Origin of the sequence: Massilia sp. GCM10023247 (assembly GCF_042653325.1) — a bacterium.
In the GTDB taxonomy this organism is placed as follows: Bacteria; Pseudomonadota; Gammaproteobacteria; order Burkholderiales; family Burkholderiaceae_D; genus Telluria.
The window spans coordinates 1-113,380 of record NZ_JBHSIB010000002.1 but is presented as its reverse complement, the minus strand read 5'-3'; the positions used below and the strand labels follow the sequence as shown (position 1 = coordinate 113,380).

Here is a 113,380-nt window from a genome sequence, read left to right as displayed (position 1 = left end):
GGCGTCGGGCGGCGGCGCGGGCGCGCCCGGCGGGCGCAGCGGCGCGTCGCTGGGCGGCAGCTGCAGCTCGTTCATCAGGACCCGGACATAGATCACCATGGCGCCGCGGTTGCGCATTTCCTGCGCCAGCAGCACGCCATTGCCCACCACCTTCTGCGCCGAATGGGGCGCCAGCGCGCGCCCCACGTTACCGTTTTGCAGGTCGACCAGCACCAGCGCGGTGCTGGCCAGGTCGATCGAAAAATCGCTCATTGCATCCTCCTCGAGTAGCCCCGAGTATCGCGGAAAGGACTTGCTGCCGGCGCCCGCTTACCGCTTGTCGGGGACGATGCGCAGGATGCGCGAGTTCGACTCGTCGGTCAGCACATACAGGTAGCCGTCCGGGCCCTGGCGCACGTCGCGCACGCGCTTGCCGATCGCCAGCCTGTCCTGCTTGACCACCTTGCCGGCCGCATCGAGTTCGACGCGGCGCACGTCCATCCCGGCCAGGCTGCCGCTGAACAGGCTGCCGCGCCATTGCGGGAAGTCCTTGCCGGAATAGATCGCCAGGCCCGAGGGCGCCGGCGACGGCGACCAGACCACCAGCGGATCGACCATTCCCGGCACGCTCGGCTTTCCGACCGGTTCCCGGGTGCTGTAGTCGAGGCCGAACGTCTGGATCGGCCAGCCGTAGTTCTTGCCGCCCTCGATGCGGTTGATCTCGTCGCCGCCGCGCGGTCCGTGCTCGCTCGCGTAGACCCGCTTGCCGGCCGCATCGACCACCAGGCCCTGGACGTTGCGGTGGCCGTAGGACCAGATTTCCGGCAGCGCGCCCGGCTTGTTCGCCAGCGGATTGCCCGGCGCCGGCTTGCCCTCGCCCGTCAGGCGCAGGATCGACCCATTGTCGCTGCCGAGGTTCTGGGCCTGGTCGCGCGCCAGCATGTTGCCGACCTTCTGGGGCGGGTTGCCGCCGTCGCCGATGCTCATCAACAGGGTGCCGTCGGGCATGAAGGCGATGCGCGAACCGAAGTGCTGGCCGCCCGACTTCGAGGGAGAAGCACGGAACAGCGGCTTGATGCCGTGCACCTTCTTGCCGTCGAAGACACCCTGCACCAGCATCGTGCGGTTTTCCTCGCTGGTGCCGTTGGCCATCGTCATGTAGACCCGGACGTTCGGGCCCTGGTCGGCCGGATGCACGGCGATGTCGAGCAGGCCGCCCTGGCCGCCCGTCATCAGGGCCGGCAGCCCTTCCATCGGCAGCGCCTGCACTTTGCCATCGGCGACCAGGTGCAGGGTGCCCTCCTTGCCGGTGACGAGCATGCGGCCGTCCGGCAGCCAGGCCATGCCCCAGGCCTGCGGCAGGGCGCTGGCGACGGTCTCGGCACGCCAGCCGCCGGCCTCCGGGGGCGCGCCGCCCGCCGCCACCTGGGCAACAGCGGGCGCCAGCGCGCACGAGATAGCGAAAGCGGCGCCAACACGGCCGCGAAGTTGTTTGAATCGCATGCAAATCCCCTTAAAAGTTATCAACTTTACGTCATCGTGTCGCATTTATCCCGCATTCACTGCAAAGTTAGCGAAATCGGGTTATCATCGCTTGCTCTCGACCTTGCCTAAGGATGCTGACCGATGAATCAACGACGCTCTTTCCTCAAAAGCTCTGTTGCACTGGCTTCCGTCATCGGCGTGCCGGGCCTCGCCAAGGCCGCCCAGGCCGCCCCAGGCGAACGTGTCCTGCGCCTGTACAACACCCATACGGGCGAAAGCCTCAAAAGCGTCTTTTGGGCCGAGGGCCAGTTCATTCCGGACGCACTGCAAGACATCAACAAATTGATGCGCGACCACCGCAACAACAAGATCGCGCCGATCGATCCGCAACTGCTGCTGCTCGTCAACGAAGTCAACAGCAAGTTCGGCGGCGCCCAGCAGCTGCACATCATTTCGGGCTACCGCTCGCCCGAATCGAACGCCAAGCTGCATGCCAACAGCAGCGGCGTGGCCAAGCGCAGCATGCACATGGACGGCAAGGCCATCGACATCCGCCTGCCGGGCAAGGACCTGGCCCAGCTGCGCAAGGCCGCAATGTCCCTGCGCGGCGGCGGCGTCGGCTACTACCCGGACTCGCAATTCGTCCACATGGACACCGGCCGGGTCCGCTACTGGTAAGCAGCATGCGGCCGCTCGCGCGCTGCCTCATCCTCGGGCTCGCCTTCTCCGCCGTCGCGGCGGGGAGCATGGCGCAGCCCGCTCCCGCCGCCACCGTGAACGTGCACAGCACGCGCGATCCGGTCGACAAATCCTACCGCAAGATGATCAAGGGCATGGAACGCTTCGAGCGCGAACACGCCCTGGCCCCGCAGGCCAGCCTGCGTTTCCGGCTGCTGCCGCGCACGCCGGACGTCAACATGAAGGGGATCACCCTGCGCATCGCCGGCGATACGGTCTCGGTGCCGGTGCCGGTCGCGCCCGACAACAGTTTTGTGCTGCCGCGTAACGAGCAAGCCCTGCGCGAAGACGCCGCCGTGCTCGCCAACCGGAAAACCACCAGCATGACCTGGCGCGCGATGATCGCGTCTCCCGGCCTGCCGCCCGGCACGCGCCGCCTGGGCGACCTGCGCCTCGAGTGCCGGGTCGGCGTCGAAGCCGGGCTGGTATCGAACAGCTCTCCCCTGTTCGGCTGGATCTCGGACGCCCTCACCGGCCCCGACCAGGTCTGCAACAGCCCGGTCGGCAACTACCTGTTCTTTGCCGAGCGCCCGATTTTTTCGGTACGCCTGCGCGCGGGTGACCGGGCCCTGGAACTGCCTTTCAAGATGCTCTGGCACGGTGGCGAAAAGACGCGCGAAGAGCTGCCTTTCTGCGATTGCCAGGTGCTGCTCGACCGCACGTATTTTGCGCCGATCTGGGACAAGAGCTGGCCCGACGATACGATCGTCGAGTTCGAGTACATGACCGACGCCGTCCCGCCCCTGCCCGCGCCGGAGGCCAGGCCATGAAGCTGCCCGCCTTTACCCTGGCCGCGGCCCTGCTGGCCGGTTGCGCCACCGGATCGGCCCCGCCGCCAGGCGCCCAGGTCGCCGCCGAACGCCTGGCCACGGCCGTCGTCCCTGGCCGCACCGCCAAGGCCGATCTGCTGGCCGCCTTCGGGCCGACCAAGTCGGTCGTCTTCGACAGCGGTTATGAGGTCTGGGTCTACCAGTCCCCGGCGGGTGGCGGCCGTTTCGCCGAATTCGTGATCCTGATCGACCCGCAGGGCGTGGTCGCCAAGACCCGCCAGCGCCCGCCCGCGCTCCCCTGATCCCCTTTTATGGCAGCGCTGTTGCCGCCCTTGCGCCCCAAGCGTGCGCGGCGAGTACAACATCGCTGGCAGTATGATCCGACGGAGCCGTGACTCCGCCGGGAGCCTGTCATGCTGGTCGATCGCGCGCGCAGCTTGCTGCTGTCATTCTTGTCCCTGCTGTTCCTGCTGGCCAGCTGCAGCGGTGGAGGCGGCGATCCCGGCACGCCTGCGGCACCGCCGGCCCCGCCGGCCGCAAGCACCGGCTCGCTGCAGGTCGTGATCACCGCGCTTCCGGCAGGCACGAACGGGGCCGTCCGCGTCACCGGCCCGAACAATTTTGCCCAAGACCTGACCGCCACCCAAACCCTGAACGGCCTGGCGCCCGGCTCCTATAACGTCGCCGCCTCCAGCGTCAGTGTCGGCAGCGCCACCTATACGCCCTCGCCCGCCACGCAAAGCGTGCTCGTCAGTGCCGGCGCGAGCGCCAGCGCCAGCGTCGCCTACGCCTCCCAGGCATTCACGCTCGCCCTGCGCGATATCGGCCCGGCCTTCACCAGCCCCGTCTTCCTCACCGCCCCGCCGGGCGACGAGCGCCTGTTCGTGGTCGAGCGGCGCGGCGTGGTCCGGATCGTGCGCAACGGCGTCACGCTGACCCAGCCCTGGCTCGACATCAGCGCGCAAGTCTTCACCGGCGGCGAAGGCGGCCTGCTGTCGATGGCCTTCGATCCGGATTTCGCCAGCAACGGCTATTTCTATGTCTACTACAGCGACCTGAACCAGAACATCGTGGTCGAACGCTACACCACCTCGCCAGTGCCCGACATCGCCAACCCGACCTCGGCGCTCACCATCCTGCGCATCCCTCACCCGCAGTTCCAGAACCATTTCGGCGGCCTGGTCGCCTTCGGACCGGATGGCTTCCTGTACGCCGGCACGGGCGACGGCGGCGGCGCCGGCGCCCCCTTCGGCAATGCCCAGAACCTCGGTTCGCTGCTGGGCAAGATGCTGCGGGTCGACGTGCGCGGCGCCACCACGGCCCAGCCGTACACGGTTCCCGCCAGCAATCCCTACCTCAACCAGCCCGGCCGGCGTCCCGAGATCTGGGCCTCCGGCCTGCGCAATCCGTGGCGCTTCGCCTTCGACGGCGAGCAGTTGTACACGGCCGACGTCGGCCAGGACGCGCGCGAGGAAGTCAACATCGCCGCCGCGGCCCAGGGCGGCCTGAACTACGGCTGGGACATCATGGAAGGCACGGCCTGCTTCGGCGCGGCAAGCTGCGACCGTACCGGCCTGACGCTGCCCGCGTTCGAGTACGAGCACGGCGCGAACGACGTCAACGGTTGCTCGATCACCGGCGGCTACGTGTACCGGGGCGCGGCGCTGCCGGAACTGGCGGGGCGTTATTTCTATTCCGACTTCTGCCGGGGTTTCGTGAAAAGCTTTTTTGCCACCGGGGCCGGCATCGTCGAGCAGCGCGACTGGAACCTGGGCGGGGCCGGCCAGGTCGTCTCCTTCGGGCGCGACGGCGCCGGCGAACTGTATGTGATCAGCGCCGGCGGGCGGATTTTCCGCATCGTTCGCGGCAGCGCGGGCCAGTGAGTTAGAATTAACGCATGGCCCGATTACACCTCGACTTCCCTGAAGACCAGTATTACTACTCCACGCCGCTGACGGTGCGCGTGACCGACATCAATGCCGCGAACCACCTCGGCAACGACTCGATGATCTCCATGATCTCGGAGGCGCGCGCCCTGTTCCTGTTCGAGTTCGGCGTCGCCGAAACCGAGCGCGACGGCACCGGCATCATCGTCACCGACCTCGCCACCACCTACCGTGCCGAAGCGCACGCGCGCGACGAACTGCTGTTCGAAGTCGGCGTCATGGATTTTAATAAGTACGGCGGCGACATCACCTTCCGCATCACCCGCCCGCGCGACAAGGCCCTGGTCGCCATGGCCAAGTCCGGGTTCGTGTTCTACAACTACAAGACCAGCCAGGTGGTCGCCATGCCGGAAGAGTTCCGCAACAAGTTCGACCGGGTCAATTGGATCGACTAGGTTGGATCGACTGAGCTGGATCGACTGAGCGCGGCCGTTCAAAAATAGTTGGAACTTTATTGTCGTCTCGCCGGAATATGGGTGAGATGACAAACATGACCATCACGCCCACCACTACCGACGACGAGCTGCTGCGCGGCATGCGCGCCGGCGACGCGCAGGCCTTTGCCGCGCTCTACCGCCGCCACCAGGGCCCGCTCTACCGTTTCGCCCTGCTGCGCTGCGGCTCCGCCGACACGGCCGCCGATACGGTGCAGGAAGCGTTCATGGGGCTGCTGAGCGGCCGCCTCGCCTTCGACCCGCTGCGCGGCTCGCTGCCGAACTTCCTGTTCGGCGTGGCGCGCAACCTGATCCTCAAGCATGAAGCGCCGCGCCTGCGCGAAGCGGCCCCGCTTGATCCCGACGAGGAAGGGGAGCAGGACGAAGCCTGCCTCGACGCCTGCCCGCTGGCGCGGGTACTGGCCGACGAGACGGCCGAAGCGGTGCGGCGCGCGCTGGCGCGCCTGGCCCCGCATTACCGCGACGCCGTCATCCTCTACGAACTGCACGGCCTGTCCTACCTCGAGATCGCGACGATCTGCGCGGTCGACATCGGCACCGTGCGCTCGCGCCTGGCGCGCGGCCGCGCGGCCCTCGCCAGGATCCTGCACGCCCACGCCCTGGTCACCGGTTGAGGCTGCCCACATGGAAACGATCATGGATACCCACGACTACCCCGAGCCCGACCTGGCTGCCCGCCTGGCCGTCCTGCGCACCGGCATCGCCCAGCTCGACACGCCACGCTGCGTCGAAAAGGAACTGATGCAGGCCTTCGGCGCCGCTTTTGCGCCGCGCAAACCCTGGTACCGGCGCCTGAGCCTGCCGGAATGGAGCGCTGCCGGCGCCGGCGTCCTGCTGAGCGCCGCCGTGCTGGTGCTGCTGCTGGTACCGCCGCGCCTGGCGGGCGACCTGCACGCCACCCCGCCGCTGCTGCGTTTCGACGACGGCGCCGCCTTCATCGCGCTCGATTCCTTCGAACGCATCGACCAGGAAAGCGCGCCGCGCCTGGTAGAGGCCGAGGTACCGCGCACCATGCTGGCTGCGCTCGGCTTGCCGGTCACCCCGGAAAACGCCGGCGAACCTGTGTATGCGGAAATGCTGGTCGGGGCAAGCGGGGAACCGCTGGCCCTGCGCCTGAGTTCCATTAACTAAGAGCGCCTAACAAAATCTTCAGGGCAAGGCGCGGCGTCGAAGACAGTACGCCTGTACGGCGAGACGCTGCAACGCAGCCATGGAGGTTATGTTAGGCGCTCTAATTCACAAAGAGCGTTTGATAACTACGACGGAGATACCATGAAAACAAACCCATTGCTGCTGGCCGCCCTGCTCGCCTGTTTCCTGTCGCCGGCGCTGGCCGAGGAAGCGCCGGCCGCGCCGAGCCTGGCGGTCGATGCGCCGCATCCGGGGGAAACGGTGCGCATCCTGCAGCGCCGCCACGCCCAGCCGGTCAAGAATGCGCCCTACAGCGCCCAGGCGGTTTCCGAGCGCCTGCAACAACTGCCCGACGGTAACCAGATCGAGCGCCGCACGAGCACCGCCAGCTACCGCGACAGCCAGGGGCGCACCCGCCAGGAAGTACGCGACGCCAAGGGCGAACTGCGCATCGTGACGATCAACGATCCGGTCGGGGGCGCGACCTGGATCCTGACGCCGGCAACGCGCACCGCGCAAAAACTGCCGCCGCGTGCAGACATAGCCCGTCAGGCCGGCGCCGCCGCGCGTGCGCGCATCGAGCAGCTGCGCAAGGAAGGCCGTATCCCGCGGATCGAGCGTGAAACCGCTTCCGCAGGCGATGCCGGGGAACCGGCCACGATTCATGTCGAGCGCGACAGCGATGGCAGCCGCGAAGCGGTGCGCGTGATTCGCGTCCAGCGCGCCGGCCCCGGTGCGCCCGGCCCCGGACCGCAGCCGGGCCCGATGTTCGGCCCGCAGCTCGGCAACATCATTGCGAATGCGGCAGGCGACGCGAAATGGGCGACGAAGGCAACCAGCCGCGACCTGGGCACGCGCGAGTTCGACGGGGTGCGCGCCGAAGGCAAGCTGCGCAGCTATGAGATTCCTGCCGGGGAAGTCGGCAACCGCAATCCGATCGTGGTCGCCGACGAGACCTGGCATTCGCCGGAACTGCAGGTAACGGTCTACTCGAAGCACAGCGATCCGCGCAGCGGCGACTACGTGTACCGCCTCGAAGGCCTGAAACGCGGCGAACCCGACGCCGCGCTGTTCACGGTGCCGTCGGACTACAAGGTGGTCGAGCATCCCGTGCTGCGTACGCGCGAATTGCGTGCGCCGGGCAAGAAGGAAGAGTAAGGAAGGGCGTGCCGGCAAGCGCCGGCACGCATGCGGACCGCGAGCAGCCTAGCGCCGCGCGGCGCGGCGCGGTCGCGCGGCAGGATGGCCGAATAGAACCAGTCGTCGATCATGCGCTTCTCGTAGCTCAGCGACTCGGTGTCCGTATAGCGGCCGATGCGGTCCATGAAGTTCATGTCGCGCAACTCGGCTTCGCCACTGCGCAGCACCTGGCCGTTCTGCTCGATGGCGAAACGCAGGTCGATGCGCGGCCAGTCGATTTGCTTGACGATGCGCAGGTCACGCGGCCCGCGACCGGGATACTCGCGGCCCGCCAGGTCGACGTCCAGCACGTCTATGCGCAAGTTCTGCCCGGGTGGCAACTGCGCACCCAGCTTGGCGAAATGCTCGGTCAAGTCCTTCAACACCGCCTCGCGCTCCCAGCTTGCGAAGGGCAGGTCCGAGAAACGCTCGGGCTGGATGTAGTTGACGGTCACGTCGGCCGACGCGGCACCCGCCGCCAGCGCCAGCAGGCCGCTCACGGCCACTTGTCGAATCACGTTCTTCATGGCGATTCCTTTCCTTCGCTAACTTTATCTGCGTTCAATATACAAGCCAATATACGCGCGTTTACCGCCCGCCGCTGTCTCCGCCAAGTAAATGCTGTATCGGTTTGTTAGTCCTCGCACAGCCGGGTTCTGGCGGACCGGACAGAATCGCTGCAAGGAGGTGTCTCGTGCCAGAAGGTCCATCGCTTTTTATCCTCAAGGAAGAAACGGCCCGCTACGTGGGCCAGGAAATTGTCGAGGCCGGCGGCAACACGACCGCGATCGACACCGGGCGCCTGGTCGGGCAGACCATCCTGTCGCTGCGCACCTGGGGCAAGCATTTCCTCATCGAACTACCCGACATGGCGCTGCGCATCCATTTCCTGCTGTTCGGCACCTACCGGGTCAACGAACGGCGCGACAAGCCGCCCCGCCTGTTCCTGCGTCTGGCCGACGGCGGCGAAATCAATTTTTATGCGTGCTCGGTGCGCGAGATCGGGCGCGATCTCGACGCCCAGTACGACTGGAGCGCGGACGTCATGAGCGAGGCCTGGAACCCGGCGCGCGCGCGCAAGAAACTGCGCGCCCAGCCGGACATGCTGGCCTGCGACGCCCTGCTCGACCAGGAGATCTTCTCAGGTGTTGGCAACATCATCAAGAACGAAGTGTTGTTCCGCATCCGCGTGCACCCGTCCTCGACGGTCGGGGCACTCCCGGCACGCAAGCTGTGCGCCCTCGTCGCCGAAGCCCGTCAATACAGCTTCGATTTCCTCGAATGGAAAAAACAGTATGTATTGAAGCAGCACTGGCTCGCCCACGCCAAGACCACCTGCCCGCGCTGCAACATCCCCTTCAAGAAAGCCCATCTCGGCCGCTCCAACCGGCGCAGCTTCTTTTGCGAACGCTGTCAAAAACGTTACGAGTGACTCATTCATCCAACACTTGGCCAGTAGTTGCAAAAGTTACGCATCTATTGCCCTTTGTTAATTTCTAAAAGCCGTACTACAATGAATTTCCTACAGGAATCGTAGGAAAATTCTTATTCCATTGTTTCGCTCGTATCGACTCTAACGGTAAACGGAAACGCCATGTCCTTCCTGTCCCCAGCCGCGCCCAAGCTCGCCCCCTGGAAAGTCCTCCTTGTCGACGACGAGCCCGACATCCACAACATCACGAAGCTGACGCTGAACCGCTTCCGCCTCGACGGCCGCGCGCTGTCCTTCGTCCACGCCTACAGCGGCGCCGAAGCCAAGGAAGTGCTGGCGCGCGAGAGCGATATCGCGCTGGTCTTCCTCGACGTGGTGATGGAACGCGAAGACAGCGGGCTGGAAGTGGCGCGCTGGATGCGCCAGGAACTGGGCAACGCCCTGACCCGCATCGTGCTGCGCACCGGCCAGCCGGGCCAGGCGCCGGAAGAGCGTGTGATCGTCGACTACGACATCAACGATTACAAGGAAAAGACCGAACTGGACCGCACCAAGCTGTTCACCACGACCTTTGCCGCGCTGCGCGCCTACCGCGACATCATGAAGGTCGAGGAAGCGCGCCGGGTGCAGCAGAACTACCGGGAAGGACTCGAGCGCGTGCTGGCGGCGTCTTCGCACCTGTTCAAGCAGCGCAACCTGAAGGATTTCGCCAGCGGCCTGCTGCAACAGGTGGTCGCCCTGCTGCGCCTCGAAGAAAGCATGCTGCTGCGCCTGAAGGGCGCGAGCCTGATCACCGGCGAGAGCCAGTACGAGGTGCTGGCCAAGGTCGGCGATTTCGGCAGCCAGGGCATCGATGCGGACCTGGTCGCCCAACTGGACGAGGCGCGCCACAACCGGATCTCGAAGCTGTACGGCGATACCTATGTCGGCTATTTCCCCAACAGCAGCGGCAAGGCGTCGCTGCTGGTGCTGCAAGGTGTCGAGGAAATCTCCGACGTCGACGCCCAGTTGCTGGAAGTATTCTGCTCGGGCGTGGCGATCGCCTTCGACAACATCCTGCTGAACCAGGAAATCACCGACACCCAGGCCGAACTGATCTTCCGCCTCGGCGACGTGGTCGAATCGCGCTCGAACGAAGCGGGCAACCACGTGCGCCGCATGGCGCAAGTCTGCCATTTGCTGGCCGAGGCCTCGGGCATGCCGGAAGACGAAACGGCGACCCTGGTGCACGCCGCGCCGATGCACGACATCGGCAAGATCGCCACTCCCGACGCCGTCCTGCTCAAACCTGGCCGCCTGACGCCCGAGGAATGGGAAGTCATGAAGCAGCACCCGACGGTAGGCCTGCAAATCCTGGAAGGCTCGAACCGGCCGATCCTGAAGGCGGCCGCCGTCATCGCCCACCAGCACCACGAAAAGTACGACGGCAGCGGCTACCCGCAGGGCCTGAAGGGAGAAGCGATCCACCCCTACGCGCGCATCGTCGCGGTGGCCGACGTGTTCGACGCCCTGAGCCACGAGCGCGTCTACAAGAAGGCCTGGCCGGTCGACCAGGTCACGGACTACCTGCGCGAGATCGCCGGCCACCACCTCGACCCGCATTACGTCAACCTGCTGATCCAGCACATGGACAAGGCGCTCGAGATCAACCGGCAGTGGCCGGATTGAGTATCGCCTGCGAACAGAGCGCGGCCCGGCCGCGCTGCATTCCTCTGGGACGTAGGGTGGGCGGCTCCACCCGGTCGTGCGCCTCGACGCGGCTTTGACGCCGCCCACGCGTTCAACCAGACTGAGAAACCTCGCGTCTTTGCTGGCGGAGTTTGAACGCGTGGGCGGCGGTTAGGCCGCAGACAGATCCCCAGCCCGGGTGTAGCCGCCCACCCTACGCCGCCAGCTTTTCTGCCCGGCAGCTGCGCGGGAAGGTCAGGTCATAGCGCAAGCCCTCGCCTGGCGCACTGCTCACCCTCACCGTGCCGCCCAGCGCACCCGTCACCAGGTTGTACAGGATGTGCGCACCCAGCCCGCTGCCGCCATTGCCGCGCTTGGTCGTGAAGAAGGGATCGAACAGCTTATCCAGGGTGTCCTGGTCCATGCCGGCGCCGTCGTCCGCGTAGGTCAGCGATACCGTCTCGTCGGCCACCTGGGCGCGGATCGTGATGTTTCCCGCCTGCTCGTGCTCGAAACCGTGCACCAGCGAATTCATGACCATGTTGGTGACGATCTGCGACAGCGCGCCCGGATAGCTCTCCATCTGCACGTCGACGGCGCAATCGACCTCGACCTTCACGGGGCGGCCCTTGAGTTTCGGCTGCAGCGAGAGCAGCACCTCGTTCAGGTAACTGCACAGGTTGAAGCGGCGGATGTCGCCCGAGGACTGGTCGACTGCCACCTGCTTGAAGCTGCGTACCAGGGCGGCGGCGCGCTGGGTGTTGGTGGTCATGATGCGCAGCGACTGGTCGACGACGTCGAGGAAGGTATCGAGGCTGTCCTGGGTCATCTCTCCGGCGGCCAGCTCGGCGCGGGTCAGGCGCAATTCTTCGACCAGGTGGCTGGTGGCGGTGACGCAAATGCCGAGCGGCGTATTGATCTCGTGCGCGACGCCGGCCACCAGGCGGCCGAGCGAGGCCAGCTTTTCCTGGCGCACCAGTTCGCCCTGGGCCTGCTGCAGCTGGGTCAGCGCGCTGTTCAGGGCCGTGTTCTGCTCTTCCAGGAGCAAGGTGCGCTCGTGCACGGCGCGCTCGAGGCGGTCCATGCTCTGCAGGCTTTGCAGCGCCACCGAGACGTGGTTCGCGATCACCGCGAACAGGGCCTGGTCCTCGTCGCTGTAGGTATGTTCCGGGGTATAGCTCTGGATCACGATCACGCCCAGCGGCAGGTGCTGCTGGTCGAGCAGCGGGCAGCCCATCCAGTGCTCGGCCGCGCTGCCGGCGCCGAAGTTCGAGCCTTGCGCCTCGCGCGCCTTGAAGTCGTCGGCGGTGACGATCAGCGACTGGCCGTTGAGGATGACCCAGGCCGTCGGCGACTCGTCCGGAGACGCGAGCCGCACCGGCTGGTTCAGGGTCGGCCCTTCATCGGACTCGTCGACAAAATACACGAAGCGCACCGTGCCTTCGTCGCGGTCCGACAGCGCCACGTAGAAATTGGCCGCATACATGATGCTGCCGAGCGCGCCGTGCACGGCGCGGATGAATTCGGTGATGTCGCTGCAGCTGGTCGACGTCCGCCCGATTTCGAGCAGCATCGACTGGACCGCTTCCAGCCGGTCGAGACGTTCCATGGCTTCCCCTCATATAAAGGCTGATTTAATGCCGAAGGGAAATATTAACAGGCAGCATGCCAGAAGGCACGCGCCATGCACGGAATGTGGCGCCCGTGCCGCGCCGCGACGTAATGAAACGTGATGCAGCGGCTCAGCGCGGAGCGCGGAAGCCGTTCTCGATCCAGGCGTAGGCCGAGGCCGGGGTCAACTTGAAGGTCGGCGCCACGCGCACCTGGGCCACCTGCTCGCCCATCTGGTCGATCGCGGTCAGGAGCGCGTAAGGGTCGTCGTCGTCCGGGACGATGTCGAGCGTCACCTTCAGCTCGCCTTCTTCGGTCGAGACCACGGTGCTCTTGTGCAGCATTGCGTGCAGGTGCTGCTCATGGCGGCGGATGACTTCCGAGGCCGTCTTGATCAGCGTATTGAACGCGTTGACGTCGAGCGGCTTCGGGTTCTTCTTGTCGCGGCCCATGGTCCACGGGCCGACCAGCGCCGGTTCCGGCTGGCCATCCTTGTACATGGCGACGGCCCAGCCTTCGTCGTCTTCGTTCTTGATCACGCGTGCGGTCCAGCCGTTGCCTTGCCACAGGCGCGCTTCCTGAACCGGGGTGTCCTCGGTGTCTTCAGTGTCCTTACCCGCGTCCAGGTCCCCTGTTTCTTCGTTCATCGCTCACTTCTTTATCTGCCGGGCATGGCGCCCAAAGACGAGATGATAGTAGAGATGGCGCATGCGGCGCGATAGCAGACGAATAACAAAACGCAATTCGCCCGGGGTCACATGCGCATGGCGGGCGCGCCCGGCGGACGCACCGGCGGCGGCAAGGGCGTGCGCCGCGGGTCGATGTTCGGTTGCCGCGGCGCTTCGCGATTGAACGGGTTGATGATAATCGGCGGAATGGTCGGCGGTGCCGATGGCGGACCCTTGGGGCCGCCGCCGGCCCGCTGCATTTTCATCGTTGAGCTGACGACATGCATGGATACCCTCCTATAACAGAGCAGGCTGTCAGTATAGGCGGCGACCTGCACATTACAAGGTCGAAAACACAGCCGCATTCGTCGGCCCCGGCTGCGCTCCGGCCCGCCGAAAACGCCACCTGTCGCATGCGGCTGGCGGCGCTACCGCGCCCCGGTCTACAGTCTGGCCATCAACCCGACCTTCAAGGACCTGCCATGAAAAAGATCGCGCCCTACCTCATCCTGATCCTCTGCGCCCTGCTGCTGTGGGACCTGCTGTTCACCTTCGGCGACTTCAGCTTCCACATCGACGGCGAAGAGTTCGACGGCCCGTTCGGCGCCATGCTGGGCATCCTGCTGGGCAGCGGCGGCATGCTGATCGGCCTCCTGGTGACGATCGTGGTGGGCGCCGTGCTGGCGGTGGTGTTTGCCGGCGTCGGCATCGTCGTGATCGGCGCGCTGGCCTGCGCCTCGATTGCCGTGGCGGCCGCCATCGTGCCCTTCCTGCTGCCGCTGCTGCTGCCGCTGGCGCTGGTCTGGTACCTGGTCAGCCGCGCGCGCCGCAACCGCGTGGTGCACGGCCAGGCGGTATAACAGGGCCCGCCCTACGGGGCGGCTTTTTGTTCCACGTATTGCATATAACCGCGCGCCCGCAGCGCGCAGGCCGGGCAGGTGCCGCAGCCATAGCCCCAGTCGTGGCGCGCGCCGCGCTCGCCCAGGTAGCAGGTGTGGGTCTCGAAACGCACGAGGTCGACCAGCGCCTGGCCGCCGGCCTGCTCGGCCAGCTCCCAGGTCTGCTTCTTGTCGATCCACATCAGCGGCGTCTCGACCTTCAGGCGCGTTGCCATCCCCAGGTTAAGCGCCACCTGCAGCGCCTTCATCGTGTCGTCGCGGCAGTCGGGATAGCCCGAGAAATCGGTCTCGCACATCCCGCCCACCAGCACCGTCAGGCCGCGCCGGTAGGCGACGGTGGCGGCCACCGTCATGAACAATAAATTGCGTCCCGGCACGAAGGTGTTCGGCAAGCCGTTGGCCTGCATTTCGATGGCGACGTCGCTCGTCATGGCCGTGTCCGAAATCCGCGAGATCAGCGACAGGTCGACCATGTGGTCTTCGCCCAGGCGCGCGTCCCAGGTGGGCGACAGCGCGCGCAGGCTGGCGAGCACGGTCGGCCGCACGTCGAGCTCGATCGCGTGGCGCTGGCCATAGTCGAAACCGATCGTTTCGACACGCTCGTAGCGCTCCAGGGCCCAGGCCAGGCAGGTGGTCGAATCTTGTCCGCCACTGAAGAGGACGAGGGCGGTATCGGGAGCGTGCATGTGTTGTTTTTTCAAAGTTAATCGTTCGCCATCCCTTTTGCAATTCCGTTAAGATGCGCTCAGCATTGACACTGAGACGGAGAGACATGGTTCTCGCAACATCCCACCAGACCGCGGGGGCGGCAAGGCAATCACGGATTTTGGCACAAATCATGCTGTCCGTGTATGCGGTACTGGGCGCGCCGACGGCGATGGCGCAGTCGGCCGGCGAGCCTGCGCCAGGCGCGCAGCCGCCGAGTGGGCAAGTGCCGGGCAAGCTGCCGCCGAGCGGGCAAACCGTTAACTACAACGTGCGCATCGACGCGCCCGGACGCCTCGACGACCTCCTCGAGGAGAACCTCGAACTGCTGCGCTGGCGCGGCAATCCGCGGGTCGACATCAACCAGTTGCAGCGTCTCATCAAGCAAACGCCGGAAGAAGCGAAAACCCTGGTCGCCACCGAAGGCTATTATTCGCCGAAAATCAGCGCCGGCCTGGACACGAGCGGCGCCACGCCGGTGGCCCGCGTCACCGTCGATCCGGGCCAGCCGACCCTGGTGAGCGACCTCGACCTGGTGCTGCAAGGCTTCGTGGTCTTCGAAGGCGGCGGCGCGCCCTACGATCCGAACGCGCTGCGCAACCGCTGGTCGTTGCCGGTGGGCGCACGCTTTCGCATGGCCGACTGGGAAGCGGCCAAGCGCGACCTGCTGCGCGAAGTGACGCGTTCGCGCTTTCCGCGCGCGCAACTGGTCGAAACCAGCGCCACCGTCGACCCCGACGCCCACACGGCCTCGCTGCGCGTGGTCATCGACAGCGGCCCGGAAATGCGCTTCGGCGAGCTGCGCATCCGCGGCTTGAAGCGCTATCCGGAAAGCATCATCACCAACCTGAACAAAATCAAGCCGGGCGACATGTACAGCGAGGTGGCCCTGCAGGCCCTGCAGTCGCGGCTGCAGGAAACCGGATACTTTTCCACCGTCGAGGTCAGCGCCGACATGCGCGCCGTGCTCAACGCCGAGATCAAGGATCTGAAAGAGGACGGCGAGCTCGACGGCGCCTCGCCCGACACTGCGCAGGCCGCCCCTGGCGCGCCCGCGGTGCCCGGCCAGGCCACGACCGGCGTCAAGCCCCCGGCCGCGACCGGCCCGACCGTGCTGCCGGTGCTGGTGCGCGTCACCGAAAACAAGCAGAAGAACGTCGAAATCGGCCTCGGTATCTCGAGCAATACCGGCGCCCGCGCCCAGATCGGCTACGACGACCTGAACGTGTTCGGCAAGCGCATGAAGAGCGACCTGATCTACGAACAGAAGCGCCAGGTGGCGCGTGTCGACTTTTATTGGCCGACCACGCCCGACGGCTACAACGACAGCGTCGGCGGCGGCATCGAGCGCACCGACGTGCAGGGCGAACTGCTGACCGTGGCGACGGTCGCCGGACGCCGCGCCTGGGGCACGCCGGAGCTCGAACGCAGTCTCACCGTCGAGGCGCTGCTCGAACAGCGCGAAGTCGAGGGACTCCCAACGACGCGCAGCAAGAGCCTTCCGCTGACCTATAACGTCACCCGCCGCAAGCTCGACAACCTGATCCTGCCCACCCGCGGCTACGCCCTCAACTGGCAGGTCAGCGTGGCGCCGCTGCCGATCTTCACCGACGAGAAATTCGTGCGCGGCTACACCCGCGGCGTGTATTACCGTCCGGTGGGCACGAGCGGCACCGTGGTGCTGCGCGGCGAAGCCGGCGCCGTCGTCTCGAAAGAAAAACTCGGCGTGCCGAGCACCCTGCTGTTCCGCGCCGGCGGCGACCAGTCGGTGCGCGGCTACGGCTACCAGGAACTCGGCGTGCGCGAAGGCGAGGCCATCGTCGGCGGCCGCTACCTGCTCACCGCCGGCGCCGAATACCAGTACTGGTTCCGTCCGCCATGGGGCGTGGCCTTCTTCGTCGACGCCGGCAACGCCGCCGACAAGTTCAAGGACCTCAAGCCCGAAGTCGGGGTCGGCATCGGCGCGCGCTGGCGCAGTCCGGTCGGCCCGATCAACGTCGATGTCGCCTATGGCGAGGCCGTGAAAAAGGCGCGCCTGCACTTCTCACTTGGATTCACGTTCTGATGGACGACCACAACCCAACCCCACCAGCCGAGGAGCCGAAGGCGGCGCCGAAACAGCGGCGCTGGCCGCGCCGCGTCGCCATCGGCCTGGTCGCAACCGGCGTCGTCGTCGGCGGCGCCATCTGGTACCTCGGGCGCGAAACGACGCTGCAGATGATCGCCGAGCGGGTCGCCCGCTCCACCGGTGGCAAGCTGACCATGAGCGGCGTGCGCGGTTCGCTCTACGGCACGATGCACATCGACCGCATCGTCTGGCGCACCGACGAGCAGCTGGCGATCGCCACCAACATCGACCTGACCTGGTCGCCGCGCCAGCTGCTCTCGAAAGGCATCGAAATCAACAAGCTGCATGCGGCCGACCTGCGCATGGAGACCCTGAAGCAGACCGACGAGCCCGCGAAGATGCCCACGTCGCTCGCCGCGCCCTTCAAGATCACGCTCGACGACGCCAGGCTGGCGAAAGCCACCTTCGTCAACAAGGGCGCCAGCACCGAGATCACGAATATCCGCGCGCGCCTGTACGGCGACAAGGTGCAGTGGCAGCTGCGCGACGCCGCCGCCAGCACGCCCTGGGGCCAGGTGGCGGCCAACGGCAGCATCGGCGCCTCCCGCCCGTTCAAGCTCGACGCCAACGCCAGCCTGTCGCAGGCCGAGGTCGGGCCGGGCGCGACGCCTGCACAATTGAAAGTGCACGCCGGCGGCGACCTGAACCTCACCACGCTCGACGTCACCGGCCAGGCCGGCCGCGCGGCCGGCGAGGCGAAGATGGGGATTGCGCCGTTTGCCGAGATCCCGCTGCGCACCATGACCCTGAACGCGCGCAACATCGACCCGGGCTTCTTCAACCCGGCGCTGCCGACCGCCGACCTGACGCTCTCGATCGCAGCAAAACTCGACGACAAGCGCGCCATCTCCGGCAGCGTCAACCTGGTCAACGACGGCCCGGCCGGCAGCATCGACCAGCAACGCCTGCCGCTGCGCGCCTTCCGCGGCCGGCTCGGCGGCGACCTGGCAACCATGCGCATCGAAGACGTGCTGCTCGACTTCGGCACGGCCGGGCGTTTTACCGGCAGCGGCAGCGTCCAGCGCGGCGAGGACGAAGAGGGCCTGGGCACCGCGAAGTTCGCGCTGCACACCGACCGCTTCGACCTGCGCGGCATCCACGGCAGCATGAAGCCGACAAAAATCGCGGGCGACATCGCGGTGGCCAACGTGGACGACGTCCAGACGCTCGACATCAACCTGTCCGAACGCGGCCTGCGCCTGGCCGCGCGCGCCAAACTCCAGAACAACGTCGTCGACGTGCCGGAAGCGCGCCTCTCCGCCGGCAAGGGCAGCATCGCCCTCACCGGCCGCGCCAATTTGCTCGACGACAAAGCCTTTAAGGTCACGGCCAACGCCAGCGGCTTCAACCCGGCCGACCTGGGCGACTACCCGCAAGCGAACATCAACGCCGTGGTGAACGCCGCCGGCGTGCTGGCCCCGGCCTGGAAAGTGACGACCGATTTCGCGCTGCGCCCGAGCCGCCTGTTCGACCAGCCCCTGTCCGGCAAGGGCAAGCTGAACGCCGACGCCAAGCACGTGACGGGCGTCGATGCGAGCGTCGCGCTGGGCCAGAATACGGTCAGCCTGAACGGCAGCTTCGGCGCGCCCGGCGAACGCCTGAACTGGCGTGTCGACGGCCGCCAGCTGGCCACCCTGCGCAGCGACCTGTACGGCGCGGTGCTGGCAAGCGGCGTCGTCAGCGGCAGCATGGCCAACCCGCGCACGACCTTCGTTGCCGACGCCAACGGCCTGGGCTGGGTCGCGGCCCAGCGCAAGGCCAACAACAGCAACCTGCACGTGGCCGGCGAAGCCTGGCTGGCCGGCAAGGAGGGCGCGCGCTTCGTCGAGGCCAAGGCAAGCGGCAACATGGCGCGCTTCAACCCGGCCGCCTTCGGCAGCCCGCTCCCGGGCAGCATCAACGGCGTGTTTGATGCCAGCGGCCGCTCGGGCGAGAACTGGCGCGGCGCCCTGAACCTGAAGCTCGAGGAGTCGACCCTGTCGAAGTCGCCCTTGTGGGGCCATGCACGCCTGGCGGCGGACGCGCGCCACGTGTCGGGCGCCGACGTCGACCTGCACATCGGCGCCAACGTGGTGGCGGCCAAGGGCAGCTTCGGCGCGCCAGGAGACCGCCTCGACTGGCGCATCGACGCGCCCCAGCTGGCCGCCCTCGGCCCCGACTTCGGCGGCGCCCTGCGCGGCGCCGGCAGCGTCAGCGGCACCATGGACACGCCTTCGCTGGCCGCCAACCTGGAGGGGCAAAACCTGCGCCTGCTCGGCACCCATAACATCCGCTCGCTGCGCGCCAGCGCGAATCTCGGCTCGGGACGCGGCGGCGCCGACCCCTTGGTCAGCGACATCCAGGTGCTCGAGTACAGCAGCGGCGAAACCCGCATCGCCGCCGCCAGCCTGCAGACCAACGGCACCCGAGCCGCGCACACGCTGCGCGCCAGCGCCCGCGGCGACGACTTCGACGCCCTGGCCGAAGTGCGCGGCGGCTGGAGCGGCAACGCCTGGGCCGGCACGCTGGCCACGTTGCAGAACAAGGGCCGCTTCGCGATGACGCTGGCGCAGCCGGTCCCGCTGCGCATCGGCGTGGCGCCCGGCGCCGGCGTCGCCGGCCTGGCAAAACCGCAATCGATCGCCTTCAATGGCGCCGTGATCCGGCTGCCGGCCGGCACCGTGCGGATCGACACGCTCACGAAAAACGGCCCGCGCTGGAACAGCAGCGGCGCGGCCGCCGGCGTGCCGCTGAATTACCTGGCGCAGTTCTCGCCGGCGCTGCGCGAAAACATCACCGGCAACCTGACCCTGGGCGCCGACTGGGCGCTCGACCTGCGCACCGCGGCCGGCACGGGCGGCGCGCCTGCGCTGGCGGGCAACGTGCGCCTGTTCCGCGAAGGCGGCGACGCCATCATCGACGGCGCCGTGCCGGTGGCGCTCGGCCTGCGCAGCTTCGAAGCGCGCGCCGACGTGCAAGGCAGCGCGCTGCGCACGCAACTGACGATCGACGGCCAGCGCACCGGCAACGTGCGCGTCGACGGCACCGTGCAGATGATCGGCGGACGCGTCGAAAACGACAGCCCGCTGCGCATGACGGCCAACGCCGACATGCCCTCGATCGCCTGGATCGCGCCCTTCGCCGGCCAGCGCGACCTGGAGCTCGACGGCGCCGTCAAGCTGGCGCTCTCCGCCGGCGGCACCATCGGCACCCCCTCGCTCAACGGCAGCATCAATGGCGACGCCATGGCCGTGCGCTGGCCCGAGCAGGGCGTGAACCTGCGTAACGGCCAGTTGCGCGCGCAACTGGCGGGCGACCGCCTGCTGCTGCAACGCCTCTACCTGGAAGGCATCACCGGCAACGCCGTCGTCGACGGTTCCGTGCGCTTCGGCGGCAGCATTCCGGAGATGCAGCTGAACCTGGTGGCGAACAAGCTCGAAGCGCTGTCGCGCCCCGACCGCACCGTGGTCGTCTCCGGCACCGCCGCCGTGGTGCGCGACGCCACCCGCTTCACCGTCGACGGCCGCTTCAAGGCCGACCGCGCGCTGATCGAGTTCGCGCCCGCCGGGCGGCCCACGATCTCGGACGACGTCATCGTGCTGGGACGGGGCAAGCCGGCGCCGCCGCCCAAGAAGGAAGCCGAAGTGCCGCTGGTGGTGAACCTGGTTGCCGACCTGGGCGACAACTTCCACCTGCGCGGCCTGGGCCTGGACGCCATGCTCGAAGGCAGCGCCCGGGTGCGGATGGTCGGCAACAACCCGCCGCGCGTGAACGGCACCATCCGCGTCGCCAGCGGCCGCTATGCGGCCTACGGCCAGAAGCTGACCATCGAGCGCGGCGTGATCACCTTCAGCGGCCCGTACGACAATCCTGCGCTCGACGTCCTGGCAGTGCGCAAGCAGCCCGAAGGCCAGCAGCTCAGCGAAACCAACGTCGAAGCCGGCGTGCAGGTGCGCGGCACGGCGCGCGCGCCGCAGGCGCGGCTGGTCTCGACGCCGAACGTGCCGGACAGCGAAAAATTGTCGTGGCTGGTGCTCGGCCACGGCATGGAAGGCACGAGCGGCAACGAGAAAGACGTGCTGAGCGCCGCGGCCGGCGCCCTGCTGGGCGGCGCAGGCGGCACCGGCGGCATCCAGAGCAAGGTGGCGAATGCGCTCAACGTCGACGAATTCGGCATCGCCCAGGGCCGCAACGGCGAGGCCGAGGGCCTGGCCAATACGGTCGTCACGATCGGCAAGCGCATTTCCTCGCGTGCCTACATCAGCTTCGAGCAAGGCGCGACGACGGCTTCGAGCCTGGTGCGCCTGCGCTACAAGCTGACCCCGCGCATCACCCTGCAGTTCCAGACCGGCACGAATACGGCGCTCGACGTGCTGTATGCGTGGGCCTTCGACTAAGGGGGACGCTCCGATTCAGGAGTATATTTACTCCCGAATCGGACCCTTCAATGCAGGCTCGGATTCGGATCCGGCACCGGATCCTCGTTTTGCGGAGTGTGCACCGGCGTGTGGTGCGGGTGCGGAGCATCGAACGGCTCGGGCAGGGGTTCCTCGATCGGGACGGGGTCCGGCGCCCGGTGGAAACGCACCGGCACGGGAATGGCTGGGATCATGGTCTGGCTCTCCTGAATCAAGTGAGTTAACACCTTAGCATGCCTGTTCCGGGGCCGACGCCCGCATGCCGCGGTCGATTACAATGCCCGCTTCGGCTCAACTACGCACCAGAACCGCCCATGAACATCACCACCCTCGCCCTGCTCGCCCTGACACCGATCCTCGTCTGGCGCATCTATTCGCGCCTGAAGACGCAGATGGCGCGCCAGCGCTCGATCCTGTCGCGCCACTACACGGGCGTGCTGGTGTTCGCCGCGATGATCCTGGTCTCGCTGTCGGAAGTCCTGGCGCGTCCCTACGAACTGGGGGCGCTGGCGGCGGGCACCGCGCTCGGCGTGTTCTGGGGCGTCTTCGCCCTGCGCCGCACGGTCTACGAGGATACCGAGGCCGGCTATTTCTTCACCCCGCCGATGCGGCTCGGCATCCTGGTGGCGATGATCCTCATCGCCCGCATCCTCTACATCGGCATCGAGATCTACGCCAACCAGGGCAGCGGCCTGCCCACCCCGCGCTTCACCGACAGCCCGCTGACCATGCTGTGCGTCGGGCTGACCGGCGCCTACTTCCTGGCCTATTCGGCCGGCCTGCTGCTGTGGCGGCGCCGGCTGCGCATGGCGATCGAGAAGGCGTAAGCTTCGTAGGGTGGACGGCTTTGCCGTCCACGCGTCCAACCGGCGCAAACTCAACCGCGCGGGTATGTCACACGTGGTTTGAACGCGTGGACGGGTAACCCGTCCACCCTACGGCTTTGCGTTACGAGGAAAATAAAAAAGGGGCCCATCGGGCCCCTTCTGTTCTTACGCGGCTTTCGCCTCTTCCTTCCGCCGTTGCAGCACGAAGATCGGCTGCGCCCACTGCGTGTCCTTCTTCTTCTTGCTCGTGATGAGCGTCAGTTCGGAAGGATCGTAGACGTCGGTGTTGTGCGTCAGCGGGGTCGTCATCAGGTACTGGGCGTCGGTGTTCTTCAGGAATTCGCCGACCAGCTGGATGTTGCGGATGTCGAGGTGGGCGAACGGTTCGTCGATGAAGACGAAGCCGCCCGAGCCTTCTTCCGACTTGAGCAGGCCGATCAGCAGGACCAGCGACTTCATCACCTGCTGGCCGCCCGAGGCTTCGCCGTCGTTCATCCCGATCTGGTCCTTGCCGTCGAACTTGAAACGCACGTGCAGGCCGGCTTGCGCCAGTTGCACGTCGTCGTTCTCGAGGCGCACCGGGTCGGCCTGGACGTCGATGCCGGCCAGCTCGCCGAGTTCCTTGATGTTCTTCGAATAGGTCTTGATCGTGTAGCGCAGGCGCTCGATGTAGGCGCCGCGGGCGTTGCCCGTCGCTTCGATCGCGCGGTTGTTCTGGTAGCGGCGTTCCTCGGTCTCGACCTGGCGGCCGGCAAGCTGGTCGTTCAGGCGCGCGTACTGGTCGATCACGGTGGCGTCGAGCTCCCAGTCGTCGCGCGCCAGCGCGTGTTCGAGCGAGGACAGGCGCAGGTTCACCTGGTGCGCGTTCTGGTGCTGGGCGACCAGCGCGGCGCGCCGCGCCGGGGCGCGCCAGCCCTGCGGGATATTGCGCCAGCCGCGCCGCAGTTCGAGCAGCGCCTTGGCATGTTCGCTGCGCTGTTCGATCTGGCGGCGGTGGTTCAGGCGCAGGCCCGCTTCCGCTTCCGACAGCGCCATGCGCGCGTTCTGCCAGACGGTGTCGGCGCGGGTGCGCGCCACCGTCGCGTTCTTCGTCAGGGTCTGCAGTTCGCCCAGGCGCGCGCCGACCTCCAGGCGTTCCGCACGCAGTGGCGCCATGTTGCGCGCCGCTTCCTCGAACTCGGCCTGGCGCGCGGCCAGTTCCTTGGCCGCGTCGACGCCGGCGATGCGCGCCTTCAGGCCGCCGACTTCGGCGGCCAGTTTGCTGATCGTGAGCGTGAGCGCGTCCTCTTTCGCCTCGAGTGCCGGCAGCGACTTCTGGATCGCCTCCAGGCGCTGGGTCTTGCCGGCGGCGCCGAAGCGGTAGCGCGACGGCTCGACGTACAGCGAGCGCCCGCCGCGGCGTTCGCGGTGGTAGGCATCCGGCGTGATCCACTCCTCGACGCCCGATTTGAAGCCGGCGTCGACCGAGTCGACGCGGTCGATGCGCGCCAGCTGGTCGATCAGCCAGCCCGGCGCCGGGGCCGAGAAATTCACCACCGACAGCAGGCTGTCGTCCTTCATTTTCGGCGCTTCGATGCAGTCCGGGACGATGAAGTGGCGGTAACGCTCCTTCTCGGCCAGGCGATACGCCGCCGGCGCATCTTTCGCGCGCTCGAGCAGCACGACCGAAGCGTAACCGCCCAGCACGCCCTCCACTGCCCCCTGCCATTTCGGGTCCGTCACTTCGACGATATCCGACAGCATCGCGTGCGCAATGCCCTCGTCGCGCAGCGCGCGGCGCATCTGGCGCTGGGCTTCCGGCTCCGGCATCGCGCTCTTGCCCTGCAGCGCCGAGATGGTCGCCATCTCGCCGGCGATTTTCGCGGCGATGGCTTCGCGCGCGGCGCGCTGGCGCGCCAGCTCGGCTTCCTTTTCCTCGAGCTGGCTGGCCACTTCGGCCATGTCGGCGCCGGCCTCCGCGGCCAGCTTGTGCAGGCGTTCCTTCTGCTCGAGCAGGTTCTCGATCGGCTTGATGCGGCTGTTAATCGACGTCAGGCGGCTCGCCAGCGCCGTGCCCTCCTGCTCCAGCAGGGTTTCCTGCTGCTGGGCTTCGGTCAGCGCGCGCTGCTGGGCCGCGAGCGCCTGGCGTTTCTCGGTGAGGATGCTGTCGACCTGCGCCATCGGCTTGCGCTGTTCGTGCAGGTTGCGGCTGATGGCCGCGGCCTTTTCGCGCGCCTCGTGGTACTCCAGGCTGGGCAGCACTTCTTCCTTCAGGTCGCGCCGCTCCTTGTGCAGGTCTTCCCACTGGTGGAAGTTGGCCACGCGCAGGCGCAGGCCCTCGAGGTTGATGCGCGAGCTCTCCAGCTCCGCCTCGAAGCGTTTCAGCTCGGTCTCGGTGTCGCGCTGGTGGCGCTTGGCTTCGTCGTAGGCGTCCAGCACTTCCTTGTCGCCGAAGACCTGGAACACCAGGTCCAGCAGCTGGCGCGGCGCGTATTCGCACAGTTTATCGGTCTCGCCCTGCTCCAGGGCGAGCACCTTCGACATTGCCGGCGACAGGCCGGCAGAGGCCAGCCGCTTGCGGTAGTTTTCGACGCCGAGCCAGTCGGTCGCTTCGGTGACTTCCTCGATGTCGACGTTCCCCGGGCGCATCAGGTACTGGCGCTTCCAGTCGCCGCCGTTCTTCTGCACCTGGCAAAACAGCGTGACTTCGTCGTCGCTGAAGAAGCCCGAGTGGCGGAACGGCCGGTTCGAGAGCTGGCGCCCGACCGGCTTGTTGTCGACCACGGCGCGGATCCAGGCGCTTTGCTGGCCCGAGTGGCGCGCATAGTGTTTATAGGTGCGGCCCATCGAGCAATCGAGGCCGAACAGCGTGCGCATCGCGTCGAGCAGGGTCGTCTTGCCGGAGCCGTTCTGGCCGGCGATCGTGATGATCTTGGCGTCGAGCGGGATGTTCTTGATCCGCTGCCAATAATCCCAGTGGACCAGTTCGAGTGATTTAATGTGGAACATGGTGTCTCAGTTCGTGGCTCAGGTGGGAGAGTCGGTGGTCTCGACGGCGTCGGCGTCGTTGGCGGCGTCGCCATTGGGCGAACTGCGGCGCGGCACCGCGGCCAGCGGCGCGCGCTTGAACACGTCGGACAGGGCGCCATTGATGATGCGTTCCTTGAGCACGTCGGTGTCCATCATCAGGTCGAGCAGCGGCCCTTCCAGGATCACGTCGCCGCGCCGCTCGATGAAGCCGAGTTTGGAGAGCACGCCGAGGTTCATGTCCATGCGCGTCTTCTTGCCCAGCTTGTCGCCGAAGTCCGACAGCAGCGCCGTGTACGAAATGCCGATCGAGGTGTCTTCGGCGCGCGGGATCGGATTGTCCTTGTCGAACAGGTCGTTCTGGTCGTCCGCCACCGTGACGTGGGTTTCCTGGCGCTCGCGCTTGGGCAGGATGATCTGCGCCCACAGCACCACCAGCAGCGCCACGCCGTCGCGCGTGAGGCCGAAATTATTGTTCTGCCAGATGTCCTTCGCGCCGAAGATCTTCGGCTCGACATTGCGGTGCAGGGCGATCGTCACGTGGTCGGCATACACGTTGTCGAGCAATTTGAGGCCGGCGTCGAGCAGGCGCTTGTCGACTTCGATGCGGAACTGCTCGTCCGACAGCGCGCGCTTGACCATCTTGTCGTCGCGGCGCAGCGTCTGGTGGGTGAGCAGGCGCGCGATCAGGATTTGTGCATCGTCATTCATTGGGCGTGCCGTTTTCGAGATCTAGAGAGAGGGTTGCAAAAGACATGGCGGCCACTTCCGGATCGTCGAGCTGGACCATGTCGTCGGTCGGCTCGAACTTGATCGGCAGCCGCGCCAGTTCGGCGGTCGCGCCCTGCAGGCTCGCCTCCGAGGCGTCGCCCAGCAGCGGCAGCAGCGAGGCGCGGTAGGAAGCCAGCGCAAAGCCGGCCGGCAGCAGCGACTCGTGCAGCTGCACCTTGCGCGGCCCGGTTTCCGAAAATTCGGGGAAGTTGCCGAGGTTGGCGAAGTCGGCCAGCTTGTTGATCCAGTCGTTCAGTTCCGCCTGCATCGCCGGGTTGTCGTTGAGGGTGAGCGGCGCGTCTTCACCGGACGGCAGCCCCTTGGGGCCGGCCACGATGGCGCGCTCGGCGAGCAGTTCGGTTTCGGCGACGTCGATCATCTCGGCCGGCGTGCCGAACAGCGGCACCACCGGGCGGTCGATCGCGTTCTCGGCCAGGCTGGCGAGGTCGTCGTGGGCCAGCAGCCAGCGCTTGACGTCGGTCGTCGACAGGCCCGACTGGCCCAGGTGCACGCGCTGGCGCTCGATTTGATTCAAGGCGCGCGAGAACATGCCCTGCATATTCAGCAAGGCGCTTTGCGCGCGGCCGATCGCCTGCGCCGCCTTGTGGGTGGCCGAGTCCGCCCGTTCGTCGGAGGTGATCGCGCGCAGGATGACGGAGCCCTTCTCGACCCAGTCGCAGGCCATGTGCCACTTCGCCTGCGAATTGCGCAGCTTGAATTCGGAACCGGAGGCGATCGCGTCGCGGAATTCCTCGGTCAGCTCGACCAGGCGCCCCAGCAGGTGCTTCAGTTGCTCGACCGTGACGCCGCCGACCGCCTGGGCGCCGGCCACCTGCGACAGCAGGTAGCCCATCTCGGCATCGTCGTCCTCGGGCTTGCCGAGCACCAGCAGGGCCTCGAGCGCGGAGAGCACGTTGCGCGCCAGCGGCGTGATGCGATACACGGCGCCCGGCCCGTCCCAGGCCAGCAGGCCGTGGGTACGCAGGCGGTTGAGTACCGTTTCCAGGCTCTCGGGCAACAGGTAGGCCAGCTTGGTGTTGATGTCGGCGCGCGAGAAGGCCGGGCTGGAAGTGTCGGCCGCCAGCTCGCGCAGCACCAGCAGGCGCACCAGGACACCGTCCTGGGTGCCGTGGAACAGCGCCGTGAACGCGGACAGCATCGGCTGCGCGCGCTTGAGGTGGAAGACCTGCTCGATTTCGTCCGGTGCGACGCCTTGCTGGAAATGCGCGGCGAGCGGATCGTCTTCGAGCGCCGTGCCATGGGGTTCCGCGGCGAGGGCCGCGCCTGCCTGTATGTCGATCATGTGGGATACCAGTTTGCGAGCGCGGAATGTGAGAGCTTGTTGCAAGCCTGCTTTTCCGCGGGGGCGCCAGTATAACAGTTAAGATCGAGCAACTAGGAGTCGAAAGCGGCCCAGCCGGTGTTGCTTGGCGTGAATGACACATTCGACGTTTATCGAATGCAAACGGATGGCGGCGCTATTTCCATGAGGCAAACGACGCGTATCGACGCGTGGACTCGGGAGTCCGCCCTAGGACCGCGACGTTTGCAATCCGAAATTTACTTGCGCGTAATCTTCGTCACCGTCTGCTCGATCGTCTCGCGCTCGTCGTCGCGGAACCGCAGCTTGACCGGATACCATTCCTGGCCCGGCGCCAGCCAGACGTCGACGCCTTCGCTCTTGCCGCCGGCGCGCGGCTCGCGCGTCACCAGCAAGGTGTCGAGTTCGCCCATGGCGGTGCGGATCGTTTCGCGCTTGACCACGCGGAAGGTCCAGGGTTCGACGTCGCGCCGGCCGGCGACGACGAAGGTCCACTCGCTGCCCGGCTTGAAACGGGCCTCGCCGGCCGCGCGCGCGACCGAGGCCAGCTGCCAGGTCACCGAAGCACGGTCCTGCTCGCCGCCCTTGAGGGGCACCGGCGCCGCCCCTTCCGGCAGGGTGATCGTTTTCGCCTTGCGGTCGAAAGTGGTCGTGGTGGCGTCCTTGCGGTAGCGCTTTTCATGGTACTCGGCTGGGGCCAGGCCGTAGCTGTCGACCGTGCCCTGGCTGCGGTATTCGGTGAGCTTGCCGATCAGCGGCACGCGCGCCTCGACGTTGACGTCGTATTTGCCGTCGCCGGCACGCCAGGCGATGGTCGCCTCGCCCTTCAGGCCGAAGCCGCGCTGCTGGGCGGCCAGCTCGTAGACCAGGTCGGCCGAGGGCGGCATCTCGACCGCGCGCCTGGGCGCGGCGGCGGCGGGTGCGGCGGCCTGCGCGGCCACGCCCAGCGCCACCAGGGCGGCCAGGGCGCCGGTCCTCAAAAGTTGGGTTCGCATTATCATTTTCCTGTATCGGTAAGGGCTATATTATTCACCGTTTGCGTGGTTACTGCACCGCTGGCCTCCGTACTGCGAATCTGCACCGGATACCAGCCGCGCGCCGGTGCCAGCCAGATGTCCAGGCGGGTGCGGTAGGAGCCCTCTTTCGGGGGGCGCGACAGGTGCACGGTCTGCAGCCTGCCCAGTTTGGTGTCGATCTCTTCCTGCCCGACCACGACGAAGCGGTACACGGTGGCATCGCGCTCTTCCCCGACCTGGATGTCGATGTCGCCGGTGAGCTGGGCCGGATCGCCGCGCGCAATGGCCGTCAACTGCAGGGGCACGCTGGCCTTGTCCTGGGCGCCGGCCACCAGCTCGGCCGTCTTTTGCGAGGCCGAGAACGTGATTTTCTTGTTTTCCCAATCAAAATGGGTCGCGGTCAAGGCCCGGCCGCGGCGCTTCTCCGTCATCTTCACGGGGACGTAACCGCTGGCGGCCAGCCGTCCCTCGCTGGTCAGCACGAGCAGGTTAACGCGGGTAAACACGATGCGGATGCCGGCCTCGAACGACATCCGGTAGCTGTCGCCGCCCTGCTGCCAGGACAATTGCGCCTCGCCGCTCCATTGGGTGCCGTCGGCGTCGGTGCGGGCAAGGTCCATCGTTATCGCGCTCGGCGGCGGCAGGCTGGCCTTGAAGCTGCGCCCGGGCACCGGCGGCGGCGCTTCCGGTGCCGGCGGCTCGGCCGGGGCCGGGCCGGCCGCAACTGCGGGGGAAGCTGCGGCAGGCGCCGCGGCAGCGGCCGCCGCGGCTTCGCCGACGCCGCCGCTACCGGATGCGGCCGCCGGGCCGACGGCGTCTTGCGCCAGCACCGGCGCCGGCAGCTCGGGCAGTTCGGCCTTCACGTCCGGCAGCGGCGGAGGCGGCAAGGGAATGGGCGGCGGCACCGGCTCGGGCGGCGCCAGCTCGCGCGCGGGCTCGGGCAGCAGCTCGGTCTGCACGAAACTGGCGGCATGCAGCCCGCCAGGCAGGCGCGGCAGGCCGACATTGCTTCCGACCAGGAAGAACAGTGCGGCGTGCAGGAGGACGATCAGTGCGCCCAGCACCACGGCCCGGCGCTGTCGGCGGAAGACAGAAACAATACCCATGGCCCTAGTGTACCCGCCCACGAGAGCGCTTGCTGCCCGGCAGGCCTGCGTTGGGCTTTTGTACGCATGTTATTTATCTGATACGCTGGATACCCACCTGGAACGCCAACTTACGGAGACCAACATGCTCAAACCTCCCTCGCAGAATGTACCCGGCATGACGGATACGCTCGAGTTCGTGAAGAAACTGTGGGGCGGCATGGGCGTGCCCGGCGCCGGCATGCCCGGCATCGGCGCACCCCAGACCTCCCTCGAGGATCTCGACAAGCGCATCACCGACCTGAAAACCGTCGAAAGCTGGCTCAACCTGAACCTGTCGATGCTGCGCAGCTCGATCCAGGCGCTCGAAGTGCAGCGCGGTACCATCGCCGCCTTGAAAACGATGACCGACAGCATGACCCAGGCGATGGGCAAGGTCGGCGACCAAACCGCTTCGCTGCCGCCGTTCGCGGCCTTCTTCGCGCCCGGCGGGATGCCGCAGCCGGGTACCGGGGCCGCCGCCTCCGGTGCCGCTGCGGGCGCGCCCGCGGAGGGGCCTGCCGCTGCGCCCGGCGGCGACGGCGCGGCCCCGGAGGCGGCGATGGCCCCTGCCCTTGCCTGGTGGAACCTGTTACAGGATCAGTTTCGCCAGGCGGTAGCGAGCGCCGTGCCGGCCGACGGCGCGGGCGCCGGGTCGGCACCGTCCGCCAGCGCCGCGCCCGCTCCAGCCGACGACGGCGCCGGCAAGGCGGCGCGCGCCGCTGCGCCGGTGGCCGGCGGCGCCGCCGGCGGCACGCCAGGCACCAGTTCGCCGAAACCGCCACGCTCGAAATCCGACAAAGCCTGATCTTTTGACAGGATTTTCGTCCTGTCCTGCCCGTCATTTGATTTGACGGGCATCACATCCGTCCTGGTCGTGCTGAACTCTGTGCTGAGCTTGATAGCACGGCCCGGGCATCCCGGCTGCCGCGTTCCTGTTGGAGGCCGGCATGTCCACCATCGATTGTTCCACCATCAATTTTGCGGCCCTGAGCGCCGAGCAGGTCGCCGACGTGCGGCGCAAGCTCGAGAGCGCGGGCTGCCCGGTGCCGCCGCAGGCGCACCGGCTCGAGGAACTGGCCGGCGCCATTGCCGCCTTTCGCAAGGCGCAAGGGCTGGCCGCGACCGGTCCCCTGGACAGCACCACCTGGCACCGCCTGAACGCGACCAGCGGCACGGTGTTCGGCGAAGTGTTCCAGAACGAACTCGACCTGCTGCGCCCTGCCGCGGGCGGCGCCGGCTCCCCGGACGACGTGCGGCCGGCGGCCACCTGCGCCCTGCTGGGGCGCGCCCATGAAGCCGGGCTGGCCGGACTGGCCCTGTCCGGCGGCGGCGTGCGCAGCGCCACCTTCAACCTCGGCGCCCTGCAGGCGCTGGCCGAAGCGCGCCTGCTGCGCGATATCGACTACCTGTCGACCGTCTCCGGCGGCGGCTTCATCGGCGGCTGGCTGTCGAAATGCATCCGCGAGCGGCGCGGCGACGTGCGCGCGGTCGAGGCCCTGCTGACGCCCGGGGTGGCCGGCCAGGCTGTCGCCGCCGAGCCCGTCGAGATCCAGTTCCTGCGCCAGTACAGCAATTATCTGTCGCCAAAAAGCGGCACCTTCAGCGCCGACACCTGGACCCTGATCGGCACCTATGTGCGCAACACCTGCCTGAACCTGGCGATGCTCGTCGCCTGGCTGTGCGCCCTGCTGATCCTGCCGCGCTTCGCGGTCTGGGCCGTCAATCGGGTGATTGGACCGGGCGGCGCCTGGGCGCGCTGGTCGGACGCCATCTGGCTGCTGGGGACCGGCCTGTTCCTGGTCGCCGTGTTCTGCATCGCGCTGAGCATTTCCAGCAAACCGGAACATTCGCGCGGCGTGCGCCGCTTCCCGCTGCAACAGGGCGCGGTGAACCTCTGCATCAACCTGCCGCTGCTGCTGGCGGGATTCTTGGTCAGCATCGGCCTGTGGCGCCACGGCGGCGCGGTGCCGCCCATCTGGGAAGTCGGGCTGCCGGCCCGTTTCGACGGCTGGGGCGCGGCCTGGCTGCTGGTGCCGGGCATGGTGTATTTCATCGTCTGGGCCAGCGGCTGGTACCTGGCGCACGACCGCATCAGTCCCTACCGCGCCGCCGGCTACGTCATCTGCTGCGCCGGCTGGGCCGCGGTCGCCGGCATGTCGCTGGCGGCGGCGCTCGAATTCGCGCCCGGCGCGCTGGCCCACTTCATGGCGGTCGGCATCGCCCAACTGCTGGCCTGGTGGATCTGCCCGACGGCGGTCGCGGTGCTGCTCGCCTGGGCCCTGATCCTGGCGCTTGAGCAGCGCCTGCGCCGCCACCGCCCGAATCCCGACATTTCGCGCGCCGAACTGCTCGAAGGCGCCGGCCACTTCCTGTGCGCGATCGGCGCGCTGGCCGCCGGCACCCTGCTGCTGCTGGCGGGCCTGGCGCTGCTGCCCAATCCCCAGGCACACCCGATCCTGAACAATGCCATTGCGCTGGGCACCTTCGGCATGCCGCTGATGATGACCCTGTTTTCGGTGACGATGACGCTGATGATCGGCCTGATCGGCTCGCTGTACAGCGACGCCAGCCGCGAATGGTGGAGCCGCCAGGGCGCCTGGTCCTCGATCTTTTCGCTGGTCTGGCTGATCATGTTCGGGGTCGCCTTCTTTTGCGCGCCGCTCTTGCACTGGGCCTGGCTGACCTATGATCCGATCGCCAACGCCGGCACCGCGCTCGGCTGGCTGGTGATGACCTGGATCGGCTTGAAAGCCGGCAGCGGCAGCGCCACCGGCTCGCGCGACAAGAACTGCGCCAAGCGCGAGATCGCGGCCCGCCTCGCCCCCTACTTCTTTACGATCGGCATCTTCGCGATGCTGTCGAGCCTGGTGCAGGCGGTCGTCGCCGCCCCCAGCATCCACTGCCCTTCGCCGGTGTCGCTGCCCTGCGTCTATGCGGCGCACGCCAACGCCACCCTGGCCACCGACGGCCACACGCTGGTCGTGGCCTTCGGCTGCTTCCTGGGCGCGGCGCTGCTGCTCGGCTGGCGCGTCGACATCAACAAGTTTTCGCTCTACATGCTGTACCGCAACCGCCTGGTACGCGCCTATTTCGGCGCCAGCAGCGCCCGGCGCCAGCCGCATCCGTTTACCGGTTTCGATCCGGCCGACGATCCGCAACTGGCCGACTTCGCCAACCAGCGCCCCTACCACATCGTCAACACGGCGCTGAACCTGGTCAGCGGCGAGGAGCTGGCCTGGCAGACGAGAAAGGCGGCCTCGTTCGCCTTTACGCCGCGCTTTTGCGGCTTCGAGATGCCGGTGATGCCGGCGCAAGGCGCGGGCGGCGGCCTGCGCGACGCCCAGCGCGGCATCTACCGCCCGACCCGCGACTACGCGTCGCGCTCGGGCACCGGCGACGACGACACCAAGGTCGGCCTCGGGATGGCGGTGGCGCTGTCGGGCGCGGCGGCCAGCCCGAACATGGGCACCCACTCCTCGCCGCCGCTGAACTTCCTGATGACGATGTTTAACGTGCGCCTCGGGCGCTGGTGCCCGAACCCGAGAAAGAGCGCCTGGACCCACTCCTCGCCCGGCATCGGCCTGTTCAGCCTGATCGCCGAATTGTTCGGCATGACCAATGCCGATGCCAATTACGTCTACCTGTCCGACGGCGGCCATTTCGAAAACCTCGGCATCTATGAACTGGTGCGCCGGCGCTGCCGCCTGATCGTCGCGGTCGATGTCGCCAGCGACAAGGCGATGGCCTTCGAAGACCTCGGCAACGCGATCCGCAAGTGCGCGACCGACCTCCACGTGAGCATCGAGATCGATGTGTCGAAAATGGACCTCGTGCCGGGCACCAGCCTGTGCGGCGCCAGCTGCGCGGTGGGCACCATCCGCTACAGCCACGTCGACGCCGCGGGGCAGGACGGCACGCTGCTCTACATCAAGCCGGCCATCATCGGCTCGGAAAACGCGGACGTGCTCAACTACCGCAAGGCCAATCCCGCCTACCCGCACCAGAGCACGGCCGACCAGTGGTTCGACGAGGCGCAATTCGAGAGCTACCGCGCGCTCGGCTACCACATCGTCAAGGCGGCGCTGGGCGCGGCGGCGGCGGCCTCGGCCCGGCCCGGCGGCGGGCACGACATCGGCAAGCTGTGCGAGCAGTTGCGGCGCCAGCACGGGCTGGCGCCGGCGCCGCGGCCGGCGTGCGAGCCGGATGTGCGCGGGCGGTACCGGTAACGCGTCGGTCACGCGGTCGTATCGACCTCGGGCTCCTCGGGCTTGGGCGTCAGCGCCGTCAATTGCTCCATCAACTGCGCAAAGCGCTGCTGGCCCGGCTGCAGGCGGTCGACGTGGGCCAGCACGGCGTGGGCCTCGGCGGCCAGCGTTTCGTCGTAGCCCTGCTCGCGCATGGCCGATACCAGCACTTGGGCCGCGTTGAACAGGATGCGCTGGTTGTTCGGCAGCTTTGCGCGGGCGCCGCGCATCCAGGCCACGGCTTGCGCCAGCTTGCCGGTCTTCCAGAGCAGGACGCCCTGGTTCATCAGGTCCGCGGCTTCCTTCCTCGACGCCCGGATCAGGTCGGCGCCCTCTTCCATCATGCGCGCCTTTTCGAAGATCGCCTGCACCTCGTCGAGCAGCACCGGGTTGTCGTGGTTGTTGCGGGCCACGTAGCACAGCAGCTCCACGGGCGCGTCCTTGACGCCGACCGCGAACAGCAGCGTGGCCATCTCGAGGCAGGTGGGCACGTCGGGCCGCTCCTCCTGCGCGGCCAGCAGGGCTTCCAGTTCGTCGCCCGCCTTGCGCGCGCGCCGGTAGTCGCCGCTCTCGTGGTAGACCAGACCTTCGGTAATCTTCGCGCGCAGTGTGATGTTTTGATGCGTGTTTTGATGCGTGTTCTGATGCGTGCCGGGGTGCTGGTCGGGAGCCACTTCACCAAACTCGCGCTGCGCCGCCGCCAGCAGCGCCAGCGCTTCCTTCGGCTCGTTCTTCAGGCCGCAGACGCGCGCCAGGCCAAAATGGGCGTCGGGCGTGCGCCGCACCGAGTATTCGCCGATCGCGATGCACTTGCGAAAAGCCTTCTCGGCCATGCCGACATTGCCCAGTTTTAAACAGATCTGCCCCAGGCTGTTCTGGCGCGGCACCGAGTTGGGCGACAGTCTGGCGGCGCGCTCGAGCACCGAGCAGGCTTCGTCGAGCTTGCCCATGCCCTGCCAGGCCAGCGCCAGGCCGTCGTAGGCCTCGATGTAGTAACGGTTCTCGGCGATCACGCCCTGGAACATCTGGCGCGCCTGCTCGAATTCGCCATTGGCCAGGCGGATCCTGGCCAGCCCGGCGCGCGCCCACTGGTACTCGCGCTGGGCCAGCACGCGCTCGTAGGCTTCGCGCGCCCGCTCCGGCTCGCCGCTCTTTTCCATCAGGCGCGCCTTCATGCGCAGCAGTTCGACTTCGTGCAGGGCGCTGGCCGCGATCTGCTCGTCGCACAGGCGCGCCGCGCGCAAATAATCCTTTTCGGCATAGGCCTGGTCGATCGGGCGAAACACCTGCTTGCGGTGCCAGGCGCGGTTCAGGCGCGTGAGCAGCACGCCTTCGGTGATCGGTTTCACCAGGTAGGCGTCGGGCTGGTGCTCGGCCGCGCCCATCACCGATTCGACGCTTTTTTCGGCCGAGACCATCATCCAGACGCTCGAGGGCAGCAGCAGGTTGCGCACGCGCGCCTCTTCCAGCACCTGCTGGCCGTTCTTGCCTTCTCCCAGGTTGAAGTCGCACAGCACCACGTCGTAGCGGGTGCGCGCCAGCAAGGCGGCCGCTTCTCCGCCGCTGGCGGCCTGGTCGATGTTGCGCGCGCCCAGGCTGCGCAGGCTTTCCTTGAGCAGCTGGCGCACGCCGACGAAGTCGTCCACCACCAGGTAGTGCATGCCGGCCCAGTCGACCGGCTCGGCCGTGACGGCCGGCAGTCCGGGAGCGTTCATGGCAGGCCCAGGATGAAGCAGCCGCCGCCCAGCGCGCCGCCGTTTTCCAGGCGCACGCTGCCCTCGGCGCCGCGGTGGCGGTGCATGCGCGCGACTTCGCGCGAGAAGTACAGGCCGAGGCCGGCGCTGTTGGTCACGAAATTGACGCCGCCGGCGCCGGCATCGATCTCCATGTTCAGCAAGGACGGCGGATAGCCCATGCCATTGTCCTCGACGCGGATTTCGAGCAGCTCGCCCTGGCGCCGCAGCGACAGGCGGATGCGGTCGCGCGTGTAGTGGACGGCGTTGTTGATGGCGTGCGAGACCACGCCGACGACGAGGTCTTCGTCCAGGTGCCAGACCAGGTCCGGCTCGACGTCGAGCTCGAGCGCAATGCCGCGCGCCTCCAGCAGCACCCGGCCCAGGGCCACGATGTGCGCCGCCAGCTCGCCGCTGTCGACCGGCTGCACGTCGAACGGATAAGCGGGCGTGCCGACCTGCTTGTACAGGGCCAGCAGCTGCATCAGGCTGTCGTTCAGGCGGCGCGTCTGGTACAGCATCTGCGCCATCTGGTCGAAATGCGGCGGCGGCTCCGGCCGGGCCTGGGCCGCAGCGTCTCCCAGCATCCGCTCCAGGGTGCCGGAGAGGACGCTGATCGAGTTTTTCATGTCGTGGGCGGTCGAGGCCAGGAACATCAGCAGTTCGGGCGCGTGCCGGGTGTCGTCCATGCGACGGCGCCCTCCATTGGCGCAAAAAGTTGCCGTGTGTTAATTATACGCAGATCGCGGCGGATACACGCCCTGCGCCCGCACAGGCGCCGTTATTCATGCGCTACGGGTCCGGGAGCGCGGCTGGTGCGGCGTGCACGCAACACAAAGCGGGCCGGATCGAGCGCGTCGGCCAGGTTGACTTCCAGCGGCAGCGGTTCGTTTTCCAGGCGCGCGGCGAGCAGTTCGGCGCACAGCGGCGCCCAGATCAGCCCGCGCGACGCGTAACCGAGCAGGCCGTATAGCCCCGGATGGCGCGGGACCTCGCGCAGGCGCTCGGTGCCGCCGGCGGCGTCGACATCGGGTAGTGCGCCGACCAGCGGCAGCCGGTCCGGCGCCACGCTGCGAAAACCGACGCGTCCCGCCAGCGGCGCGCCCGCCGCTGCCGCCGGATCCGACACCAGGGCGCGCAGCCGCTCGATGTTTTCCTGCTGGCTGGCCGGGCGTAACGCGGGATCGGCGTCGAGGTCGTAGGTGGCGCCGGCGCAGGCGAGGCCGCCGGCCGCCGGGGTCAGGTAGGCCTCGCGGCACAGCACGAAGGGCAGATCCGGCAGCGTGGCCGCCTCGAGGTGGGTGACCTGCCCGCGCAGGGCCGCCAGCGGCAGCTGCGCGGCCTGGGCCAGCCGGGTCGATCCGGCGCCGCCGGCCAGCACCACGGTCGCGGCGCGGGCCAGCACGCTGCCGTCCTCGGTTCGGACTTCCCACTCGCCGCCCTGGCGCGCCAGGCTGACGCTGCCCACGCCAAACCGGGTCGCCAGGCGCGTGCCGCAGGCGGCGAGCATCGCTGCGCAGACGCTGGCGGGACGCGCCCAGCCGCCCTGGCGGAACAGCCAGGCGCCATCCGGCGCCGGCAGGCCGAGCAGTTGCGCGGCCTGCGGCGACTCGAGCCACTCGGCGAACGCCGGCGGGTACTGCCCGCCCGCCGCGATCGCGCGCGAAGCTTGGGCGTGGCCGGCGTCGCGCGCCAGCTGCATCACGCCGCAGGCCGCGCCTTCGATCGCCCCGCCGATACCGCCCAGGGTTTCCCAGTAGCGCAGCGCATACAGGTAAGCGGCGCGCGTGAGCCGGGTCGGGATGTTGTCGTCTTTCGACAGCAGCGGCATGAAGATGCCGGCCAGGTTGCCCGAAGCCTCGCGCGCGGGGCCGGCATGGCGTTCGACCAGGGTCACCCGCCAGCCGCGCGCGCACAGGCGCTCGGCCGCGGCGCAGCCGGCCAGCCCGGCGCCGATCACGACGGCGTGGCGCGGCGGCACCGGTGCCAGCGGCAGGCGCGGCTTGCGGCTGGCGAAGCGTGCGCTGCCCTCGCCAGACTCGAACACGAAACCCTGGGCCGCCAGGGCGGCAAGCTGGTCGGCGTCGAGCGCGTCGTACGCGAGGCGCGCGTCGCCGGCCGCCAGGCGCGCCAGGCCCCGGGCAAAGCCCGTGCCCTGCCCTTGCAGGGCGCGCAGGCAGGCGAAATCGATGCGGCCCGCGAGCTGGGCCAGGGCGGGCTCGAGCGGCGCGGCCAGCAGGTCGAGCGTGATGCCCGGGTCGTCTTGCGGAATGCGGTGAAAGCCGGGCAGCAGGCCGCCGGCGAGCGCCACGATGTGCAGGCGCGCCGGCCGCAGCGGATCGCGCCGCCAGGCGTCGATCAGCGCAGCAATGTGAGTGCCGCTGCCGTAGTGCGTGTCGAACACCGTGTAGCGTTCGCGGCCCTGCCAGAAACGTGCCGAATTCACGCCGCGCCCGGGTGCCGGAAACAGCGCGGATCGTGGTCGTTGACCATGCCGATGCCTTGCATGTAGGCGTAGACGATGGTCGAGCCGACGAATTTGAAACCGCGCCGGCCCAGGTCCTTCGAGATGCGGTCCGATAGCGCGGTCTTCGTCGGGCGCGCGCCGTCCGGCCAGTCCATGACGATCGGGCTGCCGCCGACATAGGCCCACAGCCAGGCGTCCAGCGTCAGTCCTTCGGCGCGCAGCGCCAGGTAGGCGCGCGCGTTGCTGATGGCCGCCGCCACTTTCAGGCGGTTGCGCACGATGCCGGGGTTGGCCAGCAGCTCGGCGACCTTCGCATCGTCGTAGCGGGCGATGCGCTCGGCGTCCCAGCCGTCGAAGGCGGCGCGGTAGCTGTCGCGCTTGTTGAGGATGGTTTCCCAGGACAGGCCGGCCTGCGCGCCCTCGAGGTTGAGCATTTCGAACAGGCGAGTCTCGTCATGGCAGGGCACGCCCCACTCGTGGTCATGGTAGTCGAGGTAGCGGGGATTGGCCGGATTGGCCCAGCTGCAGCGTGGGGTCGTCATGGGCGCAAAGTATAAGCCACTGTGCGCCATGCGGTAGCGGCGCCGGTCTGCAACATGACGGTTTCCACAACGGAATTTGTGCCGTACGATAGCGCATCGTGAACAGGAGGCGGCATGGCGCAGGCAGGGCAAGGCATGGGCTGGGAAGCAGATGGAAGCAAGGGCATGGCCGCCGGGGGAGCGCGCTGATGTATATCCCGGCATCGACCCGCGAAACGCGGCCCGCCATGCTGCACGCGCTGATGGCGGCGCATCCGCTGGGCACGCTCGTCTCGCACGCTGCGCACGGCCTGGACGCCGACCACATCCCCTTCGAGATTGCGCCGGGCGAGGGCCCGCTGGGCGTGCTGCGGGCCCACGTCGCGCGCGCCAATCCGCTCTGGCGCAACGATGGCGGCGCCGTGATGGTGGTCTTTCGCAGCGCGGACGCCTATGTGCCGCCCTCGGCCAGCATGCGCCACCCCGGCGACACCCGCGTGGTGCCGACCTGGAACTACAGCGTGGTGCATGCCCACGGGCGGCTGCGCACGGTGGACGACCCCGACTGGATCATGGCCCTGCTGCGGCGCCAGAGCGCCCTGCACGAAGCGGCCGAGCCGCATCCCTGGTCGCCGGACGACGCGCCGCCGGACTACATCGACCGCTTGCGCAAGGCGATCGTCGGCATCGAGATCGTCATCGAGCGGCTCGACGGGAAGAACAAGCAGGGTTGAGCGTAGGGTGGAGCGGGCGGCGGACCGCTCCTGACTCCACGCGGAACGATGCGTCAACGCGGCGCATGCTTCACGCGTGGAGTCGGGGCAACGCGGCGCACGCTTCACGCGTGGAGTCGGGGACTCCACCCTACGTAAACGGGTAAAGCGCGCGGGACGGTTTCCCATCCCGCGCGCCCGTCTGGCCTTGCGGCTTATTTACCCGAGGTCGTGCCCGACTTGGCCGTCGCCATCTGCTGGGCCGATTTCAGGTGCTGCTCGACGACCGGCATCATCTTCGTTGCCAGCGCTTTCACGTCGGAGTCCTTGGCAGCCTTTTCGTCCTTCTTCAACATGGCGTGTGCTTCCTTGTGCGAAGCAACGCCGCCCACCTTCATGTATTCGCGGTCGAACTTCTCGCCGCTCAGCTTGGACAGCCGGGTCGACATCGCCTTGTGCTTGCTGTCGAGTTCGGTTGGCAGGGTGACACCCTTGGCCTGGGCCACGGTCTGCACTTCGGTCAGGCCCTTGGTGTGGTCGTCGATCATCTGCTGGGCATAGGTCTTGACTTCCGGATTCTGGCTCTTGCTCTGTGCCAGCTTGCCCATTTCGATCTCGGCCATGTTCACCATCGCCATGTCCATGATGCGCTTGCTGTCGGCCTTGCTCATGGCCGAGCTGCCGGCGGCGGTCGCGCCGGCAGTGCCGGACTGGCCCGAGGTCTGGCTCGACATGCCGGTGGCGCCCGTGCCAGTGCTGCCGCTCATGCCGGCGCTGCCGGCGGTGCTGCCGCTGTGGCCGGCCATGCCGCTATGGCCTGCCGTGCCGCTGTGGCCCGCCGTGCCGCTGTGGCCGGCGCTGCCGGAGGTGGTGCTCTGCCCGGCGGTGCTGGAGCCGACCTGGCCGCTGCGGTCTTCCATGCCCTGGCTGCTGGTGTTGTTGACGGTGCCGTCGCGGGCGGTCTTGCCGGTCATGTTGGCCGTGCCCTGGTCGGTCTGCTTTTGCAGGTCGGCCGCGCTTTGGGTGGAGCTGGTGGTTTGTGCCTGGACGCCAAAGGCGCTGAACATGGCGGCTGCTGCCGATACGGCGAGCAGTCCTTTCAAAGCTTTGTTTTTTTGCATGATGCTCTCCTGGGGTTGGGGAAGGAGCCGGCACCACGTCTCCGATGCGCCGCTCCTGTTCACATTGACATCGGCAATCTCTGCGCGCCGCCGCCTGCTTGCAGCGAGGCCGGCGCCGCGCAATCTCGAGCCAAGCCGGAGTCTATCGCCGCGTTCAGGAACCTAGCGCGCGGTAGCCTTTTGGCAATATCGATGAGGGAACGGGCACGCCGGCGAGGGCTGTACCGCTGCGCTGGCGTGCGCCCGGGAGCGGGGAATCGGCGTAGCTTGGGCGATGCGGGTGAACACCCGCTTCGGCAGGAGAGCCATCATGATCGAACCGCAACCGGGCACCGCGTTCCGTGGCCTGCCCTTGAGCATTCAACAGGAACGCGAAATCACCCATTTCATCGAGGCCCGCCGGCGCGCCGGCCTGGCTTGGGATACCCCCGAGCTGGATGCCCTGATCCACGACATGCTCGACCCGCCTGAACGGGACGACGAATCGCGCTTCGAACTCGACGACAGCACCACGGCCGAGCGCTTCACCGCCGTCCACGAGGAACCGGTCGACGACGGGCACGAACGCGACCTCGGCGGCGCGCCCTGAGAGCAGGCCGGCCGCGCCCAGGTTCAGCAGGCTTGGTGCGCCTAACAAAACCTGCAGGGCAAGGGATGCGGCCACCCGACGCGGCGTCGAAGACAGTACGCGTGTACGGCGAGACGCCGCAACGCAGCCATGGAGGTTTTGTTAGGCGCTCTTTAGGGAGCGACGCAGGCCAGCCCGCCGGCGCCGTTGGCCAGCAGCGCGCGCAGCTCGTCCAGCGGCATCGGCCGCGCAAAATAATAGCCTTGCGCCTCGTCGCAGGCGGCCGAGCGCAGGAACTCGACCACCTCGAGCGTCTCCACGCCTTCCGCCACCACCGACATCTTCAACGCATGGGCCATGTCGACGAAGGCCTTGACGAAATCGAAGGCGCTGATGCGCTCGTCGTGCTGCAGCACGAACGAGCGGTCGAGCTTGAGCACGTCGATCGGGAAGCTGCGCAGGTAGGCCAGGCCGGAATAACCGGTACCGAAATCGTCGACCGCCAGCTTCACCCCGAGCGCATGCAGTTCGCGCAGCATGCCGGCGGTGCGCCCGATGTCGTCGATCAGCGCGCTTTCCGTCAATTCGAGTTCGAGGCAGGCCGGCGGGATGCCAGTCTCCGCCAACACTTGTCTGACCTCGCCAACAAATGTTTGATGCGCCAGCTGGCGCGCCGAGACGTTGACCGAGACGCAGATCGTCCGTCCCAGCTCGTCCATCAGGCGACGCGTCTGCAGGCAGGCTTCGCGCAGCACCCAGCGCCCGATCTGGACGATCAGGCCGGTTTCCTCGGCAATCGGGATGAACTGCTGCGGCGACACGCGGCCGCGCTCCGGATGGTTCCAGCGGATCAGCGCCTCCATGCCCAGCACCGACATGTCGCCCAGGGCGATGCGCGGCTGGTAGTGCAGTTCGAATTCGCCGCGCGCCAGGGCCGGGCGCAGCGAGGTTTCCAGCGCCATCCGTTCGCGCGTGGCGACCGCCATTTCCGGTTCAAAAAAGCGGTAGCGGTTGCGTCCCGCCGCCTTGGCCCGGTACATGGCGGTATCTGCCGCCTGGAACAATTGTTCCTTGTTGGGTGCGTCCGAGGGGAACAGGCTGATGCCGATCGAGGCGCCGATGATCACGTCCTGGCCGGCGATGCTGATCGGCGCGGTGAGCACTTCGAGCAGCTTTTCGCTGATGCGCGCGGCTGCGGCGCGGCCGCTCGCGCAATGGGCGGCGATCACGAATTCGTCGCCGCCCAGGCGGGCGATGACGTCGCTCGGCCGGATCACCCGGCGCAGGCGCGCCGCGACCTCGCACAGGAGGACGTCGCCGAATTCGTGGCCGAACGAATCGTTGACTTCCTTGAAGCGGTCGAGATCGAGGAAGAGCATGGCCACCGTCGCGCCGCGCGGGCAGGCATCGACCATGTGCTGCACCCGCTCGCCCAGCAGCGCCCGGTTCGGCAGGCCGGTGAGCGTATCGTGGGTGGCCAGCGCGCGCAGCCGCTCGTGGACTTCCTCGCGCTCGGTCACGTCGCGGATGATGGCCTGGAAGAACTCCCTGCCGCCATCCTCGAAGCACGAGATGTGGACGTCGGCCGGGAAGGTGCTGCCGTCCTTCCTCCGTTTTTCGACCCGCAGCAGCCGGGTCTGGCCCTCGCCCAGTTCCTGCGCGACCTCGGCGTCGCCCGCAGGGTCGCAGCTGATGTCGGACACGCCCAGGCCGCGGAACTCTTCTTCCGTATAGCCGAAGCTGCTGCAGGCGCGGCCGTTGGCGGCGACGATGCGCAGTTCGCGGTCGGCGATGACGATGCTGTCGGCGGCGTGCTGGAACAGGTTGCGGAAGCGCTGCTCGCTCTTGCGCAGCGCCTGCTCGGCCTCGTATTTGAAAGTGATGTCGTGGAAATACACCGAGAGCCCGTCCGCGCTCGGGTAGGCGCGCGCCTCGACCCACACGCCGGACGGTTCCCAGAACGTCTCGAACGAGCAGGCGACGCCGCTTGCCATGGCCTCGACATAAAAACCGAGCGAGTCGGAATGGCGCAGGTCGGGCGCCACCTCGAGCAGGGGTTTGCCGATGCTGGCGGCCAGGTCGACGTTGACGAACGCGGCTGCCTTGCGGTTGGCATAAGTGACCCGCCACTCGCGGTCGACCGCGAAAAAGGCGTCGCCGATGCTCTCCAACATGACCTGCAATTGCTGCTGCGAGCGGCGCAACTCCTCGCGCGCCAGGTGCTGCGCGGTCACGTCGCGCGCCGTCGCATAGGTCACCTGGTTGAGGGCGCACCAGCGCATCGATGCCGACATCACGACCCGGCTGCCGTCCTTGCGTATCCAGCGATGTTCGAGGCCGCTACGGGTCGCTACCCCGCCGCGCAGCTCGTCCCGCAGGACGCGAAATTTTTCGCGCTCGCCCTCGGCCAGCAGCTCGCTGTATTTGCGTCCGACCAATTCCTCGGGCAGGTAGCCGAGGATCGCGGTCACCGCGTTGTTTACGCGCAGGAAACGGCCTTCGGCATCGACCAGGGCAATCAGGTCGAGCGAATTTTCGATCAAAGCAGTATTTTCTTCGGCCAGCCTTGCCAGGCGTGCCGCATCGGTGATGTCGTTCAATGGGGTGCTCGTTTCTGCGTCGCCGGCGGATGGGAATCTCCATCAGGATGAATGCGGCAGGCGCAGCAAGCAGGATGGCAAAGCAATAACGCGGCGAAAGATAATTTTCCGAAAGGAAATTCTAGTTCGAATTATCGGCTGAAGACTACTTTTAACGCGACGTTTCGACAGAATTCGGTGCCAAGTGTGTTGGCAACGATACAGGCGACGACGTAGACTCCGCATTCAGACAGCATTACCGAGAGAGACAGCACGTGCAAACCGAGAGGCGAAGCGTTGAGCGACCAAAGGTCGTTCTTCCCGTCATTACGCGGGAAAGCGTACGCGAACTGGTCGAAAAGGAAGCCGCCCACTTGCGCGGCGCCGTGGCGGCCGGGCGCAACCATTACCAGGTGCGGCTCGACCAGCACGACCAGATCGTGGCCTTCATGGCCACCCTCAACCCGGTCGACCTCGAACGTTTTTCGAGCTTGTACGAAACCGAAGCGGCCGCCGCCCGGGCCGCCGACGCCCAGCGCGACGGTGGCCGCCCGGTATCCGGGCCGCTGGCGATACCGGCCTGGCAGGTGGGCGAACTGCGCATCGCGCCCTGGGCGTTTGCTGCGGCAGGCGTGGTCGCGGCCATGGCGGCCGTCATCCTCAAGCGCTGAGCACGGACTGCGCAACGGTGTTGTAGCGGCGCGCCATTCGGAAATTGCGCCACGGAAATTCCCTGTGAATACGGCGGCGCCCGTGTAGACTGAGCTTTTCGCTCTTCTCTTTCGTTGGCCGGTGCTGCCGGCGATGCTCAATCTGCCATGTCACTTGGACATTACGAACCAACGCTTGTCGTGGTGTCGATCCTGGTCGCGATTTACGCTTCCTATACTGCGCTGAGCCTGGCCGAACGCGTGCGCCATTCGCACGGGCAGGCCACCTACTGGTGGATGGGCTGCGGCGCCTTCGCCATGGGCACCGGCATCTGGGCCATGCATTTCATCGGCATGCAGGCTTTCCGCCTGCCCTTTCCGGTCGGCTACGACGCCGCGATCACCTTCGTCTCCTGGGTGTTACCGGTGCTGGCCTCGCTGCTTGCGATGTCGATGATCAGCCGCCCGACGCCCACTGCCAGCCATTTCGCGATCAGCGCCGTCCTGATGGGTCTGGGCATCAACGCCATGCATTACACCGGCATGGCGGCGATGCGCATGCGTCCCGGCATCGAATACGATCCGCTGCTGTTCGCCGCTTCGGTCGCGATCGCCATCGGCGCCTCGGCCGGCGCGCTGTGGATCGCGTTTTACCTGCGCGACCGGCATGGGCGCGGCAGGCGCACCCAATTGGCTGCGGCCGTCGTGATGGGCTTTGCCATCGTCGGCATGCATTACACCGGCATGGAGGCGGCGCATTTCCAGCCGGGCGCTATCTGTCTCGTCGCCGACGCCGGCATCAGCCAGGACTTGCTCGCTGCGATGGTGACGGTGACCGCCCTGCTGCTGCTGACGATCGCCACCCTGATCGCAGTCTACGATTCGCGCCTGGAAGACCGCTCGCGCATCCTGGCCGCCTCGCTGGCCACCTCGGCCGAGCGCGAAGCCCTCTACCGGCACGAGCAAAAGGCGCGCGTCGAAGCCGAGCGCCTGTCCGACATGAAGGACGAATTCCTCTCCACCCTGTCGCACGAGCTGCGCACGCCGCTCAACGCCATGCTGGGCTGGGCGCAGCTGCTGATGGAGGGCGGCAAGGACGAAAAGATGCTGCGGCGCGGCCTGCAGACGATCGAACGCAATGCGCGCGCACAGGCCCAGCTGATCGAGGACATGCTCGACATGAGCCGCCTGCTCGCCGGCAAGATCCGCATCCAGGTCGACCGCACCTGGCCCTCGGATTTCATCTCCGCCGCCGTGGAAACGGTGCGCCCGAGTGCGATCGCCAAGGGCGTGCGCCTGGAGACGCAAATCGAAAGCCATGCGGGCCCGCTCGCGGCCGACGCCGGCCGCCTGCAGCAGGTGATGACGAATCTGCTGTCGAACGCCATCAAGTTCACGCCGGGCGGCGGCAGTGTACGGATCAGCTCGAAACGCCAGGGCAATGCCATCGTCATCGAAGTGGCCGATACCGGCATCGGCATCAAGCCCGATTTCCTCCCCTTCGTGTTCGATCGCTTCCGCCAGGCCGACGCCTCGTCGACGCGGCAACACGGCGGCCTCGGGCTCGGCCTGTCGATCGCGCAGCAACTGGTCGAACTCCAGGGCGGCCAGCTGGCGGCGGCCAGCGCCGGCGAAAACAAGGGCGCCACCTTTACCATCACCATGCCGCTGCTCGGCGCGACGACTGACGAGGCGCCGGGGCCGGACTGCCTGGTCAAGGCGCACGACCTCGACGCGGTGCGCGCCAGCAGCGGCGCGCTGGCCGGGCTGACGATCCTGGTGGTCGACGACGAGCGCGATTCGCTCGACATCGTCCATTACGTGCTGGCCGACATGGGCGCCACCATCGTCACCGCCGCGACCGCCTATGAGGCCTTGCAAACCATGGACCAGCTCCAGCCGGACCTGATGATCAGCGACATCGGCATGCCGAAGATGGATGGCCTGGAACTGATGCGCCGCGTGCGCGCCTCGGGCAACCCGAAGCTGGCCGGCGTGCGCGCCCTGGCCCTGACCGCGTTCTCGCGCCGCGAAGACCGCCTGCGCTCGCTGGAGGCCGGTTTCGACGAGTACCTGTCCAAGCCGGTGGCGCCAGCCGAACTGGTGCGCGCAGTGCTGACCCTGTGCGACAGCATGCCCGGCAAAACCGCGCCGCAACCCAAGCGCGTCTGAATCGTCAAAAAATTGTCACACTGCAGTCAAACGCACGTCACATTCAGCAGCGAAGATAGCCCTGTTCGCAAGAACACGGCAGCGGCGCTGCCCTACCGGCGCCGGCGGTCGGGAAACATACCGGCACCAATTTCGCATCGATGACAGCCGCCCCTGTCAGGGTCACACCAGCCCGAACAGGTAATAGGCGGCGATGACAAGCAGCACGGCCGAGGTGGCAATCAGCACCGAGACGACGAAGATATCGCGATAGGATTGCTTGTGTGACAGCCCGGTGACGGCAAGCAGCGTGATCACCGCGCCGTTGTGCGGCAGGGTGTCCATGCCGCCGCTGGCCATCGACGCCACCCGGTGCAGCACTTCCATCGGAATGCCGGCGCCATTGGCGGCAGTGATGAAGGTATCGGCCATCGCGGCCAGGGCAATACTCATCCCGCCGGACGCCGAACCGGTGATGCCCGCCAACACGCTGACGCTGACCGCTTCGTTCACCAGCGGATTCGGGATGCGTTCCAGCAGGCCGGTGACGGCCGTGAATCCCGGCAGCGCGGCGATGACGCCCCCGAACCCGTATTCGGATGCGGTGTTGAGCGAGGCGAGCAGCGCGCCGCCCACGGCGCTGGTGGACCCTTCGGCGAAGCGTGCGGACACCGGTTTGAACGCGAACAGCAGGACCCAGAGTATGCCCGCGAGCAACGCCCCTTCGACCGCCCAGATCGCCACCATGGGGGTGACCTGCACCGTCAGCGGCTTGCCGGACACGCTGATCGTGACGGCATTGCCGAAGTACTCGGGAATGAGCCGCGTGAACAGCCAGTTCAGCCCACCGACGACGAACAAGGGAGACACCGCCAGCAAGGGATGGGGCAGGCCGGCGCTGTCGAGTGCTTCCGGCTCGTTGCGGTGACCGCTCCCGTAGCCCTCCCCGGCCTTCGCGGCCTGGCGCCGCCGCGCTTCCAGGTAAGTGATGCCGACAACTACAATGAACGCCGAGCCCAGCAATCCCAGGACGGGGGCGGCCCAGGTCGTGGTGCCGAAGAAGGTGGTCGGGATGATGTTCTGGATCTGCGGCGAGCCCGGCATGGCCGCCATGGTGAAGGTGAAGGCGCCCAGCGCGATCGTTGCCGGGATCAGCCGTTTCGGAATATCGCCCTGCCTGAACATCTCGGCCGCGAACGGATACACGGCGAACACGACGACGAACAAGGACACCCCGCCATAGGTCAGCAACGCACACACGAGGACGATCGACAGGATCGCACGCTGCTTGCCGACCAGGCCGATCACGGCGCCGACGATGGCCTTGGAAAAGCCGGACAGCTCGATGACCTTGCCGAAGATGGCGCCCAGCACGAAGACCGGGAAATACAGCTTGACGAAGGCGACCAGCTTTTCCATGAACACGCCGCTGAACATCGGCAAGACGGCAGAGGGATCGGTCAGCAATACCCCGAGCAGCGCGCACAGCGGGGCAAACAGGATCACGCTGTAGCCGCGATAGGCTGCGAACATGAGTAGCAACAGTGCAGAGAGCACGATCAGGACATCCAACACAAGCTCCTTCAGACGGAAATGCGCAAGGGCAACCTGGACAGTATAGCCGAGGCCGCATTATTGCCTAAAATGTATCGTTCTTGAGCAATTTCGCCGTTGGACAACGGCGCCGCACTAGCAGCGGGGGCAAGGGCGGCGGCGAGCGCCGAGGGCAGTGTCGTGATCGGGGAAGGAAAACTCGGGACCCGCACTCACCAGGTCCGCAGGCAGAGGCGGCGCTGCCCGGTCTCCGGAGCGCCTCCTTCTTGTTGTGCTTAATCGAACTTCGAAAAGTCCGGCTTCCTCTTCTGGAAGAAGGCCGTGAACGCTTCCTTCGCCTCGGCACCGGTCAGCATGGCGCTGAACTGCTTATTCTCGACGGTGATCGTCTCGGCGACGATGGCGGCGCGCGGGCGGCGCATCAGGGCCTTGGTGGCGCGGATCGAGGCGGCCGGCAGGGCGACCAGCTTGGCGGCCTGCGCTTGTGCGAAGGGCAGCAGTTCGGCGGCCGGCAGCACGCGGGCGACGATGCCCATCTGGAGCGCTTCCTGGGCCAGGAAGGCTTCGCCCAGCATCAGCTTCTCGGCGGCGCGGGTGTAGCCGGCCGTTTGCGCCACCAGCAGCGAGGAGGCGAATTCCGGGCACAGGCCGAGCTGGGTGAAGGGCATCGAGAATTTGGCATTGTCGGCGGCATACACGAGGTCGCAGTGCATCAGCATGGTGGTGCCGATGCCGACCGCGGCGCCGGCCACGGCGGCGACCACCGGCTTGGTGCAGCCCTCGAGGGCGCGCATGAACTGGAAGACCGGGCGGTCTTCGGTCATGGCGCCTTCGCCGACGTTGTTCAGGAAGTCGTCAAGGTCGTTGCCCGCCGTGTAAATCTCGGGTTTGCCGGTGAACAGGACGGCGCGCACTTGCGGGTCCTGCTCGGCGTCGAGCAGGGCTTCGGTCATGCTGGTGTACATGGCGCCGGTGATGGCGTTCTTGCGCTCGACGCGGTCGAATTCGATGGTGAGGATGCCGTTGGATTTGTTGACGAGGATGCTCATTCGGTTCTGTCTCCAGGGTGTTTTGGACGCACGAAAGACCGCGTGGGCACAAGTGCCCACCCTACCTAGGGTCGGCATTCATGCCCACGCGGCGATACGTGCAGGCCGCATCAACGCACAGGTCGACACGGCCACGATCGACAATTAAACGCGCTCGATGATACCAGCCGCGCCCATGCCGGCGCCGACGCACATCGTCACCATGCCGTACTTCAGGTTGTTGCGGCGCAGTGCGTGCACCACGGTCGCGGCGCGGATCGCGCCGGTGGCGCCCAGCGGGTGGCCCAGCGCAATCGCGCCGCCCATCGGGTTGACCTTCGAGGTGTCGAGGTCGAGGTCGCGGATCACGGCCAGCGCCTGGGCGGCGAAGGCTTCGTTCAGCTCGATCCAGTCCAGCTGGTCCTGGGTGATGCCGGCGGCGGCCAGCGCCACGGGAATCGCTGCCTTCGGTCCGATGCCCATGATTTCCGGCGGCACGCCGCGCACCGCGAACGAGGAGAATTTCGCCAGCGGGGTCAGGTTGTGCTCGCGCAGGATCTTTTCGCTGACAACGATCAGGGCGCCGGCGCCGTCCGACATCTGCGACGAGGTCGCGGCGGTGACGCTGCCCTTGGCGGCGAACACCGGTTTCAGCTTGGCCATCGATTCGAGCGAGGCGTCGGCGCGCGGGCCTTCGTCCATGTCGACCGTGCGGCGCTTGACCGAAATCTCGCCGGTCGCCAGGTTCGGCGTGCGGGTGATGATTTCGACCGGGGTGATCTCGTCCTTGAAGTAGCCTGCCTGCTGGGCGGCGATGGCGCGGCGGTGCGATTCCAGGCCGAAGGCGTCCTGGTCTTCACGCGACACCTTCCACTGGGCCGCGACCTTCTCGGCGGTCAGGCCCATGCCGTAGGCCAGGCCCACGTTCTCGTCCTTGAAGGTCTCCATGTTGATCGACGGGTGGTGGCCCATCATCGGCACCATCGACATCGATTCGACGCCGCCGGCGATCATGACGTCGGCTTCGCCGACGCGGATGCGGTCCGCGGCCATGGCCAGCGCCGTGATGCCCGAGGCGCAGTAGCGGTTGACGGTCACGCCGCCGACCGTGTTCGGCAGGCCGGCCAGCACCACCGAGTTACGGGCAATATTAAAACCCTGCTCGGCTTCCGGGAACGAGCAGCCGACGATGGCGTCGACGATCAGGGCCGGGTCCAGGTTCGGCACGGCGGCCATGGCGCCGCGGATCGCGTGCACCAGCAGGTCGTCCGGGCGGGTCGTTTTGAACATGCCGCGCGGCGCCTTACCGATAGGGGTGCGGGTCGCTGCGACGATGTATGCGTCTTGAAGTTGTTTGCTCATGTCAGTCGTCCTGTAATTAATTCCGCACTGGCTTGCCGGTCTGCATCATGCCCATGATCCGCTCTTGCGTCTTCGGGTTGTTCAGCAGTTCGATGAAGGCTTTACGTTCCATGTCGAGCAGCCACTGCTCGGACACGACGCTGCCCTGGTCGATGTCGCCGCCGGTCACGATCTCGGCGATCATGTCGCCCAGCTTGTAGTCGTGGGCCGAGATGAAGCCGCCGTCGCGCATGTTGACCAGCTGGCCGCGGATCGTCGCCCAGCCGTAGCGGCCGGTGACGGTCACCGGGCGCTGCAGCGGCGCGCGGTAGCCGGCGTCGAACATCGCGCGCGCAGTGACCTTCGCCACGTGCAGCAGCTCATACGCGTTGAAGACGATGATGTCGTCCTCCTTCAGGTAGCCCATCGCCTTCGCTTCCAGCGCCGACTTCGACACTTGCGCGGTGGCGGCATTCGTGAAACCGGTCTTCAGGAATTGCAGGATGTCGTTGCCCTTGGCTTCCGTGAAGGCGCGCACTGCCGCTTCCTTCAGGCCGCCGCCGGCCGGCACCAGGCCGACGCCCACTTCGACCAGGCCGATATACGACTCGATCGCAGCGACGCGCTTCGAGGAGTGCAGCGCCAGTTCGCAGCCGCCGCCCAGCGCCAGGCCGGCAACGGCAGCGACCACAGGCACGTTCGAATACTTCATCTGCATGAAGGTATCCTGCAGTTCCTTGACGATCGGCTCCATCGCTTTCGCGCCGCCGGCCATGAAGGCCGGCAGGGCCGACTGCAGGTCGGCGCCGGCCGAGAAGGCGCCGCCTTCGGTGGCGTCGCTATGCCAGATCACCAGGCCCTTGTAGCCCTTTTCGGCTTCCGCCAGGCCGCGCTTCAGGCCCTGGATGACGCCGTCGCCGATCACGTGCATCTTGGTCTTGAACGAGATGATCAACACCTCGTCGCCGGTGTGCCAGAGGCGCACCGAATCATCCTCGAACACGGTGGTGCCGGCGGTCTTGGCGTCGGTGACGCCGGCGCCGAGCACCGGTGCGCGGAAGGCCTGGCGCTCATACACAGCCAGGTTCGAACGCGGCACGTAGCTGTTCGAGGCGGCCGAGTAGGAACCCTCGGGGGTGTGCACGCCCTTCTCCGCCACTTGTCCTTCGAACACCCAGCTTGGCAGCGGCGCATCGGTCAGCGCCTTGCCGGCCTCGATGTCTTCCTTCACCCACTGTGCGATCTGGGTCCAGCCCGCGGTCTGCCAGGTCTCGAACGGGCCGACGCTCCAGCCGAAGCCCCAGCGCATGGCGAAGTCGATGTCGCGCGCGTTGTCGGCGATGGTGTCCAGGTGAATCGCGATGTAGTGGAAGGCGTCGCGGAAGATCGCCCACAGGAACTGCGCCTGCGGGTTGGTCGACTCGCGCATGGCCTTGAACTTCTTGACCGGGTCTTTCTCTTTGAGGATGCGCGCGACGATGTCGGCTGCCTTGGCGCCGCCGGCGACGTATTCGCCGGTGGCAAAATCCAGGCGCTGGATCTCCTTGCCGACCTTTTTATAGAAGCCGGCGCCGGTCTTCTGGCCCAGCGCGCCCTTCTCGATCAGTTTCGACAGGACTTCAGGCGTCTTGTACACGCTGAAGAACGGGTCGTCGGCCAGGTTGTCCTGCATCGTCTTGATGACGTGGCCCATGGTGTCCAGGCCGACGACGTCCGCGGTGCGGAAGGTGCCCGACTTGGCGCGGCCCAGTTTTGCGCCGGTCAGGTCGTCGACCACGTCCACCGACAGGCCGAATTTTTCGGCCTCAACGATGGTGGCCAGCATGCCGAAGATGCCGACACGGTTGGCGATGAAGTTCGGCGTGTCTTTCGCGCGCACCACGCCTTTACCGAGCACCGAGGTCAGGAAGGTCTCGAGCTGGTCGAGGATTTCCGGATTGGTCGAGGTGGTCGGGATCAGCTCGACCAGGTGCATGTAGCGCGGCGGGTTGAAGAAGTGCACGCCGCAGAAGCGCGCCTTCAGCTCGTCGCCGAAACCTTCGGCCAGCTTGTTGATCGACAGGCCCGAGGTGTTCGAGGCGAAGATGGCGTTTGCGCCGATGTGCGGGGCGACCTTCTTGTACAGGTCGTGCTTCCAGTCCATGCGCTCGGCGATCGCTTCGATGATCAGGTCGCAACCAGCGAGCACGTCGAGGTTGTCCTCGTAGTTGGCCACTTCGATCAGGCTTGCATCGTCCTTGTTGCCCAGCGGAGCCGGCGACAATTTTTTCAGGTTTTCGATGGCGCGCAGGACGATGCCGTTCTTTGGTCCTTCCTTCGCCGGCAGGTCGAACAGGACGACAGGCACCTTGGCGTTGACGCAGTGGGCCGCGATCTGCGCGCCCATCACGCCCGCGCCCAGGACGGCGACTTTCTTGACGGTGAAATTGGTCATGGTTGATTTCCTCTCGTTCTTAGAACAGGTCGGCGTCGAGCGCCAGCAGGTTGTTCGCGCCCGAACGTGCCTGGCGGATCAGCATCGCGGTTTCCGGGTACAGGCGGGCAAAGTAGAAGCGCGCGGTGGCCAGCTTGGCTTCGTAGAAGCGGTCGCCCGAATCTTTCTTGGCCAATGCGATCTTCGCCATCTGCGCGAAGAAGTAGGAGAACACCATGTGGCCGACGACGCGCAGGTAAGGCACGGCAGCGGCGCCCACTTCGTCCTGGTTGGTAAAGGCCTTCATGCCGATTTCCATGGTCAGCTTGCCGACCTTGTCGCCCAGCTCGCCCAACGGGGTCACGAATTCGGACATCGATTCATCCAGGCCGTTCTCTTCGACGAAGGCTTTGATCTTCTCGCCAAAGGCGCGCAGCTTGGCGCCGTTGTCCATCAGGATCTTGCGGCCCAGCAGGTCGAGCGACTGGATGGTGTTGGTGCCTTCGTAGATCATGTTGATGCGCGCGTCACGGACGTACTGCTCCATGCCCCACTCGCTGATGTAGCCATGGCCGCCGTAGACCTGCATCGCTTCCGAGGTCGCGATCCAGCCGTTGTCGGTAATGAAGGCTTTCACGATTGGCGTGAGCAGCGCGACTTCGCCGGCGGCTTCCTTGCGCACTTCTTCGTCCGGGTGGTTCAGTTCGCGGTCGATCTGCAGCGCGACATACGAGCACACGGCGCGCGCGCCTTCGGCGTAAGCCTTGGCCGTCAACAGCATGCGCCGCACGTCCGGATGCACGATGATCGGGTCGGCTGGTTTCTCAGGCGCCTTCGGGCCCGACAGCGAACGCATCTGGATGCGGTCTTTCGCGTAGACCAGCGCGTTCTGGTAAGCCACTTCGGTCAGGCCGAGCGACTGCATGCCGACGCCCAGGCGGGCGGCGTTCATGAACACGAACATCGCGTTCAGGCCTTTATGGGGCTGGCCGATCAGGGTACCGACCGCGCCGTCCAGGTTCATCTGGCAGGTGGCGTTGCCGTGGATGCCCATCTTTTCTTCGATGGCGCCGCAGAAGATCGGGTTGCGTTCGCCCAGCGAGCCGTCCGCGTTCGGCAGGAACTTCGGCACCAGGAACAGCGAGATGCCCTTCGAGCCTTCCGGTGCGTCCGGCAGGCGCGCCAGCACCAGGTGAATGATGTTTTCGGCGACATCGTGCTCGCCGGCCGAGATGAAGATCTTCGAGCCGGTGATTTTATAGGTGCCGTCCGCCTGCGGCTCGGCCTTCGAGCGCAAGAGGCCGAGGTCGGTGCCGCAATGCGCTTCGGTCAGGCACATGGTGCCGGTCCACTCGCCCGAGACCAGCTTCGGCAGGTAGAACTTCTTCTGCTCGTCGGTGCCGTGTTCCTTCAGGCACTCGTAGGCGCCGTGCGACAGGCCCGGGTACATGGTCCAGGCCTGGTTGGCCGAGTTCAGCATTTCGTAGAAAGAGTTATTCAAGGAAACCGGCAGGCCCTGGCCGCCGTATTCCGGATCGCAAGCCAGTGCCGCCCAGCCGCCTTCGACGTACTGTTGATAGGCTTCCTTGAAACCCTTCGGGGTCGTCACGGTCTTGGTGGCGGCATCGTAATGGCAGCCTTCGCGGTCGCCGGAGTGGTTCAGCGGGAACAGCACTTCCTGCGTGAATTTCGCGCCCTCTTCCAGCACCTGGTTGATGATGTCGGCGTCGATTTCCTGGTATGCAGGCAGATTCTTGAACTCTTCGGTGACGTTGAGGAATTCGTGCAGTACAAACTGCATATCCCGAATTGGCGCGACGTACTGACCCATGGTTTTCTCCTGACGAAGGTAAGGTATGTTGAAACTGGTTGAAACGATCTGAGACTGCGCGAGCGGGCGCTTAGCCTGCCTGACTGCCTTGTTGGGGATTACGGTAATTCTCGATCAGCCGCGCGAAGCCGCGGTTGGCGCGGTCGACGGCGCCGGGAGTCCGCAGGAAACGTGCGTCGTGGTGCAGGGCCAGGATCAGCCCGTAGCATTCGTACACCAGTTGCTGGGGGTCGGTATCACCCTGCAGGTGGCCGCAGTCGATGGTCTGCTGCACGCAACGCAGCAAGGCCTCGCGCCAGGCGCGCACCATGGCCACCAGCGCTTCGCGGATCGGCCCCGGCCGGTCATCGTACTCCACGGCGCCGCTAATATAAATACAACCGGACGCGATTTCGACCGATACCCGCTTGACCCAGCGCCCAAACATCGATTCCAGGCGCGGCAAGCCGCGTGGCTCCTTGACGCTGGGATAAAACACTTCCTGCTCGAAACGGTGGTGGTAGAGCTTCAGCACTTCCATCTGCAAGTCTTCGCGCGAGCCGAAGTGCGCGAACACGCCAGATTTGCTCATGCTCATGCGATCGGCCAGCAAGCCGATGGTCAGGCCTTCGAGGCCGTTACGGCTGGCCAGCTCGAGCGCGACATCGAGAATCGCGGCCCGCGTCTGCTCGCCCTTGCGCATGAATTTGGCTGAAGTATTGATGACTGTCCCCCGCGTGAATCGAAAAATCCGAACGCTCGTACTATTATCCATCGGCCGTGGAATGTCAAACGGGAACTTAGAGGTGGGGTTCTACTGGCGCGCTGGGAAGGCTACGCGGATGTGCGTGAGCTGGTTGAACGCGTGGGCGGGAGACCCGCCCACCCTACGGCCTCCGATAAACGCTAACGCGTCGTAGGGTGTGCGGCTATACCCGACGGCCTGCATTCACGCGGCCTCAACGCCGCGCACGCGTTCAACCAGCGCAAGCGCAGCCGCGATGCATCAAGGCCGCCCTACTCTCCACCCGCCCGCGATATCGCCCGCCGATCCCGCTTGGTCGGCCGCCCTTTGATGCTGCTGCCCGGCTCCGGAAACAGCCGCCTCGCCTCCGAATCGTTCTCGCGCCGCTGGATGCTCTCGTCGGTCTCCCGGTACAGCGCGCGCGCAATCGGCGCCGCGCCGCGCTTGTCGGAAATGCCGAGCACGACGACCTCCCAGCGGTCGGAACCGTTATCGATGAAAATCTTGTCGTTGAGCTTCACGACGCGCGCCGGCTTGACCGGCTCGCCCGCGATGCGCACCCGCCCGCGGTCGACCGCGTCGGCCGCCATCGAACGGGTTTTAAAGAAGCGCGCGGCCCATAGCCACTTGTCGATGCGTACGTTGTTGTCTTCCATGCTTGTCTTTCTGTTCAATGGGTTCGAGAAACCGTAGCGAGCGGAAGAAATTTTGGTCGAGAAGCGCAGCTGTACTTAAGTACAGCGAGCATCGCAGACCAAAAGTTCGACGCGCAGTAGGTTTATCGAACCCATTATGCGTAGCCAATTGCAAATATACGCATCGTCAATTTGTAGAGAAGGTAAGCCACTTCATACGAAGCGCGGCGTATCCATCCCATGCCCTCGAAGTCCTCCGGACGCACGACGACGCCGTCGGCGATGCCTCGCATGATATGGGTACGAACTTCGCGTGCAAAAGCGGCATTTCTGACGACAATATTGGCTTCCTGGTTCAGGAACAGCGACAGCCCGTCGCAATTGCTCGATCCGACCGTGGCCCAGTCGTTGTCGACCACGGCGACTTTCGCGTGCAACTGGGTCTTGCGGTATTCGACGACGTGGATGCCGGCTGCCAGCAGTTTCGGATAAAACGAGCGCGCCACGGCGTCCTGCATGCGGAATTCGCCGACACCGATCAGGAGCGTCACCTCGACACCGCGTTGGGCAGCTTGTGCCAGGGCATCGCGGAACTTGCGGCCAGGCGCGAAATAGGGATTAGCCAGCAGCACGCTTTTCCTGGCCTGGCCGATGGCTTGCAGGTAGGCACGCTGGATGGTTCTCCGGTTGCGCAGGTTGTCGCGCACGACAAAGGCGGCGCGCATCGGCCGCGCGCCCTCGCCCGGCGCCTGGCGCAGCGTTTCGCGCCGCAGTTCGCGGCGGGTCTCGCGGAACAATTCCATCCGGTGCCTCAGCTTGAGGTGCCCGGCGCGCATCCATTGGGCCTGGGCCTCGAAATGGATCTGCGCCACCAGCGGCCCCTGCACGCGCACCGCGAAGTCCCAGCGCGGTGCCGGCAGGGAACGCTCGGGGTCGTAGTCGCAGAGCATGTCGTCATTCGTATTGATGCCGCCGACAAAGGCGGTTTCGCCGTCGACGACGGTGATCTTGCGATGGGTGCGCGCGATGCCGCGCCGGAACCAGGGATTGAACACCCGGTACTGCACGCCGGCCTCGGCAAACGCGTCGGCGCGGCGGCAACAAACCCGGTGCCCGGTGCCGAACCAGTCGACCAGCACCCGCACCTTGACGCCACGGCGAGCGGCACGGATCAGCGCCGCCTCGATCCCTTGCGCGACCGTGTCCTCGGCAAAGATATAGGTTTCGAACAGGATGTCGTGCTGCGCGGCGTCGATCGCCTCGAGCATCGCCGGGAACAATTCCTGCCCGGTTTCAAGCAGGATGACATCGTTGTTCGCCACATAGGTCACGCTGCGCATGCTGATGCCAACTACGAGGCCAGCTGCAGTTCGGCGACGATCGGCGCGTGGTCGGACAGTTTGGCCCACATGGCGCCGGCCATCACCTGTGCATTGTCGATCTTGAATCCGCGCACATAGATGCGGTCGAGCCGGAACCAGGGCAAGGCGGCCGGGAAGGTGCGCGCCGGTGCCAGCCGCGGCGTCCGTCCCGCCCAGCTGCGCACCATGTCGCCCAGCGGCGATTTCGGCCCCAGCTCGTCGAACACCTCGGTCACCCCCAGCGCCTGGCGCAAGCGGTCGCTCAGGGTATTGCGCCAGTCGTTGAAGTCGCCGGCAATGATCACCGGCTCGTTGTTCGGGGCCGAATGCTGCACGGCCTCGATCAACTGCAGCGTCTGGCGCCCGCGTCCGCCTTCGAACAGGCCGAGGTGGACCACATAACAGTGGACCTTGCCCGCCGGCGTTTCGAGCACGCAGTGCAGGATGCCGCGCTGTTCATAGGCGTGGTCGGAAACGTCGTGGTTATGGCTGTTTTCGATTGGAAAACTGCTGAGCAGGGCGTTGCCGTGATGGCCGTGGTCATAGACCGCATTCATGCCATAGGCAGAATGGTGCGAGTCGCCGGCGAAGTAATCGTATTGTGCGGTTTCGGGCCAGACCCGTTGTTCCCGCTTGTGGTTGCCGTAGCGTGCCTGGTGGCGATCGTGCCGCCCCTGCACTTCCTGCAGGAACACGATATCGGCGTTGAATTCGGAAATCGCCTTTTTCAGTGCCAGCACCCGTGGGGTACTACGCAACGACGAGACGCCCTTGTGAATATTGTAGGTTGCGACACGAATCTTCATGGGAACATTCTAACCCCATCAGTCCGTGTTCTTTTTCATAACTTCCAATCGTGCGAACACGGGGCGCAGTCTCTGGGTACCGCTACCCCGTGTGCAGATCATTCAAACGCAGGCGCTGCTTCCCAATGCTGGCGGAGCGCTGCGTTGCGGGGCGCTGCCAGCTGCTCCGCTTCGGATAACGGCACGGCGATCAAGCGCGGGCCGCTCAGGCGTAACCCGCACTGCAGGTCGATGTAAAAACACTCATCGTCCACGCTGACTGCTTTGACCTTCTCGTGCTTCGTTTCGAATTGTTCCATGTGCGTTCTCCCAGAATCCGTTTGGTTGGACTTTTCTGTTGCAGTTCAAAAACTCGCTCAAGCGAGATACCGACGATATTCGACCCGTTTCCAATTGTCAAACGCCGATTCTATTGTGCTCTAACTAACATAGCGAATTTCCTATCGGTATTTTTCCTACAGGAACATGTTTCAAGATGTAAGAAAGAAAGTTTCCTTACATAATTTGTTTAAGCAAGGGGCGTAATTGTATCAATTTGTATGCATGTTAGTCGGGTTTTCCCGACTGTCTGACGATCTTTCACTAGGTAAAGCACCACTTTCAGTTTCGAATGTGCACCTTTTGGTTTTCTTTATAGATACTTTTTGTACGATTTGAAGCTGAGGGCTTGTAGGACTATTTGAAGTCGGGTGTTGTATTTACACCTACAAGCAAATAAATCTTGACTTTTATAAGCGCGACCGCTTGTCATTGAATCAAGGGAATTAAGCGGGTCGATAGCGGGACAATCGTCGCTTTGCGCGTGCAGCGGCGCAGCACGCAGAGCAGCGCGCTGTCAGAAAAGCATCGTGCTGCCAGCCCGGGCAGGACTCCCGGGCTCAGGCGTTACGCATTTGCGCTTGCGTGACGTTGCTGCCCGGCGCGACGCTCTGCGTCAGCCAGACGTTGCCGCCGATGGTCGAGCCGGCACCGACCGTGATGCGCCCGAGGACGGTCGCGCCGGCATAAATCACGACATCGTCCTCGACGATCGGGTGGCGCGGCGCGCCTTTCACGAGTGCCCCGCTGGCGTCGGTCGGGAAGCGGCGGGCCCCGAGCGTCACTGCCTGGTACAGGCGCACGCGTTGGCCGATGATCGCGGTTTCGCCGATCACGACGCCGGTACCGTGGTCGATGAAGAAGCTGGCCCCGATCTGCGCGCCCGGGTGGATGTCGATCCCGGTCAGGGTATGGGCGATGTCGGCCGCGAGACGGGCCAGGAAAGGCGTGCCGAGCCGGTGCAGGCAGTGCGCCAGCCGGTGATACAGCACGGCAATGGTGCCCGGGTAGCACAGCATGATTTCGGCTACCGAGCTGGCCGCCGGATCGCCCGCCAGCGCAGCATGCACGTCGGACACCAGCAGGGCGCGGATCGCGGGCAGCTGGCCGGCGAACGAACGGGTGATGCCGCGCGCCTGTTCGGCCAATTCGGCGTCGGCCGCGTCTTCCAGGCCGGGATTGAAGCGCAGCGCGCGCTTGACCTGCCCGCACAGGAGGTCCAGCGCGACGTTGAGCGTGTCGCCGACGAAATAATCGATGCTTTCGTCGTTCAGGTCCGGGCGTCCATAGTGCGTCGGAAACAGCGCTGCCGAGACGCCTTCGATCACCTGTTGGAGCACGGCGCGCGAGGGCAGCTCGCGCACGCGCCCCTGGTGGCGGATGTTGTGGGTCGATTCGCGCGAGGTGCGCAGCGCGTCGATGATGGGGCCGAGGTCCCAGTGGCGGGAGACGGCCGGGTCCGTGTGATGATTGTCCATTTGACCAGACTACTCCAGGGGCAGGATCAGACGAACGATTTTAATCACACTTCCAGCGCTGCGCAGGGACCGCTTACAGCAGTGCGATGCCGAAGCGTTTTACGACCAGTGCAAACAGGCCGAAACACACCACCGTCAGCACGGTGCAGGCGCCCAGCGTCCACCAGAACCCGAACCGCTGCAGCAGCCAGGGAAAGGCCAGGAACATCGGCAGGGTCGGCACGACATACCAGAAGGTGTACCAGGCGTGGTTGGCCAGCTTCGTTTCCGGCTGGTTTTCCAGGTGCAGCCAGACCAGGGTCAGCAAGGTCACCATCGGCAGCGCCGCGACGAAGCCGCCGAAGCGGTCGCTGCGCTTGGCGACCTCGGACACGAGCACCACGACCGCTGCCGTGACCAGGTATTTAGTGATGAGCCACTTCATGGTTTCGGGACCGGGGAGTTGCCGGCCGCGCCCTGCCCCGCATGCCGCGGCAACTGCAGGACCGCCTCGGCGTTCGAGGACGAGAAGCAGCGGTCGGCCGCCTCCAGCAGCGGCAGCCAGGCGTAGCGCAGGTGCTCGCGCGGGCTGAGCACGATGGGAATATCGCGCGGCACGCAGACCGAGAACACGTGTTCGGTGTTGTGGGTCACGCCGGGCGCGTAGCGGTGGCGCCAGGTGGGGTAGATCTCGTAGATGTTCGAGAGCTGCCAGTCGATCAGGCGGATGCGCTCGCCGTCGGCCACGATCCCGGTCTCCTCGAACAGTTCGCGCGCCGCCGTTTCCAGCAGGGGCTCATCCGGCGCGTCGAGCGAGCCGGTGACGGACTGCCAGAAGCCGGGCCGGTCGGCGCGCTCGATCAGCAGCACGTCCAGCTCCACCGTGTGGATGACGACGAGGACCGATTCAGGAATCTTGTACACGCTGGGCTTCTCCAGGGAACCGCAAATAAAAAGGGCTGGAGCTCGCTTGGCGCGCTCCAACCCCTATTTTAACCAGCCGTAGAGCAACGGGACCTCGAGAAACCGTAGCGAGCGGAAGGAGTGTTGGCCGAGAAGCGCAGCTGTACGTGGGTACAGCGAGCATCGCAGGCCGACAATCCGACGCGCAGTAGGTTTATCGAGGTTCCCTCGGTTAACCGACCTTCGGCTCGTTGCGCAGGCGGATGTGCAGCTCTTTCAACTGCTTCTCGTCGACTTCCGACGGGGCGTTGGTCAAGAGGTCTTGCGCGCGCTGGGTCTTCGGGAAGGCGATCACGTCGCGGATCGATTCCGAGCCGGTCATCAGGGTGACCAGGCGGTCCAGGCCGAAGGCCAGGCCACCGTGCGGCGGCGCGCCGTACTGCAGGGCGTCGAGCAGGAAGCCGAACTTCAGCTGCGCTTCTTCGGCGTCGATCTTCAGGGCGCGGAACACCTTGCTCTGGACTTCTTCGCGGTGGATACGGATCGAGCCGCCGCCCATTTCCCAGCCGTTCAGGACCATGTCGTAGGCCTTGGCGATGCAGGCACCCGGATTGGTTTCCAGCATGTCTTCGTGGCCGTCCTTCGGCGCGGTGAACGGGTGGTGGGTCGCGGTCCAGCGGTTCGATTCTTCGTCGTGCTCGAACATCGGGAAGTCGATCACCCACAGCGGCGCCCAGGTGTCCTCGAACAGGCCGGCCTTCTTGGCGAAGTCCGAGTGGCCGATCTTCACGCGCAGCGCGCCCATGGCGTCGTTGACGACTTTCGCCTTGTCGGCGCCGAAGAAGATCAGGTCGCCGTCTTCGGCCTTGGTGAGTTCCAGGATCTGTGCCAGCACCTCGTCGGAGATGTTCTTGACGATCGGCGACTGCAGGCCCTCACGGCCCTTCGCCTTTTCGTTGACCTTGATGTAGGCCAGGCCCTTGGCGCCGTAGATGGCAACGAACTGGGTGTACGCGTCGATTTCCGAACGCGGCATCGAACCGCCTTGCGGCACGCGCAGGCCGACCACGCGGCCGCCGGTCATGTTGGCGGCGCTGTTGAAGACCTTGAACTCGACCGACTTCATCAGCTCGGTCATTTCGGTGAACTCGAGCTTGACGCGCATGTCCGGCTTGTCGGAGCCGTACTTGCCCATGGCGGTCGCGAAATCCATGACCGGGAACGGGTTCGGCAGGTCGATGCCGGCGGCGTTTTTAAAGACGACGCGCATCATGTCCTCGAACAGGTCGCGGATTTCCTGTTCGGTCAGGAACGAGGTTTCGCAGTCGATCTGCGTGAATTCCGGCTGGCGGTCGGCGCGCAGGTCTTCGTCGCGGAAGCACTTGGTGATCTGGTAGTAACGGTCGAAGTTGGCGACCATCAAGAGCTGCTTGAACAGCTGCGGCGATTGCGGCAGCGCGAAGAAGGTACCAGGGTTGACGCGCGACGGCACCAGGTAGTCGCGTGCTCCTTCCGGGGTCGACTTGGTCAGCATCGGGGTCTCGATGTCGATGAAGCCCAGGTTGTCGAGGTACTTGCGCACTTCCATCGACACTTTATAGCGCAGGCGCAGGTTGTGCTGCATCTGCTGGCGGCGCAGGTCGAGCACGCGGTGCGTCAGGCGGGTCGTTTCCGACAGGTTGTCGTCGTCCAGCTGGAACGGCACCGGCACCGAGGCGTTCAGCACTTCGAGCTGCGTCGTGTTGATCTCGATCTTGCCCGACTTCAGGTTGGCGTTGGCCGTGCCTTCCAGGCGGTTGACGACGGTGCCGGTGACGCGCAGGCAGTACTCGTTGCGCACGTGTTCGGCGGCCTTGAAGACGTCGGCGTTGTCCGGATGGCAGACCACCTGCACCAGGCCTTCACGGTCGCGCAGGTCGATGAAGATGACGCCACCGTGGTCGCGGCGGCGATGTACCCAGCCGCACAGGCTGACGGTTTGGCCCAGCAGTTCTTCGGTGACGAGGCCGCAGTAGTTGGTACGCATGGAGGACATATTTTTCTCTATTCCAGGTTGGTGTATCGGTTGCACCGCCAGCGGCGGCCCAGATGCTTGCTATTTTTTAGTTGTAGGGTGGAGTCCCGACTCCACGCATAGCCGGCCTTAATGCGTAACGGCGTCGCGCTTCACGGAGGCATTCTCAGGGACGGCCGGAACGGTGGCGTCGTTTGGCGCCACCACGCCCATCGAGACGATGTATTTCAGCGCCGCGTCGACCGTCATGTCCAGCTCGACGACCTTGCTGCGTTCCATCATCAGGAAAAAGCCGGAGGTCGGGTTCGGAGTCGTCGGCACGTAGACGCTGACGTATTCTCCGACCAGGTGGTTCTTCACGTCGCCGCCGGGCACACCGGTCAGGAAGGCGATCGTATACGACTCGGCGTGCGGATAAGGAATCAGCACGGCCTGGCGGAAGGCGTTGCCGGACGACGAAAACAGGGTGTCGGAGACCTGCTTGACGCTGCCGTAGAGCGAGCTGACCACCGGGATGCGCTTGAGCAGGCGTTCGCCCAGGCGCACGACATAGTTGCCGACCAGGTTGTTCGTCAGCAGGCCCGTCAGGAAGACGATGGCGATCGTCAGGATCGCGCCGATGCCGGGCACGTCCATGCCGATCACGTTACGCGGCTGCCAGCGCTCGGGCACGAACAGCAGCGACTGGTCGAGCGTACCGATGACCAGGTTCAGGACCCAGGCCGTGATTGCCAGCGGGACCAGGATCAGGAGGCCGGTGAGGAAATATTTGCGCATCGAATTCTCGTTATTCTTATTGCTGCGGCTAGGTGCCCGCAGGGCGTGCTCCCATCAGGAGGCGCTCTTGTCGGCCGCAGGCGCGGCGGCCGCTGCGGTACTGGTACCGGCGTCCGACGCGGCGGCAGCGGGTGCGCCGGACGTGGCGGCCGGCGCCGTGCCCGTCGCCGGCGCTTTGCCGCCGCGGAAATCGGTGACATACCAGCCGCTACCCTTGAGCTGGAAGCCGGCGGCAGTCACCTGTTTCTTGAAGGCGCTCTTGCCACAGCTCGGGCAGTCGGTCAGGACCGGGTCGGAAATTTTTTGCAGTACATCTTTGGAAAATCCGCATTCTTCGCAGCGGTAGGCGTAAATCGGCATTTGATACTCCGCAAAAATCTTCAAAACCCTGAATTATAAAGCTTTTAGGGAGGGCGTTGCCGATTCCGGGGAAAGGCCGGCGAGCGCATGCATGGCGGGCAGCCGTCCCGTGGCACGCGGGGCAAGACAGGGGCCGGGGCGGACACGCTGAGTGTTGTTTTTCGTCAGCATCCTGCAAGGTTCAGTTTGCCGTTAGTCAACTATATGCTTAAATAGCAGCCCTGAACAGACGCTTCCGACGGGCTTGGCCCTGCCGGGCGGACGATCAAGAAACAGAAGTTGGCGCGATCTTCGCATCGCCGCATGGCCGTACAAGAACGCTGTATTTACATAGCCCGCGCATGCGGGCATTTTTTTTGCCCAACCGCGGCGTGCCGGCCGCTAGCGGCGGCGCCAGACCATCCAGCGCTCCCTGCCCTCGAACACCGGCAGCGAATCGGTAACGGACGCCTCTTCCACCAGTGCGAAATGGGGCGCGAGCAACTCCTGCAGCCTTGCCCTGGCGATACCGAAGGGCGGACCTTTCGGCGACTCCCCAAAATAAAAGAAGCCTGCGAGCAAGCCGCCCGGCGGCAGCAAGGCGGCCCAGCGCGCCGCCACTTGCGGCCCCATGCTGGGCGGCATCGCGCAGAGAAAAGCGCGCTCGTAGATCAGGTCGAGCGGGCGCTGCGGCTCCCACGCAAAAAAGTCGGCCTCGACCACGTGCGCGGCCCAGCGGCCGACCACCTGGCGTGCACGGCTGACAGCGCTCGGGGAGAAATCGATGGCGGTCGCGTCCCAGCCGGCTTCCAGCAAGTGCGCCAGTTCATACGCATTGCCGCAGCCGGGAATCAGGGCCGTGCGCGCCGGCGCGCGCGCCACGAAGTCGCGCAGGGCCGCGGGCACGCCGCCGCGGTCCCAGGGCGTGAAGCCGGCGTCGAAGCGTTCGTCCCAGAAGCCGGGCGCAAGCGGGTCGCGGCTGCTGAACTCGGGCATGGCTAGAAGGGAGCGCCGTAGCGTGTCAGCAAGGCGGCGACAATGATGCCCGAGGCGACGCCACCGGCCAGCCAGGCCACGAAACCGATCAGCCGGTTGGTGCGGCGCTGCTCGACCACCAGCATGCTGAGCAGCTCATGGGTGGCCAGGTGCGGGTGCGCTTGCTGTTCGAGGGCGCGGTGCACCAGGCGCGGCAGTTGCGGGAAGATATGGGCGTAGCGCGGCGCCTCGTCCTTGAGTTTCTCGACCAGGCCGCGCCAGCCGACCTGCTCGCCCATCCAGCGCTCCAGGTAGGGTTTCGCCGTCTTCCACAGGTCGAGGTCGGGGTCGAGCTGGCGCCCCAGGCCTTCGATGTTCAATAAGGTCTTTTGCAGCAGCACGAGTTGCGGCTGGACCTCGACATTGAAGCGGCGCGAGGTCTGGAACAGGCGCAATAAAATCTGGCCGAAGGAGATGTCCTTCAACGGACGGTCGAAGATCGGTTCGCAGCAGGCGCGCACGGCCGACTCCAGCTCGTCGACGCGGGTATTGCGCGGCGCCCAGCCCGACTCGATATGGGCCTCGGCCACGCGCTTGTAGTCGCGCCGGAAGAAGGCGAGGAAATTCTGCGACAGGTAATCCTTGTCGAAGTCGTTCAGGGTGCCGACGATGCCGAAGTCGAGCGCGATGTAGCGCCCGAAGGTCTCGGGTTCGACCGACACCAGGATGTTACCGGGGTGCATGTCCGCGTGGAAGAAGCCGTCGCGGAAGACCTGGGTGAAAAAGATCTCGACGCCGTCGCTGGAGAGCTTTTTCAGGTCGACGCCTTCGGCCGCCAGGCGGTCGAGCTGGGACACCGGGATGCCGTTCATGCGTTCCATGACGATCACACTGCTGGAGCAATAGTCCCAGTACATTTCGGGCACCAGCAGCAAGTCCGAATCGGCGAAATTGCGGCGCAGCTGGGCGGCGTTGGCCGCCTCGCGCATCAGGTCGAGCTCGTCGTGCAGGTATTTGTCGAACTCGGCGACGACTTCGCGCGGCTTCAGGCGCCGGCTCTCGGCCCACAGCCGTTCGATCAGGCCGGTCGCCATGAACATCAGTGCGATGTCTTCGTCGATGGTTTTCTTCATGCCCGGACGCAGCACCTTGACCGCCACCTGCTTGCCGTTCTTCAGCGTGGCGAAGTGGACCTGGGCGATCGAGGCCGAGGCCACCGGCACCGGATCGAAGCTGGCAAACAGCTGGTCCGGGTGGGCGCCGAGCGATGCGGTAATCTGGGCAATCGCCAGCGCCGAATCGAAAGGCGGCACCCGGTCTTGCAACAGCGACAGTTCATCGGCGATATCTTGCGGCATCAGGTCGCGCCGGGTCGACAGCACCTGGCCGAACTTGATGAAGATCGGGCCCAGCTCTTCCAGGGCGAGGCGCAGGCGGATCGCGCGCGGGGTGGTGATGCGCCGACGCCAGAAAAACATGCCGCTGACCAGGCGCGCCGTGCGCGGCGCATCGAAGCCGGACATGGCGATTTCATCGAGGCCGTACTTGGTTGCGACCGTGAAGATTTTAAGCAGGCGCAGGAATTTCAATATCATCAGCTGTCCAGGGTGGAGTCCCCGCTCGGGCGGGTTGTCGGAATGAGGGCGACCGGCTCGGGCGGCGCGGGAAGTTGCGGCGGCAGCTTGCTCGCTGCCTGTTGGGCCAGCAGGCTTTCCAGGCGCGCGACCCGCTTGGTGGCGCGCTCGACGTCGTCGCGCAGGCGCACCACATCGGCGCCGAACTCCTCGACCTGGCTCGGGCGCGCCAGCACCGGGCGCTCCTCGACCAGGAATTCGGCCAGGTTCTCGGCCAGGCGGCGGCCGCTGCTGCGCAGGTTGGACACCGCACTGCGGGCGCCGCCGGCAATGCGATTGGCCGCGATGCTGCCGAACAGGCGCTCGAGGTCGTGCTCGGGCTCCCAGCGCAGGCCGCGGCTGAGGCTGGAGATCGTGTTCGCGAACTCGGCATCGCCTTCGATGCGCACATAGGAAAACGCGCGGTCGCGGTTCTGCGCGATCAGCGGCAGGTCGGCCAGCTTGACGTGGATGGTGACGTTCGGCACTTGCGCGGCCTCCCCTGCTTCGAGCAAGCCGTCGGCTGCCACGCGCAGGCGCAATTGGAGGTGCCCGGTGTCGATGCAGGCGAGTTTGCCGGCATGGCGGCGCAGCGACGCGCGCGCCCAGTCCTCCCCGGCCAGCAGGTGGTTGATCGTGGCGACGGCGGAGGCCGTCAGGGCAGCTTGCGGTGCGAGCAGTGAGACGTTGGGGAGCATGGCAGTGGTTCGCTAAAAAACAAAACCGCCCGTTGTGACGCGGGCGGCCTTGATCTTACCAGTTTGCCCGGCACAAACCCGGGCGCACAGGAAACTTTGCAAAAAATTATTGCACCAGCGTATTACAAACCTTATTGGGTGAGCTGCTGGATACCGGCCAGCACCCAGCCGGTATTGCCCGCCATTGGCTTTTCCATGTTCCACACTTCGGCGAACGGCTCGGCCGGTGCATTCGGTGCGGTACGGATCATGCCGTTGAACTGGACGCTGGCCAGGTAGTCGCTGGCGGTCGTTTCGATCCCCAGCAGCTGGGCGTCGATCGACACGACGTCGGTGAAGTCGGCATTCGCGCCGCGCTCGGCGATCTGCATTTTCAGCTCGGCAAACACCTCGGGCGTCGTGAACTCGCGCAGGTCGGCGACGTCGCCCTTGTCCCAGGCCGCCTGCATCCGGATGAAGGAAGACTTGGCATGGCGCAGGAAGGCGTCGGTATCGAAGTCGCCCGGCACGCCCCATGGCGTGTGCTGGGCAGCGGCTGCGTCGGCACCCGGCTTGTTCAGCGACACGCCGGAAACGTTGCCCTGGAAAGCGCTCGGCTGGTGGCCCAGGCCGGAACCGATGGCAGGGGTGCCGCCGCCGGCGCCGGCCGCAGCGGGCTGGCCGAAGCCGCCCTTGAACTGGGCATTGGCCGGCGTGTCCTTGCGGCGGAACATGCGCACGATGAACATCACGGCCAGCGCCAGCAGCGCGATCATCAAGACGGCCGAGAGGAAGGACGCCATGGCGCCGCCGATGCCGAGGTGCGAGAACAGCGCGCCCAGGCCGAGGCCGAGCAGCGCGCCGCCGAGCAGGCCTTTCCACATGCTCGGACGCTGGGTGGCAGCGGCGCGCGCACCGGCAGCGCCGGCGGCGGCACCGGCGACCGGAGCGGCTGGCGCCGGGGCGGCCTGCTGGCGATTCATGGGCGCGGCCGGGGCTGGTGCCGGCATCTGGCGGACCGCCTGCGACTGGCGGCCGAACGAACGCTTGCCGCCCATCGGGCGCGCAACGGCTTCGGCCACCATCGCGGTGGTGGTGAGCGCCAGCATGGCAATGACCAGGAATTTTTTCATTGGTGTCCCCTTAAAGTTTGATACCAGTATGCAAAGCTGCTACGCCTGCCGTCAGGTTGAAGTACTGCACGCGCTCCAGGCCCGCCTCCTGCATCATGCCCTTGAGCGTTTCCTGGTCCGGATGCATGCGGATCGACTCGGCCAGGTAACGGTAACTCTCGGCATCGTTGGCGATGCGCTGGCCCAGCCATGGCAGCACCGAGAACGAGTACACGTCGTAGGGCTTCTGCAACGGCGCCGCCACTTTCGAGAATTCCAGCACCAGCAGCTTGCCGCCGGGTTTCAGTACGCGGCGCATTTCCGCCAGCGCCTGGTCCTTGTGCGTCATGTTGCGCAAGCCAAAAGCCACGCTGACCCGGTCGAAATAATTGTCCGGGAACGGCAGTTTTTCGGCGTCACACAGCAAGGTTGGGGTCACTAGTCCTTTATTCAATAGACGGTCGCGCCCCACGCGCAGCATCGATTCGTTAATGTCGGTCAGCCACACCTCCCCGCTCGGCCCCGCCTGCTTCGCGAAAGCCTTCGACAAATCGCCGGTACCGCCGGCGATGTCGAGTACCTTGAAGCCCGGACGCACGCCCGCCTGGGCGATGGTGAAGGTCTTCCAGATGCGGTGCAGGCCGCCGGACATCAGGTCGTTCATGACATCGTATTTCGCCGCCACGGAATGGAAAACCTTGGCGACTTCGTGGACCTTCTCGTCCTCGGAAACGGTCTTGTAGCCGAAATGGGTGGTATTGGTCATAAATAGGGGCCTGTTTGATCTTGTCGCATTATACAAGCGGCAGCGGGCGACCACCGTAGTCCGGGGACGGCAAGCCCATGCGTGCGGCAATTCCCTGTTGACTCTTGTATAATTCTTTTCTCTCCTGAATTTCCTACTGGCAATCTCCATTCCGATGCGAACCAGGACCCGTTTCCTCCTGCTTGTCCTGTCCGTACTGATTCCCTCGTTTATCGCGTCGGCGCTGGCCGTGGCCTACGTTTACCGCGACGCCCAACGGGCGCAGGACCGCAGCATGGCGGAAACCGCGCGTGCCATGGCGCTGCTGGTCGATAACGAGCTCGAGAAAAGGGAAGAAGTGCTGCGCGCCCTGGCGGTCTCGCCGGCACTGGCCGAAGGCCGCCTGCAAGACTTTTACGCCCACGCCAGGAATGTCGTGCCACCGCCGGGCTCGGCCGTTATCCTGTTCGACCTGGAGTCGCGCCAGCTGCTCAATACGCGCCGCCCTTTCGGCAGCGAGCTGCCGACCAGGAATGCCTCGAACATCGCCGCCTTGCAGGCGCGCTATGGCGCGGATCGCGCGCTGTGTCGGACTTGTTTACCGGGCAGGTCGCCAAGCGGAAGGATTTCGCGATCCAGGTACCCGTCATCGTCAACAATTCCTTGCGTTATCACCTGTCGATGGCGCTCAGCGTCAGCTCCCTGCAAAGCCTGTTATTGCGCCAACACCTGCCCCCGACCTGGCTCGCGAGCGTCGTCGACCGCAACGGCATCATCGTGGCGCGGACGCGCGCGCCCGAACGCTACGTCGGCAAGCCGATGCGCGCTTCGTCGTTCGCCAAGGTCGCGCATGTCAAGGAAACGATGTACCAGGCCCCGACCATCGACGGCATCAATTCGCGCGTGTTCGCCAGCACCGTGCCGGGCGTCGACTGGAAAGTGTTGCTGAGTACGCCGACGAGCGAGCTGCGCCAGGGGCCGTTGCGCGCGGCTGCCCTCCTCGGCGGCTTGATGGCCTTGCTGCTCCTGGTCGGACTGGTGGCCGCGCGCCGTTTCGCCAACCGCGCGATCGCTTCGATCGAGACGCTCGGCGACAGCGCGCGTGCACTTGGCGAAGGCGTGGACGTGCCTTACCGGCCGCTTGGATGGGCCGAACTCGACAAGGTGGCACAGGGCCTGGCCGAGGCCAGCACCCGCATCCGCCATGCGCAGAGCGACATGGAGGCGCGCGTTGCCACCGCGATCGCCGCCACCGAACGGGCGCAGACGGCCCTGCTGAAAAACCAGAAGCTCGAAGCGCTCGGGCGCCTGACCGGCGGCATTGCCCACGAATACAACAACCTGCTGCAAACCCTGACCACGGCGCTGCAGCTGGCCGCCTTCAGCACGCGCGAGGAAAAGGTCAAGAGCCTGATCCAGACCTGCCAGCGCACGGTGACGCGGGCCACGGCGCTGACCGGCCAGCTCGGTTCCTTCGGCCGCCAGCAGGAAGCCCGCGTGACGACGGTCGACATCTGCGAACAGATCCACAGCGCGGTCCAGCTCATGAAAGGGTCGCTGCGCAACGATGTCGTGGTCGAGGTGCATTGCGAGAAAGACGTGTGGCCTGTCGCGCTCGAGCCGCTGCAATTCGACGTGGCCCTGCTCAACCTGGCCCTGAACGGGCGCGACGCCATGGCCGCCGGCGGCACGCTGCGCCTGCAGGCCCGCAACGTCGAGCACGACGGCCTCGACGGCACCCTGGCGCGCGGCGACTATGTCCTGGTGAGCATGACCGACACCGGCAGCGGCATGACGCCCGAGGTCATGGCGCGCGCGCTCGACCCCTTCTACACGACCAAGCCGCCCGGCCAGGGAACCGGCCTCGGCCTGCCGCAAGCCTATGCGTTCGCGGCCCAGGCCGGTGGCACCCTGGTGCTCGACAGCATTCCCGGCATCGGCACCCGGGTCGACCTCTACCTGGCACGCGCCTGCGACCAGGCCGCACCGGGCGCGCCGGCCACGATCGAGCCGGCGCAGCCCATCAGGGCGAGCGGCACCGTGCTGTTCGTGGAGGACGACGCGCTGGTGCGCGAAGCGGTGGTCCGGGCGCTCGGCGACAGCGGCTTCGAGGTCCTGGTGGCCGAGAACGGCGAAGCCGCCCTGCGCCTGCTCGAGCGCGCGGCGCGCCGTCCCGACGTGGTGTTCTCCGACGTCGTCATGCCCGGCCAGGTCAGCGGCATCGACCTGGCGGCCATCCTCAAGCAGCGCTACCCGGGACTGCCGGTCGTGCTGGCAACCGGCTACACCGAACAGCAAGTGGCCGTGCCGGGCGTCCGGATCGTCGCCAAACCCTACCGGATCGAGGAAGTGGTCACTGTATTGTCGAGCGCCAGCGCAGCCAATTAAGTCCTGTTTGCGGGGCTTTTCGATTCCCTTCGGCAACGCTTTGTGCGCGACCTGGGCCGCGGCGTCGTGAACTTCCAACTCGACAGCAAAAAGACAACGTATTGTGCTTCATTGTTGTTAAGTTATGCCTATAATCAAATTGCTTTGTTGAGCCCGGCGCTGGCGTCACGTTTCAACACCGTAAGCCCAAGCAAGGCATACAACAAATAAACTTTAGGGGAGTAACAACATGACGAGCGGTACTGTTAAATGGTTCAACGATGCGAAGGGTTTTGGCTTCATTACCCCGGACGGCGGTGGTGAAGACGTATTCGCGCACTTTTCGGCTATCAATTCCACCGGCTTCAAGTCGCTGGCCGAAAACCAGCGCGTGAGCTTCGAGATCACGACCGGCCCGAAGGGCAAGCAGGCTGCCAACATCCAGCCGCAGTGATGGTGTCATCGCGCGGCCCGTCATGAGCGGCGCCCTGCGGTTAGCCAAGCAAAAAGCGCCCTGTCGGGCGCTTTTTTATTTCGGCAAGCTTGGCAACACGCTGCTCGTCGGCGCTTCGAGAATCCCCGTACGCTGCATCCGGATCGACGCCGGGCAGCGACAGCCGGCAGGCGCATTGTTTCCGCTTTCAATGCCAAGATGACGCCAGCCTCTGCGGCAAGGCGCTGCTATGATGGTGCACCACTTACGGAAAGGGCCGCAATGAAGCTGCTGGCGTATAGCGTACTCTTCCTGCTCGCCCAGCTGTTCGCGGGCGCCAGCGCCACCGCCGAGGCGCAGAAGATACCGGGCGCCGTGGCCGACAGCGCCGTCGAGGCACAATTGCTGGCACTCGAGCGACGCCGCGCCGATGCGATCCTGCAGCGCGACATCCCCGCCCTGCAAGAGTTGATGGATCGTTACTACCGTCACGTGGAAAGCCGGGGCCGCGTGCGCAGCAAGACCGAACTGTTGCAGGCACTGGGACGCGGCGACATCCGGTTCCAGACCTATGCGAACGAATCGACCGAGATCCAGGTGCTCGACGGCGGCGCCGCCGCCGTTGCCGCCGGGGTGTTCCACAGCCAGGATGCGGTCCCCGGCGCCAAATTATTTCGGGGACGCTATGTACGGGTCTGGGTGCGCCAGCCGGACGGCTGGAAAAACACGTTTCACCAGACGACCGAGATCAGGCCCGCAGCACGCCGCTAGAGCGCGCGGCGACTTGTTTAGTGGCTGTGCCCGCCGCAACCGCCGGTACGCACCGGCGCGCCCGGCAGCACCGTGCCCGGTGCGCGCCCGCTGTCGCCTTCGAAGCCTGCCGCGTGCAGGCGCGCCATGTAGTCGGCCCACAGGGCATCGTGCTCCTTGCCCAGCTTGTACAGGTAGTCCCAGGTATAGATGCCGCTATCGTGGCCGTCGGTGAACAGCGGTTTGACGGCGTAGTTGCCGACCGGCTCGACGCCGCGGATGCCGACTTCGCGCTTGCCTACTTGCAGCACTTCCTGGCCGGCGCCATGGCCCTTCACTTCGGCCGAGGGCGAATACACACGCATCAGCTCGAACGGAATCGAAAACGCGCTGCCGTCATCGAAAGCGATGTCGAGCAGGCGGGATTTCTGGTGGACGGTCAGTTCGGTCGGATTTGGCATGAGGTGCCTCTTTACAGTGTTTGCAGGCGTTGCGCGATGGTATCGCGCAGGTGCGGCAGCTGCTCGCGGCGCGCCGCCAATACGGATTCGTCGGTCTGGCGCACGGCCGCGGCCCACACCGGGGCCGGGAACTGGGCGTCGTCCTCGTAACGCGGAATGACATGCCAGTGCAGGTGCGGCACCACGTTGCCCAGGCTGGCCACATTGACCTTGGTCGGCGCCATCGTCTCGCGTATCGCCTGTTCGACGTGGAAGACGACTTCGTTCAGGTACAGGCGGTCTTCCCGGGCCAGGTCGCTCATCTCGCGCACATGGTCGCGCCAGATCACGCGGCAAAAGCCGGGATAGTTGGCGTCGTCGACGATGATGACCGACAGTTTATTGTCTGCATACACCGTCGGCAGAGCCAGCGCACACAGTTCGCAATCTTCCACGTTCACACCAGTACCCTTTCGATGCCGCCATTGTTGGCGCGTGCCACATAGTCCGGCAGCCAGTTTTCGCCCAGCAGGTGCTTGGCGATCTCGACCACGATGTAGTCGGCCGAGGTGCCGGCGTCGCCATTGTAGCGCGACAGGCCTTGCAGGCAGGACGGGCAGCTGGTCAGCACTTTGACTTCGCCATCGAAGCCGTCGGCGCGCAGCTTGGCGGCGCCCTTCTCGACTTCGCTTTCCTTGCGGTAGCGCACCTGGGTCGCGATGTCGGGACGGGTCACGGCGAAGGTGCCCGATTCGCCGCAGCAGCGATCGTTCTTCTCGATTTTCACATTATCGAAAGTCTGGACCAGCGCGTTCACGGTTTTGATCGAATCCTGCATCTTCATCGGCGTATGGCAGGGGTCGTGGTACATGTAGCGCGTACCCGAGACGCCTTCCAGTTTCACGCCCTTTTCCAGCAGGTATTCGTGGATGTCCATGATGCGGCAGCCCGGGAAGATCTTCTCGAACTCGTAGGTCGCGAGCTGGTCGTAGCAGGTGCCGCAGGACACCAGGACCGTCTTGATGTCGAGGTAGTTCAGGGTATTCGCCATGCGGTGGAACAGCACGCGGTTGTCCGTCATCATCTTGTCGGCCTTGTCGTACTGGCCGGCACCGCGCTGCGGATAGCCGCAGCACAGGTAGCCCGGCGGCAGCACGGTTTGCACGCCGACTTCCCACAGCATGGCCTGGGTCGCCAGGCCCACTTGCGAAAACAGGCGCTCGGAACCGCAGCCGGGGAAATAGAACACCGCTTCGCTGTCGGCATTGGTCGCCTTCGGGTTGCGGATGATCGGGATGACCTTGTCGTCCTCGATGTCGAGCAGCGCGCGCGCCGTCTTCTTCGGCAGGTTGCCCGGCATTTTCTTGTTAATGAAATGGATGACCTGCTCGCGCACGGGCGGCTTGCCGGTGGTCGGCGGCGGCGCCGCGGTCTGGTCCTTCGCGAAATTCTTCAGCAGGCGGTTGCCGAGGCGCTGGGCTTTGAAGCCGACGCCGACCATGGCCGCACGGGTGGCGTTGATCGTGGTCGGGTCGGTCGCGTTCAGGAAGAACATCGCCGCGCGATTGACCGGCTTGAAACTGCGCTTGTCCATCTTGCGCAGCAGATTTCTCATGTTCATCGAGACGTCGCCGAAGTCGATGTTCACCGGGCAAGGCGTCACGCACTTGTGGCAGACCGTGCAGTGGTCCGACACGTCCTCGAACTCTTCCCAGTGGCGGATCGACACGCCGCGCCGGGTCTGCTCTTCGTAGAGGAAGGCTTCGATCAGGGCGGACGTGGCGAGGATCTTGTCGCGCGGCGAGTACAGCAGATTCGACTGCGGCACGTGGGTGGTGCACACCGGTTTGCACTTGCCGCAGCGCAGGCAGTCCTTGATCGAATTGGCGATTTCCCCGATGTCGCTCTGCTGCATGATCAGCGATTCGTGGCCCATCAGGCCGAACGACGGCGTATAGGCGTTGCGCAGGTCGGCGTGGGCTTCCTGCAGATTGAGCAGCTTGCCCTTGTTGAAACGCCCTTCCGGGTCGACCCGGAGTTTGTAGTCGCGGAATTCCTGGATCTCTTCGTCCTTCAGGAATTCGAGCTTGGTGATGCCGATGCCGTGCTCGCCGGAGATCACGCCGTCGAGCGAACGGGCGAGCTTCATGATGCGCTCGACCGCCTGGTGGGCGTCCTGCAGCATGGCGTAGTCATCGGAGTTGACGGGTAAATTCGTGTGGACGTTGCCGTCGCCGGCGTGCATGTGCAGGGCCACGAACACGCGCGAGCGCAGCACCCGCTTGTGGATCGCCGTGCACTCCTCGAGGATGCATTTGTAGGCGGCGCCGTTGAAGATCTGGCGCAGCGGCGCGCGCAGTTCCTGCTTCCACGACACGCGCAGCGTATGGTCCTGGACCACGTCGAAAAGAAGCGCGTCGGGGTCGTTGCCGATGCGGTTGTCGATCAGGCCCAGCAGGTGGCCGAAGCCGAGCGCATCGAGCTGGTGGTGGGCGTCGGCCAGCTTCTGGTCGAGGTTCGCCAGCACATAGGTCCAGCGCGCGCGCACCGCCTCTACCAGCGCTAGCGCCTGCTCCGGGCGGTCGCCCATGATCTCGTCGCGCGCGACCCCGTCGCCGGTGGCGTCGTCGCTCTTTTCCAGCGGCAGGTGGCCGCTCGACAGGTAGGCCTGCAGTTCGCCCACCAATTGCAGCTTGTTGCGGATCGACAGCTCGATGTTGATGCGCTCGATGCCATCGGTGTACTCGTCCATCCGGTTCAGCGGAATGACGACGTCTTCGTTGATTTTAAAGGCGTTGGTGTGACGGGCGATGGCCGCCGTGCGGGCACGGTCGAGCCAGAATTTTTTACGCGCTTCGGGGCTGACCGCGACAAAGCCTTCGCCCACACGGGTATTGGCGATGCGCACCACTTCCGAGGCGGCGAGCGCCACCGCATTTTCGTCGTCGCCGACGATGTCGCCGAACAGCGCCATCTTCGGCAAGGTGCCGCGCTTGGACTTGGTGGCATAGCCGACCGCGCGCAGGTAGCGCTCGTCGAGGTGCTCCAGGCCGGCCAGGCGCAGGGTTGCGAACTCGGGCTTGCCGTTCTTGGGCAGCCCATCCAGGTAATCCTTGATTTCGACGATCGACGGGATCGCATCGCGCGCCTGGCCGAAGAATTCCAGCGCCACGGTGCGGGTGAACTTCGGCATCTTGTGCAGGATCCAGCGCGCCGAGGTGATCAGGCCGTCGGTGCCCTCTTTCTGGATGCCCGGCAGGCCGGAGAGGAATTTGTCGGTGACGTCTTTCCCCAGGCCTTCCTTGCGGAACTTGCGGCCGGGGATGGTCAGCGTTTCGGTGCGGAACGGTTGTCCCTTCGGCGCGCCCCTGGTCGACGGGTGCGTCCATTCCAGCTTGAACACGGCGGTCGGCGCGTCGTGGATTTTGGAGAGGTTGTGCTCGAGGCGCGTGATCTCCAGCCAGTCGCCGTTCGGGTCGACCATGCGCCAGGAAGCGAGGTTATCCAGCGCCGTGCCCCACAGCACGGCTTTCTTGCCGCCCGCGTTCATGGCGATATTCCCGCCGATGCAGGAAGCGTGGGCCGAGGTCGGGTCGACCGCGAACACGAAGCCGGCCTTTTCGGCCGCCTGCGAGACCTGCTGGGTGACCACGCCGGCGCCCGTGTGGATGGTCGCGTAGTCGCGGTCCACGCCCGGCAGGCGCGTCATCTCGACTTCGCCCAGGCCGATGAGTTTTTCCGTGTTGATCACGGCCGACATGCTGGTCAGCGGGATCGCGCCGCCCGTGTAGCCGGTGCCGCCGCCGCGCGGGATGATCGTCAGGCCCAGCTCGATGCAGCCCTTCACCAGGCCGGCCATCTCTTCTTCGCTGTCGGGCACCAGCACCAGGAAGGGGTATTCGACGCGCCAGTCGGTGGCGTCGGTGACGTGCGAGACGCGGTGCATGCCGTCGAAGCGGATGTTGCGTTTGTCGGTGTAGGCACCGAGCACGGAACGCGCGCGCTTGCGCAGGTCGTACATCTCGCGGAACTCGCGCCCGAAATCGTCGACGGCGCGGCGTGCAGCAGCGAGCAACTGTTCGACGGCGTTGCTGCGCGACGCGGACAGGGCGGCATCGCCCTCGTGCGCATCGACCGTCAGGCGGCGCTTGTCGACTTCGGCCAGCCGGTGGTGCAAGGCATCGATCAGCTTCTGGCGCCGCTTCGGGTTGTCCAGCAGGTCGTCCTGCAAATACGGATTGCGCCGCACCACCCAGATGTCGCCCAGCACCTCGTACAGCATGCGCGCCGAACGCCCGGTCTGGCGTGCGCCGCGCAGCTCGTCGAGCAGCTGCCACGAGGATTCGCCGAGCAGGCGAATGACGATTTCGCGGTCGGAGAACGAGGTGTAGTTGTAGGGAATTTCGCGCAGCCGCGCCGGCGCGTTGTCGGCCAGGAGGGTATGGATGTGTGCTGGGGCGTTCATGATAGATCAAACAATGGTCTGGCCCGAAGGACAATCATTCTAGCTTATTGCGCCGCACAATGCTGGGCTCAGGCTTTTTCGCCATCGGTGGCCACGCAACAAAATGTGCATGGATGGGCTCCCGTGCAAATAAGATTTGCACGGTTTGACTTGCGGGAAGGGAAAATCAATGCAGGACACCCGCAGCCCAAATCTCAACCAGTGATGCGTCAGCCGGTGATGCCGGTAATCATGTCGCCCACGCTGCGCCAGAAGCCGTCCGGCACGTACAGCAGCACCAGGGTCATGGTGAGATAGCGCCCGAACTTGCCGATCGCCATGTACATCACGCTCGACCAGAACGGCAGGTGCAGCCAGCCGGCGAGCGTGCACAGCGGGTCGCCGATGCCGGGCAGCCAGGACAACAGCATGGTCTTCGAGCCATATTTCGCCAGCCAGCCGAACCAGCGGCTCTGGCGCTCCTTGGCGAACGCGATCTTCGCGCGGTAGCCGAGGAAGTAGTCCAGCGCGCCGCCCAGCGTGTTGCCGATGGTGGCGACGATGATCGCGGGCCAGAACATCGCCTCGTTGGCCTTGACGACCGCGAATACGGCCGGCTCGGAACCGAGCGGCACCAGCGTGGCCGAGACGAAGCTGATGACGAAGACCGATGTGAGCCCGACTGTGGGTGCGGCGAGGACCTTGAGCAGCCAGAGGACAGCGGTTTCGATCATCGGTCCAAATGTAAAGTGAGAAGGCGTTTATTATAATGAGGAAAATCCACCGCCCCGACACGATACGACGAGCTGCAACCCGGCTCGACGCAATCGCACTGCAAGCCCCGGTCACCCATCGGGAAATCCAGTCTCGCGTCACAGGAACCAGGACACCGGCCGCCCACCCACACGAGCGCGCTTGCCCGCTTTTGACCACGCATCCGACCCGACCATGACCACCGACTACCTCAAGAAAATCCTGACCGCCCGCGTCTACGATGTCGCGCAGGAAACCCCGCTCGAACTCGCCCCCACCCTCTCCCAGCGCTTCGGCAACCGCATCCTGTTCAAGCGCGAGGACATGCAGAGCGTGTTCAGCTTCAAGCTGCGCGGCGCCTACAACAAGATGGCGCATTTATCGAACGAAGCCCTCCAGCGCGGCGTCATTTGCGCCTCGGCCGGCAACCACGCCCAGGGCGTGGCGCTGTCCGCCGCCCGCCTCGGCTGCCGCGCCCTGATCGTGATGCCGACCACCACCCCGCAGGTCAAGATCGACGCCGTCAAGGCGCGCGGCGGCGCCGCGGTCGAGGTGGTACTGCACGGCGACTCGTACACGGACGCCTACAACCACGCGATCACGCTGGAACGCGAACAGAGACTGACCTTCGTCCACCCCTTCGACGATCCCGACGTGATCGCCGGCCAGGGCACGATCGCCATGGAAATCCTGCGCCAGCATGCGGCACCGATCCACGCGATTTTTGTCGCCATCGGCGGCGGCGGCCTGATCTCGGGCATCGGCGCCTATGTCAAGGCGGTGCGGCCGGACATCCGCGTCATCGGCGTGCAGACCGTCGATTCGGATGCGATGGCCAGGAGCCTGAAGGCCGGCGAACGCGTCACCCTGCCCGACGTCGGCCTGTTCTCGGACGGCACCGCGGTGCGCCTGGTCGGCGAAGAAACCTTCCGCCTGGCCAAGGAGGTGGTCGACGAAATCATCCTGGTCGACACCGATGCGCTGTGCGCGGCGATCCAGGACGTGTTCCAGGACACGCGCAGCATCCTGGAACCGGCCGGCGCGCTGGCCGTGGCCGGCGCCAAGGCCTATGTCGAGCGTTCGCAGATGAGCCGCCAGCCGATCCGCAACGAAACCCTGGTGGCGATCGCCTGCGGCGCCAACATGAATTTCGATCGCCTGCGCTTCGTTGCCGAGCGCGCCGAACTGGGCGAGGCGCGCGAAGCCGTGTTCGCCGTCACCATCCCCGAGCAGCGCGGGAGCTTTCGCCGCTTCTGTTCGCTGATCGGTCCGCGCAACGTCACCGAATTCAACTACCGCATCAGCGACGCGCACCAGGCCCACATCTTCGTCGGCGTCCAGGTCGGCAGCCGCGGGGAGTCGGGCCTGCTCGCGCACACCTTCGAGCAGCACGATTTCCCGACCCTCGACCTGACCCACGACGAGCTGGCCAAGCTGCACGTGCGCCACCTGGTCGGCGGCAAGAGTTCGCTCGCGCAGGACGAGCTGCTGTACCGCTTCGAGTTCCCCGAGCGCCCCGGCGCCCTGATGCGCTTCCTCGACAGCATGGCGCCGAACTGGAACATCTCGCTCTTCCATTACCGCAACCAGGGCGGCGACGTCGGGCGCATCCTGGTCGGCCTGCAGGTACCCAGCGGGGAGATGGACGAATTCCGCCAGTTCCTGGCGACGCTCGGTTACCGGTATTGGGACGAGAGCAGCAATCCGGTCTATAAACTGTTCTTGTAATTGGTTTGTCGCGTCCCACTGCGTTTTGCAGCAGAGCGTAGGGTGGACGGCTCCACCCTGGCATTGACGCATCCAGTGTCCCGTGTGCCGTCCACGCGTTCAACCGGCTCAAGAAATTGCGCGTCGCTGCAGCCGTTCGTTGTACGCGTGGGCGGCGCCGGCGGCGCGTAGTGATCGGATGTCAGGGTGGAGCCGGCCACCCTACGCATCGGCATGGTTTCACCGGCGCGACAGTCCGGACGCGCATGCAGTCCCAGAAAGGTGTACGATACGCCGCTTTGCCGCCGCCGGACGGGTATCCGCGGTGCGCACGCCGGCCCATCGAGACGAGACCATGCACAACACGCCCGATCAATCGCCACTTGGCAAATCCTCCGCCTACCAGAGCCAGTACGCGCCGGAACTGCTGTTCCCGATTCCGCGCCAGCAAAAGCGCGACGAGCTGGCCCTGACCGGCACCTTGCCCTTCTTCGGCCTCGACATCTGGAACGCCTATGAATTGTCGTGGCTGAACATGCGCGGCAAGCCGCAGGTGGCGATCGCCACCATCGGCGCGCCGGCCGATTCGCCGAACATCGTCGAATCGAAATCGTTCAAGCTGTATTTGAATTCCTTCAACCAGACCCGCGTGGCCGGCCCTGACGCGCTGCTGGCGCTGCTGCGCGACGACCTGTCGAACGCGTTCGGTGCGCCGGTCCACATCACGCTGACCGAGCCCGAGCAGTTCGGCAAGCTCAAGATGGGCGAGCTCGAAGGCTTGTCGCTGGACCGGCTCGACATCGAGATCGACGACTATTCGCCGGCCCCGCAGCTGCTCACGGCCAATTTCGACGAAGCGCCGGTCGAGGAAACGCTGGTGTCGAACCTGCTGAAGTCGAACTGCCTGGTGACGGGCCAGCCCGACTGGGGCAGCGTGCAGATCCATTACGCGGGTCCGCAGATCGACCAGGAAGGCCTGCTGCGCTACCTGATCGGCTTCCGTGAGCACAACGAATTCCACGAGCAGTGCGTCGAGCGCATTTTTGTCGACATCCTGCGCCAGTGCAAACCGAACAAGCTGGCCGTCTATGCGCGCTATACGCGCCGTGGCGGCCTCGACATTAATCCATGGCGTGCCAATTTCAGCACGGGACGTCCGCCCAACCTGCGCGGCGCGCGCCAGTAAAACGCGGCTCGCTGTGCCTTTTATGCAACAGGAACTGACGGAAAAACAACAGACAGCAGATAATTTTGACCTGCACGTTTTTTGTGCAAATGTGGGGAAACCTCGGGAAATTTGCCCTCTCTCCCCTGTTTCATTCATCCCGCATTCATTTTCGTGGCGGAAATTGCGTAGACCCTTGTGTCAGCGCAAATCGCCGCCATCTCACCGCTAGGTGAGGACTCGAAAGCGGCCGATGACAGGCGTAGGATACCGACGCGGCGCAGATTCCACGGTCCATGGATAGACCGGGCATCGGGCACCGCAATCGATTATTGTGCGCCGCAACATTAGAAGCGTGTTATGACCAACCTGAGCAAAATTCTGTCGCTTGAAAACGTCCAGCTCGACATCGAGGTGTCGAGCAAGAAGCGGGCCTTCGAACAGGCCGGACTGATTTTCGAGAACAACTGCGGCATCGCCCGTTCAACCGTGTCGGAAAACCTGTTCGCGCGCGAGCGCCTCGGTTCCACCGGCCTGGGGCATGGCGTGGCCGTGCCGCACGGACGCATCAAGGGCAGCAAGAGCCTGAAGCAGCCGATCGCCGCCTTTGTCCGCCTGGCCGACCCGATTCCGTTCGAGTCGCCCGACGGCCAGCCGGTCAACCTGCTGTTCTTCCTGCTCATCCCGGACCACGTGACCCAGCAGCACCTGGAAATCCTGTCCGAAATCGCGGAACTGTTCTCGGACGAGGCGATCCGCACGGCGCTGGCCACCGATCCCGACCCGCGCTCCGTGCACGAACGTATTATCAACTGGCAACCCAGCCTGCAAGCCATGGGTTAAACTGGGGGGCGTTTCCCCCAACCGACCACCGCCATGCTGCAGACTCCGCTTACCATCCAACGGCTGTACGACGATAACCGGGACGACCTGCAGCTGGGCTGGTTTGCGGGCTTCCCGGGCGGCGAGCGCCTGATCTCGGGCGACGTCGCCTCCGCCGCCGACCAGGTCGGCCACCTGAACCTGATCCACCCAGGCCGCATCCAGGTCTTCGGGCACCAGGAACTGAATTACTATCACCGTCTCAAATCGAGCTCGCGCAGCCACGTCATCGGCGAACTGATCGGCGGCGGCCCGCCGGCGCTGATCATCGCGCAGGGCCTGGAAACGCCGCCCGACATCCTCGCCATCTGCGACGAGCAGAACATCCCGCTGTTCTCGACGCCGCTGCCGGCGGCGCAGGTGATCGACTTCCTGCGCGTCTACCTGTCGAAGAAACTGGCGCAGCGCGTCATCATGCACGGCGTCTTCATGGACGTGCTGGGCGTGGGCGTCTTGATCACCGGCGACTCGGGCCTCGGCAAGAGCGAACTGGGCCTGGAACTGATTTCGCGCTCGCACGGCCTGGTTGCCGACGACGCCGTCGAGTTCTCGCGCATCGCGCCGAACATGATCGAAGGTCGCTGCCCGCCGCTGCTGCAAAACCTGCTCGAGGTGCGCGGCCTCGGCCTGCTCGACATCAAGGCGATCTTCGGCGAGACGGCAGTGCGCCGCAAGATGCGCCTGAAGCTCATCGTCCACCTGGTGAAACGCGGCGTGCTCGACGAGGAAGTCGAACGCCTGCCCTTCCACTTCCCGACCGAGGAAGTGCTGGGACTGCCGATCCGCAAGGTCGTCATCCCCGTCGCCGCCGGCCGCAACATCGCGGTGCTGCTCGAGGCGGCGGTGCGCAACACCATCCTGCAACTGCGCGGCATCGACACGCTGCAGGAGTTCATGGAGCGGCAACGCCAAGCCATGAGCGCAGATTGATGGCGTAGGGTGGTCGGCTCCACCCGACAATACGAATCCACGCAGCGTGAGCGCCGCCCACGCGTTCGACCCAAGGACGAACCGACGCGCACCAGGCATCAAGTCCACCCATTCCACCGGCATACGAGCCAGCAGCCCCGGCATTCGCCTGCAACTGGCGCCATCGGAACGTATTGACCCCGATCCTGCCTTTTGCCAGCACGAGACAAGCAAGTGTCGTTGGGGTATCATCGGGCCATGCACATCGTCCTCATCACCGGCATTTCCGGTTCCGGTAAATCCGTGGCCCTGAACGTCCTGGAAGACGCAGGCTACTACTGCGTCGACAACCTGCCGCCGGCCCTGCTGCCGCATCTCGTCAAGACCGTCGCGAACCAGGGCACGGCCAAGCTGGCCGTCGCGGTCGATGCCCGTTCGTCCGAATCGCTGACCGAGTTGCCGCTGACGGTCGAGGCACTGAAGGCCGACGGTCACGAGTTGAAGGTGATGTTCCTGACCTCGAGCACCCACTCGCTGGTGGCGCGCTTCTCGGAAACGCGCCGCAGCCACCCGCTGTCGCACGAGCTGCGCCCGGGCGAAAACCCGGCGTCGCGCCGTACCCTGATCGAGTGCATCGCCGAAGAGCGCGAACGCCTGGCGCCGATCGAGCAGCTGGGCCACGTGATCGACACCTCCGAAGCATCGGCCAACAAGCTGCGCGCCTGGGTCAAGGAACTGGCCGAGGCCAAGCATGCGCCGTTGACGCTGTACTTCGAATCCTTCGCCTTCAAGGTCGGCGTGCCGCTCGACGCCGATTTCGTGTTCGACGTGCGCGCCATCCCGAACCCCTATTACGACCATACCCTGCGCCCGCTGACGGGCAAGGACGCGCCGGTGATCGCCTTCCTCGACGCCCAGCCGAGCGCCACCGAAATGCTGAAGGACATCCGCCAGTTCGTCGAGAAATGGCTGCCTTCGTTCAAGACCGACAACCGCAGCTACCTGACGGTCGCCGTCGGCTGCACCGGCGGCCAGCATCGCTCGGTCTACATGGCCGAGCGCCTGGCCGCCTATTTCGGCGAGACCGAGCGCGTCGTGCTGCGCCACCGCGAGCAGTCGTAGCCGTAAGCTACGACTTTCAATGGGATTTCCCGTTTCTGCCGTAACCCATCTATAAAAATATTACACCTCATTCATATTGCTTTCTTGTTAGAATTCGATATCGACCGACAATGAAAAGCGCGTAGCAAGGCACCCGGGTGCTTTGCTATAGCTGACAATCAATTGACCCGAGTCCGGATGCAGCAATGATGTTGTTGCGTTGTCGAATCCTCAGGAGGTAACTTGCATGCCGAACCGACTCAGACTTACTAAGAACGCCCAATTCTACGTAGCAAAAGAAGGCGTGGACCTTGATTTGGGGATCTCTTCTATCTTAGCAGGCGCGATGAGTAATATAGTAGATGGGGGCGAAGTAATACTAGAAACGACTCGACAGGCACGGACCACTCCTAATGGAGTGAAGTACCTATTATCGGCCCGAGTTTTTGAGTCAGCGCGCCCTGTATATTTTATTGAAGAGGAAGTAAAGGATTCCATTTATGCTTACATAGCAGTGTTGGAATTCGACAAATACGTTGCCGCTTTCCGGAAGAGCTGCGCCAACATTAGCGATGAACTCGACGCCTGTTTAGACCTTATACACGGATCACGCCTAACATCTACTTTTGATGACGACGCAGTCGAGTACCAGAAGATAGCGCTTAGAAATATGACTGTTTCAGATCGTGCGATGCGCGCACGGTCGTTCGAGGCGGCAGATTTAAAAGGCTTGTTCTCGACGCACGCGGCAGGCCGGTCCATACCTTATTTTTTCAAAATCCGTCAGGGAGGCATCCTTAAGACCTTCTCGACAAATTCCGGGCGGTTAGTAGAGGCCTCAGAAAGAAAGTCAGTCGATGATATTGCAGAATGGTGCAACGAACAGATTCTTTCGTTGCAGAATTCCGGTGGCGAGAAATCGTTCCTAAATTCCTTCGCAAGGATGGCTATCCTCGACGAAGTATTGCAAGCAACGCAGCCAACAGCCGTTCTAATCGAAGCAGGCGTGGTAACGGATCGCATTAATAACGGAGAAATTGCACTCTGGCGTGCAAGAAAGGACAAGACGCTGGCCCCTGTTTCGGACCGCTTGCTCCATGAAATATTTTCCCGACTCGAAAAGGTTTATGAAATCGACGCGAACCTGAACATTGTCGGCTCTGAAAAAGGGGCTCGCCTTCGCCATAACAGCAAGTCTTTGACTTTGCACGTTCCATCATTAAGAAAATTTCGGATAGACGAGTTGGGCCGGACTGACTCACTGTTAAAGTACCTGACAAAAAACGGACTCTACAGTATATGCTTCGCCGATCCAAAATTTATGTATTTCATGGGCAACTGTTTTGAGGATACATCTGGAGTCTCCGAAATTGATAGTATTTTGGAAATCTTGCACCCATATCCCGTACTTAGTGCTGTTACTTCAGAAAAAGGAATGGTTACAGCTCAATCCACCTCCTTCTCGAATGATTGCGTTTTCAGTGCTGTAGAGACAATTCACGCTAACGATGATTATATTTTTTGCGATGACCTAGGAACAGAATGGGCGGACCATATAACCTTGAATAGCTCAGAGGGCACTATTACCTTTATTCATTCAAAATACGGTGACGAATCAGTATCCGCATCCAAAATGCATGAAGTAGTTGGTCAAGGCGTTAAAAATCTCGGTCATATGTTTTTCACTAAGGCGCAATTATTAAAGAAATTACACGACAAGTTCGCTTACACCTATAATTTGGACGGTGTCCAAACCAACATTAGCAGAGTTCGACAAGGCGACCCAAAAAATATTGATTTGTATCTTACGGACCTTCAACGAGACTTTCGACTGCGGCGAAAGTGCGTATTGGCCTGCTCGTTCTTGTCGAAAAACGCCATCGCAAATGAATTCACAAAAATTAAAGCTGGGCAGCAAGTAACTGGCGCAGTTGTGCAATTACTTTGGATTATTTCTTCTTTTGCCCATGCGGCGCGCGACGCGAATGTTGTTCCAGCAATATACTGTCGCGACTGATAATATAGATTTGCCGAAGGGTTATCAGTCGTGGCTGTTGACGTTACAGGTGCTTAGTTATTTATAAGTGCCGCAGCGGGTGCGCGTACGCCGGCCACACAGGCTCGAAAAAGCGCGCCACCATCTCGGGCGTCACCTCACCCAGCGTCGGCGGATTCCACTGCGGCGCATTGTCCTTGTCGATGACCAGCGCGCGGATGCCTTCGAGCACTTCGCCGTGCTCGAAATTGCGGCGCACCAGCGAGCGTTCCAGGCGCAGGCAGTCGGCCACCCCGAGCGAGGCGCCGCGCAGCAGCAGCTCGTGGGTCACGCACATCAGCAGCGGCGAACGCTGGCGCATCGCGGCCAGCGCCTTTTGCGCGAACGGGCTGGCGTCGGTCTCGAGCGAGGCCATGATCGCCGCCACCGAACCGGCGCCGAAATGGGTGTCGATCGCAGCGCGTGCCGCTTCCAGGCTGGCGGGGCCGGCATCGTCCGCATGGCCGGCGCCGAAGGCGCGGATCCTTTCCGCCAGCTGCGCGCCCGGCGTCGACGCGATCAGCGCGTTCAGCTCGCCCAGCCGCGCGCTTGGCACGAACAGGTCGGCCAGCCCGACATACAAGGCGTCGGCCGCGCCGATGGTCAAGCCCGTCAGGCCGAGATAGTTGCCGAGTTGCCCAGGCGCGTGCGACAGGAAATGGCTGCCGCCGACATCCGGGAACAGGCCGATGTTCACTTCCGGCATCGCCATTTTCGTGCGCTCGGTGACGATGCGCAGGCCGGTCTCGGGACCGCCCTGGGCAATGCCCATGCCGCCCCCCATGACGACCCCATCCATGATCGAGATATACGGTTTCGGGTAGAAGTGAATCAGGTGGTTGAGCGCGTATTCTTCGGTGAAGAAGTCTTCCAGCAGGGCGCTACCGCCGGTCGGAGGCAAGTTGCCGACCTCGTGGAAGAAACGAATGTCGCCGCCCGCGCACAGGGCTTTTTGGCTGCTGCTGGTGATCACGACGGCGGCAACGGCGGCATCGTCGCGCCAGGCCAGCAAGGTCTCGGCCAGGCGCCGCACCATGGCGAGCGACAGCGAGTTGAGGGTCTGCGGCCGGTCGAGGGTAATCACGCCGGTGCCGTTGGCAACGCGGGTCAGGACATGGTCTGTCATGGTTCTAGGGCTTGTGTGAAAGACATGCATTTTACCGAAGCCGGCGAGTACTGAGTCCCAAATGTGAAAAGGGCGCCTTCCGGCGCCCTCGTTCAGACGGTGCTTCGTTGCCGATTAGACAGCAACAGCCTCTCCGCCTTCAGGGCGGCGCTTGAGCGCCTCGTGACTATGGTTCTGCAGGATGGTCTTGTACTTCATCACCTGGCGATCCAGCCTGTCGATCAGGAGGTCGATCGCCGCATACAGGTCTTGCGCCACACTCTCTACGTGCACCGTCTTGCCGGACAGGCGCATGGTGATCTCGGCTTTCTGCCTTTTTTCTTTCTCGGTCAGGTTGTCGATGGCGAGGATCACATGGGAGTCGATCACTTGATCGAAATGGCGGGTGATGCGTTCCAGCTTGTTCTGTACGTATTCACGGATGGCGGGGGTTACGTCGAGGTGGTGACCGCTGATGGTGAGATTCATACACACTCCTTTGAAAAAGGAACGGCGTCCGTGACGCGCATGGCGCGCGCCTGGCTGCCGTCATTACAAGGATTTGCGGAGACTGACGGGAGGGATCTTGAGTGCCTCGCGGTATTTTGCAACCGTGCGGCGCGCGATGACCATGCCTTGTTCACCGAGCATTTCCGCGATCTTGCTATCGGATAATGGGTTCTTGGGGTCCTCTGCTCCTGTCAGTTGCGCAATGAGCGCCCGAATCGCCGTCGAAGAGGCTTCGCCCCCCGCTTCGGTGGCGACGTGGCTTCCGAAGAAATACTTCAGCTCAAACATGCCGTGGGGGGTCAGCATGAATTTTTGAGTTGTTACACGAGAAATGGTGCTCTCGTGTAGGCCTAGTGTATCAGCTATCTCACGAAGCACAAGGGGACGCATGGCAACCGCGCCATGGCTGAAAAAGTTGCGCTGGCGCTCGACAATTGCCTGGGACACACGCAGGATCGTGTCGAAACGCTGGCGCATATTTTTGATGAGCCATTTCGCTTCCTGCAACTGCGCGCTCATCTGGCCTTCGCCCTTGCCCTGCTTGAGCAATGCCGCGTACAGGTTATTCACGCGCAGGCGCGGCATGACTTCGCTGTTGAGCATCACGCTCCAGCCGGCCCCGTTCTTGCGGACAATAACGTCCGGTACCACGTAGTCGGAGGTGCTCGACGCAAAGGCCGCGCCCGGGTGCGGATTGCACTGGCGGATGACGGCCTGGGCTTCGCGCAGGTCTTCGTCGTCGCAGTCGAGCGCCTTTTTCAGCTTGTTGAATTCGCGCTGGGCGAACCAGGTCAGATACCCCTCGACGATTTTCAGGGCCATGCGCCGCGTCACCAGCGGCACGCCCGGCATTTGGCGGATCTGCAGGGCCAGGCACTCGCTGGCGCTGCGCGCGCCGACGCCGACCGGGTCCAGGCTTTGCACCAGCGCCAGCGCGCAACGCAGTTCCTCGATCTCGACTTCCAGCTCGGCCGGCAGGCGCGCGTGGATCTCGTCGAGCTGCTCTTCCAGGTAGCCGTTGTCGTCGATGGCGTCGATTACGAGTTCGGCCAGCGCGCGGTCGCGCGCGCTCGCGCCCGTGACCCGGACCTGTTCCGACAGGTGCTCGCGCAGCGTCACGCCGATCGCGCCCAGCTGCGGCCGGCCGTCGTCGTCGCCGTCGCCGCTGGCCGCGCGCGGTGCCTCGCCCCAATCGGCGTCGGCCTCGCCGCGCTCGACATCGCCGCCGCCGTCGAGGCCCTCGCCGGCCTCGGCGGGCGCTGCGGCTTCCTCGCCGCCCGGCGCCGGCGCCTCGGCCTGCTGGACCGGCGCATCGTTGATGGCGCCGTCGGCGAGCAGGCGCACCGAGTTGTCGAGCGGGTCGTCGATCCGCTCGAGCAGCGGGTTATCGGACAGGATCTGCTCGATCTCCTGGTGCAGTTCGAGCGTGGACAACTGCAGCAGGCGGATCGACTGCTGGAGCTGCGGCGTGAGCGCCAGGTGCTGCGAAGTCCGGAGTTGCAGGGATTGTTTCATCGGGCGCTATCGTGACTACATGCGGAAGTGTTCGCCGAGGTAGACGCGTCGTACCGACTCGTCGGCGATGATGTCGTCAGGGCGGCCCGAAGCCAGCACGGCGCCCTGGTTGATGATATAGGCGCGGTCGCAGATGCCGAGCGTCTCGCGCACGTTGTGGTCGGTGATCAGGACCCCGATGCCGCGCTCCTTCAGGAAGCGCACGATGCGCTGGATCTCGATCACGGCGATCGGGTCGACCCCGGCGAACGGTTCGTCGAGCAGCACGAAGCGCGGGTTGGTCGCCAGCGCGCGCGCGATCTCGACGCGGCGCCGCTCGCCGCCCGACAGCGACAGCGCCGGGTTCTCGCGCAGCTTCTCGATCTGCAGTTCGGCCAGCAGCGAGTCGAGGCGCTCGTTGAGCGCCGCCTTGCCCAGGGCCTTGCCGTTTTCGTCGTGCTGCAGTTCGAGCACGGCGCGGATATTGTCTTCCACCGTCAGCTTGCGGAACACCGAGGCTTCCTGCGGCAGGTAGGACAGGCCGAGCACCGCGCGCCGGTGGATCGGCAGGCTCGAAATGTCGGTGCCGTTGATTTCGATGGTGCCGGCGTCCGACGGCACCAGGCCGACGATCATGTAGAACGAGGTGGTCTTGCCGGCGCCGTTCGGGCCGAGCAGGCCGACGACTTCGCCGCACCCGACTTCGAGCGAGACGTCGCGCACGACCAGGCGCTTGCCGTAACTTTTCTGCAGCCCCCGCACGACCAGGGTGCTGCGCTTGTCGTGATCATCCTTCATTATTTTTTCCCTGCTGCCGGTGCCGGCGCGGCGCCCGCCTTGGGCGCGGGAGCCGGCGCGGTGTTGCGCGGAGCGATGATCAGGGTGCCGCGTCCGCCGCCGGCCTTGGTCTGGCCGCTCGGGTCGTTGCGCACGGCCGCCACTTCGCGCCGGTTGTCGTAGGAGATGTAGGGACCGCGGAGCTCATTCGTCACGCGCCCGTTCTCGAGTTCCTTCACGATCGCCTTCGAGAACAGCTTCACCACTTCTTCGCGCTCTTCGTATTCGATGCGCTCGGCCTGGCCCTCGATCCACAGGTCCGGCCCGCCGTCGCGCTTCTGGCGGAAGGTGGCCACGCGGCCCGGCGCCGAGGTCAGGGTGACGCTCATGTAGCCTTCCGGCGTTTCCTTGAGCAGCGCACGGTCGGACTTGAGCAGCAGCGTGCCGCGCGTGACGATGACGTTGCCGGTCAGGATGCGGGTCTGCGTGACTTCGTCGATATCGAACGAATCGAATTCGACGACGGCCTGCTTGAGCGAGTCCGCCTTCTCGGCCGAGGCCGACAGCGACAGCAGCGAAAGGAAGGCGGCGGCAAGCAATTTTTTCATGTGGTTTCGTTCCTGTTATTGGGTGGTCGCACCGTTCGGGCGCGGCGGGTAGACGATCTTGCCGCGCCCGCCGAGGTGCAGCTTCTGGGCCGGGTTCTCGGCCACCAGCCCGATGCCTTCGGCCGTCGCCGCGCCGAGCGTCATGCGTACCGGGCGCTCGGTCTTGATGATTTCGTCGTCGGCCAGCACGGTCAGCGCGTCGGTCTGGGCGTGCAGCGCTTCGCTGGTCGGGGTCGCCGGGCGCAGGATGTCGACCTTGCCGATCAGTTCGACGCGGTTCTCGCCATGAAACACCTCGCCGCGCTCGGCGTCGAGCGTCATGCGCGGGCGGCCCGGCGCCATGCTCTCGACCACGGGCCGGGTCACCACCGACATGTCGGGCCCCGGATGGTGCACCAGGCGCTCGCCGGACATGACGTAGCGCGGCGAGCCGGTTTCGGTCATGCGCACGAAACTGAAGTTCTCGACGATGTAGTCGGGCTCGTTGAGCGCATTGGCGCCGCTGGCCGCGTCTTCCGACTGGATCGCCTGCAGCAGCCAGAAACTGCCGAACGCGAAGAACACCGCCGTGAGCATCAGCCCCAGCGTGCGCCAGCGGTGCGCGGTGCGTTTGTTCACGTAGGTGGCCATAGGGTGTCCGGGTCCGTGTCCGTGTTACGCAAAATACGGGGCAAGCGCCTGTTCGTAGCTGCCCTGGGCGCGCATCACGAGATCGCAGACTTCGCGCACGGCGCCGCGTCCGCCGCCCGCCTTGGTGACGTAATGGGCGCGGTGCTGCACCTCGGGGTGGCCGGTGGGCACGGTGACGGCGAAGCCGACCTTGGTCAGCAGCGGCAGGTCGATCACGTCGTCGCCGATGTAGCCGCACTGCTCGGCCGCGAGACCGGTCTGCGCCAGCAGCTCGGCAAACGCGACGCGCTTGTCGTGGAAGCCCTGCCAGACGTGGGTGATGCCCAGGTCCCTGGCGCGGGCATTCACGATCGGCGAATTGCGCGCGCTGATGATGGCCGTGGCCACGCCCGTCTTTTGCAGCAGCTGGATGCCGAGGCCGTCGAGCACGTTGAAGGTTTTGGTGACTTCGCCGTCCGGACCATAGGTCAGGCTGCCGTCGGTCAGGATGCCGTCGACGTCGAAGATCATGACCTTGACGCGCGCGGCGCGTTCCATGTGGGCCAGAGGTGTGATCGATGCGGTCATCATCAGATCACCTTGGCGCGGGTCAGGTCGTGGATGTGCAGCGCGCCGACCAGCACGCCGCTCGAGTCCACCACCAGCATCTGGTTGATGCGGAATTCTTCCATGATCGCCACCGCGTCGACCGCCAGCTGGTCGGGGTGGACCGTGCGCGCGCCGGCGTGCATGACGTCGCGAATGGTCAGCTTGGAGAAGTCCTGCTCGCGTTCGATCAGGCGGCGCAGGTCGCCGTCGGTGAACACGCCCAGCGGCTTGTAGTCCGGGTCGACGATGGCGGTCATGCCCATGCCCTTCTGGCTCACCTCGAGCAGGGCGCGGGCCAGCGGCAGGTCGGGGGCGACGGCGGGGATCGCGTCTCCGCTGCGCATCACGTCGCGCACGTGGGTCAGCAGGCGCCGGCCCAGCGCGCCGCCCGGATGCGAGCGCGCGAAGTCTTCCTCGCGAAAGCCGCGCGCGTCGAGCAGCGCGACGGCCAGCGCGTCGCCCAGGGCGAGGGTGACCGTGGTGCTGGCGGTCGGCGCCAGGTTCATCGGGCAGGCTTCCTTGGCCACCGAGATGTCGAGGTGGACGTCGCTGAGGAGCGCCAGGCGCGATTGCGGCTTGCCGGTCATCGCGATCAGGGGCGCGCCCATGCGTTTGACCACCGGCAGGATGTCCATCAGTTCCGACGATTCGCCGGAGTTCGAGATGGCGATGAACACGTCCTGCGCCGTCACCATCCCGAGGTCGCCGTGGGCGGCTTCGCCCGGGTGCACGAACATGGCCGGGGTGCCGGTCGAGGCGAGCGTGGCGGCGATCTTGCGGGCGATGTGCCCGGACTTGCCCATGCCGGAGACGACCACGCGGCCGGTGCAGGCATACAACACTGCGACGGCGCGTACCAGGCTGTCGTCGGCGTCGAGCCGCGCGTGCAGGGCAGAAATGGCTTCGGCTTCGATCGCCAGCGTCTCGCGCGCCAGCGCCATCACGCGCCTGGACTGGTTCTCGTCAAAACTGTTCGGCATTGTTTTTTCATCGGTTACACTCATCCCGGAAGTATAAACGAATTGCGAAAGCAAAAAACTTGCCAGTCGTAACAAACTACAACAACGCGCTTCCAATTTTCCCTACTGCATGGCATCCGGCCTCGAACTGACCCTCCTCCTGCTCGGCAGCGCCGTGCTCGGCGTCGTCGTGTTCCGCTCGCTGCATTTGCCGCCGATGCTGGGCTATCTCGCGGTCGGCGTCCTGATCGGGCCGCACGCGCTCGGGCTGGCGTCCGAAACCGCATCGACCCACGCGCTGGCCGAATTCGGCGTCGTCTTCCTGATGTTCTCGATCGGCCTCGAATTCTCGCTGGCCCAGTTGCGCGCGATGCGCCGCATCGTATTCGGCCTCGGGCTGGCGCAGGTGGTGCTGACCATCCTGGCCGCCATGCTCGGCACCCTGCTGTTCTCGCTGTGGCTGCCGCGCCTGGGCGTGAGCTGGCAGGCGGCGTTTGCGCTCGGCGGCGCGCTGGCCATGTCCTCGACCGCGATCGTGGTGAAGCTGCTGACCGAACGGCTGGAGCTGGAAAGCGAACATGGACGGCGCATCATCGGCATCCTGCTGTTCCAGGACCTGGCCGTGGTGCCGCTCCTGATCATGATTCCGGCATTGGCGAAAAATCCGGACAACCTGGCGCCGACCCTGGCCTGGGCCGCGGTCAAGGCGGCGGCGGTGCTGGCCCTGCTGCTGTTCTTCGGCCAGAAGCTGATGCGCAGCTGGTTCACGCTGGTCGCCAAGCGCCGCTCGCAGGAACTGTTCATGCTCAACCTGCTGCTGGTGACCCTGGGTGCGGCCTGGATCACCGAGCGCGCCGGGCTGTCGCTGGCGCTGGGCGCTTTTGTCGCCGGCATGCTGATTTCCGAAACCCAGTTCAAGCACCAGGTCGAGGAAGACATCAAACCCTTCCGCGACGTGCTGCTCGGCCTGTTCTTCATCTCGATCGGCATGCTGCTCAACCTGCGCCTGGTCCTCGAGCACTGGTGGCTGGTGCTCCTATTGCTCGTTATTCCAGTCGTGCTGAAATTCGCCCTGATCGCCGCGCTGGCGAAAGCCTTCGGCTCGTCGGATGGCGTCGCGATGCGCACCGGCCTGGCCCTGGCGCAGGCCGGCGAATTCGGCTTCGTGTTGTTGAACATGGCCTCGGGTTCGAAACTGATCGACCCCTTCCTGATCCAGCTGGTGCTGGCCTCGATGGTGCTGTCGATGCTGGCCGCGCCCTTCGTCATCGCCAAGTCCGACCGCATCGTGATGAAGATCGCGGCCAACGAATGGATGATGCAGTCGCTCCAGCTGACGCAGATCGCGAGCCGCACGATGGCCGCGCAAAAGCACGTGATCCTGGCCGGCTTCGGGCGCAGCGGCCAGAGCGTGGCCACCCTGCTCTCGGACGAAAAGCTGCCCTGGTATGCGCTCGACCTCGATCCCGAGCGGGTGCAGGAAGCGCAGGCGGCCGGCTCGCACGTCTCGTATGGCGACGCCGGGCGGCGCGAGTCGCTCATTGCCGCCGGCATCAACCGGGCCAGTGCGCTGGTGATTACGTTTGCCGACACGCGCGCGGCGCTGAAGGTGCTGCACCTGGTGCACGAGCTGGCGCCTTCGCTGCCGGTGATCGTGCGCAGCCACGACGACAGCGACCTCGATCTCCTCCGCCAGGCCGGCGCGACCGAGGTGGTGCCGGAAGCACTCGAGAGCTCGCTCATGCTCGCCTCGCACGCGCTGGTGGTGGTCGGCGTGCCGCTGCGGCGCGTGGTGCACCGCGTGCAGAGCGCGCGCGACGAACGCTACGCCTCGCTGCGCGGCTACTTCCACGGCGCCAGCGACATCACCGACGACCCGGAGCACATGTACGTGCGCCTGCATTCGGTGGTCCTGAACCAGGAGGCGCAGGCCGTCGGGCGCCGCATCGGCGAGCTCGGCCTGGAAGAGCTGGGTGCCGAGGTGAGCGGCATCCGGCGCGCCCGCGCGCGCATCGAGCCGGAGCTCGACACGGTGCTGGCGGCCGGCGATGTCGTGGTGTTGCGCGGGTCGGCGGACGCGGTGACGCAGGCGGAGGGCCGGTTGTTGTAAATGAAATAATATTTCGCGCAAGGCCCGCGCGTGAAATATTATTTCACCCCGCCTTCACCACCCGGTTCCGCCCCGCTTCCTTTGCCTGGTACAAGGCGGCGTCGGCCAGCGCCACCAGCTGCTGCGCCATCTCCTCGATCGGCAGCTCGCCCGCCTCGCCGCCGAGCGCCGCCACCCCGACCGACACCGACACGTTCATCCCCTGCCCGCCGGCCAGGTCGACCGGCCTGCCGGCCACGCCGGCGCGGATGCGCTCGGCCACCATGGCGGCCGCCGTCAGGTCGGCATTGATCAAGAGGACCACGAATTCCTCGCCGCCGAAACGGGCCAGCGCGTCCGAGACACGCAGCTCCATCTTGATGCGCGCGGCCACCTCGCGCAGCACGTCGTCGCCGGCCTGGTGGCCGACCCGGTCGTTGACGGCCTTGAAGTGGTCGACGTCGATGAACATGACGGCGATGCTGTAGTCCTGGCGCCGGGCGCGCGCCACTTCCTCGACCAGGCGGCGGTCGATGTAGCGCCGGTTGTAGACGCCGGTCAGCGAGTCGGTCAGCCCCATGTACTTGAGCATCTCGTTGCTGATCACGTTTTCCAGGCAGATGGCGATGATCGAGGCCATGTGCTCGACGAAATCGGTGCCCAGGGCTGCCGTAAACCGCTGCAAGTCGGTGCTGCCCAGGTTCAGGCTGCCGATCAGGCGCTTGTTGCGCAGCAGCGGCACCAGCGCCACGCTTTGCAGCCCGCCTGGGGGATGGGGAAAGGCGGCGTGATGCTCGGCGCGCGTGTAGGGCCCGAGGCGCGGCCGCGGGCGGCCATCCTGGCCATCGGCGAAGCCGAGTTCGATGGCGTGCTCGCAAAACAGCAGGTCGGGCAGCGCCTCGAAATCGACGCCGAGCTTGTGCATCACGGTATAGATGTCGGCATCCGGGTCGACCAGCGACAGGGTGACGGCGTCGAGCTCGGAAATGATGGGCAGCAGCCGGAAGATCGTGCCGACCAGTTCCGCAAAAGTGGCGGCGCCGACGATCTCGAGGTCGAAGGCCTGGTGGCGGCACATGATCTCGTGATTGCGCCTGGCCTGTTCCATGACATAGGCCATCTGCGCGCGCAGTGCGTCATTTTCGGCAGTCAGGTCGCGCCGTGTGGCATCCGGCTCGTGCATGAGCATTCCTTTTAGCAATACCCGTTACATTACGCGATCCTTCGGTCCTTGGATACGAATTCCGCTGCCGCGGCCCGCAAGCGCTGCCTTAAAACGACAGCCCGACCTCGAGCGCCTGGCCGACCCGCAGCGTCCCGCCGGCGCCTTCGCTCACGATGCAGTTCATGCCGACGCAGACGGCGCCATCGAGGACCGCCTTGGTGCGCCAGGATTGCAGGATGTCGAGCGGGTCGGGGCCGGGAATGCCGGTCGCCTGGTCGATCGCCGGGATCGGGCAGCGCGCGCAGGGTTTGACGGGTTTCACCACGACGGCGCCGGCGCGCAGCGACTCGGTGTAATCCTCCTCGAAAGGATCGGTGCCGGCGACGACCAGGTTCGGACGGAAGCGGTCCATCGGCAGCGCCGCGCGGCCGGCGGCCAGCATGCGCCCGTTGATCTCGTCGAGGGCCGATTGTCCGATCAGCAGCAGCGGATAAGCGTCGGCAAAGCGCGCGCTCGACGGCGCGCCATGCGTCCATTTGGTGCTGGTCGGACGGACCAGTTCGGGCCGGAAGCGCACCAGCCGGCAGGTGGTAGCGAGCGCCTGGCCGAACCAGCCGGCAGCGGCATCGCCGCAATCGATCGCATCGACCGTATCGTCCCAGATCTGCACGCGCAGCGTGGCTCCTAGCTGCTGCGCCAGCGGCAGGCGCAGCGCCGGCATGCCGGGTGCGCTGACCACGAGCGATTCGCCCTCGACCCGCGGCACGATGGTCGCCATGCGCGGATATTCGCGCTGGGTCAGGAACTGGCCCTCGTGCGTCACCAGCATCCATTCGCGGTCGTGGATGCCGTGCGCCGACAGGCCGGAGACGGTGGCGACGGCTTCCTCGAGCGCAAGACCGGCGCAGGATTTGATCGGGTAGAGGATGAGTTGGGAGATGGTGGCCATTGCTGCGTGCTTGCGGATCAAGGGCCGACAGTATCGCACGGGACGCATGGGACGCATGGGCGCCAGCGTTGAGACGGCGTGGGCTCGAGAGCCCACGCCGTCTCACCATCAAAGACCACGCACCTTACAGCTTCGCCAGCTTCATCTGGCTCAATTCCGCCGTCAGGTAACCCACCGCCGCCCCGAACTTGTCCTTGTAGTTGGCCCGCACCAGCGGATCGAGCGTCCCCTTCACGGCACCGTGGATGCCGCCCCAGTCGCCCGCGTGCTGGAAGTTGCTCATGATGTAGGTCCAGCCATTGAGCTCGTCGACCGCATGCAGGCCGGTCGATTCGCCGCCGGCCGGAATCGACATCACGCGCGACAGCACCCGGGTGTCGACGTTATACGCCCACAGGAAGTTGTTGACGTGCTGGCCGCTGTCCTCGCCGATGAACAGGGTGCGCATCTTTTCCGAGAACTTCAGGTTGTCGGGATTGCCGATACGATTCGGATTGGCCGTGTTGCCGAGGGCGTCGGCGGCGATGTCTTCTCCGGTCAGCAATGCCTTCAGGTCGACCGGCATCCATTCGCTGGCAATCGCCGCCCCGAGCGTGTCCTTCTGCCCGCCGCGCAGGTTGAGTGCCATCACCGCGCCGGCGTTGAGCGCCTTCGGGATCGCCACCCCGCTCTCCGGCACGTTCAGCGCATGTCCCGCCACCATCGCGCTCTGGCAGTTCTGCAGCGCCGAATAGGCGACCTTGTCGCGCGCGTTGACGGTAGTACCTTCCATCTTGGTAAAGCCCATCGAAGCGCCCACCAGGCCGGCGTAGCGGTGGGTCTCGAGGAAGGCGGCCGCCTTCTCCATGCCCGGCATCAGCTTGATCCATTCGATGGCGCCGTTCGACGCGACCTTCTTGTACGAGGCGTCCTGCGGATCGCTGCTGCGCACGTCCATGATGTCGGTCGGTTTCAGGGTGGCGGCGAGCTGGCGGATCTCGTCGCTGGTGGCCGAACCGAGCCTGATCCAGGTCAGCGGCGCGCCGGCCGCCTGGGTGTCGAGCGAGAAGCCGGCGCCGACCTTGGCCACGTACAGCGTGCCGGACGACAGGTCCTTGGCCTTGTCGGCGATGAACACGAAATAGCCGCTGTTGGTGGCATCGTCGCCCATCAGCACGGTGCGCTCGTCCGGCATTACCTGCACCAGTTCGTGCGAGATGCGGCCCATGCAGTAGTGCTTCTTGATCGAAGCCGTGCCGTCCGGCTTGACGGTCACTTCCGGCATGTGGCCGTAGTTATAGGGATTGGCGGCGGTCTCGCTGCCGTACAGGTTGCGGCTGAAGGCCATGAATTGCGGGTCGGTGGCGGCGGTAAACGCGTTCGGTTCGTACTCCTCGCTCGACAGGTGGGTGCCCCAGGGAGAGAGGCTGGCACCGCAGGTGATCCACAAGCCCTCGACGCTGGAGGTGTCGACGTTGTGGTATTTCACCAGGGTCAGCTTGCCGGTGGCCTGGTCCTGGTCCAGGGTCAGCACGCCGATCGGCGATGGCAGGCGGCCGTACATGCCGGTCTTGCCGTCCTGGGCATAGGTCGCGTATTCGAACTGGACGACGGCGAACACGGGCTTGCCTTTGACGCCGGGCACGTTCGCGTTCGGCACGCTGAGCAGCGAGGTGCCGTCCGGCGCGTCCGAGAAGAACTGGCGCTCGCGTCCGGGCACGGTGGTATCGATGATCGGCTGGTTGCGGATGTTGTAGTAGCCGCCGGCAAGCAGGGTGCCGCCGCTGCCGTTCGGGACCATGTCGCCGGTGACAAAAAACGGTTGATACGCCAGCTTGAAATCGAGCTTGGACGTGTCGCTGAAGTTGACCGTCATGGTCGAGCCGACGCTGGTAGTCGCCATCGCGGCGGGGTTGGCCAGGGTCGGTGCGGCCATCGAACTGAAGCTGACGGTGCCGAGGGTGGCGACCGGGTTGCCCGGTGCCGGCGCCGGCTGGGCAGCGCCGTCGTTATCGCCGCCGCAGGCGGTCAACAGCGAAGCGCCGGCGACACTGGCCAGCGGCAGCATCGGGATGCCACCCAACATGCGCAGCAGGCGGCGGCGGGACAGTTCGGGATTCGTGGTCATGCGGTTTCTCTCCAGGGTTGCGTGATTGCCGGCGGCGGGGGCCGCGTCCATGGAAGAGCAGGATAGTTGGCGCTTGTGTCACGTTGATGACAGGGCGCCGCGGTAAGCGGACGAAAAAAAGCCCCGGCAGCACAAGGCACCCGGGGCTTTCGTCGCGCATCGGAATCCACGGGATTCCGACCGCATGCCGGTTAGACGTTGAACAGGAAGTTCAACACATCCCCATCCTTGACCACATATTCCTTGCCCTCGGCGCGCATCTTGCCCGCTTCCTTGGCGCCGGACTCACCCTTGTAGGTGATGTAATCGTCGTAGGAAATCGTCTGGGCGCGAATGAAGCCGCGTTCGAAGTCGGTGTGGATCACGCCGGCTGCCTGCGGGGCGGTGGCGCCGACCTTCACGGTCCAGGCGCGTACTTCCTTGACGCCGGCGGTGAAATAGGTCTGCAGGCCGAGCAGTCTATAGGCGGCGCGGATCAGGCGGTCCAGGCCCGGCTCTTCCATGCCCATGTCGGACAGGAAGGCGGCTTTGTCGGCGTCGTCGAGGTCGGCGATTTCGGACTCGATCGCGGCACTGATGGCCACGATCGGGGCGTTCTGCTTCTTCGCGAACTCGGTCAGCTGGTCCAGCAGCGGGTTGTCGGTGAAACCGGTGTCCGAGACGTTGGCGACGTACATCGCCGGCTTGGCCGTGATCAGGTGCAGTTCGCGGATCAGGGCCATCTCGTCGGCGTCCAGGCCCATGGTGCGCACCGGCTGGCCTTCGTTCAGGTGCGGCAGCATGCGCTCGCACAGCGCCACCAGCTTGGCCGCGTCCTTGTCGCCCGAGCGCGCTTTTTTATTTTCGCGGTGGATCGCCTTCTCGACGGCGCCGAGGTCGGCCAGGGCCAGTTCGGTCTGGATCACTTCGATGTCGTCGATCGGGCTGACCTTACCGGCGACGTGGATCACGTTGTCGTCCTCGAAGCAGCGCACCACGTTGACGATGGCGTCGGTTTCGCGGATGTGCGACAGGAACTGGTTGCCCAGGCCCTCGCCCTTCGAGGCGCCCGCTACCAGGCCGGCGATGTCGACGAATTCGACGATGGCCGGCACCACGCGCTCCGGCTTGACGATGTCGGCCAGCGCCTGCATGCGCGGATCCGGCACCTCGACCACGCCGACGTTCGGCTCGATCGTGCAGAACGGGTAGTTCTCGGCCGGGATGCCGGCCTTGGTCAGCGCGTTGAACAGAGTGGACTTGCCGACGTTAGGCAGGCCGACGATGCCGCATTGGAGACTCATGGGAATTCTTTCTTTCGATGATGGTGGAGCCAGCTAGCGCGGCCCGAAACCCCACATTGTAACCGCGGACGCGCCACCATGCCGCAAAAACAGGCGCATCCGGCGCGTCCGCCTGCCGGCGCGGCGCTAGATGGCGCGCAGGCGCGACAGGTCGGGCCGCTCGACAAACGCGGCCAGCTCGTCGCGCAGGCGCGCGCCCTGCCCCATCGCCTGGGTCCAGGCCTTGATACGCGCGTCATGGTCGAGCCCGTAGTACTTGAAATCGCTGCGGTCTGGCAGCTTGGCGCGCGGCAGGGTTTTGATGAATTCCTTCGAGGGCGCCACGATCAGCACATTGTCGAGCCAGCCGCGGTTCGGGCCGCGCGCGCAGCGGCGCCAGGGCATGGCCTTGTCGAGCCAGCCGGGCACGATGTGTTCGTTGAAGTGGGGATAGAACACGATCGCCTCCGGCTCTTCCCGCTCCAGGCGGGCGTAGGGCAGCGCCAGGTGGTAATCGATGATGCCGCCGTCCCAGTAGTGACCCGGCGGCGCGCCCTCGATGTTGGTAACGGGCGGCATGATCAGCGGCAGCGTACCCGAGGCGAGCAGGCTGGCGGCGAGGTTGGTGCGGGTCAGCTGAGCGAAGTGGGTGGCGAAGCCGTCGAAGCCCTGCTTCAGCCAGGCGGCCTGTGCACGCCCGTCGGCCAGCACGACGCGCTCGAGCAGCTGGCCCAGGCGCGCGCGCGAGGCGCAGTTGGTCAATGCGGCGGCGGCAAAGCCGCGCATCTCGGCGCGGCGGTGGGTGGGTGCCGCCAGCGCGCCCTTGCCGCGCACGGCCAGCAAGTGCAGGCGGTGCTGCGGGTGGCTCAGGATATCGTCTTCATGGCTTGTCACGAACTCGTGCAGCAGGCCGCGCACCACCTCGTTGATCTGGGCGGGACTCGGTTTGGTGTTGGTATAGCGCTGGCCGGCATACAAAGCCCCCAATCGCTCGAACGCGCGCACCGGGTCGCGCTGGCAGGCGGCGGCCATGCGCCAGGCGCCGATCGAGGAACCGACCAGGGTACGCTCGCGCGGGCTGGACGGCAGCCAGTCGCCGAACAGGTACTGGTCGAGCTTCTGGAAGATCAGCCCCTTGGGGCCGCCGGCGGCGGCGGGAATCACGGCAACGTCCTGCGCGCGCAGGCCATGCGCGCGGATCTGGGCCAGCGCGCGCGGCCCGGCGTGGAAGGTGAGAGCACTCATGGGCGAAATTATCGCAGGACGGCCGGGCTTGCGCCGCAGGCCGACGAAAACGGGCGCTGCCCGGCCCCCTTCCGGCCCCTCGTCCCATGTTTGATTGCTCTTTCCAGGCACACACCATCGATAAATTCATCAAATAATTTGATCAACCTGTGGTTTTTTAGCGATTATTTAACGATTTCCTTACTGTTGAGGCGTATAGTTGTCCCAATTCAAGATTGCTGCAGAGCAATTACGATTTCCAAAACTTTCACCTCTCAATAAAATGAAAAACATCAAAATCGGTCAACGTCTCGGCCTCGGCTTTGGCGCACTGGTCGCGCTCATGCTGGTACTGCTCCTTGTCGGACTCGGCGCGTTGTCGAACATGGCGGCATCCGTGGACAAGATCGTCAACGAAAACAACGTCAAGATCGATGCGGTCGCAGCGCTGCGCGATTCCCAAAAGCAGATTGCGATCGGCGTGCGCGACCTGACGATGGTGACCGGCCAGGACGAGATGGCGGCTGCCGATGCCACGATCGCCAAGGCATCGCAGGCCTACACTGCGGCCGCGGCCACGCTCGACAAACTGATCCAGTCGGAACAAGGCAAGAAGCTGCTGGGCGCCGTGCGCGCCAACCAGGCCGAGACACAGCCTTTGCTGGACAAGCTGATGGAGCATGGCCGTGCCAACCAGATGGAAGCGGCGTTGCGTTTTCTGGTGGACCGGGTCGTGCCTGCGAGTACCCGCTGGGATGCGTCGATCGCGACCCTGGCCACCTTCCAGGCGACGCTGAACGATAAAGAGAAGGAGAACGCAGCGGCCACCTATGAGGCGGCGTATCGGCTCTCGCTCGGCATCGGCATCGCCTCGCTGATCCTGGCCGGCATCGTTGCCTGGCTCGTCACGCGGTCGATCACGCGTCCCTTGAACGAAGCGGTGGCCGTCGCCCAGACGGTGGCCTCGGGTGACCTGTCGCGCACCATCGTCGTCCACTCGGCGGACGAAACCGGGCAGCTGCTCGGCGCGCTGCGCGACATGAACGCCAGCCTGCGCAAGATCGTCGGCGAAGTCCGGACCGGCACGGAAACGATGGCGACGGCCTCCAGCGAGATCGCCAGCGGCAACCTGGACCTCTCGTCGCGCACGGAACAGCAGGCCGGCACGCTCGAAGAGACCGCCTCTTCGATGGAAGAGCTCACGACCACGGTCAAGCAGAATGCGGAGAATGCGCGCATGGCCAATTCGCTGGCCAGCAATGCCACCGAGGTCGCGCTGGAAGGCGGCGCCGTGGTGGCGCGCGTGATCGACACGATGAACTCGATCGATGCCTCGTCAAAACGCATCGTCGACATCATCGGTGTCATCGACGGCATTGCATTCCAGACCAACATCCTCGCGCTGAATGCAGCGGTCGAAGCGGCGCGCGCCGGCGAACAGGGGCGCGGTTTCGCGGTCGTGGCGACGGAGGTGCGTAACCTGGCACACCGCTCGGCCAGCGCCGCCAAGGAAATCAAGGACCTGATCGGCGACTCGGTCGAGAAGGTCGGCATCGGCAGCAAGCTGGTCACCGAAGCGGGAACGACGATCGAGCGCGTGGTCCACAGCGTGCGCCAGGTGAACGACATCATGGGCGAGATCTCGACCGCCAGCGCCGAGCAGGAACAGGGCATCGAGCAGATCAACCACGCCATCGGCGAAATGGACACGGTCACCCAGCAGAACGCGGCCCTGGTCGAAGAGGCGGCAGCGGCGGCCCAGTCGCTGCAGGACCAGTCCCAAGAACTCGTCCAACTCGTCAGTGTGTTCAAGCTGGGACGCGAGGAAATGGCGCCCGCCCTGCCAGCCGCAGCGAAGGCGGCGGTGGCGCGCCCTGCGCAGCGGGCGGCCGTCCAACGGCCGCTGGTTTACGTGCAGCAGCCGAAAGCGCGCCAGGACGAGGAGTGGGAAACCTTCTGAAGCCGCGGGCAAGCGCCCCCGGGCGCGGCCTCAGGCGGTATGCAGCTGCATCGTCGCCACATCGAGCTTACCCTCGACGACCAGCGGGATGATGCGCAGCGCCTTGTCGATCGACTCCTCGATCAGGCTTTGTTCTTCGCGGCGCGGGCGGTGCAGCACGAAATCGGCCACGCCCTGCTGCAGGTTCAGGCTGCGCGGGTGGCCGATGCCCAGGCGCAGGCGCCAGTAGTCCTGGGTGCCGAGGGCCGAGGTGATGTCCTTCAGGCCGTTGTGCCCGCCCGAGGAGCCGCCCTTTTTCAGCTTGGCGACGCCCGGCAGCAGGTCGAGCTCGTCGTGCACGACCAGCACTTGGTCGGGAGTAATCTTATAAAAGCGCGCCAGCGCGCCGACCGACTGGCCGGAGCGGTTCATGAAAGTCTGCGGCTCGAGCAGCCAGACTTCGTTGCCGGCGATCGAGGTCTTGGCCATCAGCGCATTGAAGCGCGATTCGCGCTGCAGGCGGCAGCCGGGCAGGCTGTTGGCAAGGTTGTCGACCAGCCAGAAGCCGGCATTGTGGCGGGTTTGTTCGTATTCTGGGCCAGGGTTGCCGAGGCCGACGATGAGGCGGATGGACATAGCGGTCGCGTCAGGAAAAACAGGATTATCGCTTAAATAAGAAAAAAACCCGCCGGCTCGCGCACGACGGGTTTTTCGATTCGGCTACCGCGCTTGCGGCAGCTGAACGATTACTTACTCAGCAGCGGCTTCAGCCGAAGCGGCGCCGCGTGGGATCGTCGAGGTCACGACGGTCAGGTTCTGCTGGCTGACGGCGGTCACGCCGGCTGGCAGTTTCAGGTCGCCGGTGTGGATCGATTGGCCGGCTTCCAGGTTGCCCAGGTCGACTTCGATGAACTCAGGCAGCTGGCCTGGCAGGCACGACACGTCCAGTTCGTTCAGCACGTGCGAGATGACTGCGCTGCTCAGCTTGACGGCTGGCGAGGTCTCGGCGTTGACGAAGTGCAGAGGCACCTTGGCGTGGATCGGCTGCGATGCATCGACGCGCTGGAAGTCAGCGTGCAGGACCAGTTGCTTGTATGCGTGCATCTGGAAGTCGCGCAGCAGGACTTGCTGGGTCTGGCCTTCGACTTCGAGGTCGAGCACGGAACCGTGGAATGCTTCTTTCTTGAGCGCGTGGAACAGGGCGTTGCCGTCCAGGGCGATCAGTTGTGGGGCAGCGGTGCCGCCGTAGATGATGCCTGGGGTCTGGCCAGCCTTGCGCAGGCGGCGGCTCGCTCCGGTGCCCTGCAGGGTGCGGTTGAATGCAACTACTTTCATGTGAAACTCCATAAGTTTGGGCGCGCATGCAGGGAAACCCCTGCCCGACTCCCGGTTGTGCCGGCCCCCGCGACCAGGGGCTGACGTGACTGAGCGCCAACTGCGCACTCAAGAAAATCCAAATCTATTGACAGTACAACGGCGCGCCGGGCTGAAAGCCGGGCGCGCCGCGTTTTAACAGCGATTTTTTCAGTCGACGAACAGCGACATGACCGAGTCGCCCTTCACGATACGCTTGAACGTTTCGGCCAGCAGCGGAGCACAGGTCAGCTGGCGGATCTTGCTGCAGGCCTTGCCGGCTTCGCTCAGCGGAATGGTGTCGGTGACGACCAGCTCGTCGAGCGGCGAATTCGAAATGCGCTCGATTGCCGGACCCGACAGGACCGGGTGCGTGCAGTAGGCAACGACTTTCTTGGCGCCGCGCTCTTTCAGGACTTCGGCGGCCTTGCACAGCGTGCCGGCGGTGTCGACCATGTCATCCATGATGACGCAGTTGCGGCCTTCGACTTCGCCGATGATGTTCATGACTTCCGACACGTTCGCCTTCGGGCGGCGCTTGTCGATGATCGCCAGGTCGCAGCCGAGGCGCTTGGCCAGGGCACGGGCGCGCACCACGCCGCCGACGTCCGGCGACACGACCAGCAGGTCGTCGTAGTTGCGCTTTTGCAGGTCGCCCAGCAGCAACGGCGAGGCATAGATATTGTCGACCGGGATGTCGAAGAAGCCCTGGATCTGGTCGGCGTGCAGGTCCATGATCAGGACGCGCTCGACGCCGGCTTCTTCCAGCATGTTGGCGACGACTTTGGCCGAAATGGCGACGCGCGCCGAACGCGGACGGCGGTCCTGGCGGGCGTAACCAAAGTAAGGGATGGCGGCGGTGATGCGACCGGCCGATGCGCGCTTGAGGGCGTCGACCATCAGCATGATTTCCATCAGGCTGTCGTTGGTCGGAGCACAGGTCGACTGAAGAACGAAGACGTCTTTACCACGAACGTTCTCGTTGATTTCGACCATGACTTCGCCGTCGGAGAACTTCGAGACCACGGCTTTACCGAGAGGAATGCCGAGGCTTTTTGCGACCCCTTCTGCTAGCGCCGGATTAGCGTTGCCGGTAAAAACCATCAGGTTTTCGTAAGCCATGGGAGTCCCAGAGATGATGAATGTTGATTCTTGAAAAACAATCAGCCGGCTATACCGGCTGATTATGCGCTCAAAGACAGGCCACGGGAGCGGTCACTGCCTGATTTATCCGCTGGACGCGTTCGCATCGACAGGCCAGATAAAACGAATGGCAGGGGAACAAGGATTCGAACCTTGGTATGCCGGAATCAAAATCCGGTGCCTTAACCAGCTTGGCGATTCCCCTACGCAACTTACAGCTTACCGCATCATTTAACTACTTATCGTCAAACGCTGCGACAGGCAAAATTTTATTCTACAACTCATTGTTTTGCAAGAGCGATTTCAGCGGATGTCGCTGCAACGACCGGGCTTTCCACGCTCGCCAGTTGCCGGGAACCTGCCCCAACACCCGATCCGCTTGTGCCTCGTCGGTCACCGCGCAAAACACGCATGCTCCCGAACCAGTCATCCTCGCTGCGCCGTATTGCCCCAGCCACTCGACCGCTTGTGCTACCGGCGGGAATAAACGGGACGCTACTGCTTGCAAATCATTTTTCCCGAACTCACTTAACTTATGTGCTGCAGGAAAGTCCGCTATTCTAACGGGCTTCGTGTCGCGCGTCAAATCCTCTGCGGTAAAAATTGCAGGGGTCGGCACGGACACCCCCGGCTCGACCACGACATACCAGCAATCGGGACCCTCGACCGGCTGCACCGCCTCCCCTACCCCTTCGACGAAGGCGGTCTGTCCATAAATGAAAAACGGGATGTCGGCGCCCAGCGGCAAGCCGATTTCCATCAGCTCGGCATCAAGAAAGCCGGCCTGCCACAGGTAGTTCGCTGCCATCAATGCCGTGGCGGCGTCCGACGAACCGCCGCCGAGCCCGCCACCCATCGGCAGGATTTTTTCTACCGCAACGTCGATGCCGGGCGCCGCCCGGCCGTGGCGCGCGCGATAGGCGTCGGCCAGGCGCCCCAGTGCCCGCACGATCAGGTCGCTCTCTTCGGGCACGCCCGGGACCTCGGTGGTGCGCCGGATCAGGCCGTCGCTGCGCAGGTCGAAGTGCAGCAGGTCGCCGCGCTCGATCAATTGAAACACGCTTTGCAGCAGGTGGTAGCCGTCGGCGCGGCGGCCGACGACGTGCAGGAACAGGTTCAGTTTGGCCGGGGCCGGGCAATCGTGCAGCGAGCTCATGGTCAGGCGGCCGGGTTGATCACGATGTCGATCGCCAGTTCCTCGGTGGTGGCGGTGGCGCTGCGTTCGGCGCGGATCACGCGCGGCATCGCCGTGCCCGCCTGCGCATCCTGCCAGGAGACGAAGCGCAGGCGCCAGCCGTCGGCGGTGAAGACCTCGTTCTGGGCGGGCGAGGCGGCGAAGCGCTTGCCGGAGGCATCGGTGGCATAACCCTGCAGCCAGTCGCGCAGGCCCGACACCGGCAGCGACCAGCCCAGCGCCTGCGCGCTCAGGGTGTCGATGTCCTTTGCCGTGCGCGGCGCCGCGTTGGCCTGGGTCAGCGTCGCCTGCTCCGGCGTCACCTTGATGGTGGCCATGGTCTGGCCCGTGGGCGAGGCCAGCGTCACGTCTATGCTGCCCGGCTGTTGCGACCATTCGAAGTTGCCGGCGACAAAACCGGGCTGGTTGTCCTTCTGGTATTTCACCTGCAAACGCCCGGAGAGCTCGATGGTGTCGCGGTAGGCGCCGGCGCTGACGCCGGGCGGGTGATTGGTGGTGGCGCAGCCGGCCAGCACGGCGGCCAGCGCGCACAGGGACAAACGGCGGGTAATCGATTGGAGTCGCGGCATGGATGAGGGAATAAGTTGAAAAAGAAAAGGAAAGCGCGGCGCAAGCATCTGCGGCGGCCTTAAAGCGCCTGACAAAAGCGCTAGGGCAAGGCGCGGCGCCGCAGCGGCGGACCGCGAAGACAGTACGCGGGTACGGCGAGGCGCTGCAACGCGGCCATGGCGCTTTTGTCAGGCGCTTTCCTCATCATTATTTCACAGGGACAGGCGCAGGCGCGCCAGCGTGCTGCGCAGGGTGTCGTTCTCGGGGTCCTTGGCGTGCGCTTCGCGCCACAGGTTCTGGGCGTCGGCCTGCTTGCCCTTCTGCCACAGCACTTCGCCCAGGTGCACCGCGATTTCCGGATCGCGGCGCAGGCTGTAGGCGCGGCGCAGGTGGGCTTCGGCGGCATCGAGGTTGCCGAGGCGGTACTCGACCCAGCCCATGCTGTCCATGATGAAGGGGTCTTGCGGCGCCATCGCCAGCGCCTTTTCGATCAGGGCGCGCGCCTCGTCCAGGCGCAGGTTGCGCTCGGCCAGCGAATAGCCGAGGGCATTGTAGGCATGGTGGTTGTCGGGCGCCAGGCGCATCACCTCGCGCAGCGTCGTTTCCATGACCTCGAAGCGGCCGTTTTTTTCCGCCAGCAGCGCGTAGTCGTAGAGCAGGTCGGGATTGGCCGGGAAGCGCTTGGCGGCCGCCTGCATCAGGCTGAATGCCTGCTCGGCCTGGCCGGCGTCGCGCAGCACCTGCGCCTCGGTCGCCGCCACCTGCGCCTGGGCCGCCGGCTCGGCCGGCTTCAGGGAGGCCAGCAGGCGGCGCGCGGCCGGCACGTCGCCCCCCTTGCCGAGCAACTGGGCACGGCGCAACTGGGCGCCGAAGGCGGTCTTGTCGTCGCCCTCGGGCAGCTTGTCGAGCCAGTCGACGGCCGCCTTCAGGTCGCCGCGCTCCTCGGCCAGCTGCGACAGGATCAGGAGCGCCCTGGATGGATCGCGCTCGTCGTTCGGGTTGCGTCCCAACACCTCGACGAAACGGGTGAAGTAGCGCTCCGCCCCGGCCGCGTCGTTCATCTGGGTCGACAGCACGCCCAGCGCGTACAGCGTGGTGACGTTGTCCGGCTGCTGCTTGTCGAGCAGCATGAACTCGGCGCGGGCCTCCTCGAAGCGCTTGTCGTTGACCAGCATGCGCGCGTGCGCCGCGCGGACCTCGCGCGCGTTCGGATGGGCGGCAATGAAATTTGTCAGGATGGCGCGCACCTGCGCTTCGTCCTCGCTCGCCTGGGCCAGCGTCAGCACGGCGATCTCGGAAGCCGGCTGCAGCGCCAGCGCGGCGCGCGCCTCGCGCACGGCCGCGGCCTTGTCGCCCTTCCCCAGCGCCGCCTGCGCCAGCACCACGTGGCCCTCGACCGTGTTGCGGTAGGGCGTCACCAGCCGCTCGAGCATGGCGCCGGCGGCCTCCTTGTCCTTGGCGCGCGCCAGCAGTTGCTGGACCTGGTAGAGCATGATGCCGCGCATGTTGGCCGGCGCGGCGTCGAGGCGCTTGCGGAAGATGGCTTCCGCATCCGAGATATTGTCGGACAGGATCACCATCCCCAGATAGTACTGGTCGGCTTCCTCCGACTGCGGGTCGAGCTCGCGCCACTTGCGCACGGCGGCCAGCGTGTCCTCGGACTGGCGGGCGGCGAGCGCCATTTCGGCGGCGCGCCGTGCCAGGCGCGGGTCGCGCGTCTGCTGCGCCAGGCTCAGCATGGTGAGATAGGGGCCTTGCCAGTCGCCATTACGGAACGCGAATTCGGCGCGCAGCAGCTGGTTCAGCAAGGTGCTCGTCAGTTCGACTTTCGGCAGGCGCGCACGTTCCGCATCGGCGCTCGCCTTTTCCGCCGCCTGTGCCGCCGCCTCGAGGGCCTCGGGCGTGGCCGCAGCCGGGTCAAGGGCAGCCGGCGTCGTCTTCGCCTGACCTGCCGACTGCGGTTGTGGCGCCACAGCACACGCCGACAGCGCGGCGGAGAGAGTTACAATGACGAAAGCGTTTTTCAAGGCAAATCCATGTGTGGAATGATGTTCGATTCTACGCCCAAGCCCCGAGGCGTGTGGCCCCCGCAACACGAATGTACAAGAATTTTGTCAAATCTTCATGCCTGAACTCCCCGAAGTAGAAGTGACCCGGCGTGGGGTCGCACCGCACCTGGAAGGCCGCGTGGTCGAACAGGTCGTGTTTCGCCGCGAGGGACTGCGCTGGCCCTTCCCTGCGCATATTGCCGAGGCCTTGGTGGGCCAGCGCATCCTGCACGTCGGGCGACGCGGCAAATACCTGCTGATCGGCTTCGCGGCCGGCACCCTGATCGTCCACCTCGGCATGTCGGGCCACCTGCGCGTGCTGCCGCCCGGCGTCGAACCGAAGAAACACGATCACTTCGACCTGGTCGTGACGGACGCCGGAGTGCGCCAGGGCTTGCGTCAAGTGCTGCGGCTGCACGACCCGCGCCGCTTCGGCGCCGTGCTCTGGCACCCGCACGACGACGGCGACCTCGACCAGCACGTGCTGCTGCGCGCGCTGGGGGTCGAGCCGCTCGAGGACGCGTTCTCGGCCGAGCTGCTGTTCAAGGCCACCCGCAAGCGCAGCGCGCCGATCAAGCAGGTGCTGCTGGCCGGCGACATCGTGGTCGGGGTCGGCAACATCTACGCCTGCGAGAGCCTGTTCCACGCCGGGATCAGCCCGAAGACGCCGGCCTCGCGCATCAGCCGCGCGCGCTACGAAAAGCTGGCCGCCGCCATCCGCACCGTCCTGGCGGACGCCATCGTGCAAGGCGGCAGTACCCTGCGTGACTTTATTGCCGTAAATGGCCAGTCAGGATATTTCCAGCAGACATATTTCGTCTATGATCGTGCTGGAGTGCCCTGCCGCAACTGTGGCGCGCCGGTGCGCCAGATCAAGCAGGGGCAGCGGTCGACGTTTTATTGCGCGACCTGCCAGCGGTAAGTAGGTTTTCCAACAGGCAGACATATGCACGACATCGAAGAATACGGCGCCTGGCGCGCCGCGATCGGAACCCGGCTGGAAGACTACCGCGCCGCGCTGGCGGGCTTCGACCTGGCGGACGCGGCAACGCAGCAGCGGACGGCGCAGGCAGCGGCACGCTTGCGCGACGACCGTCTGTCGATCGCCTTCGTCGCCGAATTCTCGCGCGGCAAATCCGAGCTGATCAATGCGATCTTCTTCGCCGACTATGGCCAGCGCATCCTGCCCTCCTCGGCCGGCCGCACCACGATGTGCCCGACCGAGCTGCTGTACGACCCGGCCTGGGCGCCCTGCATCCGCCTGCTGCCGATCGAGACCCGGGCCCAGAACCTGTCCACCAGCGACTTCCGCGAGGACCAGGCCAGCTGGACCGTGCTGCCGCTCGACCTGGACGCGCCCGAACGCATGCAGGAGGTGTTCCGCCAGGTCAGCATGACGCGCCGCGCCAGCCTCGACGAAGCCCAGCGCTACGGCCTGTACGACCCGCAAGACCCGGCCCTGCAGGATGCGGTGGGGCCCGACGGCCTGGTCGAGATTTCGCTGTGGCGCCACGCCATCATCAACCTGCCCCATCCGCTCCTGAAACAGGGCCTGGTGATCCTCGACACGCCCGGCCTGAACGCGATCGGCACCGAACCGGAACTGACGCTGAACCTGATCCCGAACGCCCACGCGGTGCTGTTCGTACTCAGCGCCGACACCGGCGTCACGCGCAGCGACATCGAGGTCTGGCGCACCCACATCGGGGCCGGCCCGGGACGCATCGTCGTGCTCAACAAGATCGACGCGATGTGGGACAGCCTGCGCCCGGACGCCGAGAACGATGCCGAGATCGCGCGCCAGCAGCATGGCGTGGCGCAGCAGCTCGGCCTCGATCCGGGACAGGTGTATCCGGTGTCGGCGCACAAGGCGCTGGTCGGCCGCATCCAGGGCGACATGGCCCTGTTCGAGCGCAGCCGCCTGGGCGCGCTGGAAGCGGCGCTGATGCATGGCCTGATCCCGCAGAAGCGCGCGATCCTCGCCGGCCAGCTGCGCGAGGACCTGGCGGGAATCGAGACCGCCCACCATGCCGCGCTGGGAGCGCGTTCGCGCGGCCTGGTCGAACAACTCCATGAACTGAAAAGCCTGCGCGGCAAGAACCAGACCGTGCTGGCGCACATGATGCGCCGCATCGAAGCCGAGCGGAAGGATTTCGATGCCGGCCTGCTGCGCCTGCAGGATGCGCGCGCGCGCTTCGCCACCTTGTCCAGCAGCCTGTACTCGACGCTCGGCACCGACGCCGTGGCGCGCCAGGCCGACGCCGTGCGGGTGGCGATGCAGGGCGTGCGCTTCGCCACCGGCATGCGGGTGCCGGTGCGCGCCTTCTTCGACGCCGCCCGTGCCAGCCTCGATGCCGCCGCCAGCCAGGTGCTCGAAATCGGCGCGATGACGGAGGCGATGATGCGCGGTTTCGCCACCGAACACGGCTTGACGATGTCGCCTACCGTTCCCCTTTCGCTGGCGCGCTACCGCGACGAGATCGACGCCATCGAGGCGCTCTACGCGCGCCAGTTCGGCACCGCGACGCTCCTGATGACGAGCCGCGCCACCCTGCTCGAGCGCTTCTTCGATTCGATCGCGTCGAGCGTGCGGCGCAGCTTCCGCGCGGCCAACGCCGAGGTCGAAGCCTGGCTGAAAGTGATCATGGCGCCGCTCGAGAGCCAGATCCGCCAGCACAAGGAACAGCTGCGCCACCGCCTCGCCTCGATCCAGCGCATCCACGACGCGACCGACAGCCTGGAGCAGAAGATCGCCGCCTTCGAGGCGAGCCAGGAAGCGCTTGAACACCAGCGCCGGCAACTGGCGGCGCTGGCCGATGCCGTCAAGGCGCGCCTGGATGCGCCGGCGCTGCGGGAGGCCGCGTGAAGCGCTTGACGGAATTCGGACCAAGCGAATTCGACGACCTGGCCGACCCGACTTTTTCCCAGGCCGTCATCGGCTGGCAGCGCGCCCACGGCCGCCACACGCTGCCCTGGCAGAACACGCGCGACGCCTACCGCGTCTGGCTGTCGGAAATCATGCTGCAGCAGACCCAGGTGGCCGCGGTGCTCGGCTATTACGCGCGCTTCCTGGAACGCTTCCCGACCGTGCAGGACCTGGCCGGCGCGCCGGTCGAGGACGTAATGGCCTATTGGAGTGGCCTCGGCTACTACACCCGCGCGCGCAACCTGCACGCCTGCGCCCGGCGCGTGGTGCAGGAATACGGCGGCGTGTTCCCGGCCGACCCGGCGCTGCTGGCCGACCTGCCCGGCATCGGCCGCTCGACGGCCGCCGCGATCACCGCCTTCTCGAACGGCACCCGCGCCGCCATCCTCGACGGCAACGTCAAGCGCGTGTTCGCGCGGGTCTTCGGCGTCGAGGGCTATCCGGGAGAAAAGCGCATCGAGGAAGCCTTGTGGCGGCGTGCCGACGCGCTGCTGCCGGAAGACGGCATCGAAGCCTACACGCAAGGCCTGATGGACCTCGGCGCCACCTTGTGCACGCGCTCGCGTCCCGACTGCGGCCGCTGCCCGCTGCAGGCGCGCTGCGTGGCCTACGCCACCGGCCGCACGGCCGAGCTGCCGGTGCGCAAACCGAAAAAAACGTCGCCCGAAAAGCGCGCCGACCTGCTGGTGGTGCTGCACGACGGCCAGGTCCTGCTCGAGCAGCGACCGGGCAGCGGCATCTGGGGCGGTTTGCTGTCGCTGCCGGAAGTCGACGGCCATGTCGGCATCGGCGAAGACCGCGATGGGGATGGCGCACTCTCGGCGGCCTTGGCCCGGCTCGGGACGGTCGAGGAGGTGCAGGCGCTCCTGCCGCTGGTGCACGTGTTCACGCACTACAAGCTGCATATCTATCCGCACAGGGTGAGCCTGGCGGTGCGCGGCGCGACGCCGGAGCGGCACGTCTGGGTCCCCTTGTCGTCCATCGGTGACGCCGCGCTGCCGGCGCCGGTCAAAAAATTGTTGTTGGATCTGGCGCGGCCGAGTTTGTTTGCCTGATTCGGTAGGGTGGGCACTCTGTTCAGCACAGGGACATAGGTAACACCTGGCTAGGGACATAGGTAACACATGTGGTTTCATTCTAGCCGG

At 65.5% G+C, this 113,380-nt stretch carries 97 protein-coding genes and 1 tRNA gene (1 of these 98 cut by a window edge); 34 read left to right on the top strand and 64 right to left on the bottom strand.

Annotated elements, in window-relative coordinates:
• A protein-coding gene (locus ACFPAH_RS00495) for an isochorismatase family protein (RefSeq protein ID WP_379739001.1) crosses the window boundary here: on the bottom strand, nt 1-252 show its 5' end (the start). It extends 339 nt beyond the left edge of the window; only the first 252 of its 591 coding nucleotides appear in the window; the start codon lies at nt 250-252; the stop codon falls past the left edge of the window.
• 57 nt (nt 253-309) lie between these two features.
• Nucleotides 310-1,482: a PQQ-dependent sugar dehydrogenase gene (locus ACFPAH_RS00490; protein ID WP_379738999.1), complete on the bottom strand. Its 1,173-nt coding sequence runs from the start codon at nt 1,480-1,482 to the stop codon at nt 310-312.
• Between the two features lie 123 nt (nt 1,483-1,605).
• On the opposite strand from ACFPAH_RS00490, the gene ACFPAH_RS00485 reads away from it, so the two are divergent.
• The 8 genes from ACFPAH_RS00485 to ACFPAH_RS00450 all read left to right on the top strand — a co-directional run bounded on the left by ACFPAH_RS00485 (nt 1,606) and on the right by ACFPAH_RS00450 (nt 7,662).
• Complete coding sequence (locus ACFPAH_RS00485) at nt 1,606-2,142, top strand: DUF882 domain-containing protein (protein WP_379738998.1); 537 nt, start codon at nt 1,606-1,608, stop codon at nt 2,140-2,142.
• Nucleotides 2,143-2,147: 5 nt separating this feature from the next.
• Nucleotides 2,148-2,972, top strand: a complete 825-nt coding sequence (locus ACFPAH_RS00480) for a hypothetical protein (RefSeq protein WP_379738996.1) — start codon at nt 2,148-2,150, stop codon at nt 2,970-2,972.
• Nucleotides 2,969-3,274: a hypothetical protein gene (locus tag ACFPAH_RS00475; protein ID WP_379738993.1), complete on the top strand. Its 306-nt coding sequence runs from the start codon at nt 2,969-2,971 to the stop codon at nt 3,272-3,274. Before ACFPAH_RS00480 ends, ACFPAH_RS00475 begins: the two co-directional genes overlap by 4 nt.
• Before the next feature lie 111 nt (nt 3,275-3,385).
• On the top strand, nt 3,386-4,855 hold the full coding sequence (locus tag ACFPAH_RS00470; RefSeq protein ID WP_379738990.1) for a PQQ-dependent sugar dehydrogenase: 1,470 nt from the start codon (nt 3,386-3,388) through the stop codon (nt 4,853-4,855).
• A gap of 14 nt (nt 4,856-4,869) precedes the next feature.
• Entirely contained in the window at nt 4,870-5,313 is a 444-nt protein-coding gene (locus tag ACFPAH_RS00465) for a thioesterase family protein (RefSeq protein ID WP_379738987.1), read from the top strand.
• A gap of 95 nt (nt 5,314-5,408) precedes the next feature.
• A complete protein-coding gene (locus tag ACFPAH_RS00460; protein ID WP_379738984.1) occupies nt 5,409-5,987 on the top strand; it encodes an RNA polymerase sigma factor in 579 nt (192 codons plus the stop codon).
• A gap of 10 nt (nt 5,988-5,997) precedes the next feature.
• Nucleotides 5,998-6,504 (top strand): hypothetical protein, encoded by a 507-nt coding sequence (locus ACFPAH_RS00455; protein WP_379738981.1) that lies wholly within the window; start codon nt 5,998-6,000, stop codon nt 6,502-6,504.
• A gap of 141 nt (nt 6,505-6,645) precedes the next feature.
• Complete coding sequence (locus ACFPAH_RS00450; protein ID WP_379738978.1) at nt 6,646-7,662, top strand: hypothetical protein; 1,017 nt, start codon at nt 6,646-6,648, stop codon at nt 7,660-7,662.
• On the opposite strand, the gene ACFPAH_RS00445 is transcribed toward ACFPAH_RS00450, so the two are convergent.
• Nucleotides 7,593-8,210 carry a DUF3016 domain-containing protein gene (locus tag ACFPAH_RS00445; protein WP_379738976.1) on the bottom strand — a complete coding sequence of 206 codons (618 nt, stop codon included), beginning with the start codon at nt 8,208-8,210 and terminating at the stop codon, nt 7,593-7,595. The genes ACFPAH_RS00450 and ACFPAH_RS00445 overlap by 70 nt on opposite strands.
• Nucleotides 8,211-8,377: 167 nt before the next feature.
• Here ACFPAH_RS00445 and ACFPAH_RS00440 point away from each other — a divergent pair, with 167 nt between their 5' ends.
• Nucleotides 8,378-9,115, top strand: a complete 738-nt coding sequence (locus ACFPAH_RS00440) for a DNA-formamidopyrimidine glycosylase family protein (RefSeq protein ID WP_379738973.1) — start codon at nt 8,378-8,380, stop codon at nt 9,113-9,115.
• Between the two features lie 162 nt (nt 9,116-9,277).
• Nucleotides 9,278-10,783, top strand: a complete 1,506-nt coding sequence (locus tag ACFPAH_RS00435; RefSeq protein WP_379738970.1) for an HD domain-containing phosphohydrolase — start codon at nt 9,278-9,280, stop codon at nt 10,781-10,783.
• 214 nt (nt 10,784-10,997) lie between these two features.
• Here ACFPAH_RS00435 and ACFPAH_RS00430 read toward each other — a convergent pair whose 3' ends face one another.
• The 3 genes from ACFPAH_RS00430 to ACFPAH_RS00420 all read right to left on the bottom strand — a co-directional run bounded on the left by ACFPAH_RS00430 (nt 10,998) and on the right by ACFPAH_RS00420 (nt 13,349).
• Nucleotides 10,998-12,392, bottom strand: a complete 1,395-nt coding sequence (locus tag ACFPAH_RS00430; protein WP_379738967.1) for a GAF domain-containing sensor histidine kinase — start codon at nt 12,390-12,392, stop codon at nt 10,998-11,000.
• 133 nt (nt 12,393-12,525) lie between these two features.
• Nucleotides 12,526-13,041: a hypothetical protein gene (locus ACFPAH_RS00425; protein WP_379738964.1), complete on the bottom strand. Its 516-nt coding sequence runs from the start codon at nt 13,039-13,041 to the stop codon at nt 12,526-12,528.
• A gap of 107 nt (nt 13,042-13,148) precedes the next feature.
• The gene (locus ACFPAH_RS00420) at nt 13,149-13,349 is read right to left on the bottom strand and encodes a hypothetical protein (protein ID WP_379738961.1); all 201 of its coding nucleotides are present in this window, start codon (nt 13,347-13,349) and stop codon (nt 13,149-13,151) included.
• A gap of 195 nt (nt 13,350-13,544) precedes the next feature.
• Between ACFPAH_RS00420 and ACFPAH_RS00415 the strand changes: the two genes are divergently transcribed.
• On the top strand, nt 13,545-13,922 hold the full coding sequence (locus ACFPAH_RS00415) for a hypothetical protein (protein WP_379738958.1): 378 nt from the start codon (nt 13,545-13,547) through the stop codon (nt 13,920-13,922).
• An 11-nt stretch (nt 13,923-13,933) separates the two neighbouring features.
• On the opposite strand, the gene queC is transcribed toward ACFPAH_RS00415, so the two are convergent.
• On the bottom strand, nt 13,934-14,647 hold the full coding sequence (queC, locus tag ACFPAH_RS00410; protein ID WP_379738954.1) for a 7-cyano-7-deazaguanine synthase QueC: 714 nt from the start codon (nt 14,645-14,647) through the stop codon (nt 13,934-13,936).
• A 152-nt stretch (nt 14,648-14,799) separates the two neighbouring features.
• Here queC and ACFPAH_RS00405 point away from each other — a divergent pair, with 152 nt between their 5' ends.
• Entirely contained in the window at nt 14,800-16,731 is a 1,932-nt protein-coding gene (locus tag ACFPAH_RS00405) for an autotransporter assembly complex protein TamA (RefSeq protein WP_379738950.1), read from the top strand.
• Nucleotides 16,731-21,170 (top strand): translocation/assembly module TamB domain-containing protein, encoded by a 4,440-nt coding sequence (locus ACFPAH_RS00400; RefSeq protein ID WP_379738947.1) that lies wholly within the window; start codon nt 16,731-16,733, stop codon nt 21,168-21,170. The genes ACFPAH_RS00405 and ACFPAH_RS00400 overlap by 1 nt, the downstream gene beginning before the upstream one ends.
• 47 nt (nt 21,171-21,217) lie before the next feature.
• Here ACFPAH_RS00400 and ACFPAH_RS00395 read toward each other — a convergent pair whose 3' ends face one another.
• Nucleotides 21,218-21,385 (bottom strand): hypothetical protein, encoded by a 168-nt coding sequence (locus ACFPAH_RS00395; RefSeq protein ID WP_379738944.1) that lies wholly within the window; start codon nt 21,383-21,385, stop codon nt 21,218-21,220.
• A gap of 120 nt (nt 21,386-21,505) precedes the next feature.
• Between ACFPAH_RS00395 and ACFPAH_RS00390 the strand changes: the two genes are divergently transcribed.
• Nucleotides 21,506-22,018, top strand: coding sequence for a hypothetical protein (locus tag ACFPAH_RS00390; protein ID WP_379738941.1), 513 nt, complete (start codon nt 21,506-21,508; stop codon nt 22,016-22,018).
• 165 nt (nt 22,019-22,183) lie between these two features.
• Here ACFPAH_RS00390 and ACFPAH_RS00385 read toward each other — a convergent pair whose 3' ends face one another.
• From ACFPAH_RS00385 to ACFPAH_RS00365, 5 genes are all read right to left on the bottom strand, one after another.
• Nucleotides 22,184-25,006 (bottom strand): ATP-binding protein, encoded by a 2,823-nt coding sequence (locus ACFPAH_RS00385; RefSeq protein WP_379738938.1) that lies wholly within the window; start codon nt 25,004-25,006, stop codon nt 22,184-22,186.
• Between the two features lie 18 nt (nt 25,007-25,024).
• Nucleotides 25,025-25,735 (bottom strand): hypothetical protein, encoded by a 711-nt coding sequence (locus ACFPAH_RS00380; RefSeq protein WP_379738935.1) that lies wholly within the window; start codon nt 25,733-25,735, stop codon nt 25,025-25,027.
• Entirely contained in the window at nt 25,728-27,098 is a 1,371-nt protein-coding gene (locus tag ACFPAH_RS00375) for a hypothetical protein (RefSeq protein ID WP_379738932.1), read from the bottom strand. The genes ACFPAH_RS00380 and ACFPAH_RS00375 overlap by 8 nt, the downstream gene beginning before the upstream one ends.
• 257 nt (nt 27,099-27,355) lie before the next feature.
• Nucleotides 27,356-28,111: a DUF3108 domain-containing protein gene (locus tag ACFPAH_RS00370; protein WP_379738929.1), complete on the bottom strand. Its 756-nt coding sequence runs from the start codon at nt 28,109-28,111 to the stop codon at nt 27,356-27,358.
• A gap of 2 nt (nt 28,112-28,113) precedes the next feature.
• Nucleotides 28,114-29,238 (bottom strand): DUF3108 domain-containing protein, encoded by a 1,125-nt coding sequence (locus ACFPAH_RS00365; protein WP_379738926.1) that lies wholly within the window; start codon nt 29,236-29,238, stop codon nt 28,114-28,116.
• 124 nt (nt 29,239-29,362) lie between these two features.
• Between ACFPAH_RS00365 and ACFPAH_RS00360 the strand changes: the two genes are divergently transcribed.
• Both ACFPAH_RS00360 and ACFPAH_RS00355 read left to right on the top strand, forming a co-directional pair.
• Entirely contained in the window at nt 29,363-30,064 is a 702-nt protein-coding gene (locus ACFPAH_RS00360) for a PhaM family polyhydroxyalkanoate granule multifunctional regulatory protein (RefSeq protein WP_379738923.1), read from the top strand.
• Nucleotides 30,065-30,206: 142 nt separating this feature from the next.
• Nucleotides 30,207-33,485, top strand: coding sequence for a patatin-like phospholipase family protein (locus ACFPAH_RS00355; RefSeq protein ID WP_379738920.1), 3,279 nt, complete (start codon nt 30,207-30,209; stop codon nt 33,483-33,485).
• Nucleotides 33,486-33,493: 8 nt separating this feature from the next.
• Here the strand turns inward: ACFPAH_RS00355 and ACFPAH_RS00350 are convergent, their stop codons facing one another.
• The 4 genes from ACFPAH_RS00350 to ACFPAH_RS00335 form a co-directional block, all read right to left on the bottom strand.
• Nucleotides 33,494-35,218 carry a tetratricopeptide repeat protein gene (locus tag ACFPAH_RS00350; RefSeq protein ID WP_379738917.1) on the bottom strand — a complete coding sequence of 575 codons (1,725 nt, stop codon included), beginning with the start codon at nt 35,216-35,218 and terminating at the stop codon, nt 33,494-33,496.
• Nucleotides 35,215-35,925, bottom strand: coding sequence for a sensor histidine kinase (locus tag ACFPAH_RS00345; RefSeq protein WP_379738913.1), 711 nt, complete (start codon nt 35,923-35,925; stop codon nt 35,215-35,217). The genes ACFPAH_RS00350 and ACFPAH_RS00345 overlap by 4 nt, the downstream gene beginning before the upstream one ends.
• A 92-nt stretch (nt 35,926-36,017) precedes the next feature.
• On the bottom strand, nt 36,018-37,682 hold the full coding sequence (mnmC, locus tag ACFPAH_RS00340; protein WP_379738910.1) for an FAD-dependent 5-carboxymethylaminomethyl-2-thiouridine(34) oxidoreductase MnmC: 1,665 nt from the start codon (nt 37,680-37,682) through the stop codon (nt 36,018-36,020).
• A complete protein-coding gene (locus tag ACFPAH_RS00335) occupies nt 37,679-38,245 on the bottom strand; it encodes a DNA-3-methyladenine glycosylase I (RefSeq protein WP_379738907.1) in 567 nt (188 codons plus the stop codon). Before ACFPAH_RS00335 ends, mnmC begins: the two co-directional genes overlap by 4 nt.
• A gap of 188 nt (nt 38,246-38,433) precedes the next feature.
• On the opposite strand from ACFPAH_RS00335, the gene ACFPAH_RS00330 reads away from it, so the two are divergent.
• Entirely contained in the window at nt 38,434-38,958 is a 525-nt protein-coding gene (locus tag ACFPAH_RS00330; protein ID WP_379738904.1) for an FMN-binding negative transcriptional regulator, read from the top strand.
• Nucleotides 38,959-39,152: 194 nt separating this feature from the next.
• Here ACFPAH_RS00330 and ACFPAH_RS00325 read toward each other — a convergent pair whose 3' ends face one another.
• Entirely contained in the window at nt 39,153-40,058 is a 906-nt protein-coding gene (locus ACFPAH_RS00325; RefSeq protein WP_379738901.1) for a DUF4142 domain-containing protein, read from the bottom strand.
• A gap of 310 nt (nt 40,059-40,368) precedes the next feature.
• On the opposite strand from ACFPAH_RS00325, the gene ACFPAH_RS00320 reads away from it, so the two are divergent.
• Nucleotides 40,369-40,647 carry a hypothetical protein gene (locus tag ACFPAH_RS00320; RefSeq protein ID WP_379738899.1) on the top strand — a complete coding sequence of 93 codons (279 nt, stop codon included), beginning with the start codon at nt 40,369-40,371 and terminating at the stop codon, nt 40,645-40,647.
• Between the two features lie 152 nt (nt 40,648-40,799).
• Here the strand turns inward: ACFPAH_RS00320 and ACFPAH_RS00315 are convergent, their stop codons facing one another.
• Nucleotides 40,800-43,226, bottom strand: a complete 2,427-nt coding sequence (locus tag ACFPAH_RS00315; RefSeq protein ID WP_379738896.1) for an EAL and GGDEF domain-containing protein — start codon at nt 43,224-43,226, stop codon at nt 40,800-40,802.
• A gap of 353 nt (nt 43,227-43,579) precedes the next feature.
• Here ACFPAH_RS00315 and ACFPAH_RS00310 point away from each other — a divergent pair, with 353 nt between their 5' ends.
• Nucleotides 43,580-43,876: a hypothetical protein gene (locus ACFPAH_RS00310; RefSeq protein WP_379738893.1), complete on the top strand. Its 297-nt coding sequence runs from the start codon at nt 43,580-43,582 to the stop codon at nt 43,874-43,876.
• Nucleotides 43,877-44,023: 147 nt separating this feature from the next.
• Entirely contained in the window at nt 44,024-46,027 is a 2,004-nt protein-coding gene (locus tag ACFPAH_RS00305; protein ID WP_379738890.1) for an MHYT domain-containing protein, read from the top strand.
• A 162-nt stretch (nt 46,028-46,189) separates the two neighbouring features.
• On the opposite strand, the gene ACFPAH_RS00300 is transcribed toward ACFPAH_RS00305, so the two are convergent.
• The 21 genes from ACFPAH_RS00300 to ubiE all read right to left on the bottom strand — a co-directional run bounded on the left by ACFPAH_RS00300 (nt 46,190) and on the right by ubiE (nt 68,650).
• Nucleotides 46,190-47,578, bottom strand: coding sequence for a GntP family permease (locus tag ACFPAH_RS00300; RefSeq protein ID WP_379738887.1), 1,389 nt, complete (start codon nt 47,576-47,578; stop codon nt 46,190-46,192).
• A gap of 257 nt (nt 47,579-47,835) precedes the next feature.
• Nucleotides 47,836-48,609 carry an enoyl-CoA hydratase gene (locus tag ACFPAH_RS00295; protein WP_379738884.1) on the bottom strand — a complete coding sequence of 258 codons (774 nt, stop codon included), beginning with the start codon at nt 48,607-48,609 and terminating at the stop codon, nt 47,836-47,838.
• Nucleotides 48,610-48,753: 144 nt separating this feature from the next.
• Nucleotides 48,754-49,950: an acetyl-CoA C-acyltransferase gene (locus ACFPAH_RS00290; RefSeq protein WP_379738881.1), complete on the bottom strand. Its 1,197-nt coding sequence runs from the start codon at nt 49,948-49,950 to the stop codon at nt 48,754-48,756.
• 16 nt (nt 49,951-49,966) lie between these two features.
• Complete coding sequence (locus ACFPAH_RS00285; RefSeq protein ID WP_379738878.1) at nt 49,967-52,363, bottom strand: 3-hydroxyacyl-CoA dehydrogenase/enoyl-CoA hydratase family protein; 2,397 nt, start codon at nt 52,361-52,363, stop codon at nt 49,967-49,969.
• Between the two features lie 19 nt (nt 52,364-52,382).
• Nucleotides 52,383-54,173, bottom strand: a complete 1,791-nt coding sequence (locus ACFPAH_RS00280; protein ID WP_379738875.1) for an acyl-CoA dehydrogenase C-terminal domain-containing protein — start codon at nt 54,171-54,173, stop codon at nt 52,383-52,385.
• A 70-nt stretch (nt 54,174-54,243) separates the two neighbouring features.
• Nucleotides 54,244-54,855 (bottom strand): TetR/AcrR family transcriptional regulator, encoded by a 612-nt coding sequence (locus ACFPAH_RS00275; protein ID WP_379738872.1) that lies wholly within the window; start codon nt 54,853-54,855, stop codon nt 54,244-54,246.
• A 314-nt stretch (nt 54,856-55,169) separates the two neighbouring features.
• Nucleotides 55,170-55,553 carry an RNA-binding S4 domain-containing protein gene (locus ACFPAH_RS00270; RefSeq protein ID WP_379738869.1) on the bottom strand — a complete coding sequence of 128 codons (384 nt, stop codon included), beginning with the start codon at nt 55,551-55,553 and terminating at the stop codon, nt 55,170-55,172.
• Nucleotides 55,554-55,687: 134 nt separating this feature from the next.
• A complete protein-coding gene (clsB, locus tag ACFPAH_RS00265; RefSeq protein ID WP_379738866.1) occupies nt 55,688-56,872 on the bottom strand; it encodes a cardiolipin synthase ClsB in 1,185 nt (394 codons plus the stop codon).
• Between the two features lie 11 nt (nt 56,873-56,883).
• A complete protein-coding gene (locus ACFPAH_RS00260) occupies nt 56,884-57,699 on the bottom strand; it encodes an endonuclease/exonuclease/phosphatase family protein (RefSeq protein ID WP_379738863.1) in 816 nt (271 codons plus the stop codon).
• Between the two features lie 98 nt (nt 57,700-57,797).
• Nucleotides 57,798-57,998, bottom strand: a complete 201-nt coding sequence (locus ACFPAH_RS00255; RefSeq protein WP_379738860.1) for a hypothetical protein — start codon at nt 57,996-57,998, stop codon at nt 57,798-57,800.
• A 579-nt stretch (nt 57,999-58,577) separates the two neighbouring features.
• Nucleotides 58,578-59,495, bottom strand: a complete 918-nt coding sequence (epsC, locus tag ACFPAH_RS00250; RefSeq protein WP_379738857.1) for a serine O-acetyltransferase EpsC — start codon at nt 59,493-59,495, stop codon at nt 58,578-58,580.
• A gap of 73 nt (nt 59,496-59,568) precedes the next feature.
• Nucleotides 59,569-59,919, bottom strand: coding sequence for a DUF3147 family protein (locus ACFPAH_RS00245; protein WP_379738854.1), 351 nt, complete (start codon nt 59,917-59,919; stop codon nt 59,569-59,571).
• The gene (gene nudB / locus ACFPAH_RS00240; RefSeq protein ID WP_379738851.1) at nt 59,916-60,398 is read right to left on the bottom strand and encodes a dihydroneopterin triphosphate diphosphatase; all 483 of its coding nucleotides are present in this window, start codon (nt 60,396-60,398) and stop codon (nt 59,916-59,918) included. The genes ACFPAH_RS00245 and nudB overlap by 4 nt, the downstream gene beginning before the upstream one ends.
• A gap of 211 nt (nt 60,399-60,609) precedes the next feature.
• Nucleotides 60,610-62,412, bottom strand: a complete 1,803-nt coding sequence (aspS, locus tag ACFPAH_RS00235) for an aspartate--tRNA ligase (RefSeq protein WP_379738848.1) — start codon at nt 62,410-62,412, stop codon at nt 60,610-60,612.
• Between the two features lie 108 nt (nt 62,413-62,520).
• Nucleotides 62,521-63,168: a DUF502 domain-containing protein gene (locus ACFPAH_RS00230; RefSeq protein ID WP_379738845.1), complete on the bottom strand. Its 648-nt coding sequence runs from the start codon at nt 63,166-63,168 to the stop codon at nt 62,521-62,523.
• 54 nt (nt 63,169-63,222) lie between these two features.
• Nucleotides 63,223-63,528 carry an FmdB family zinc ribbon protein gene (locus ACFPAH_RS00225; RefSeq protein WP_379738842.1) on the bottom strand — a complete coding sequence of 102 codons (306 nt, stop codon included), beginning with the start codon at nt 63,526-63,528 and terminating at the stop codon, nt 63,223-63,225.
• Between the two features lie 381 nt (nt 63,529-63,909).
• Nucleotides 63,910-64,503, bottom strand: coding sequence for a methyltransferase (locus ACFPAH_RS00220; RefSeq protein ID WP_379738839.1), 594 nt, complete (start codon nt 64,501-64,503; stop codon nt 63,910-63,912).
• Between the two features lie 2 nt (nt 64,504-64,505).
• Complete coding sequence (gene ubiB, locus ACFPAH_RS00215; protein WP_379738836.1) at nt 64,506-66,077, bottom strand: ubiquinone biosynthesis regulatory protein kinase UbiB; 1,572 nt, start codon at nt 66,075-66,077, stop codon at nt 64,506-64,508.
• Nucleotides 66,077-66,793: a ubiquinone biosynthesis accessory factor UbiJ gene (locus ACFPAH_RS00210; protein WP_379738833.1), complete on the bottom strand. Its 717-nt coding sequence runs from the start codon at nt 66,791-66,793 to the stop codon at nt 66,077-66,079. The genes ubiB and ACFPAH_RS00210 overlap by 1 nt, the downstream gene beginning before the upstream one ends.
• A gap of 131 nt (nt 66,794-66,924) precedes the next feature.
• Entirely contained in the window at nt 66,925-67,905 is a 981-nt protein-coding gene (locus ACFPAH_RS00205) for a Tim44 domain-containing protein (protein ID WP_379738830.1), read from the bottom strand.
• A 10-nt stretch (nt 67,906-67,915) separates the two neighbouring features.
• Nucleotides 67,916-68,650: a bifunctional demethylmenaquinone methyltransferase/2-methoxy-6-polyprenyl-1,4-benzoquinol methylase UbiE gene (ubiE, locus tag ACFPAH_RS00200; RefSeq protein ID WP_379738827.1), complete on the bottom strand. Its 735-nt coding sequence runs from the start codon at nt 68,648-68,650 to the stop codon at nt 67,916-67,918.
• 564 nt (nt 68,651-69,214) lie between these two features.
• Here ubiE and ACFPAH_RS00195 point away from each other — a divergent pair.
• The 3 genes from ACFPAH_RS00195 (at nt 69,215) to ACFPAH_RS00185 (ending at nt 72,200) form a co-directional block, all read left to right on the top strand.
• Nucleotides 69,215-71,017, top strand: coding sequence for a response regulator (locus tag ACFPAH_RS00195; protein ID WP_379738824.1), 1,803 nt, complete (start codon nt 69,215-69,217; stop codon nt 71,015-71,017).
• A gap of 229 nt (nt 71,018-71,246) precedes the next feature.
• A complete protein-coding gene (locus tag ACFPAH_RS00190; protein WP_379738821.1) occupies nt 71,247-71,450 on the top strand; it encodes a cold-shock protein in 204 nt (67 codons plus the stop codon).
• Nucleotides 71,451-71,711: 261 nt separating this feature from the next.
• On the top strand, nt 71,712-72,200 hold the full coding sequence (locus ACFPAH_RS00185) for a nuclear transport factor 2 family protein (RefSeq protein WP_379738817.1): 489 nt from the start codon (nt 71,712-71,714) through the stop codon (nt 72,198-72,200).
• A 17-nt stretch (nt 72,201-72,217) separates the two neighbouring features.
• Here the strand turns inward: ACFPAH_RS00185 and ACFPAH_RS00180 are convergent, their stop codons facing one another.
• The 4 genes from ACFPAH_RS00180 to ACFPAH_RS00165 form a co-directional block, all read right to left on the bottom strand.
• Entirely contained in the window at nt 72,218-72,640 is a 423-nt protein-coding gene (locus tag ACFPAH_RS00180) for a gamma-butyrobetaine hydroxylase-like domain-containing protein (protein ID WP_379738814.1), read from the bottom strand.
• Between the two features lie 11 nt (nt 72,641-72,651).
• Nucleotides 72,652-73,080 carry an HIT family protein gene (locus ACFPAH_RS00175; RefSeq protein WP_379738811.1) on the bottom strand — a complete coding sequence of 143 codons (429 nt, stop codon included), beginning with the start codon at nt 73,078-73,080 and terminating at the stop codon, nt 72,652-72,654.
• On the bottom strand, nt 73,077-77,084 hold the full coding sequence (locus ACFPAH_RS00170; protein WP_379738807.1) for a DUF3683 domain-containing protein: 4,008 nt from the start codon (nt 77,082-77,084) through the stop codon (nt 73,077-73,079). The genes ACFPAH_RS00175 and ACFPAH_RS00170 overlap by 4 nt, the downstream gene beginning before the upstream one ends.
• A gap of 209 nt (nt 77,085-77,293) precedes the next feature.
• Nucleotides 77,294-77,797 carry a YqaA family protein gene (locus tag ACFPAH_RS00165; RefSeq protein WP_379738804.1) on the bottom strand — a complete coding sequence of 168 codons (504 nt, stop codon included), beginning with the start codon at nt 77,795-77,797 and terminating at the stop codon, nt 77,294-77,296.
• A gap of 214 nt (nt 77,798-78,011) precedes the next feature.
• Between ACFPAH_RS00165 and ilvA the strand changes: the two genes are divergently transcribed.
• The 6 genes from ilvA to ACFPAH_RS00135 all read left to right on the top strand — a co-directional run bounded on the left by ilvA (nt 78,012) and on the right by ACFPAH_RS00135 (nt 85,597).
• Entirely contained in the window at nt 78,012-79,544 is a 1,533-nt protein-coding gene (ilvA, locus tag ACFPAH_RS00160) for a threonine ammonia-lyase, biosynthetic (RefSeq protein ID WP_379739204.1), read from the top strand.
• 334 nt (nt 79,545-79,878) lie between these two features.
• The gene (gene queF / locus ACFPAH_RS00155; RefSeq protein ID WP_379738801.1) at nt 79,879-80,709 is read left to right on the top strand and encodes an NADPH-dependent 7-cyano-7-deazaguanine reductase QueF; all 831 of its coding nucleotides are present in this window, start codon (nt 79,879-79,881) and stop codon (nt 80,707-80,709) included.
• Between the two features lie 339 nt (nt 80,710-81,048).
• Complete coding sequence (locus ACFPAH_RS00150) at nt 81,049-81,531, top strand: PTS sugar transporter subunit IIA (protein WP_379738798.1); 483 nt, start codon at nt 81,049-81,051, stop codon at nt 81,529-81,531.
• Between the two features lie 33 nt (nt 81,532-81,564).
• Complete coding sequence (hprK, locus tag ACFPAH_RS00145) at nt 81,565-82,500, top strand: HPr(Ser) kinase/phosphatase (RefSeq protein WP_379738795.1); 936 nt, start codon at nt 81,565-81,567, stop codon at nt 82,498-82,500.
• A gap of 237 nt (nt 82,501-82,737) precedes the next feature.
• Nucleotides 82,738-83,601 (top strand): RNase adapter RapZ, encoded by an 864-nt coding sequence (gene rapZ, locus ACFPAH_RS00140; RefSeq protein ID WP_379738792.1) that lies wholly within the window; start codon nt 82,738-82,740, stop codon nt 83,599-83,601.
• A gap of 226 nt (nt 83,602-83,827) precedes the next feature.
• Nucleotides 83,828-85,597, top strand: a complete 1,770-nt coding sequence (locus tag ACFPAH_RS00135; RefSeq protein ID WP_379738789.1) for a hypothetical protein — start codon at nt 83,828-83,830, stop codon at nt 85,595-85,597.
• Between the two features lie 61 nt (nt 85,598-85,658).
• Here the strand turns inward: ACFPAH_RS00135 and ACFPAH_RS00130 are convergent, their stop codons facing one another.
• The 8 genes from ACFPAH_RS00130 to ACFPAH_RS00095 form a co-directional block, all read right to left on the bottom strand.
• Nucleotides 85,659-86,741: an enoyl-CoA hydratase/isomerase family protein gene (locus tag ACFPAH_RS00130; protein WP_379738786.1), complete on the bottom strand. Its 1,083-nt coding sequence runs from the start codon at nt 86,739-86,741 to the stop codon at nt 85,659-85,661.
• A 114-nt stretch (nt 86,742-86,855) separates the two neighbouring features.
• On the bottom strand, nt 86,856-87,209 hold the full coding sequence (gene hpf / locus ACFPAH_RS00125) for a ribosome hibernation-promoting factor, HPF/YfiA family (protein ID WP_379738783.1): 354 nt from the start codon (nt 87,207-87,209) through the stop codon (nt 86,856-86,858).
• Nucleotides 87,210-87,272: 63 nt separating this feature from the next.
• Nucleotides 87,273-88,745: an RNA polymerase factor sigma-54 gene (locus tag ACFPAH_RS00120; RefSeq protein WP_379738780.1), complete on the bottom strand. Its 1,473-nt coding sequence runs from the start codon at nt 88,743-88,745 to the stop codon at nt 87,273-87,275.
• A gap of 15 nt (nt 88,746-88,760) precedes the next feature.
• Entirely contained in the window at nt 88,761-89,522 is a 762-nt protein-coding gene (gene lptB, locus ACFPAH_RS00115; RefSeq protein ID WP_379738776.1) for an LPS export ABC transporter ATP-binding protein, read from the bottom strand.
• Nucleotides 89,522-90,109 (bottom strand): lipopolysaccharide transport periplasmic protein LptA, encoded by a 588-nt coding sequence (gene lptA, locus ACFPAH_RS00110; RefSeq protein ID WP_379738773.1) that lies wholly within the window; start codon nt 90,107-90,109, stop codon nt 89,522-89,524. Before lptA ends, lptB begins: the two co-directional genes overlap by 1 nt.
• 15 nt (nt 90,110-90,124) lie before the next feature.
• A complete protein-coding gene (gene lptC / locus ACFPAH_RS00105) occupies nt 90,125-90,727 on the bottom strand; it encodes an LPS export ABC transporter periplasmic protein LptC (protein WP_379738770.1) in 603 nt (200 codons plus the stop codon).
• A 36-nt stretch (nt 90,728-90,763) separates the two neighbouring features.
• On the bottom strand, nt 90,764-91,309 hold the full coding sequence (locus tag ACFPAH_RS00100; protein WP_379738767.1) for a KdsC family phosphatase: 546 nt from the start codon (nt 91,307-91,309) through the stop codon (nt 90,764-90,766).
• Nucleotides 91,309-92,331, bottom strand: a complete 1,023-nt coding sequence (locus ACFPAH_RS00095) for a KpsF/GutQ family sugar-phosphate isomerase (protein WP_379738764.1) — start codon at nt 92,329-92,331, stop codon at nt 91,309-91,311. Before ACFPAH_RS00095 ends, ACFPAH_RS00100 begins: the two co-directional genes overlap by 1 nt.
• 85 nt (nt 92,332-92,416) lie before the next feature.
• Between ACFPAH_RS00095 and ACFPAH_RS00090 the strand changes: the two genes are divergently transcribed.
• Nucleotides 92,417-94,396: a monovalent cation:proton antiporter-2 (CPA2) family protein gene (locus tag ACFPAH_RS00090; protein WP_379738761.1), complete on the top strand. Its 1,980-nt coding sequence runs from the start codon at nt 92,417-92,419 to the stop codon at nt 94,394-94,396.
• 43 nt (nt 94,397-94,439) lie between these two features.
• Here the strand turns inward: ACFPAH_RS00090 and ACFPAH_RS00085 are convergent, their stop codons facing one another.
• From ACFPAH_RS00085 to ACFPAH_RS00065, 5 genes are all read right to left on the bottom strand, one after another.
• Complete coding sequence (locus tag ACFPAH_RS00085) at nt 94,440-95,558, bottom strand: sensor domain-containing diguanylate cyclase (protein WP_379738758.1); 1,119 nt, start codon at nt 95,556-95,558, stop codon at nt 94,440-94,442.
• Nucleotides 95,559-95,646: 88 nt separating this feature from the next.
• Nucleotides 95,647-96,489, bottom strand: coding sequence for an MOSC domain-containing protein (locus ACFPAH_RS00080; protein ID WP_379738755.1), 843 nt, complete (start codon nt 96,487-96,489; stop codon nt 95,647-95,649).
• A 124-nt stretch (nt 96,490-96,613) separates the two neighbouring features.
• Nucleotides 96,614-98,596 (bottom strand): PhoX family protein, encoded by a 1,983-nt coding sequence (locus ACFPAH_RS00075; protein WP_379738753.1) that lies wholly within the window; start codon nt 98,594-98,596, stop codon nt 96,614-96,616.
• Nucleotides 98,597-98,787: 191 nt separating this feature from the next.
• A complete protein-coding gene (gene ychF / locus ACFPAH_RS00070; protein ID WP_379738750.1) occupies nt 98,788-99,879 on the bottom strand; it encodes a redox-regulated ATPase YchF in 1,092 nt (363 codons plus the stop codon).
• A 126-nt stretch (nt 99,880-100,005) separates the two neighbouring features.
• A complete protein-coding gene (locus ACFPAH_RS00065; RefSeq protein ID WP_379738746.1) occupies nt 100,006-101,103 on the bottom strand; it encodes a patatin-like phospholipase family protein in 1,098 nt (365 codons plus the stop codon).
• A 262-nt stretch (nt 101,104-101,365) separates the two neighbouring features.
• Between ACFPAH_RS00065 and ACFPAH_RS00060 the strand changes: the two genes are divergently transcribed.
• Complete coding sequence (locus ACFPAH_RS00060; protein ID WP_379738743.1) at nt 101,366-103,042, top strand: methyl-accepting chemotaxis protein; 1,677 nt, start codon at nt 101,366-101,368, stop codon at nt 103,040-103,042.
• Between the two features lie 30 nt (nt 103,043-103,072).
• Here ACFPAH_RS00060 and pth read toward each other — a convergent pair whose 3' ends face one another.
• From pth to ACFPAH_RS00025, 7 genes are all read right to left on the bottom strand, one after another.
• Nucleotides 103,073-103,657: an aminoacyl-tRNA hydrolase gene (gene pth, locus ACFPAH_RS00055; RefSeq protein WP_379738740.1), complete on the bottom strand. Its 585-nt coding sequence runs from the start codon at nt 103,655-103,657 to the stop codon at nt 103,073-103,075.
• A 114-nt stretch (nt 103,658-103,771) separates the two neighbouring features.
• Nucleotides 103,772-104,356: a 50S ribosomal protein L25/general stress protein Ctc gene (locus ACFPAH_RS00050; RefSeq protein ID WP_379738737.1), complete on the bottom strand. Its 585-nt coding sequence runs from the start codon at nt 104,354-104,356 to the stop codon at nt 103,772-103,774.
• Between the two features lie 189 nt (nt 104,357-104,545).
• The gene (locus ACFPAH_RS00045; protein WP_379738734.1) at nt 104,546-105,496 is read right to left on the bottom strand and encodes a ribose-phosphate pyrophosphokinase; all 951 of its coding nucleotides are present in this window, start codon (nt 105,494-105,496) and stop codon (nt 104,546-104,548) included.
• A 149-nt stretch (nt 105,497-105,645) separates the two neighbouring features.
• Nucleotides 105,646-105,722, bottom strand: a tRNA-Gln gene (locus ACFPAH_RS00040).
• A gap of 69 nt (nt 105,723-105,791) precedes the next feature.
• Nucleotides 105,792-106,673 carry a 4-(cytidine 5'-diphospho)-2-C-methyl-D-erythritol kinase gene (gene ispE, locus ACFPAH_RS00035; protein ID WP_379738731.1) on the bottom strand — a complete coding sequence of 294 codons (882 nt, stop codon included), beginning with the start codon at nt 106,671-106,673 and terminating at the stop codon, nt 105,792-105,794.
• A gap of 2 nt (nt 106,674-106,675) precedes the next feature.
• The gene (locus ACFPAH_RS00030) at nt 106,676-107,281 is read right to left on the bottom strand and encodes an outer membrane lipoprotein LolB (RefSeq protein ID WP_379738728.1); all 606 of its coding nucleotides are present in this window, start codon (nt 107,279-107,281) and stop codon (nt 106,676-106,678) included.
• Nucleotides 107,282-107,473: 192 nt separating this feature from the next.
• Nucleotides 107,474-109,234 carry a tetratricopeptide repeat protein gene (locus ACFPAH_RS00025; RefSeq protein ID WP_379738725.1) on the bottom strand — a complete coding sequence of 587 codons (1,761 nt, stop codon included), beginning with the start codon at nt 109,232-109,234 and terminating at the stop codon, nt 107,474-107,476.
• 151 nt (nt 109,235-109,385) lie between these two features.
• Here ACFPAH_RS00025 and mutM point away from each other — a divergent pair, with 151 nt between their 5' ends.
• Genes mutM through mutY form a run of 3 tightly spaced genes read left to right on the top strand, consistent with a single transcriptional unit; the run spans nt 109,386 to nt 113,290 of the window.
• Nucleotides 109,386-110,231 carry a bifunctional DNA-formamidopyrimidine glycosylase/DNA-(apurinic or apyrimidinic site) lyase gene (gene mutM, locus ACFPAH_RS00020; RefSeq protein ID WP_379738722.1) on the top strand — a complete coding sequence of 282 codons (846 nt, stop codon included), beginning with the start codon at nt 109,386-109,388 and terminating at the stop codon, nt 110,229-110,231.
• 24 nt (nt 110,232-110,255) lie between these two features.
• A complete protein-coding gene (locus ACFPAH_RS00015; RefSeq protein ID WP_379738719.1) occupies nt 110,256-112,175 on the top strand; it encodes a dynamin family protein in 1,920 nt (639 codons plus the stop codon).
• Nucleotides 112,172-113,290, top strand: coding sequence for an A/G-specific adenine glycosylase (mutY, locus tag ACFPAH_RS00010; RefSeq protein ID WP_379738715.1), 1,119 nt, complete (start codon nt 112,172-112,174; stop codon nt 113,288-113,290). The genes ACFPAH_RS00015 and mutY overlap by 4 nt, the downstream gene beginning before the upstream one ends.
• Nucleotides 113,291-113,380 lie beyond the last annotated feature (90 nt).

Bases quoted from the DNA above. Each gene is read 5' to 3' on its own strand.
- ACFPAH_RS00490 (WP_379738999.1), bottom strand. From the start codon at position 1,482: ATGCGATTCAAACAACTTCGCGGCCGTGTTGGCGCCGCTTTCGCTATC.
- ACFPAH_RS00485 (WP_379738998.1), top strand. From the start codon at position 1,606: ATGAATCAACGACGCTCTTTCCTCAAAAGCTCTGTTGCACTGGCTTCC.
- ACFPAH_RS00480 (WP_379738996.1), top strand. From the start codon at position 2,148: ATGCGGCCGCTCGCGCGCTGCCTCATCCTCGGGCTCGCCTTCTCCGCC.
- ACFPAH_RS00475 (WP_379738993.1), top strand. From the start codon at position 2,969: ATGAAGCTGCCCGCCTTTACCCTGGCCGCGGCCCTGCTGGCCGGTTGC.
- ACFPAH_RS00470 (WP_379738990.1), top strand. From the start codon at position 3,386: ATGCTGGTCGATCGCGCGCGCAGCTTGCTGCTGTCATTCTTGTCCCTG.
- ACFPAH_RS00465 (WP_379738987.1), top strand. From the start codon at position 4,870: ATGGCCCGATTACACCTCGACTTCCCTGAAGACCAGTATTACTACTCC.
- ACFPAH_RS00460 (WP_379738984.1), top strand. From the start codon at position 5,409: ATGACCATCACGCCCACCACTACCGACGACGAGCTGCTGCGCGGCATG.
- ACFPAH_RS00455 (WP_379738981.1), top strand. From the start codon at position 5,998: ATGGAAACGATCATGGATACCCACGACTACCCCGAGCCCGACCTGGCT.
- ACFPAH_RS00450 (WP_379738978.1), top strand. From the start codon at position 6,646: ATGAAAACAAACCCATTGCTGCTGGCCGCCCTGCTCGCCTGTTTCCTG.
- ACFPAH_RS00445 (WP_379738976.1), bottom strand. From the start codon at position 8,210: ATGAAGAACGTGATTCGACAAGTGGCCGTGAGCGGCCTGCTGGCGCTG.
- ACFPAH_RS00435 (WP_379738970.1), top strand. From the start codon at position 9,278: ATGTCCTTCCTGTCCCCAGCCGCGCCCAAGCTCGCCCCCTGGAAAGTC.
- ACFPAH_RS00430 (WP_379738967.1), bottom strand. From the start codon at position 12,392: ATGGAACGTCTCGACCGGCTGGAAGCGGTCCAGTCGATGCTGCTCGAA.
- ACFPAH_RS00425 (WP_379738964.1), bottom strand. From the start codon at position 13,041: ATGAACGAAGAAACAGGGGACCTGGACGCGGGTAAGGACACTGAAGAC.
- ACFPAH_RS00420 (WP_379738961.1), bottom strand. From the start codon at position 13,349: ATGCATGTCGTCAGCTCAACGATGAAAATGCAGCGGGCCGGCGGCGGC.
- ACFPAH_RS00415 (WP_379738958.1), top strand. From the start codon at position 13,545: ATGAAAAAGATCGCGCCCTACCTCATCCTGATCCTCTGCGCCCTGCTG.
- queC (WP_379738954.1), bottom strand. From the start codon at position 14,647: ATGCACGCTCCCGATACCGCCCTCGTCCTCTTCAGTGGCGGACAAGAT.
- ACFPAH_RS00405 (WP_379738950.1), top strand. From the start codon at position 14,800: ATGCTGTCCGTGTATGCGGTACTGGGCGCGCCGACGGCGATGGCGCAG.
- ACFPAH_RS00400 (WP_379738947.1), top strand. From the start codon at position 16,731: ATGGACGACCACAACCCAACCCCACCAGCCGAGGAGCCGAAGGCGGCG.
- ACFPAH_RS00395 (WP_379738944.1), bottom strand. From the start codon at position 21,385: ATGATCCCAGCCATTCCCGTGCCGGTGCGTTTCCACCGGGCGCCGGAC.
- ACFPAH_RS00390 (WP_379738941.1), top strand. From the start codon at position 21,506: ATGAACATCACCACCCTCGCCCTGCTCGCCCTGACACCGATCCTCGTC.
- ACFPAH_RS00385 (WP_379738938.1), bottom strand. From the start codon at position 25,006: ATGTTCCACATTAAATCACTCGAACTGGTCCACTGGGATTATTGGCAG.
- ACFPAH_RS00380 (WP_379738935.1), bottom strand. From the start codon at position 25,735: ATGAATGACGATGCACAAATCCTGATCGCGCGCCTGCTCACCCACCAG.
- ACFPAH_RS00375 (WP_379738932.1), bottom strand. From the start codon at position 27,098: ATGATCGACATACAGGCAGGCGCGGCCCTCGCCGCGGAACCCCATGGC.
- ACFPAH_RS00370 (WP_379738929.1), bottom strand. From the start codon at position 28,111: ATGCGAACCCAACTTTTGAGGACCGGCGCCCTGGCCGCCCTGGTGGCG.
- ACFPAH_RS00365 (WP_379738926.1), bottom strand. From the start codon at position 29,238: ATGGGTATTGTTTCTGTCTTCCGCCGACAGCGCCGGGCCGTGGTGCTG.
- ACFPAH_RS00360 (WP_379738923.1), top strand. From the start codon at position 29,363: ATGCTCAAACCTCCCTCGCAGAATGTACCCGGCATGACGGATACGCTC.
- ACFPAH_RS00355 (WP_379738920.1), top strand. From the start codon at position 30,207: ATGTCCACCATCGATTGTTCCACCATCAATTTTGCGGCCCTGAGCGCC.
- ACFPAH_RS00350 (WP_379738917.1), bottom strand. From the start codon at position 35,218: ATGAACGCTCCCGGACTGCCGGCCGTCACGGCCGAGCCGGTCGACTGG.
- ACFPAH_RS00345 (WP_379738913.1), bottom strand. From the start codon at position 35,925: ATGGACGACACCCGGCACGCGCCCGAACTGCTGATGTTCCTGGCCTCG.
- ACFPAH_RS00335 (WP_379738907.1), bottom strand. From the start codon at position 38,245: ATGACGACCCCACGCTGCAGCTGGGCCAATCCGGCCAATCCCCGCTAC.
- ACFPAH_RS00330 (WP_379738904.1), top strand. From the start codon at position 38,434: ATGTATATCCCGGCATCGACCCGCGAAACGCGGCCCGCCATGCTGCAC.
- ACFPAH_RS00325 (WP_379738901.1), bottom strand. From the start codon at position 40,058: ATGCAAAAAAACAAAGCTTTGAAAGGACTGCTCGCCGTATCGGCAGCA.
- ACFPAH_RS00320 (WP_379738899.1), top strand. From the start codon at position 40,369: ATGATCGAACCGCAACCGGGCACCGCGTTCCGTGGCCTGCCCTTGAGC.
- ACFPAH_RS00305 (WP_379738890.1), top strand. From the start codon at position 44,024: ATGTCACTTGGACATTACGAACCAACGCTTGTCGTGGTGTCGATCCTG.
- ACFPAH_RS00295 (WP_379738884.1), bottom strand. From the start codon at position 48,609: ATGAGCATCCTCGTCAACAAATCCAACGGCATCCTCACCATCGAATTC.
- ACFPAH_RS00290 (WP_379738881.1), bottom strand. From the start codon at position 49,950: ATGAGCAAACAACTTCAAGACGCATACATCGTCGCAGCGACCCGCACC.
- ACFPAH_RS00285 (WP_379738878.1), bottom strand. From the start codon at position 52,363: ATGACCAATTTCACCGTCAAGAAAGTCGCCGTCCTGGGCGCGGGCGTG.
- ACFPAH_RS00280 (WP_379738875.1), bottom strand. From the start codon at position 54,173: ATGGGTCAGTACGTCGCGCCAATTCGGGATATGCAGTTTGTACTGCAC.
- ACFPAH_RS00275 (WP_379738872.1), bottom strand. From the start codon at position 54,855: ATGCGCAAGGGCGAGCAGACGCGGGCCGCGATTCTCGATGTCGCGCTC.
- ACFPAH_RS00270 (WP_379738869.1), bottom strand. From the start codon at position 55,553: ATGGAAGACAACAACGTACGCATCGACAAGTGGCTATGGGCCGCGCGC.
- clsB (WP_379738866.1), bottom strand. From the start codon at position 56,872: ATGCGCAGCGTGACCTATGTGGCGAACAACGATGTCATCCTGCTTGAA.
- ACFPAH_RS00260 (WP_379738863.1), bottom strand. From the start codon at position 57,699: ATGAAGATTCGTGTCGCAACCTACAATATTCACAAGGGCGTCTCGTCG.
- ACFPAH_RS00255 (WP_379738860.1), bottom strand. From the start codon at position 57,998: ATGGAACAATTCGAAACGAAGCACGAGAAGGTCAAAGCAGTCAGCGTG.
- epsC (WP_379738857.1), bottom strand. From the start codon at position 59,495: ATGGACAATCATCACACGGACCCGGCCGTCTCCCGCCACTGGGACCTC.
- ACFPAH_RS00245 (WP_379738854.1), bottom strand. From the start codon at position 59,919: ATGAAGTGGCTCATCACTAAATACCTGGTCACGGCAGCGGTCGTGGTG.
- aspS (WP_379738848.1), bottom strand. From the start codon at position 62,412: ATGTCCTCCATGCGTACCAACTACTGCGGCCTCGTCACCGAAGAACTG.
- ACFPAH_RS00230 (WP_379738845.1), bottom strand. From the start codon at position 63,168: ATGCGCAAATATTTCCTCACCGGCCTCCTGATCCTGGTCCCGCTGGCA.
- ACFPAH_RS00225 (WP_379738842.1), bottom strand. From the start codon at position 63,528: ATGCCGATTTACGCCTACCGCTGCGAAGAATGCGGATTTTCCAAAGAT.
- ACFPAH_RS00220 (WP_379738839.1), bottom strand. From the start codon at position 64,503: ATGCCCGAGTTCAGCAGCCGCGACCCGCTTGCGCCCGGCTTCTGGGAC.
- ubiB (WP_379738836.1), bottom strand. From the start codon at position 66,077: ATGATATTGAAATTCCTGCGCCTGCTTAAAATCTTCACGGTCGCAACC.
- ACFPAH_RS00210 (WP_379738833.1), bottom strand. From the start codon at position 66,793: ATGCTCCCCAACGTCTCACTGCTCGCACCGCAAGCTGCCCTGACGGCC.
- ACFPAH_RS00205 (WP_379738830.1), bottom strand. From the start codon at position 67,905: ATGAAAAAATTCCTGGTCATTGCCATGCTGGCGCTCACCACCACCGCG.
- ubiE (WP_379738827.1), bottom strand. From the start codon at position 68,650: ATGACCAATACCACCCATTTCGGCTACAAGACCGTTTCCGAGGACGAG.
- ACFPAH_RS00190 (WP_379738821.1), top strand. From the start codon at position 71,247: ATGACGAGCGGTACTGTTAAATGGTTCAACGATGCGAAGGGTTTTGGC.
- ACFPAH_RS00185 (WP_379738817.1), top strand. From the start codon at position 71,712: ATGAAGCTGCTGGCGTATAGCGTACTCTTCCTGCTCGCCCAGCTGTTC.
- ACFPAH_RS00180 (WP_379738814.1), bottom strand. From the start codon at position 72,640: ATGCCAAATCCGACCGAACTGACCGTCCACCAGAAATCCCGCCTGCTC.
- ACFPAH_RS00170 (WP_379738807.1), bottom strand. From the start codon at position 77,084: ATGAACGCCCCAGCACACATCCATACCCTCCTGGCCGACAACGCGCCG.
- ACFPAH_RS00165 (WP_379738804.1), bottom strand. From the start codon at position 77,797: ATGATCGAAACCGCTGTCCTCTGGCTGCTCAAGGTCCTCGCCGCACCC.
- ilvA (WP_379739204.1), top strand. From the start codon at position 78,012: ATGACCACCGACTACCTCAAGAAAATCCTGACCGCCCGCGTCTACGAT.
- queF (WP_379738801.1), top strand. From the start codon at position 79,879: ATGCACAACACGCCCGATCAATCGCCACTTGGCAAATCCTCCGCCTAC.
- ACFPAH_RS00150 (WP_379738798.1), top strand. From the start codon at position 81,049: ATGACCAACCTGAGCAAAATTCTGTCGCTTGAAAACGTCCAGCTCGAC.
- hprK (WP_379738795.1), top strand. From the start codon at position 81,565: ATGCTGCAGACTCCGCTTACCATCCAACGGCTGTACGACGATAACCGG.
- rapZ (WP_379738792.1), top strand. From the start codon at position 82,738: ATGCACATCGTCCTCATCACCGGCATTTCCGGTTCCGGTAAATCCGTG.
- ACFPAH_RS00135 (WP_379738789.1), top strand. From the start codon at position 83,828: ATGCCGAACCGACTCAGACTTACTAAGAACGCCCAATTCTACGTAGCA.
- ACFPAH_RS00130 (WP_379738786.1), bottom strand. From the start codon at position 86,741: ATGACAGACCATGTCCTGACCCGCGTTGCCAACGGCACCGGCGTGATT.
- hpf (WP_379738783.1), bottom strand. From the start codon at position 87,209: ATGAATCTCACCATCAGCGGTCACCACCTCGACGTAACCCCCGCCATC.
- ACFPAH_RS00120 (WP_379738780.1), bottom strand. From the start codon at position 88,745: ATGAAACAATCCCTGCAACTCCGGACTTCGCAGCACCTGGCGCTCACG.
- lptB (WP_379738776.1), bottom strand. From the start codon at position 89,522: ATGAAGGATGATCACGACAAGCGCAGCACCCTGGTCGTGCGGGGGCTG.
- lptA (WP_379738773.1), bottom strand. From the start codon at position 90,109: ATGAAAAAATTGCTTGCCGCCGCCTTCCTTTCGCTGCTGTCGCTGTCG.
- ACFPAH_RS00100 (WP_379738767.1), bottom strand. From the start codon at position 91,309: ATGATGACCGCATCGATCACACCTCTGGCCCACATGGAACGCGCCGCG.
- ACFPAH_RS00095 (WP_379738764.1), bottom strand. From the start codon at position 92,331: ATGAGTGTAACCGATGAAAAAACAATGCCGAACAGTTTTGACGAGAAC.
- ACFPAH_RS00090 (WP_379738761.1), top strand. From the start codon at position 92,417: ATGGCATCCGGCCTCGAACTGACCCTCCTCCTGCTCGGCAGCGCCGTG.
- ACFPAH_RS00085 (WP_379738758.1), bottom strand. From the start codon at position 95,558: ATGCACGAGCCGGATGCCACACGGCGCGACCTGACTGCCGAAAATGAC.
- ACFPAH_RS00080 (WP_379738755.1), bottom strand. From the start codon at position 96,489: ATGGCCACCATCTCCCAACTCATCCTCTACCCGATCAAATCCTGCGCC.
- ACFPAH_RS00075 (WP_379738753.1), bottom strand. From the start codon at position 98,596: ATGACCACGAATCCCGAACTGTCCCGCCGCCGCCTGCTGCGCATGTTG.
- ychF (WP_379738750.1), bottom strand. From the start codon at position 99,879: ATGAGTCTCCAATGCGGCATCGTCGGCCTGCCTAACGTCGGCAAGTCC.
- ACFPAH_RS00065 (WP_379738746.1), bottom strand. From the start codon at position 101,103: ATGAGTGCTCTCACCTTCCACGCCGGGCCGCGCGCGCTGGCCCAGATC.
- ACFPAH_RS00060 (WP_379738743.1), top strand. From the start codon at position 101,366: ATGAAAAACATCAAAATCGGTCAACGTCTCGGCCTCGGCTTTGGCGCA.
- pth (WP_379738740.1), bottom strand. From the start codon at position 103,657: ATGTCCATCCGCCTCATCGTCGGCCTCGGCAACCCTGGCCCAGAATAC.
- ACFPAH_RS00050 (WP_379738737.1), bottom strand. From the start codon at position 104,356: ATGAAAGTAGTTGCATTCAACCGCACCCTGCAGGGCACCGGAGCGAGC.
- ACFPAH_RS00045 (WP_379738734.1), bottom strand. From the start codon at position 105,496: ATGGCTTACGAAAACCTGATGGTTTTTACCGGCAACGCTAATCCGGCG.
- ispE (WP_379738731.1), bottom strand. From the start codon at position 106,673: ATGAGCTCGCTGCACGATTGCCCGGCCCCGGCCAAACTGAACCTGTTC.
- ACFPAH_RS00030 (WP_379738728.1), bottom strand. From the start codon at position 107,281: ATGCCGCGACTCCAATCGATTACCCGCCGTTTGTCCCTGTGCGCGCTG.
- mutM (WP_379738722.1), top strand. From the start codon at position 109,386: ATGCCTGAACTCCCCGAAGTAGAAGTGACCCGGCGTGGGGTCGCACCG.
- ACFPAH_RS00015 (WP_379738719.1), top strand. From the start codon at position 110,256: ATGCACGACATCGAAGAATACGGCGCCTGGCGCGCCGCGATCGGAACC.